Raw genomic sequence first — 111,176 nt, 5'->3', positions numbered from 1 at the left:
CCTCTTCCGCCAGGATCACGCGCGCGCCCGCGCGCCCAGCCGCGAGCGCCGCCATCAGCCCGGCCGGGCCAGCGCCGATGACGAGCACGTCGCAGAAGGCGGTCGCCTTCTCGTAGTGGTCGGGATCGGCCTCCTGCGCCGCGCGGCCGAGACCGGCGGCGCGGCGGATCAGCGGCTCGTAGACCTTCTCCCAGAACTGGGACGGCCACATGAAGGTCTTGTAGTAGAAGCCGGCGGAAAGGATTGGCGCCGCGAGCGAATTCACCGCCAGAAGATCGAGGCTGAGCGACGGCCAGCGGTTCTGGCTGCGCGCGTCGAGCCCGTCATAAAGCTCGATCATGGTCGCACGTGTGTTGGGCTCGCGCCGCGCGCCGGAGCGCAGCTCGACCAGCGCGTTCGGCTCCTCCGAGCCGGCGGAAAAGATGCCGCGCGGGCGGTGATATTTGAACGAGCGCCCGACCAGCTGGACGCCATTGGCGAGCAATGCCGAGGCGAGGGTGTCGCCCGCCATGCCTTCGTAACGCTTGCCGTCGAAGGTGAAGGCGAGCGGCTTTTCCGTGCCGAGGCGGCCGGTCTGCTTCAGGCGAAAGGGCTGCTCGGCCATGATCAGCCGGCCTCTTGGCGGCGCAAGGCTGCGGCCTTGGCCGGTTCGACACCGGAGATTTCGTGGGTCCGCGTATCACGCGTCACCACCAGCCAGGCATGGCAGCCGGCGGCGTGATACCAGAGTTCGCGCAATGCGCCCGCCGGATTGTCGCGCAGATAGACATAGTCGGCGAAGCGCGCCTCGGCGTCCGGCGCCGTCGGGTCGGGCCGCACGAGCGAGGCATCGCCCAGATAGGCGAATTCCTCATGGCCGCGTTCACCGCAAGAGGGGCAGGGGATGCGCATGTCAGTGCAGGTTCGGCTGCGCGCCGACACCCTTCTCGTCGATCAGCGTTCCGCGTGCGAAACGATCGAGCCGCAGCGCAGCAGCGTCCGGATGCGGTTCGTCGCGGGCGATCAGATGGGCGAAGCAGAAGCCCGAGGCCGGGGTCGCCTTGAAGCCGCCATAGCACCAGCCGGCATTGAGATAGAGACCGTCGACCGGCGTTCTGTCGATGATCGGGCTGCCATCCATCGACATGTCCATCAGCCCGCCCCAATGCCTGAGCAAGCGCACGCGCCCGATCCGCGGCATCAGCGCCATGCCGCCCTCACAGACATCCTCGATGGTGGGAAGATTGCCGCGCTGGGCATAGGAATTATAGCCATCGATATCGCCGCCGAAGACGAGGCCGCCCTTGTCGGACTGGCTGATATAGAAATGGCCGGCGCCGAAGGTCACCACGCCGTCGATGAAGGGCTTGATCCCTTCCGAGACGAAGGCCTGCAGCACATGGCTCTCGATCGGCAGGCGAAGCCCGGCCATCGCCGCGACGCGGGATGAATTGCCGGCGGCGGCGAGCGCCACCTTCTTCGCGCCGATGAAGCCGCGCGTCGTCTCGACGCCGATCGCCCTGCCGCCTTCAACCGTGATGCCGGTGACCTCGCAATTCTGGATCAAATCGACGCCGCGCCGGTCGGCCGCGCGCGCATAGCCCCAGGCGACGGCATCATGGCGCACCGTGCCGCCGCGCCGCTGGATCAGCCCGCCCTGGATTGGAAAGCGCGCATTGTCGTAATCGAGAAAGGGCAGCATTTTCTTGACCGCCGCCTGGTCGAGCAATTCGGCATCGACGCCGTTGAGCCGCATGGCATTGCCGCGCCGCGCATAGGCGTCGCGCTGGGCGTCGGAATGGAAGAGGTTGAGCACGCCGCGCTGGCTGACCATAGCGTTGTAGTTCAGGTCCTGTTCCAGCCCTTCCCAGAGCTTCATCGACAGTTCGTAGAAGGGAATATTGCCGTCGAGCAGATAGTTGGAGCGCACGATGGTGGTGTTGCGGCCGACATTGCCGGAACCGAGATAACCCTTCTCGACCACGGCGACATCAGTGATGCCATGTTCCTTGGCGAGGTAATGCGCGGTCGCCAGCCCATGGCCGCCACCGCCGACGATCACGACCTCATAGTCCCGCTTCGGCGCCGGCTCGCGCCAGACCGGCTCCCAGCCCTTCTGGCCGGAGAAGGCTTCCTTGAGGATGGAGAGAAACGAGTAGCGGTCGGTCATTCAGCTCTTTCTTCTCCTCTCCCGCGAAGCGGGGGAGGCCGGGAGGGGGCTCGCATGGGAACAGTCGACGGTTGCGCCCTCCACCCCGTGAGGCGCCCCCTCTCCAACTCTCCCCCGCGTCGCGGGAGAGAGGGCTCATCGAGCGCTTCCACGGCGCCGGAGCGAGCCTCAACAATCCAGCGTGGCCGCGCGCTCCCATTCGGTCAAGTGGCCGGCATAATCGTTCCATTCGCCCATCTTGAGCCTCGCATAGGCAGTGACGAATTCCGGCCCGAGGCTTTCGGCGAGCAGGCTCGATTTCTCGAAGGCGCGGAGCGCGTCGAGCAGGTTGAGCGGCAGCTTCCTGGCGCCCTTCACCTTGTGGCCGTCCGTATACATGTTGAGATCGAGCCGCTGGCCGGGGCTGGTCTCCTTCGCCAGCCCATCCAGACCGGCCGCGAGGATCGCCGCCTGCAGCAGGTAGGGGTTGGCGGCGCCATCGGCGAGGCGCAATTCGAACCGGCCGGCATCGGGAATGCGGATCATGTGGGTGCGGTTATTGCCGGTATAGCTGATCGTGTTCGGCGACCATGTGGCGCCCGAGCGCGTCACCGGCGCATTGATGCGCTTATAGGAATTGACGGTCGGATTGGTCAGCGCGGCGAAGGCGCCGGCATGCGCCAGCAGGCCGCCGAGGAAATGATAGCCGAGCTTCGAGACGCCGAGCTCGCCATCGGCCGCCTCGAAGACGTTCACGCCGTCCTTCCAGAGCGAGATATGTGCGTGGCAGCCATTGCCCGTCAGCGCGGCGAAGGGCTTGGGCATGAAGGTGGCGCGCAGCCCGTGCTTCTCGGCGATCGACTTCGCCATATATTTGAAGAAGGCATGGCGATCGGCGGTGACGAGCGCGTCGTCATAGTGCCAGTTCATCTCGAACTGGCCGTTCGCGTCTTCATGATCGTTCTGGTAGGGCTGCCAGCCGAGCGACAGCATGGCGTCGCAGATTTCCGTGATGACATCGTAGCGCCGCATCAGCGCCGACTGGTCGTAGCAGGGCTTGGCCTGATAGTCGGCCGCGTCAGAGATCGCCTTGCCATCCGGCGTGACGAGGAAGAACTCGCATTCGACGCCGGTCTTCATCTGGTAGCCGAGCGCTGCGGCGGCTGCGATCTGCTTCTTCAGCACGTTGCGCGGCGCCTGCGCGACGAGCTTGCCGCCCATCCACGGATCGGCGGCGAGCCAGCCGACCTCCGGCTTCCAGGGCAGCTGGATCAGGCTCTCCGGATCGGGCACGGCGAAGACATCGGGGTCTGCCGGCGTCATGTCGAGCCAGGTGGCGAAACCGGCGAAGCTCGCGCCGGCCTTCTGCATCTCGCCGATCGCCTGGGCCGGCACCAGCTTCGCGCGCTGCGTCCCAAAGAGGTCGGTATAGGAGATCAGGAAATATCTGATCCCCTTCGCCTTGGCGGTTTCCGCCAGATCGATCGCCATGATCCCCGTTTCCCTGCTGTTCCGGTCCGCCCGCGTTTTCGCGTGTCCGGCCGTCGGTCATTCAAGTGTCGTGCCGGCTTCCGCACAAAGGGCCGCGGACTTCCTTTCTTCTCCTCTCCCGCGTAGCGGGGGAGGCCGGGAGGGGGCTCGCGCGCTCAGGCTTCGGGGTTGGAAATCCCGATATCACGGCACTTCAACCCCCCTCTCCAGCTCTCCCCCGCCTTGCGGGAGAGAGGGCTGATCGTGCGGCTCGCCCTCCTGCTTCCTTCTCCTCTCCCGCGTAGCGGGGGGGCGGGAGGGGGCTCGCGTGCTCAGGCTTCGGGGTTGGAAATCCCGATGTCACGGCACTTCAACCCCCTCTCCAACTCTCCCCCGCTTTGCGGGAGAGAGGGCTGATCGTGCGGCTCGCCCACCTGCTTCCTTCTCCTCTCCCGCTTGCGGGGGAGGCCGGGAGGGGGCTCGCGTGCTCAGGCTTCGGGGTTGGAAATCCCGATGTCACGGCGCTTCAACCCCCTCTCCAACTCTCCCCCGCTTCGCGGGAGAGAGGGCTGATCGTGCGCTTCATCGAGGCCTAGAACCCGCCGTTCTTCCCCGGTATCCAGTTCGTCCCGGCCAGCGGAACCTCGGCCATGGCGGCGGCCTCGATGGTCAGCGCCACCAGGTCCTCCGGCTCGAGATTGTGGACGTGGCTCTTGCCGCAGGCGCGCGCGATCGTCTGCGCCTCCAGCGTCAGCACGGCGAGATAATTGGCAAGCCGCCTTCCGGCGAGCACTGGATCGAGCCGGGCCATCAGGTCGGGGTCCTGCGTCGTGATGCCGGCCGGGTCGCGGCCCTCCTGCCAGTCGTCATAGGCGCCCGCGGTCGAACCGAGCGCCTGATATTCGGCCTCCAGCGCTGGATCATTGTCGCCGATCGCGACCAGCGCCGCCGTGCCGATCGAGACGGCGTCGGCGCCGAGCGCCAAGGCTTTCGCGACATCGGCGCCGTTGCGGATGCCGCCCGAGACGATCAACTGCACCTTGCGATGAAGCCCCAGATCCTGCAGCGCCTTGACCGCCTGCCGCACGGCCGGCAGCGTCGGTATGCCGACATTCTCGATGAATACGTCCTGCGTTGCGGCGGTTCCGCCCTGCATGCCGTCGATCACGACGACATCGGCGCCGGATTTGACCGCGAGCGCCGTATCGTAATAGGGCCGCGCGGCGCCGACCTTCACATAGATCGGCTTCTGCCAATCCGTGATCTCCCGCAGTTCCTCGATCTTGATTTCGAGATCGTCCGGGCCGGTCCAGTCGGGATGGCGGCAGGCCGAGCGCTGGTCGATCCCGACGGGGAGTGTCCGCATGCCGGCGACGCGCTCGGAGATCTTTTGGCCGAGCAGCATGCCGCCGCCACCGGGCTTCGCGCCCTGGCCAACGACGACCTCGATCGCATCCGCACGGCGCAGATCGTCCGGGTTCATGCCATAGCGCGAGGGAAGGACCTGATAGACGAGCAGGCTCGAATGGCCCCGCTCCTCATTCGTCATGCCGCCATCGCCCGTCGTCGTCGACGTGCCCATGGCCGAGGCGCCACGGCCGAGCGCTTCCTTGGCATTGGCCGAGAGCGAGCCGAAGCTCATGCCGGCAATGGTGATCGGAATCTTGAGCTCGATCGGCTTCTTCGCGAAGCGCGAGCCGAGCACGACATTGGTCCCGCAGGCCTCGCGATAGCCTTCGAGCGGATAGCGCGAGATCGAGGCGCCGAGAAAGAGCAGGTCGTCGAAATGCGGCACCTTCCGCTTCGCGCCGCCGCCGCGAATGTCATAGATGCCGGTCGCGGCCGCGCGGCGGATTTCGGAGAGCGTATAATCGTCGAAGGTCGCGGAGTGGCGGGGGAGGGTGCGCGGCGCTGCGGGCTTCTCGGTCATGCTCGGCCTCGCCATGCCGGGTCGATGGCCTTTCTGGTTCGCGTTGTCCTCGAAGGTTCCGTCATCCCCGCGAAAGCGGGGACCCATCCAGCCTGAGGCCCGCCGTCGATGGGCGCTTCGGCTGTATGGGTCCCGGGTCTGCGCTGCGCTTCGCCCGGGATGACGGCCTTCGGAAATGTTGGGCTGTCCATGCCGAAATCCTAATAGTTGCCGAGATTGTCGATGTGGAAATGATAGAGCGTCCGCGCCGAGCCATAGCGGCGGAACTCGGACACATCGACTTCGCCGGCTAGGCCCGCCAGGCTGAGCTTTTCGAAGAGCTGAGCGCGGTGTTCATCGCGCATCTCCTTCTCGATGCAATCGGCGCCGAGGCTCTTCACCGCACCGCGCACATAGAGCCGGGCCTCGTAGATGGAATCGCCCAGGCTTTCGCCGGCGTCGCCCAGCACGGTCAGCGTGCCGGCCTGCGCCATGAAGGCCGACATATGGCCGACCGAGCCCTTCACGACGATATCGACGCCCTTCATCGAAATGCCGCAGCGGGCCGAGGCATTGCCGTCGATCAAGAGCGTGCCGCCGCAGCCGGTGGCGCCGGCCGCCTGGCTGGTATCGCCCTTGATGTGGACGCGGCCGGACATGATGTTTTCCGCGACGCCGACGCCGGCATTGCCGCGCACCGTGATCGCCGCGCGCTTGTTCATGCCGGCGCAATAATAGCCGACCGACCCGCCGATCTCGATCGCCGCATCAGCATCGACGCCGGCCGCGATCGCATGCAGCCCGCGCGGATTTTCCACGCGCCAGAGCGTTTCATTGCTGCCGGGCGGCAAGGCATGCAGCGCGGCATTCAAATCACGCACGGTCTGGTGCGCGAGGTCGAAGACGAACGGATCGGAGGTCATGCGGCGCGGTCCCAGAAATAGACCCTGGCCGGCTCGGGCTCCCAGATGCGCGCATGCTCGATATCGGGCAGGCCGGCCAAGGCGCGATATTCCGAGCCGAAGGCGACATAGCGATCGGTCTCGGCCATGACGGCCGGCTTGCAGGCGATCGGATCGCGCAACACGCCGAAGCCGGTCTCGGTGCCGACGACGAAGGTGTAGAAGCCGTCGAGATCCTTCAGCGAATGTTCGAGCGCTTCGCCCAGACTGTCGCCCTCGCGCATGCGGCTGGTCAGATAGGCGGCGGCAACTTCGGAATCATTGTCGGTCGAGAAGGAAAGCCCCTCGCGCACGAGGTCGCGGCGGAGGGATGCGTGGTTCGAAAGCGAGCCATTATGGACTAGGCACTGGTCGGTGCCGGTCGAGAAGGGATGGGCGCCATCGGTCGTGACCGCGCTTTCGGTCGCCATGCGGGTATGGCCGATGCCGTGCGTGCCGGCCATGCGGTCGAGCCCGAAGCGGATTGCGACGTCGGAGGGAAGGCCGACTTCCTTGTAGAGCTCCATGCGCGCGCCGACGCCGACCACCGTGATATCGGGCGCGATCTGCGCGAGCGCGGTGCGGATGGCGAATTCGCGGGTCGCGGGAATGGTGATGACGGCGTGCGTGTCGCGCGCGACGATTGCAACGCGCGCGCCGGCCGCCTCATCCAGAGCGGACTGGAGGCCGCTGAACACCGTTCCGGCAGGCCCGCGCAGCGTCAGCTTGAGCTGGCCCGTCTCGCCGGCGCCGTAGACTGCGAAGCCGGCGGAATCCGGCCCCCGATCACACATGACGCCGAGCATTCCGGCGAGCATGGCGCCAAGCTCCGGCTCGAGCGACGCATCCTTCAGGAACAGGCCGACAATGCCGCACATCTACACCGAACTCCGTCAAGCACGATGCCGAAATGCTAACGAAGGTCTCCAATCCCGTCAATCAGGAAGAAAGTATTTTTCTTATCAGGAAATTTCAGGGAGAATTCACGCCGCATCTCTCGGCGCGATGGCTTCGATTTCCGCCATCTTGGCCTGTTCCTCGCTCGCAAGGTCGAAGGCGATCTGGAGGTTCATCCAGAATTCCGGAGTCGTTCCGAAATAGCGCCCGAGCCGCAAGGCGGTGTCCGGCGTGACGGGTGTCAGTTCGCGTACAAGGCGCTCGATCCGCGTGCGTGGCACATTGAGATTTCGCGCCAGCGCATAGGCCGTCAGCTGATAAGGGCCGAGAAATTCGTCCCGGAGAATTTCGCCAGGGTGGATGGGCGGGGTGATGCGCATCGTTTGCTCCATCAATGGTAATCCACAATCTCGACCTGATCCGCGCCGCCATCCTTCCAGAGGAACACGAGCCGAAACTGGTCGTTGATCCGGATCGAATGTTGCCCGGCCCGGTCGCCCTTCAGCGCCTCAAGTCGGTTCGCCGGTGGCGAACGAAGGTCGTCGAGCGAGACGGCCGCCGCAATCATGGCAAGTTTGCGTTGGGCCGCACGCACCAGATCGGCTGGAAAACCCTTTGGGGCCTTGCCAGCGATGACGGCCTCGATGCGCTTGTCCTTGATCGAGCGGATCATCTCAGCCTACCAACGGATCGAGACGTATCTTATCATGATACGTCTTGTCCGCAATATCAGGCTGCCAACACTATCCTCGGGGATAGATGATGATCGACAGATACGTCATCGGCGCTTCGACCAGTGTCTCGGGTCCGTGCGGGGCGCCGGAATCGAACAGGATCGCATCGCCGGGTTCGAGCCGGTACGTTTCGCCGGCGTGGAAATAATCGACGGTGCCGGTCAGCATGTAGATGAATTCCTGCCCGTCATGCTGGAAGGCGGTATAGGGCGCGGCTTCTTCCGTCAGCGTGATCAGATAGGGCTCGACGACGATTTCGCCGGCGAGCGCATGGCCGAGCAGCTCATATTGATGGCCGACCTTGGTGCCCCGGCGCTGGATGACGACGCCTTGGCCGGCCTTCACATAGGAACAGTCGCGCCGCTCCTCATAGGCCGAGAAGAGCAGCGTCAGCGGCACGTTGAGCGTCGAGGCGATCGTCTGCAGCGTGCCGAGCGAGGGCGAGATCTGGCCGTTCTCGATCTTGGACAGCATGCCGTTCGAAATGCCGGCGGCGGTGGCGAGCCCGGCGACGGTCAGGTTGTTGAGCTTGCGGTGGAGGCGAACCTGCGCGCCGATCGATTGCTCGAGCGTCCGCGGCGCGCTGACCGGCGCGCCGGAGCCGGTCATCAGCGCGTCCTCGGGCTCGGTTCCGGCCTCCCCGTCCATCCGATCCGTCATGGCTTCAACTCCCTGTCCCTACCGGGCCGAGCCGGTCAGTTCCCGGCGCGCAGGCGTGCCAGGAGTTCCGCGTCCGGATAGGAATCGGCCGGCATGCCGAGCTCGATCTGCATCGCCTTGGTCGCGGCGCGCGTGCCGACGCCGATCATGCCGTCGACCTTGCCGACATCATGGCCGCGCGCGTCGAGCAGCTTCTGCAGCTCGATCGTCTCCTTGTAGGAGAGCGATTCCGCGCCGCTGCCGCGTCCGACCGGCGGCGCGCCGGCGAGGCGGGTCGCGAAATAGGCCGCCGTCAGCGCATAGACGAAGGACTGGTTCCATTCGAGGTAGACGTTGAAGTTCGGATAGGCGAGGAAGGCCGGGCCCTTGCGGCCCATTGGCAGGATCAGCGCCGCCGGCATGCCGGCCGGGCCGAGCTTCGAGCCCGGAGCCGCCACGACGCCCAGTTGCTGCCAGGTCGAAACCGGCTTCTGGATCGAAAGGTCGGCTTCCTTCCAGTCCATGGTGGCGGGTACGCGCACTTCGGTCAGCCAGGGCTGGTTGGCCTGCCAGCCCTCATGGACGAGCAGATTGGCGGCCGAGGCGAGCACATCAGGCACGCTGTTGATCAGGTCGCGGCGGCCATCACCGTCATAGTCGACGGCGAAATCGCGGTAATGCGTCGCGAGGAACTGGACCTGGCCGAGCTCGCCGGCCCAGGGGCCCTTCATCTGCGCCGCCGCAAGGTCGCCCCGCTCGATCACGGCGAGGGCCGCCATCAGCTGGTCGTGGAAGAGCTGCGGCCGACGGCAATCATAGGCGAGCGTCGCCAGCGAGCGCAGCGTCGGCATGTCGCCGAGATTGGCGCCGAAATCGGTCTCCAGTCCCCAGAAGCCGACGATGACCGGCGCCGGGACGCCGTAATCCTTCTGGATGCGGGCGAAGACATTGCCGTATTTCTTGATCAGCGCCGCGCCCTGCTGCAGGCGGTATTTGGCGACCATGCGATCGGAAAACTGCAGGAAGCTCTGCGCGAACACGCTCTGCGCGCGATCCTTCTTGATCACGTCGGGCGCGAAGGTGAGGCCATCGAGCGCGGAGGAGATCGTCGCCGCCGAGATGCCGCTCGCCGCCGCTTCCCTCTTGACGCCGTCGAGCCAGGCCGGAAAGCCCGAGGGATCGTTGCAACTCGCCGCGGAGGCGGCGCCGCTCGCCGTCGCCAGCAGGAACATTGTCAGGAGCCGCAGCCCGGCCTTGCGCATCACAACCTCCAGAACCGACATCGAGGCGATGTCGTTTGGTGAATCAGTATCCGAGCATCATGGCGCGCTCAATCGGCCCATTCCATGACGTTGCGCTCATGTTTCGTTGGTTTTGCCGGCATCGAAGGCCTTCAGCACCCTCCGCGGCGCATGGCTGCGCCAGCATCGCATGACGATCGGCTCCAGCCGCTCCGGCGTCGTCTCGGCCAGCCGGATCAGGACATAGGGGTAACCGCGATAATGATCCAGCGTGAAGAACACCTCCGGCTCGATCGTGATCAGCATGTCGCGCTCGTCGAAGCCGACCGGCATGGCGAAGACGGTATCGTCATCGCGAAAGCGGCCGAGGAACTTCTTGCCGACATAAAAGGCGATGGTGCCGTGGGCCAGGCCCTCGCGCGTGTCCGGCAAGCGCAGGAACAACCCACGCAGATCGTCCACCGTTACGGGCATGGCTGTCCTTCGTCTGGCGGACGCTATTCGGCGGCGGCCGCCCGCGCTTCGCCGGGCTCGGCATAGAACAGGGCGCTGACGGACTCACCGCAATTGATGCGCCGCATCGCCTCGGCCAATGCCGGAGCGACCGACAGAACGGTAAGCTTCGGCAACCGCTTCTCTTCCGGCATCGGCACGGTGTTGGTGCAGACGATCTCGGCAATGTCGGGTTCCTGCGCCAGCCGCTTGAGGCTCTCGCCGGCGAAGATACCGTGAGTCGTCGCGACGCGAACCGAGCGGGCACCACCGGCGCGCAGATGCTGCATCAATTCGAGTATGGATCCGCCACTGGCGATCTCGTCGTCGAGGACGATGACGTCGCGGTCGCGCACGTCGCCGATCAGCGCGGAAATCCGCACCTGCGTATCGCTGATCCGTTCCTTGGCGGCAGCGGCGACGGGGATGTTCAGCCGCTTGGCGAAGGCCGCTGCGGTCTTGGCGTTGCCGAGGTCGGGCGAGACGACGACCGCCCGGCCGAGGTCGTAAGTGCGGAAATGGGCCGACAATTCGTCGAGCGCGTGCAACTGGTCGACAGGCACGCTGAAGAAGCCGTGCACCTGCGGCGAGTGCAGCGTCATGGTCAGCACGCGATCGGCGCCCGCAGTCGCGAGCAGGTCAGCGACGAGACGCCCGGCGATCGAGATGCGCGGCGCATCCTTCTTGTCGGAGCGGGCATAGGAGAAATACGGAATGACCGCCGTTATGCGCTTGGCGGAAGCGCCGCGCGCCGCGTCGAGCATCAACAGCAACTCGAAGAGATTTTCCTGCACGGGCGTATTGAGCGGCTGGATCAGGAAGACGTCCTGGTCGCGGCAATTGGCCTGAAGCTGGACTTCGAGGCAATCATTGGAAAAGCGCTTCAGCCGCGTGGGCAGCAGCGGGACGCTGAGTTCGGAGCAGATCGCCGCGGCGAGCTCGGGGTTGGCGTGACCGCTGAAGACCGCTAGCTCGCTCATGAAGCTGCCCCGTGTCGGAGAATACTGGGCGGCTTATTAGATTCGGATGCCACATTCAACAGCGCAACGAAGCCGCGTTCAGGATCCGGCATTCTTGACAACGTTGGGGCGTTCAGATGCCTCGATCGTGCGATATGCGGTCGAGCCAGCGCAGCAGCGTCGCCCGGACATGGTCGATGATCGCACCATCGCGCTCGAAGGCCCACCAGAGCACGGCGCCCTGCCAGAGCGTGATCATCTCGCGCGCCAGATCCTCGCGCGGTCCGGTGGCGTCGGCGAGGCGCGGCGCGAGAACGGCCCGAAGCCGTGCGCCCCAGGCGCTCCCGCGCGCGCGAAACTCCGGATCGCGCAGGTCCTCGCGCAGCACGAGGAGCTGGTCGGCATAGGCTTCGTCCTGCTCGGGATAATCGCCGGAGAGGCGGATGAGAAAGGCGACGGCGCCCTCGGCCGTCGCGGGCGTGGCAGCGGCGGCGGCCTCTGTGGCGGCGTCAAGCTGGTCCCAAGCGTGCCGCAGCGCGGCCTTGACCAGACCCTGCTTGCTGCCGAAGCGCTGCACCAGCGTTGCCGGCGCCAGCCCGGTCGCGGCCGAGACGGCGGCGAAGGTCACGCCATCGGCGCCGGCGCGGCTCATCACGGCCATGGCGGCCTCGAGCAACACGGCGTCGGTCACGGATCGCGTACGAGCCACTTGACCTCCAATTAATGAATGAATATTCGTTTATAAATCATATCAGGCGAGGAAGGATCGGTCGATGGCGCGTATTCGCGGTTATATGGGTGTGAGCGTCGACGGCTATATCGCCTCTCCCGGCGGCGGCATCGATTGGCTGCGGAAATATGATGGCGTCGATTTCGGCGATCGTGCCTATGACCGCTTCATCGCGGACATCGCCACGGTGGTGATGGGCCGCACGACCTATGACGAGATCGCCGGCTATGGTCTCGGCTGGCTCTATCCCGGCAAGCGCGCCTTCATCGTGACGTCTCGGCCGCTGGATGATCCGATGGGGCCATTGACCGTCTGGGATCGTGACATTGACGCGCTCGTCGCCGAACTGCGCGGGCTTGATGATGGCGATGTCTGGATCGTGGGCGGCGGCAAGCTGCAGCAGGCCTTCATCGCGCGTGGCGCGCTCGACCGGCTGGAGCTCTTCGTCGTGCCCGAGATTGTGGGTGGCGGCCATCCGACCTTCCCGCCCAATGGGTTTGCGCGCAGCATCAGGCTGATCGGCGCGCAAACATTCGGGTCGGGTGTCGTGCACCTCGACTACGCATTCGACTAGAATGCGCGCGGCGAGGTGGTCAGGCCGCCTCGCGCTGATAGTCCTTGATCTCGCTCGCCACGATCGCGGTCGTGCGGTCGAGTTCATAGCGCAGCTCGAACGCCGACGGCGCCATGAAGACCGGGGCGCCGTCCAGGTCTGAGGCCATGGAGGAGCGGTGACGCTCGACGAAGGTCTCCAGCGCGAGCTTGTCCGTCGATGTCACCCAGCGGCAGACCGTGAAGCGCGAGGCCTCGAAATCGATCGGCAGGCCATATTCCGCCTGCATGCGCTCCTTGAGCACATCGAGCTGCAGCGCGCCGACGACGCCGATTATCGCCGGCGAGCCGTCATGCGGCACGAAGACCTGTACGACGCCTTCCTCGGCCATCTGCTGCAGCGCTTCCTTCAGCTTCTTCGCCTTCATCGGGTCCTGCAGGCGGATGCGGCGCAGGATTTCCGGCGCGAAGCTCGGCACGCCACGGAAGACGAGGTTCTCGCCCTCGGTCAGCGTGTCACCGATGCGCAGCGTGCCGTGGTTCGGAATGCCGACCACGTCGCCGGCATAGGCCTCGTCGGCGAGCAGGCGGTCCTGCGCAAAGAAGAACTGCGGGCTCGAAAGCGGGATCGGCTTGCCGGTGCGCACCAACTTGGCCTTCATGCCGCGCTGGAGCCGGCCGGAGCAGACACGCAGGAAGGCGATGCGGTCCCGGTGGTTCGGGTCCATGTTCGCCTGGATCTTGAAGATGAAGCCGGACATCTTCGGCTCGGTCGGTTCGACGATGCGGCCCTCGGCCTGCTGCGGGCGCGGCGAGGGGGCATAGGCGGCCATGGCGTCGATCAGGTCGCGGACGCCGAAATTCCTGAGCGCCGAGCCGAAATAGACCGGCGTCAGATGCCCTTCGCGAAACGCCTCCATGTCGAAGCCGTTGGCGGCGCCGGCGATGAGTTCCATTTCCTCGCGGAAGGTGGCGACCGCTTCGGGCGTCGTGAGCGTGTCGATGAAGGCGTCCTCGGGACCACTGACCTTCAACTCCTCGCCATCGGAATCAAGCTTGCGCACGCAGCGGCGGACGATGTCATACGTGCCGGCGAAGTCGCGGCCGCGGCCGATCGGCCATGTCATCGGAGCGGTGTCGAGCGCCAGCGTCTTCTCGATCTCGTCGAGCAGGTCGAACGGGTCGCGCGTCTCGCGGTCGAGCTTGTTGATGAAGGTGACGATCGGGATATCGCGCAGACGGCAAACCTCGAACAGCTTGCGCGTCCGGTCCTCGATGCCCTTGGCCGCGTCGATCACCATGACGGCGGAATCGACGGCGGTCAGCGTGCGATAGGTGTCCTCGGAGAAGTCCTCATGGCCCGGCGTATCGAGCAGGTTGAAGATCGCGCCGCCATATTCGAACGTCATCACCGAGGTGACGACCGAAATGCCGCGCTCGCGCTCGATGCCCATCCAGTCGGAGCGTGTCTGGCGCCGATCCTTCTTGCCCTTCACTTCGCCGGCAAGCTGGATCGCGCCGCCGAAGAGCAGCAGCTTTTCGGTCAGCGTGGTCTTGCCCGCATCGGGGTGCGAGATGATGGCGAAGGTCCGGCGACGATCGACGGGTCCGATGGGTTGATCCATGGAGTGGTCTTCTGGCAATTCTTGGGATGGCCAATTCTTGAGATGGCTTGGGGTGGCGCATCGATAGACGAGACGCGCCGGAAAGGCCAGCCCTCAGCGTTTTGTCACCAGCGCCGCCACGGTGACGCCGATCCAGCCGATGATCATGGTGGTGCCGCCGATCGGCGCGATGAAGCTGAGCGCGGCGCTGCCGGAGAGGCTGTGGAAGATCAGCGCGCCGGCGAAACCGAGGAGGCCGAGCGCGATGACCCAGGCCGAAAGGCCGAGCAGCCGGCCATTGCTTGGCCAGTAGAATCCGAGCGCCAGCAGGGCGGGCGCCTGCGCCATCGCCATGCTGCCGGCGATGGCGAGTCGGCCGCCATCCGGCAGATGGGCGCCGGCCGCGGCGAGAGCCACGCCGATCGCGCCGGCTATGCCTGCGACGGCGATCAAAGAGCGATCCATGGATTTCTCCTTTTCGAAGCGCCCATCGGGCGTTACCCTTGAAGCACTGCTTCAATCATGAAATCGCGGGAGGATAAACATGATCGTCGTAACGGGCGGTAGCGGACTTCTGGGCCGCGCGGTGGTCAAGGACCTCGTGGCGCATGGCTATGATGTCACGTCGATTGATTTCGCGCCGCAGCCCGCAGGTCAGGGCGTGCGGTTCTCGCGCGCCGATCTGACGGATTACGGCCAGGCGATCGCGGCGCTCTCGGCGATCGACGAGCGCGTCTCCAAGGTGACGGGCATCGTGCACCTCGCCGCGATCCCGGCGCCGGGCCTGGCGCCCAACCACGTCATCTTCGAGACCAACATGATCTCGACCTATAATGTCTTCGAGGCGGCGCGCGTGCTCGGCATTCGCAATGTGGTGTGGGCGTCGAGCGAGACGGTGCTCGGTCTCCCCTTCGATACGCCGCCGCCCTACGTGCCGGTCGACGAGGATTATCGCCCGCGTCCCGAGAGCGCCTATTCGCTGTCGAAATTCCTGTCGGAGGAGATGGCGAAGGAGTTCGTGCGCTGGGATCCCTCGTTCAAGATCTTCGGTCTTCGCTTCTCCAACATCATGGCGCCGGAGGCCTATGCCAAGTTCCCGTCCTTCGAGGAGGACGTGCTCGGGCGCAAATGGAACCTCTGGGCCTATATCGACGCGCGCGATGCCGCGCAGGCGGTGCGGCTGGCGCTTGAATCGCCGTTGAAGGGCGCAGAGGCCTTCATCATTGCCAATGAGGACGGCGTGATGAGCCGACCCAATGACGAATTGCTCGATGCGGTCTTTCCGGGTGTTCCGCGCAAGCGCGAATTCGGCCCCAACGACACCCTGCTGGCGATCGACAAGGCCAAGTCCGTATTGGGTTACGCGCCCAAGCACTCCTGGCGCGATATGACCTGAGGCGGGCGGTCGCCGCAGCTGCTTCGACTGCAGCATGTAGAATATTGTACTTCCGGCCGATTTTCGCGGCGAGGCCATACTGCATCTTTCGCGCCTGTGCGACGGCGCGAAAGGTTTCATCAAGAAACAATATTTCGGTTAGTTCGGTAGTCAAATATTCTGCCGATGCTCAATTCGGTTACCATTGCATTTCATCATTGAGGAATATCGATTTTCCGCCTTGACCGATGCGGCGGGTGCGGGTTTGGTTGTGCAACTTCCGCGCTCTTTGGAAACGGTCAAAGTTCGAGTATGGGCAGATTTCGCGAACATCGAGGGTCGTCGCACCCGGCGGTGGATCAGGGCCGATGAGCATGTCGGGAGACGACGGCCGGAGAAGCCGTAGCTGGTCGCTCGCCGAGGCGCTCTCGCGCTATCTGACGGTGGTGACGAACAGGCCCCATGGCGAGGATGAAGAAGGGCTGGCCACCGGCGTTGCGGCCGCTGCCGAAAGCCTCGCCTATGCGGTCATCGAAGCCACCCCCAGCGCGCTCCTGCTGACCAATGCGGCGGGCAACATATCCTTCGCCAACAGCGCGGCGGAACGTCTCTTCGGCTATGAGGCCGGCGAACTGGTCGGCCGGCCGCTCCTGGACCTTGTGCCGCCGCGCTATCGCGACGCGCATATGGTTTCCTATCACGTGTCCATGGATACGCCAGTCAGCCGGATGATGGGCGGTGACAGCGAATTGTTCGGCCTTCGCAAGGATGGCGGCGAGATCCCGGTCGAGATGGCCCTCAATACGCTCGAACTCGGCGGCGAGGTGCAGATCCTGGCGTCGATCTTTGACACAAGCGCCCGGCACGAGGCGCAACGCGAGGCCGCGATGGCGGTGGCGGAGGCCGAGGCGATCGTCAGTTCGGCCCCTTTTGCGATCATCGCGACCGATGTGGCGGGCCTGATCGTCGCCGTCAATCCGGCCGCCGAGCGCCTGCTCTGGTATCGAGAAGCCGAACTCGCGGGCAAGGCGTCGGTGCTGCTGCTGCACGACAAGGCCGAAATCGAGGCGTGTGCCGCGGAGCTTTCGCGCGAGCTGGGTGAGCCCGTCTCGGCCGATATCGCGGTTTTCCGGGCGAAGGCGAGCCGTGGCCTGCCGGACAGCCGCGAGTGGAGCTACATTCGCAAGGGCGGCTCCCGCGTTCCCGTCCAGTTGACCGTCTCGGCGATCCGCGACCAGAGGCAGGCCATCACCGGCTTTCTCGGCATCGCCTATGACATCACCGACCGGAAGCGCGCCGATGGCTATATCAGGCACATCGCCCATCATGACGCGCTGACCGGCCTGCCCAATCGCGTGCTCCTGCACGAACGGCTCGACAGCGCCATTGCGCAGGCCAGTCGCACGGGCGGCAAGATCGGCGTGTTGCTGGTCGATCTCGACCACTTCAAGCGCGTCAACGACATGCTCGGCCATTATGCCGGCGACCAGCTTCTCATCGACATAACCCAGGCGATGCAGCGCTGCGTGCGCAGCACGGATGTACTCGCGCGCATGGGCGGCGACGAGTTCGTCGTCCTGATGCCTGACGTCACCAATGAGCGCGAGGTGCTGGAGACCGCGCGGAAGATCGTCCAGGCGCTTTCAGGCCCGATCCAGATCCGTGGCCATGCCGCCAGCGTTGCGACGAGCGTCGGCGTTGCGCTCTATCCCGACCACACCACCGATCCGCAGGCGCTGCTGACGCATGCCGACATGGCGATGTACGACGCCAAGCGGCGCGGCGGGAGCCACTACCGGATCTTCACGCTCGACATGGCGCACCGGCTGGAGCGTCAGGTCGGCATGCAGCGCGCGCTGGCCGGTGCGATGGAGCGCGGCGAGTTCTTCCTGGAATACCAGCCCGAAGTGTCGAGCAAATCGGGCCGGGTCATCGGTGTCGAGACGCTGCTGCGCTGGCGCCATGCGACGCGCGGCCTCGTCCCACCGGACGAGTTCATCCCGATCGCGGAAGAGAGCGGGCTGATCGTCGCGATCGGCGCCTGGGTCCTGCGCACGGCCTGCGCCGAAATCGGCGCGCTGAACAAGACGCTGGCGGAGCCGTTGCGCCTTTCGGTCAATGTGTCGCCGCAGCAATTGTTCGACGAGCAGATGTGGCAGGACATCGACAAGACCCTGGCGAAGCACGCCATCGCCCCGCATCTGTTCGAGATCGAGATCACCGAGGCCAGCCTGATGGGCAATGGCAATCGCGAGCAGCAGGTCCTCTCGCAACTGCGCAACCTCGGCATCACGATCACGATCGACGATTTCGGAACCGGCTATTCGAGCCTTTCCTATCTCGCGCAGTTCTCCATCGACCGGATCAAGATCGACCGCACCTTCGTGCAGGACCTGATGCGCAACCCGAACCGCGCCACGATCGTGAGCGCGATTATCGCCATGGCGCGAAAGCTCGGCATCGGTCTCATCGCGGAGGGAGTGGAAACCGTTGCCCATCTTCGCTGGCTCGAAGATCAGGGTTGCGACGAATTCCAGGGCTTCCTGTTTTCGGCGCCGGTTCCGGCGGAGCGGCTGGCCGCCCGCCTGGCCCATCTCAAGCGAGAAATCCCGGCTCTGTTCAGCCTTGATTATTCGCCGGCATCCGGGAGGGCGGGATCGGCCTGAGACGTCAGACCACGGCCGTCACGCCACCATCGACATAGAGGATGTGGCCATTGACATAGCTCGACGCGTCGGAGGCGAGGAACACCGCCGCGCCGCCCAGCTCCTCCAATTCGCCCCATCGGCCCATCGGCGCGCGCTGCACCAGCCAGGCGTTGAATTCCTCGCTCTCCGTCAGCGCCTTGTTGAGCTCAGTCCTGAACCAGCCCGGCCCGATGCCGTTGATATTGAGGCCATATCGGGCCCATTCCGCGCACATGCTCTTCGTCAGCATCTTCACCGCACCCTTCGACGTCGCATAGGGCGTGATAGTGGCGCGTCCGAGTTCGCTCGTCACCGAACAGATATTGATGATGCGGCCGCGCCCACGCGGGATCATGCGGCGGGCGACCGCCTGCCCGACGATGAAAGGTGCGTCGACATTGGTCGCGAGAACGCGCTTCCAGTCTTCGAGCGGGAAATCTTCGAGCGGCATGCGACGTTGCAGGCCGGCATTGTTGACCAGGATGTCGATCGGTCCGATCTCCGCCTCGATCGTTGCCACCGCATCGGCGACGGCGTCTGGATCGGTCACGTCGAAGCGCGACTGGAATATCGGTGCGCCGGTATCGGCAAGCGACGCCTGCGCCGTATCGAGCGCAAGCCGGTCGCGGCTGTTCAGCACCACCGTCGCGCCGGCCTCGGCCAATGCCCGGGCGATTGCATGGCCGATGCCGCGGCTCGACCCCGTGACGAGTGCGACGCGCCCCGTCAGGTCAAAGAGTTTGCTCGTCAACGGGTTCTCCTCTCGATCGATTTAATCGATTCATATCCGCTTGACGGATGATCCGCCAACGCGCAAATGGGTTTTCATCCGATGATTTGAGGGCGGCAAGAGGTGAGCCGTCCGGTCGTCGCTCCCGCCCTTGTTCCATCCCTGCCGCCAGACAGCCCCCACGCTGCCCGAGAGGAAATGCCATGGTTTACGTCGCCGCCGATGATCGCTACGACCAGATGGTCTACAACCGTGTCGGCCGCTCCGGCCTGAAGCTGCCGGCGATCTCGCTCGGGCTCTGGCACAATTTCGGCTATGACGGCAAGGTCGAGACGATGCGGGCCATGTGCCATCGCGCCTTCGATCTCGGCATCACCCATTTCGATCTCGCCAATAATTACGGCCCGCCGCCCGGTTCCGCCGAGGAGTTCTTCGGCACGATGACGACGGGTGACTTCAAGCCGTATCGCGACGAGATGATCATCTCGACCAAGGCCGGCTACTACATGTGGCCGGGGCCCTATGGCGAATGGGGCAGCCGCAAATATCTCTTCGCGAGCCTGGAGCAGAGCCTGAAGCGGATGAAGCTCGACTATGTCGACATCTTCTACTCGCACCGCTTCGACCCGCAGACCCCGCTCGAGGAGACGATCGGCGCGCTCGACGCCATCGTTCGCCAGGGCAAGGCGCTCTATGTCGGGATTTCGAGCTATTCCTCGGCAAAGACGCGCGAGGCGGCGCGCATCGCCCGCGCGCTCGGCACGCCGCTCCTGATCCATCAGCCGCGCTATTCCATGCTCGACCGCTGGACCGAGAAGGACAGCCTGCTTGATGCGCTCGAGGACGAGGGCATGGGCTGCATCGTGTTCTCGCCGCTGGAGCAGGGCGTGCTTTCGGATCGCTATCTGAAGGGCATTCCCGATGACAGCCGTATCCGCCACTCGCATTTCCTGAACGAGAGCGTGCTGTCGGATACCAACCTCGCCCGCGTGAAGGGGTTGAACGAGATCGCCGAGCGGCGCGGCCAGACCCTGGCGCAGATGGCGCTCTCCTGGGTGCTGCGCGATCCGCGCATGACCAGTGCGTTGATCGGGGCGAGCAAGGTTTCGCAGATCGAGGATGCCGTCGGCGCGCTGCAGAACCTCGCCTTCAGCGCCGACGAACTGGCGGCGATCGATTCTTACGCGATCGACGGCATGCTGAAGGCCTGATTTCAGCGGATCAGGGTCACCTCCATGCCGGACCAGCGCAGCCAGAACTCGGCATAGAAGACGATCCAGAACAGCGCCAGCACGACGGCACGGCCCGCGAGCGCGAGCCGTTTCGACAGGAGATGGCTCGCGACCGCGATGATCAGGGCTACGACTGCGAAGCGGGCGAGCCGGACCGGAATGCTGACGGCGAAGAAGGCGAGGGCGGAAAGACCGCTCTCGCCGGCCCCGACGGCAAAGACCTTGTAGGGGATGCCGGTGACAGAGCCCTTGAGCATGGCGAGCGGCCAATCCGCGGACTGGATGCCGGCGAAGCCGGTCGCGATCATCGCCCTTGAGACGAAGGGGACCGAGTCGAGCATCGCCCGCGCCGCCATCGGGTCCGTGGCCGCCAGGCGGTACAGGACGAGACCGCCGCACGCCGCTCCGATCGCGGCGCCAAGAGCCGACCAAAGCCCGGCCCGAAGGCCGAAGCAGAGCGCGACGAAGCTGAGCAGGATGTCGGCGACCAGCGGAAAATAGGTCGCCTCGGCGAGGCCCCAGGCAAAGGCGGCCAGCATCAGGGGGAAAAGCCCGGTCATCCGCGCGGCGGCGGCCGGGCCGGTGCTCAAACGATGCCGACCTTGTCGGCGAAGTGGAACATCTCCAGTCCGCCATCCCAGATCATCTTGAAGGCGACATATGCGATTACCGCGAGGCCGACATAGGCGATCCAGGGCGCGCGCTTCAGCAGTCTGGCGACGAAATTGGCGGCGACACCCATCAGCGCGACCGAGAGCACCAGGCCGATCACCAGCACCCAGGTGTGGTCACGCGCCGTGCCCGCCACGGCGAGCACATTGTCGATCGACATCGAGACGTCGGCGATGACGATCTGCGTCAGCGCCTGGCGGAACGTCTTCTGGCCCGGCGCGCCGGCAGCCGCCGATTCCGCCAGCGCATGCTGGATATGCTCTTCTTCCTCGTGATGGCCGGAGCGGAGCTCGCGCCAGAGCTTCCAGCAGACCCAAAGCAGAAGGATGCCGCCGGCGAGCGTCAGGCCGATGACGCCGAGCAGCTTGGTCGCGAACAGGGCGAAGATGATGCGCAGCACCGCTGCGGCGGCAATGCCGGCGACGATGGCCTTGTTGCGCAATTCGCGCGGCAGGCCCGCCGCTGCCATGCCGACGACAATCGCATTGTCGCCAGCCAGAACGAGATCGATCAACACGACCGTCGCCAGCGCGACGAGTTCCGTGGTGACGAAATCCATCGTCAGGAATTCCATGGGGGTAGAGGCCTCGTGATGCGGAAGGGGAAGATCGGGCCGCTCCCTATCTGGGGAATCTCGGCCCGATTGTCCAGTACAAGTTTACAAATCCGCAACAAGATACAGTATACCGACGCCCTCGTCAGGCCGGAACAGGTGCGGCTGCGTCGATCAGTCCCTCATTCTTCAGATCGCTCCAGAGCGAGCCGGGAATGTCGGTCGTCCACCAGCCCATGATTTCGTCCAGTTCGGACGCGGCGCGCGGGCCGGGGATGACGCTAGCCACCAGTGGATTGGCGAGCGGGAAGGCGAGGGCGGCTGCCGGAAGCGGCACGCCATGCGCATCGCAGACGCGCGCGATCGCCTTGACGCGGTCGATGACGGCCTGCGGTGCGCGCGCATAGTTCCAGGTGTCGCGGCCGGCGAGGATGCCCGAATTGAACGGACCGCCGACGATGATCGACGTGCCGGCCTTCTCGCAGAGCGGGAAGAGCGTGTGCAGCGGCTCCTGCTCCAGCAGCGTATAGCGCCCGGCGAGCAGGAAGCAGTCCCACTGGCCATATTCGGTCGCCTCCGCGAGCGCCTGCCACTCATTGACGCCGAGGCCGATCGCCTTGATCGCGCCGGAGGAGCGAAGGCGGTCGAGCGCCTTGTAGCCGCCATCCATGGCGATCGGGAACAGTTCGGCCTTGCGCTCCGGGCCAAGCGTCTCGGTGCTGATGTCGTGCATCAGCAGGATATCGATATGGTCGAGGCCGAGGCGCTGCAGGCTGTCCTCGAACGAGCGCATGACGCCGTCATAGGAATAGTCGTAGACCTGCTCGAACGGCAGCGGATCGACCCATTGGTCGTTCGCATCGCGCGGGTTGGTGCGGGGCTTCAGCAGGCGGCCGACCTTGGTCGACAGCGTCCAGCCTTCATGCTGGCGCAGTACGTCGCCCACGACGCGCTCGGCCTTGCCGTAGCCATAGAATGGCGCGGTATCGACATAGGAAATGCCGATCTCGAGCGCGCGCTCGACGATCGATCTTGCGGCTGCGCCGTCGATCGGTGGCCTGAAATTGCCGCCCAGCGTGGCGGTGCCGAGGCCGAAGGTGGACAGTCGAAGGCTGGTGCGGCCGGCGGGCCGTTTTTCGATGATCATGCTGCCGTCTCCAATATGGTCCGACGCGCCGTCGCAGGAGCGAAGGCACCTCGGTTCTTTTGCGTTCCCCGTGGGATTCTGATTGTGGCTTGCCGACGAGTGGATCCCTCGACGGGAACGTTATCCGCCTCGCCCGTGACCGCGCAAGGGCGTCAGGGACGATCGTGGCGACGCGCGAAAGCTGATATGGCTCAACCCCGCCGCCAGAGGGAGATGCCGTGATGACCGCCCCATTTTCGATCCGCACCATGACCCCGGCTGACCTCGATCGCGCCATCTCCTGGGCCGGCATGGAGGGATGGAATCCCGGCCTCGGCGACGCCGGGCCGTTTCTCGCCGCTGACCCCGGAGGCTTCCTGATGGGCTATCTCGACGACGAGCCGATCACGGCCATCTCGGTCGTTCGCTATGGCGACCGCTTCGGCTTTCTCGGCTTCTACATCTGCCGGCCCGCTTGGCGCGGCAAGGGCTATGGCTGGCAGACCTGGCAGGCGGGCATGGACCATCTCGGCACGCGCACGGTCGGGCTCGACGGCGTGGTGGACCAGCAGGAGAATTACCGCCGCTCCGGCTTCGCGTTCGCCTATCGCAATGTCCGGTTCGGCGGCCACGTCACCGTCGAACGGCCGGACGATCCGCGTCTGGTGACGATCGAACCGGCGCTGACGGAGAGAATCCAGGCCTATGACGCGGCGTTCTTTCCGGCCGCGCGGCGTGCCTTCCTTGATCTCTGGCTGGCGCCGTCGGGCGGCCGGCGCGGCCTTGCGCTCGTGGCTGATGGCACGATTCGCGGCTATGGCGTCATCCGGCCGGCGGTCGACGGCTTCAAGATCGGCCCGCTCTTCGCCGAGACGGAGCAGGATGCCGACCTTCTGTTCCGGGCGCTGGCGGCCGAAGCCTGCGGCGCGGCGCTTGTGATCGACCCGCCGGAGCCGAATGAAGGCGCGCTTCGCCTCGTCGAGCGCTATGGCCTCACGCCATCATTCGAGACCGCGCGCATGTATCGCGGTGTCGCGCCGAGCCTCCCGATCGAGCGCATCTTTGGCGTCACCAGCTTCGAGCTCGGCTGACGCGAGCGATCGCCATCCCCATGACTCTGTCAACGGGTGTGTCTTTCCGGTTGCATCGGTCGGCGCTTCCCGGTCTGATCACCGCAGGCCGAATCCGGGGGATGATCATGCGCCTTCTGTCTCATCTGCTGGCCCGCTTCGTGCGGAACGGCCGCCTCATCGTGATCGATCACGCGGGCACATCACATCGTTTCGGCTCGGGCGAGAACGGCCCGGAGGTGACGATTCGCTTCGCCGACCAGGCGGTCGAACGCGAGATCTTCCTCAATCCGGAGCTCAAGACGGCCGAAGCCTATATGGACGGCCGCATGACCGTCGAGAATGGCGGGACCATCTTCGACCTGCTCTATCTCTTCTCGGTCAACCGCTCCGGCCTCGCCGCCCATCCCGTCCAGAAGGCCCTGCGCAAGGTCTGGCACACGGTTCGGCGCAGCCAGCAGCGCAACACGGTCGATCTCGCCGCGAAGAACATCCGCCACCACTACGACATCCCGCCGAAGTTCTACCGGCTCTTCCTCGACGACACGATGACCTATTCCTGCGCCTATTATTCGGCGCCGGATATCGGGCTGCATCAGGCCCAGATCGACAAGCTTCGCCATATCGCGGCCAAGCTGAAGCTCGAGCCGGGCATGCACATCGCCGAGATCGGCTCCGGCTGGGGCGCGCTCGCGACCTTTCTGGCGCGCAATTACGATGTGAAGGTCACCTCGGTGACGCTTTCGCCGGAGCAGCTTGCCGTCGCCCGCGAGCGGGCTGTGGCGGAGGGCGTCGCCGACAAGGTCAGCTTCCTCGAGCAGGATTATCGCAATCTCGAAGGGACCTATGACCGCGTGGTCTCGATCGCGATGATGGAGGCGATCGGCGTCGCGAATTTTGACAATTACTTTTCCACCATCAAGCGGCTGACCAAGCCCGGCGGCTTTGCGCTCGTCCACTGCATCGGCCGCATGTCGCCGCCCGGCACGACGGCGCCGTTCATTCGCAAATACATCTTCCCGGGCGGTTATGTCCCGGCGCTGTCGGAAGTGTTTGCCTCGCTCGAGCGCACCGGAACCTGGTGTTCCGACATGGAGAGCCTGCGCCTACACTATTACTGGACCATCCGCGACTGGCGGCTCGCCTATGAGGCGAAGCGCGAGGAGGCCGTCGCCATGATGGGCGACCGCTTCTGCCGGATGTGGGATTTCTACCTCGCTTCCGTCGAACTCGGCTTCCTGCACGGCTCGAACTTCGTCTTCCAGATCCTGCTGTCGGAGCGTCGCGACGACGTGCCGGTCATCCGCGACTATATCGTCGACGAGGAAAGGCGGCTGGCGGCGGTCGGAGCCGTCTAGCTATTTGACGTGTCGCGTTTCCTTCACGCGAACCGGTGTCCACTTCGCTCGGAAATGCTCTCGATCCGCCGCAGATGATTGTCGAACTGCTCGGCGCGCCGCGCGACGGGGGCGATGGCGTCGTCGTCGATGCGGACCATGCGGCCATCGCCCGACGTGGCGACGATCGTATCGTTATCCGTGCCGGCGAGGCCGCAGCCGTCGGCGAGTGCAATATGGCTCCTGAAGCGCAGCGAGGCGGCATCGAACAGGAAGATCTGTCCGCCGACCGGCGATGAGGCTGCGATCGTGCCGCCATCGCGGCTCGCGACCACCGAGCCGATATAGTTCCGCGCCAGCGCCGTCGCGGTATCGGGCATGTCGACGAGTTCGGCGCCGCGCTCCGTCAAACGACCGATCAAGGGCGGGCGGGCCGTGCGATCGCCTTCCCACTGGCAGCCGAACCAGACCGCGCCCTGACTGTCGAAGGTCATGTGGCGCATGGAGAGACGGTTGAGCGTCGGTGTCAGAACGGCCTCGCCGAGGAGGTCACCGGTCGTACTGTCGAGCTTGACGATCGACGGGCGCATCTCGGCGAGGTTCAGCTTCTGCCGGCCGAAATCGGGATGGGTCTCGATGCCGCCATTGGCGACGACGAGCGTTCGTCCGTCCGGCGCGAGCAGGATTTCATGGGCATCGACGCCATGCGTCTCGAATTCGCCGATCCGCTTGAAGCCGCCGCTCGCATCATAGACCCCGATGACGCCGCGCGACGTCTCGCCGTCGAAAGCATTCTCGGTCGCATAGAGCAGCCGGCCATCGGTCGAAAACACGCCATGGCCGAAAAAATGATGGCCGGCGGGCGGCGTGATCGTCGCGACCGGCTCGCAGGACGGCACGTCGACGACGAGCGCGAAATAGCCGGGGCGCCGGGCGAAGACCACGACGCGACTCCGCTCCGGATCGATCGCGATGTCGTGCCCTCGGCCGGAGAGCCTGGTGCGGCCGATCTCGGCGCCGTTTTCGTCGACCATGAGCAGGATGTGCTGGCGAGGGCCGATCCGGGCCGAGCTCACGAAGACGGCGCGCTGCTCCACGCCACTGCCCGCTTCGGCTCGGAAGGGCAGCAGGGCTGACAGCGCATTTCGCCAGCTTGCCATGGCGGCTCGTCCTAGTCGCCGTCGAGCGCGTTGAAGCCGGGCTGGATGCCGGCCGCTGCCGTGAACTGGTAGTTGAAGATGTCCTCCATCGTCTTCAGCACGTCGAAGGCATGCTGCAGACTGTCATAGGCGGCCTTGTCGGCGAAGGCCGCCTGCCAGTCCGAACCGACGTTGATCGAGTTCTCGAAATCGGCGGTCGCAGCTTTGGATTCGGCGAGGAGCTTCGGCGCGGCGGCGGGCGCCAGGCTGAAGAGATCGGATTGCTCGATCAGGCTTTCGATCGCCGCGCTCGATGCCAGCAGATAGGGGAACGCCATGCCGGATTTGACGAAGGCGCCGCGCGCCGGCTTGGCCGTATCGAAGGACTTGCCCAGCGCAGGCAGCAGGCGCTGGTCGCGCATCTGCTGCAATCCGGTGACGATCGCCTTCAACACCTCGATGACCGGTTCGGTCGCGTTGCGATAGACGATGTTGTCGCCGCCCGGCTGCTCCATCAATTGGCGCCACCCGCCATCCCGCGCCCACTCAACCAGCGTGTCGTCCGCGATCTGGTGCAGGTTCTCGGCGATGCGGAGCGCGAGCGTGCAGCGATAGCTCGCCGTCTCGGCGTCGTCCGGCGCGTCGAATGTCAGGCTTTCGAAGGCCTGGAGGCCCTGCACGGCGGCGCTGCGCGTCGCAATCATGCCCGGCTCCAGCAAGGCGGGATCGGGCTTTGCAAGGATCTGGCGCAGTTGCCGCGCGCCCGTGCCGTGCTTGTCCGGCAGGAAGGAGAAGCGCTCCAGCCGGCCCTTTTCGGCGATGGGGCCGAAACGGAGAAAGTCGACCCGCGCCCAGGCCTTGATGACGCCCTCGAAGGCGCTCTTGAGCGCCGGGCTCGGGGTGGCCGTCGGCGTCTGGCAGGCGGCTTTCATCGCGGAGACCAGCGTCGCCGTCGCGGCTTCGAGCCCCTGATAGGAGGGCAGGATATAGCGGTCGATCGCATTGTGGGTGACCGCCTTCATCGCGGCCTCATTGGGCGCCGGGGTCGCGGCATCCTGTCCGAAGGCGCGACGCGCCAGCACCAGGAGCGGCGACAGGAGCAGGAAGCGTTTGGTGATCGCGATCATAAGGTTTCCAGAAAGGCAATCAGCGCGGCCCGGTCGGCCGCCGAAAGAGCTTCGTAGTTCGAGCGCGCCGCATCGGCTTCGCCGCCATGGGCACGGATCGCATCGTCGAGCGTTGCCGCCCGACCGTCGTGAAGATAGCGCCGATCCGCCTCGCGGCGAACCGAAAGCGTCATCAAGGGCGCGGTCCGCCATTCCGACGACGCGACGCCCGGCTCGCCAACGCCATCATCGAGAGCGGGACCCATATCATGGAGCAGCAGGTCGCTATAGATCGCAACCGTTCCGCCCGTGCGGGTGGGCAGGCTCGGCACATGGCATGCGGCGCAGCCCGCCTGGGCGAAGATCGCCGCGCCGGGTGGCGTCGACGAAAGGGCCGGCGGCGCTTTCAGGCTGTGCAGATAGGCGGTGACGAGGCCGATCATCTGGTTCGAGATTTCTTCATCGTCGAAACCCGGACTGCGCCCGTTCGGCGCCGCGAGGCAATCGGCTTCGGCCGCCGTGCAGTCGCCTGAAGGGTGGGGCGCCAGCGGGCTGGAAAGACCGATATCGAGCATGAAGGCGTCGGCCGTCTGCTGTTCGAGCGTTGCCGCAGAGGCCTTCCAGCCATAGCGGCCGATCACTCTCTTGCCGTCAACGGTCAACCAGCGCACGCGCCCGGATATGCCGTCGCCATTCATGTCGTCCGGATCGGCGAGAGCCTCGATCGCCTTGTCGTCGACTTCGTCCAGCAGGCCGATCCCGCGGAGCGACGGCGCCTGGCGGGCGCCACGATGCGTCCTGGGGTCCAGCGGTCCACGCGATGGGGTGACGGTGATGCGGACGGGATTTGCCGGCTTCGGGCCGAGCGCATAGGCGACGGTACCTTCGCTGATCAAGCCGGTGACGGCGCGTGGCTGGATCTGGCGGCCATAGACGGGATCCGGGATGCCATCGGCGCTGCCGAGACGGGTCGCGAGGCCCCGCGGTTCCAGCGTACCGTCGGGCAGCGCGACAATGCGCGCCGAGAGCGCCTTGCCGGAATGGCAGCTCTGGCAGCTCTTTTCGTTGAAGAGTGGCCCGAGCCCGTCATTGGCGGCAGTGGAGGAGGGGGCCTGGACCCAGAAGCGATCGAACAGCGCCTTGCCGATGGCCGCGTTCAGGCCGTCAGCCGCAAACGCCGCAGCCGGCAGCAGGAATGGTGTGAGCAGGAGGGCCCTGATGCGCCAGTTCATGGTTCCGCGCGCTCACGCAACCTCGACCCAACCCATCATGCCGGTCTCCTGATGCTCGATGATGTGACAGTGGAGCATCCACCGGCCGGGATTATCCGCGACGAAGGCGACGTCCACACGCTCTTCAGGCAGCAGCAGGACCGTGTCGGCGAAATGCGGCGGCAGTTCGCGCTTGTTCGATTTGAGTACCGTGAAGCTGTGGCCGTGAATGTGGATCGGGTGCATGCGCGGCGTCACGTTGCGGAGCTGCAGGCGATAGCTCCTGCCTCGCTCGAGTTTCAGCAGAGGCGGCGGAATCTGGTCCATGCCGCCGCCGGGCCACGACGCCTTGTTGATCGCCCAGAACGTTCCCGCCGCCAGGCAGAGCGGACCCAGAAAGCCCTGGTCGTCGCCTGCGGCACTCGCGACAGATTGCGCGGTCGCAGTCGCCGAGAAGGTCATTGGCGTGACGGGCGCCGAGAGATCGGGCGCGGTGATGCGGGCCGATGCCAACGGCGCGGGGTCGAACGGCGTCGTCCGGCGCGCCGGTCCCTTGGTCATGAAACGCGCCAGCGGCACGGGCTTGGCCGAGAAATAATCGAACAGCGTCGCCGTACCGCCATCGGCCGGGGTGCGGATCACGAGATCGGCACGCATGGCCGGCCCCATCCGCCAGGAGCGGAGCGGGAAGGGTTGGCAGGCGAGCCCATCGATCGCGACGACGGCCGCCTCGGCGCCCTCCACCCCGATTTCGGAGACGCGTGTCGGGTCGATATTGACGATGCGGAGCCGCACATCGCCCGAGGCCGGCACCGTGATGTCAGGCTCGACCATGCCGTTGACGCTGCGCACCGTGCCGAACGTGCCGGATTTGCCCGCGCCTTCGGGCGTCAGAAACGGCAGGAAGCCGGTATTGTCGTCGTTGAGGCGCCAGTCCTTCAGCACGAGCAGTTCGTCGGCGTCGTAGGGCTCGGGCGCGTCGCCATCGATGATCAGGATGCCGGCAAGGCCTCGGCCGAGCTGTTCGACGGTGTTGCAATGGGTGTGGAAAAAGAAGGTGCCGGTGTCGGGTGGCACGAAGGAATAATCGTAGCTTTCGCCCGGTTCGACGGGTTTCTGCACGAGATAGGGCACGCCGTCCTGATCGTTTGGCAGGCGGATGCCGTGCCAATGGATCGAGACGTGCTCGCCCGGACGCGTCAATCCGTTGACGAGATGCGTATTGAGGCGCTGGCCCAGAGCGAGGCGGATGACGGGCGGCGTCGCCTGGTCCGCGAAAGTCCACATCGGCAGGGCGTGGCCATCGAAGCAGGGGAGGGAAAGCGCCCGCTCGGCCGCCTTCAACTCGACCGACACAATCGTCTCGGGGCCAGGAACGGCGGCTGGCGGCAGGGGCCGCGTGAAGGCCGGCGCGCTTCCGGGCCTGCCGAAGAGCGCCGTGCCGGCGAGCGCTGCAGTGCCGGCGAGAAGGGTGCGGCGGGAGATCATGATACGGTGCGAACTCTCACGGCGGTCATGGAACCACCACTCCTTCATTGCCGGGGCGAGCCCGGCAATGACACGTTGGAACGGGCGCCCGCAAGCGTTTCGTCGCCGCCTGCGGTGCGCCGTTCGTCCTTACTTGCCGACGGCGTCCGGATTGTCGAGGCTGTCGGAGCCTTCGACCTCGATCTTCAGGCCGAGCGCCGTGACGACGCCTTCGACGGCGCGGGTCTGGACGACGAGCCCGTCGATCGCATCCTGCACGATCTGGTTGCCCTTGGGATTGTCGGGGCCGATCATCTGGTCATAGGCCTCGCCGGCATCCGACGTGTCCTTCAGCACCTGCATCTTGGCCGTGGTATTGGCGAGCGCGTCGGTGACGCGCTTGGCCGCCGCCGGATCCTTGGCAGCCGCATAGGCCTCGAGGCTCGGCCCCTCGATCACGGTGCCGTCGGCGCGGGTATATTTCGCCTGCCAGATCGAGACCATTCCGGCCTGATCGTAATAATGGCTGTTGGCGGTGTTGTCGGAGAAGCAGTCATGCTCCTCTTCCGGATCGTGAAGGAGCAGGCCGAGCTTCATGCGCTCGCCTGCGAGCTCGCCATAGGAAAGCGAACCGAGGCCGGTCAGGATCGTGACGAGGCCGCCATCGGGGCCCTTCTCGGCGAGCTGCTTGCGGGCTTCGCCGTCCGCCTTCCAGTCGCCGACCATCTCGGTCAGATCCGAGATCAGCAGGGTGCTGGCCGCCTTCAGGAAGGCCGCGCGGCGATCGCAATTGCCGTTGGTGCAGTTCTTGGTGTCGTAGTCCGTTGCCGGGCGGTTTCCAGCGCCCGGGCCGGTGCCGTTCAGGTCCTGGCCCCAGAGCAGGAACTCGATCGCGTGATAGCCGGTGGCGACATTGGCCTCGACATCTCCGGCCTCCTGCAGCTTGTGCAGCAGCTCGGCGTTGATCACGGTCGCATCGACCTTGTCCGGACCGATCTGCAATTCCTTGTTGGCGATGACGTTCGCCGTGTAGAGCGGGTTGGCGTCCGAGCTGTTGCCATAGCTCTTGGTGTCGACATAGTCGATCAGGCCTTCGTCGAGCGGCCAGGCGTTCACGCGGCCTTCCCAATCATCGACGATCGCATTGCCGAAGCGATAGCCCTCGGTCTCCATATAAGCGGGGCGCGACGCCTTCCAGGCTGCACGGGCGGCGGCGAGCGTCGTATCGTTCGGCGTCGCGATCAGCGCGTCGATCGCCTTGTCGAGCGCCACGGCACCGGAAAGCGCATCCGCATATTTCGCCTCGGCGATATCGGCATAGGTCTTCAGGACGGCCTCTGCCGTCGGCGCATCGGCGGCGAAGGCCGGCGCGGCGGCGGCTATGGCGAGCGTCGCGGACGCCGCGAGGAGGAACTTCCTGATGTTCATGGTTGTCTCCGTGGAACGAGGCCCGGCAAAAGGCTTCAATGAAACTGCTGGCGTCCCGGCCATTCCGCGACATCGCGGATGACGGCGTCGGGCACGGGAATGAGTATCAGGCCGGTTTCGGCCAGGGCGTGGGCGAAAGCCTGGGCCGCGCGCATGGTGGCGTCGCGTGCTTCCGGCCGGACGAACGCGTTGACCGCGGTGGAAAGGCTCTTGGCGTCGCCCGATTGCGAGGCCGCGATCATGGCGACGGCGACGCACTCATCCCGGCAGAGGCGGGGGCATTCATAGGGTGACAGATCGGCGGGGTGATCCATGCCGGCGCGCAACGCATCGACCCATTGCACCAGCTCGCCCAGCATGCGGTGGCCTTCGATCAGTCCAAATTCTTCGGTGAAGAGATTGGCGGCCATCTCCCAGCACGCGACCGAGCCGCGGTCGCACCCCTGCATCCAGCGGCGGAAACCTTCAACAACGAGGCGCTCGGGCAGGCGATCGAGATAGCGGCACATCATGCCGCAAGGCAGGCGTGTTGCCATCAGTCAAGCCTCCCGCGGGCTGTGCGCACCGGTCCGGCGGATGGCCGACCAGACGGTTGAATGGGGCTGACGCCTTGATCTCGCAGCCGGCTCGGCACCGGCGCGCACCTCAACGCGTCATGGAATGAGGCACCATTGTTCCTGTTGTTCGGGCGAGTCAAGAAACGACTAAGAGATTGAAATTATTCTAATTCCAACATTGGAGCTCGATTTCGGCCCATCCGCTCGGAGGAAGCGGCAGCGCGGATGCTGCCGGAGCGTGCGGCCATTTCACCGCATCGATCCGCTTGCATTGTCTGAAATGATATAACATAACATTTCGCATCGAGGCACGAGGCGAGCAGCAGCATGGCGGCAGTGGATCTGGACCCGATCGGACGCGACGGCAATTCGGCCGCCGTCGGGACGGTCGCGCTCACGAAGGATGGAGCCCATGGGCATCATCATGAGGGGCATGGCCATCACGACGAAGCGCGTGCGCGGCCAGTGCGTGTCGCGGCGAAGCCTTCGGCGAAGCAGGCGCGGCCCTCGCTTTTCCTCGCCTCGGCGCTGGATCGGCTGCTGGTCGCGGTCGTGCTGAGCGGTCTGCTCTGGATCGCCGTCTTCTGGGCGACTGCGTGAGGCTTTGATGTTGCGTTCCCAGGCTCCATCCATTCAGTGCACCGACGTGACGTTGTCCTATCGCCGCCATCCGGCGGTGCATCATCTCTCCGGCGTCTTCGCGCCGGGTTCGTTCACGGCCCTGGTCGGGCCGAATGGCGCCGGCAAGTCGACGCTGCTGAAAGGCATGGTCGGCCTGATCAAGCCCGATAGCGGACGGATCCAGATCCAGGGCGCGGGGCGGAATGAAATTGCCTACCTGCCGCAGCAGAGCGCGCTCGACCGCAGCTTTCCCATGCGCGTCATCGATCTCGCCGCGATGGGCCTCTGGCGCAAGACCGGCCCGTTCCGGCGTATCGGCAAGGCGGAACTGGCCGAAGTCGAGGCCGCGATCGCGGCGGTCGGCCTGTCGGGCTTCGAGGATCGCAATGTCGGGACGCTGTCGGGCGGCCAGTTCCAGCGTGTCCTGTTCGCGCGCCTGCTGCTGCAGAATGCGCGGCTGATCCTGCTCGACGAGCCGTTCACCGCGATCGACGATCGCACGACCGAGGAATTGCTGGCTCTGATCTGCCGCTGGCATCAGGAGGGGCGGACCGTGATCGCCGTCCTGCATGATTTCGACGTCGTTCGCGAAAATATCCCCGAGACCTTGCTGATCGCGCGCGAGCCGGTTGCATGGGGTGCCACGTCGGCCGTGCTGACCGATGCCAATCTCGCCCGCGCCCGGCGCCTCCAGGAGGCGTTCGACGACGATGCCGAACTCTGCGAGAGGCCGGCGGCATGACCGCATATGATCTTCTCGTCGGCCCGTTCGTCGAATTCGGTTTCATGCGGCGGGCGCTGATCGGCTGTGTCGCGCTGTCGCTTTCGGGCGGTCCGATCGGCGTGTTCCTGGTTCTGCGTCGCATGAGCCTGATGGGCGACGTCATGGCGCATGCGATCCTGCCGGGGGCGGCGATCGGCTTTCTCCTGTCGGGCTTCTCGCTCTTCGCCATGACCCTTGGCGGCGTGGTCGCCGGTCTGGCCGTGGCGCTGGGAGCCGGCGCGATCGCCCGCAGCACGCCGCTGCGCGAGGATGCGAGTTTCGCGGCTTTCTATCTGGTCTCGCTCGGGCTCGGCGTCCTGATCGTGTCGCTGAAAGGGTCGAATATCGACCTTCTGCATGTGCTCTTCGGCAATGTCCTCGCGCTCGATGATCCCGCGCTCTACCTGATCGCCGGCATCGCGACGGTTACGCTGCTGACCCTCGCGCTGATCTATCGGCTGCTCGTCGCGGAATGCTTCGATCCCGGCTTCCTGCAGAGCGTCGGCGGCGCTGGCGGCCTCGTGCATTTCCTGTTCCTCGCGCTGGTCGTGCTCAACCTCGTCGGCGGCTTCAATGCGCTGGGCACCCTGATGGTCGTCGGCCTGATCATCCTGCCCGCGGCTTCGGCGCAGTTCTGGAGCGAGACGGTTGCCGGACGGATCATGGCGGCGGTGGCGATCGGCATGGTGTCGTCGCTCATCGGGCTGCTCGTGTCGTTCCACACCCAGGTTCCGACCTCGCCCGCCATCATCCTGGCGGCTGGCGTCATCCATGCCGGCTCGATCCTGGTCGGGCGCCATGGAAGCTTTCTGAGACAGATGCTGCGCACGCGGCATTTGAGGGGCTGATCGTCCAACTCTGCATCAAGGGAATGAACTCATGACTGCATCGCGTATTCTCATGGCGGCTGTTCTCGCCGCGGGGCTTGCGAGCCCGGCGTTCGCCGCCGACAAGCTGAAGGTCGTGGCGAGCTTCTCGGTCCTCGGCGACCTCGCGCAGGAGGTCGGCGGCGACCATGTCCAGGTCGTGACGCTGGTCGGTCCCAATGGCGACGCGCATATGTTCGAGCCGAGCCCGACCGACGCCAAGGCGCTCGGCAGTGCGGCTGTTCTCGTCGAGAACGGCCTCGGTCTCGAGCACTGGCTCGAGCGGCTGGTCAGCGTCTCCGGCTTCAAGGGCGAGACGGTCGTCGCCACCAAGGGCGTGAAGCCCCGCGTCTGGACGGGCGATGCCGACGAGGCGGCCGAGCTCGCGCATGACGCTTCCGGCAAGGCGCTCGATCCACATGCCTGGCAGGATCCGAAGAACGGCATCCTCTATGTAAAGAACATCGTCGCCGGCCTCTCCACGGCCGATCCCGCGAACGCGGCCGACTATGCGAAGAACGGCGCGGCGCTCGAAGCCCAGCTCGCCGTGATCGACAAGCGCCTTGCGGCCGAATTCGGCAAGTTGCCCGAGGCCCGCAGGCGCATCGTGACGAGCCATGACGCGTTCGGCTATTTCGGCGCCGCCTATGACGTCAAGTTCATTGCACCGGAAGGGCTCAGCACGGAGAGCGATGTCTCCGCCGCGGCGATCGCCAAGATCATCCGCCAGATCAAGGACGAGAAGATCACGGCGCTCTTCGTCGAGAACATTTCCGATCCGCGCCTGCTCGACCAGATTGCGCGCGAGACCGGCGTCAAGGTCGGCGGCGAGCTCTTCTCCGATGCGCTTTCGCCCGCCGATGGTCCCGCACCGACCTATGTGAAGATGTTCGAGAACAATGAGGGCCAGTTGCTCTCGGCGATCAGCGGCAGCTGACGCACCGGGACGGCGATCCATCGATGTGAAACTGGAACCCGCCTCAGAAGGGCGGGTTCTGGTCGTTTGGGGTCTCAGTAGATCTTGGGAATGAGCCGGGCGGTTCTCTTTGCGTAGTCGCGATAGGCTAGGCCGAACGTATCCTGCATCAGCTTCTCCTCCTTCTTCACCCGGAGGAAATAGAGGATGCCGATGCCGACGAGCCCGGCGAGGCCCACGAACCAGTTCTGCAGCAACAGCGCCTGCGCCACCGCCATCAGCCAGAACGAGACATACATGGGGTGGCGGACATAGTGGTAGATGCCGCTTGTCACCAGGGCGTGCTTCTCGCGGATTTCCAGCGTCGCCGACCAGTTATGGCCGAGATCGCGATGGCTGCGGTAAAACGAGAACAGATAGGCGAGCACCGCCAGCACCCCGATCCAGGCGACGACGGGCGAGAAGGGCAGGTCCGCCCCTTTGGGAAAACCGAAGAGCGCATAGAGCGCCGGCACGATGCCGACACCGACCATGGAAAGCGCGACCAGCGATTGCTGCCGCGTGCGCTCGACCGATCCGACGATCCGATGCCGGCGCGAGCGGCGGGTATAGGGATAGCGGATCACGGCCCAGGCGATCAGACCCGCGATCCAGATGATCTCGGCGATGGACGGCGTCATGGGGTCTCCTCGACACGGATTGTTCTTGGCCGCCTGCCCTTGCCGGGCTGGCGGATCGGCTCAGATCTGCGCGTCCCGGACGGGATAGTTCGGTGTCGGGAAGCAGACCGACAGGCGTTCGGGGCCGCAGCAGATCATGAAGAAATCATAAGGATAGCGCCGCGTATTGCCCATAACGAACTGATAGTGGACGCGGAAGAGCGAGTTGCGGATGCGCCTGTAATCCTCGCTCTGCAACATGTCGCGGATCTTCACCAGGCGGATGAGCGGGAAGCGACCGGTCGTTCCCTCGCCGAGCCGCATCAGCCGCGCAGGATCGGTCTTGTAGAAGTTCACCGTATCGGTGAGGGCCTGGAACTCCGTCCAGCTCAGCGCGGGCTCTTGAGCGAGCGCGCGCAGGCGTTGCCGGAAGGGTTCGGCGGCCGGATGCAGCCCCAGTTGCAGCACGCATGAGCCGACCGAGACGATCGTGGTCGGTGGTCCCGATCGCATGGCCTCCGGATCCAGCCTGAGGGCCCGATCGACGATTTCGAGGGCGAAGACGCTGCCCTGGCTGTGCCCGAGCAGCACGATCTCGTCGAAGCCACCCGTTCGATGAATGGCGACGAGTTCGGCCGCGAAACGCTCGAGTCGCGCCTCCATGTCGGGGCGGTCGCCCCGCAAATACTGGCCCATGAAGGTTCGCGCATCGAGTAGATGGCCGGTGAACCAGCGCTCCCCCGGCCAGCGCATCAAGCCGAGAAAGACGGCGAGACCAACTGCGAGGCCGATGGGGAGAGCGCCGGGCACGGGCAGGAAATGGTGCAGCAGCTTCGCCACGATGGCGGCGATGGCGATGAACAGGGCGACGATGAAATAAGGATAGATGAAATAGAGGCCGAACCGCCACGCCGTCATGAAGTAGCGGAAGACGGTGCCCGAGACGATGAAATCGGCCAGCACGCCGAAGGAGAGCGGCAGGCGGCGCCACAATGGGCGGGCGAAATCGCTTTTGACGATATCGTCCCAGGCCAGCAGGCGGAAATCCGTCTCGGTCTGCCAATCATCCGTGCGCGTGGTGATGGCGGCCGACCAGATCGCACCATCCGCCGAGGGCCGCTCGGGTGTTGCCGAGAAATCCACGGTCCAGGTCGCACGAAATCGCTCCGCCTGTCGCCAGAGGCGGGCAAAGAAGCGCTGTGGCGTGACCGGATCATAGCCGCCGAGATAAAGCACGCAGCGCTTCATCCGGCGCGGCCTCACCGCGCCTCCGCCATCCACGGCCGCCACGTCGCGGGCCGACACGTTTTCACCGCCGCTCGATGAGCGCTGCTTCGACGGCTGCTCGCCGCGGCATTGGCGCGACCGCGCCATAGCCTTCGGTGGCGAGGCCTGCGGCGGCATTGGCGTAGCGCGCCGCGGCGAAGGGATCTCCCTCGCGCAGATATTCGCACAGGAACGCACCATCGAACGTGTCGCCGGCACCTGTCGCATCGACGGGCTTCACCGGTATGGCGGCGATGCGGGCGCGGTTCGTGGGCGTCGCGACAAGCGCGCCTTCACCGCCCAGGGTGACGATGACGATCTTCGGCCCGAGGCCGAGATAGAAATCGGCGATACGATCGGGATCGGTGTGGCCGCAGAGTTCCTTGGCATCGTCGGAGCTGGTCTTCAATATGTCCGAGAGGCCGGCCGCGGCGTGAATGACGGCGCGGGCACGATCAATCGGCCAGAGGCGAAGCCGCAGATTGGTATCGTAGGAAACGAGCGTGCCAGCGCCGCGCGCGGCGTGGATCGCGGCAAAGACGAGGTCGGCAGCGGGAGAGCTGATCGCCTGGCTGATGCCCGAGGTGTGGAGCACGCGCGCGCCACGAACATAGGCGGCCGGCAGTTCCTCCGGCGTCATCCGGCTCGCGGCCGATCCGGCGCGCCTGTAGGAAAAGACATGGCCATCCGGGCCGTGCGTGACGAAATAAATCCCCGTCGGGGCGCCCGGATCGCGCTTCACCGCGCTGGCGTCGACGCCTTCGGCAGCCCAGAGATTGAAGAAGGACTGGCCGAAATTGTCGGTCCCGAGCGCCGACACGATGCCGACCGAAGCACCCTGGCGCGCGGCGGCGATGGCGCAGTTCGAAGCGTCTCCCCCATGGCCCGGCCGAAACGGCGCATCGTCCTCCGACTGGTTGAGCTCGAACAGCGGTTCGCCAAGGCAGACGATGTCGGGGCTCTTCACTGAATCACTCATCCGTTTCCTCCAGACGCGACGGCGCCTTTCATGGCCGCTCGCGTCTGACGGTGCAAGAGGGCGCTGCCGGATAAGGCAGCACCCCCGATGCTTCAGAGCGTCCCGTTGATCGCATTGCGGAAGAGTACGTCGTAGTCCTTTGCCGTCACCGGCACGGGATTGCCGCCGGTCGAAGGATCGAGCTCGGCCATCCGTGCCGCCTCGGGCAGGACGCTCTCGTCGACGCCGATCTCCTTCAGCGTGTGCGGGATGCCGAGCTCGCTCCGCAGGGCCAGGACCCAGTCGATCACGCTCGTCGCATTCTGGCCGGGCAGGTCGAGATAGCGGGCGAGCGCCGCCAGCTTGTCCTCGATCACCGGCAGGTTGAACTTGAGCACATAGGGCATCACGACAGCGTTGGTGAGGCCGTGATGGGTCCCGCGCAGGCTGGAGCTCGGATGGCTCATCGCATGCATCGCGCCGAGGCCCTTCTGGAAGGCGACGGCGCCCATCGAAGAGGCGATCAGCATGTAGGAGCGCGCCTCGAGATTATGCCCATCCCGGAAGGCTATCGGCAGCCAGTCCTTGACCAGCCGCATGCCTTCGAGCGCAATGCCTGCCGAGAGCGGATGGAAGAATGGGCTCGACCACGCCTCGAGCGAATGGGAGAGCGCATCCATGCCCGTCCAGGCCGTGATCTTGGCCGGCAGATCGAGCGTCAGCTCGGGATCCTCGATCACGATCTTCGGCTGCATCAGCGGATGGAAGATGATCTTCTTGGTGTGATCGGCCGGGTCGGTGATGACCGTGGCGCGCCCGACCTCGGAGCCTGTGCCGGCGGTCGTCGGCACGGCGACGACCGGCGCGATCGCGGTCGCATCGGCACGCGTCCACCAGTCGGCGCGATCCTCGAAATCCCAGACCGGGCGGGTCTGGCCGGCCATGAAGGCGATCGTCTTGCCTATATCCATCGCCGAGCCACCGCCAAAGGCGATGACACCGTCATGCTCGCCCGACTTATAGGAGATCAGCCCGTCATCGAGATTGCGCAGCGTCGGATTGCCGTCGACCTGCGAGAACACGGTGTAGCGGATCTTGGCCTCGTCGAGGATCGCGAGCGCCTTGCGGACGATCGGAAGATTGGCGAGGCCAGGATCGGTGACGAAAAGCGGCTTCCTGATACCGGCCGCAGCAAGCGCGGCCGGCAGTTCCACGATGCGCCCCGCGCCGAAGCGTATGGCGGTCGGATAGGACCAGTTCGCGGTGAGCGAGGCGTAACGGTCGAGCATGTCGTGTCCTTGGTGGTCTCGGTCGGTTTGTTCGTCGGGAGCAGCCGCTCAGGAGGTCTTGGTTCTGAGGTGGAAGCTCTTCGGTCGGGTCAGGTGTTCATAGCCGACGCGCGAGAGCGTGGCGCCGCGGCCGGTCTGCTTGACGCCGACCCAGGGGAGGGCGGGATCGAGGAAGTCGCAGCGGTTCATGTAGATGGTGCCGGTCTCGATCTTGTCGCCGATCGCCTCGGCGGCCTCGACATCCTCGGTCCAGATCGCGGCGGTCAGGCCGAAATCGGAATCGTTCATGAGGCGGATCGCCTCCTCGTCCGACTTCACCTTCATGATGCCGAAGGCCGGTCCGAAGGTCTCTTCCGTCATGAAGCGCATGGAATGATCAACATCGACCAGAACCTGCGGCGCAAGATAGGCGGTGCCGACCTTCGCCTCGGGGAAGTTCTTCGGATCGATTAGGCCCTTCGCGCCAGCCCGAAGAGCTTCGTCGACCTGGGCACGGATGAAATCGGCGGCGGAGGCGCGCACGACCGGACCCAGCGTCGTCGCCTGATCCGTCGGGCTGCCGAGCTTGTAGGCGTTGACGGTCGCGACGACGCCCTCGACGAAGGCGTCATAGACGGCTTCGTGGACATAGACGCGCTCCATGGCGCAGCAGGACTGCCCGGAATTGAAGAAACCGCCATCGACGATGTTCTCGATCGCGAAGGGCAGGTTCACATCGGGGCGCACATAGGCCGGGTCCTTGCCACCAAGCTCGAGGCAGGTCGCGGGGAAGTTCGTCGCGCCGGCGACCGAGGCCATGATGTGGCGGCCGCCGGAGGTCGAGCCGGTGAAGCCGACCTGGTCGACGAGGCCCGAGCGAATGACCTTGTCGGTCACTTCATGCGACATGTTCACGAACTGGAACACATCCTGCCAGAGGCCCGCCTTGGCGAAGGCCGAGGCGAAATGCTCCGCGACGAGCGCCGTCTGGCTCGAATGCTTCATAACCACGGTATTGCCGGCGAGGATCGCCGGCAGCACGGCATTCAGCGCCGTCATATAGGGGAAGTTCCAGGCCGGCAGGTTCAGGCAGACGCCGAGGGGCTCGCGGCGGATATAGCGCTTGAAGCCTTCCTTCGGGCCGACATCGATATCGGCCAGCGTCGCCGGCGCAATCTCGATCATGTAGCGGGCGCGCTCCTCGAAGCCGCGCATCTCGCCATGGCCGTAGCGGATCGGCCGCCCCATCTGCCAGGCGAGCAGTTCCGCAACCTTGTCCTTCTCGGCGACCATGGCGTCGACAAAGGCGGTGGCGATTGTCTGCCGCTCGGCCATGGTCGACGAGCGCCAGGCGCGTTGGGCGGCCTTGGCGCGTTCCAGGGCGGCGAGCACTTCGGCTTCGGTCGCCAGCGGGCGCTCTGCATAGAGCGAGCCGTCGACCGGCGTGACGATCTTCAGGACGGGCGCATTCATGGATCAGATCTCGCAGCGTTCAATGATGCGGGCCGGCGTGGTGCCGGCTCCGCCGATGGCGGTATCAATACCGTTCGAAGCCGCGCTGCAACTCCCAGTCCGTGACCCGGCGGTCATATTCGAACTGCTCCCAGCGCGCCGTATGCAGATAATGCTCGACGACGGCATCGCCGAGTCCTGCGCGCAGGACTTTCGACTTGTCGAGCGCGGTGGTGGCGTCGCGCAGCGTCTTCGGCACTTCGCGCAGCCGCTTGCCATAATAGGCGTCGCCCGCGAAGGCCGGCTCCAGCTCCAGCTTCTGGTCGATCCCGGCGAGGCCAGCGGCGAGCAGCGCCGAGAAGGCGAGATAGGGGTTCAGATCGGCGCCGCCAATGCGGCATTCGGTGCGGATCGACTTGCCTTCGCCGACGACGCGGAAGCCGGTGGTGCGGTTGTCGACGGACCAGACAGCCTTGGTCGGCGCGAAGGTGCCGACCTGGAAGCGCTTGTAGGAGTTGATATAGGGCGCGAGGAAATAGGTCATGTCCTTCGCGTAGGTGAGATGGCCGGCGAGCCACGATTTCATCGTCGCCGACATGCCGAGCGGGTCCTTCGGGTCGGAGAAGAGCGGCGTCTTGGCGCCAGCGTCCCAGAGCGAGGAGTGGATATGCGATGACGAGCCGGCGAGATCGTAGCGCCACTTCGCCATGAAGGTGACGGCGCGGTTCTGGAGATGGGCGATCTCCTTGCAGCCATTCTTCAGGATGGTGTGCTGGTCGGCCATTTCGAGGGCTTCCGCATAGCGGACATTGACCTCTTCCTGGCCGGGGCCCCATTCGCCCTTGGAATTCTCGACCGGAATGCCGGCGCCCATCAAGCCGTTGCGGATCGCGCGGAGCAGCGGCTCGTTCTTGGTCGTCTGGAGGATCTGGTAGTCCTCGATGTAGTTGCCCATGGTCTTGAGGTCGCGCCAGCGTTTCTCGCCCGCGCCTTCATAGGTCTCGTCAAAGGCATAGAATTCGAGTTCGGAGGCGAAGAAGGCCGACATCTTGCGATCGGCGAGCTTCTTCAACTGCGCCTTCAGCATGGAGCGCGGAGCATGCGGCAGGTCTTCGCCGTGATGGTCGCAGACATCGGCGAGCATCAGGGCAGTGCCCTCGAGCCAGGGAATGCGGCGCAGCGTCGACACATCGGGCTTCAGGACGAAATCGCCATAGCCCTTCTCCCAGCTCGCGGCCTGGTAGCCCGGCACCGGCTCCATGTCGATGTCGACGGTCAGCAGATAATTGCAGGCATGGGTCTCGTGCAGCGCGCTGTCGAGAAAGAACGCGCCCGTAAAGCGCTTGCCGACGAGGCGACCCTGCATGTCGGGAAACGCGACGATCACAGTATCGATCGTGCCGTCCGCGATCGCGGCCTCGAGTTGCTTGAGCGTCAGGTTTCCGGCCATGGGCGTTCTCTCTTTTCAGGGCGTTCTTCTTGTCATTGCCGGGCTTGACCAGGCCGTCCCTCCGCCCGGCTTGCGCCGCGCTGGCTGACAGAATGTGGAAAGCAAGCCCAGGACTCCGGGTCAAGCCCGGCAATGACAGAGGGGATGATGGGAACGCCGGGCAACCCTTCGGGTCGCCCGGCGCAATCAGTTTGATCAGACCTGACCGACGGCCTTTTCCGCAGCCGCGATCGCGGCCTTGCGCTTGGCGATCACGTCGCCGATCGGGGGACCCTGGAAGCGGCGGCTCTCGAAGGCGAACCAGACGATCGCGGCCAGCACCAGGAAGCCGATGGTGATGTAGAGCGCCCAGTCGTTCGGAGGCTGGATGCCGATCACGAAGATCAGGATCATGGCGACGATCGAGAGCAGCGCGAACAACGTGTAGAGGCCGCGCCCGATATTCCACGGTCCCATCGATGGCCATTTCTTGGTGCCGTAGGCGAAAAGGCCGAGGGCAATCGGAATGACGAAGGAGAAGAACAGGAAGATGACGGTGCAGGACACGACGATCGAATAGGCCGAGGCGCCGGCGATGGTGATCACCGAGGTGAACCACACGAACAGCACGGCGAGCGTCGCGCCGGTCCAGATCGCGGCGACCGGGGTGCGGAACTTCGGGCTGACCTTCGAGAGCGCCTTGGAGGCCGGCAGGCCGCCATCACGCGAGAAGGCGAAGATCATGCGCGAGACGGAGGTGACGGTCGCAAGTCCGCAGAGGAATTGCGAAACGAAGATCGCGACATAGAGGATGATCTTCACGGTCGGATTCACCTGCGAATCCATGGCCCAGAAGAAGACGTTCCAGCCCTGCTTGGCGGCGTCGTCCATGTTCGGGATCATGAGCACGAAGGCGCACAGCATGATGTAGCCGAACACGGCCGACCAGACGACCGACATGACCATGCCGCGCGGCACGGAATGCGCCGCCTTGACGGTCTCTTCCGAGGTGTGCGCCGAGGCGTCATAGCCGGTGATGGTATAGATCGGCAGCAAGAGGCCGAGCAGGAACACCCACCATTCGGAAACCTGCGGCCAGACATTGCCGCCCGCTTCGCCCGAATAGTTGGAGAAGGTGAAGAGACGCGCGAAATCGTAGCTCGGTGCCGATGCGAGGCAGACGATGGCGAGCACCAGCGCCGTCACGAAGATCAGATAGCCGGAAAAATCAGTGAGCTTGGCGGTGAGGCCGATGCCCATGTGATTGATGATCGCCTGCAGGCCGGTCAGGACGACGAGGAACAGCACGCGATTGGTGATCGTGTCTTCCCAGCCGATCATCGGCCCGAAGGCGCCGAAGAAGAAATAATACGTGCCGACATTGATGGCGCCGAGCACGGTGACGAGGCCGAGCAGGTTGAACCAGGCCGTGACCCAGCCCGTGAAGCGGTTGCCGAGGATCGAGCCCCAGTGATAGAGGCCGCCCGCCGTCGGATAGGCCGAGGCGATCTGCGCCATGGCGAGCGCGAATACGCCGGAGATCAGGCAGCCAACAGGCCAGCCGATGCCGATCGCGGCGCCGCCGGCGCCCGACGTCGCCTGGGCGAGCGAATTAATGCCGCCAGAGAGAATGCAGATGATGGAGAACGAGATCGCGAAATTCGAGAAGCGGCTCATGCGCCGCTCGAGCTCCTGCGCGTATCCCATTGAATGGAGGACGTGAATGTCCGCCTTCTTGTCGTGTTCTGTATACCCCTCGGTACTGCTCATGACTTGCTCCCGTCTGTTGCCCCGTCGCGGCGTTGCCGGCGCGGGTCCTTGCCCCTTCTGATCGGTCCGGCGAGCGCCCTGGAAAGCGCTCGCCGGTCTTCGGTCGGCCTCGGTCTTTTGCCTCGGTCCGTCCGTCGCGATGGTCCGCAGCCGGTCACCGCCTTCTTCCCCTTCGCGCATTGGCGCGTCGTCTTGTTCTGTCTCCCTGATTCAGACCCGTATCGGGCCCGGCAGGCCAACGGCGCCGGCGCTCTCCGTGAGCGCGTCGCCCAGCCGCTCGACCCATTGCGAAACGTCGCGCGCGGTCCGCAGCAGATCGTTGCGGACCTCGATCATCACATGCGGCAAGCCGCGTTCGCGCCCGTGACGGCGGATCGTGTAGTCAACATTGTCTCGCGCCGAATAAGGCTGGTCGTCGCCGACGACGAGCCCGGCTTCGCGGCTGAGAGCCGCCAGCATCGGTTCCGCAAACCGACGGTCTCCGGTCGATATGATGCCGACATGCCAGGGGCGCGAGACACCACGATAGACCGGCGTGAAAGAGTGGATCGTCACCAGCGCCGTCGGCTTGCGGGCGGCGACGCGCGCATTGAGCAGGCGATCGACCGCGGCATGGAACGGAGCCCAGATCGCCGCGATCCGGCCACGCCGTTCATCCTCGCCGAGACCCTGATTGCCGGGGATGGGCGTATCCTCAGACAACGGCGTGATCGCATCGGGCAGTTCCGGCTCCCGGTTGCAGTCGATCACGAGGCGTGAATAGCGTTGCAGCACGGCAGCGCCCCCAAAGCGCTCGGCAAGGCCGAGCGTCAGCTGCGCTGCGCCGGGGTCCCAGGCGATGTGGCGCTCGAAGGCTTCCGACGGCAGGCCGAGATCGCCCAGCGCGCGCGGGACACGGTTGGAGGCATGTTCGCAGACAAAGAAAAACGGGTCGATCGAGCCGGCGCGCCAGTCGACGGCTGGCGGCTCGTCGCTTGCCAGCAGGCTTTCGCTGTCGGCCGGATCCTGCATGCGCTATTCCCCGTCGAAGCGGCGCCGGCTTTTTAACCGGTTAAGGAGAGTCTGTGCTCGCCGATCTGAAATATACGTTACAGCAGCCAAGAAATGGGTCAATTCTGAAATGAAGGCGTCAGTTGCCTGCAGAAGCGGCAAACGGGGATGACGGGCCATGGTTTCCGATAGCGGAGCATCGATCGCGGAGCGGCTGCGGCGCGATCTCGGCCGGCTGACGCCGAACGAGAAGCGCGCCGCACAGCGCCTATTGGCCGATTTTCCCATGGCGGGTCTCGACACGGCGGCGCGCTTCGGCGAGGCGGCCGGCGTCAGTGCGCCGACGATCCTGCGCATGATCGCCAAGCTCGGCTTTTCCAGCTATGGCGCCTTCCAGGATGATTTGAAGGCCGAACTCGCCGCGCAGCGCGAGACGCCGCTGACCAAGGGCATGAAAGTCCATCCCGATGATCCGCTGGCCGGCTTCGCGCAAGCGGCGATCGCCAATCTGCGGGCGACGGCGGAAAACCTGCCGCGCAACGAATTTGCCGCCGTCGCGACGCTGCTCGCCGACCCAAGATATCGGCTGCACTTTCTGGGTGGGCGCTTCACCGACGCCATTGCCGACTACATGACGGCGCATCTGCGCGTCATCCGGCCCGATGTGCGCCGTGTCGGCGGCCAGCCGGCGGCCTGGCTGGACCAGTTGCTCGATATTGGCCGGCGCGACGTCGTCGTCCTGTTCGACATACGCCGCTATTCGGATGATCTCAGGGACTTTGCCGAGCGCGCGGCGGCACAGGGCGCGATCATCGTCCTGGTGACGGATCAGTGGCTGTCACCGATCTCGAAGGTGGCACGCCGCGTCCTGCCGGCGCATGTGGCCGTCCCCTCCGTCTGGGATTCGAACGCCGGCTTGCTGATGCTGGTCGAGGCGCTCATCGCCGCCGTGGTCGAAAGGCGCGGCGAGGAGGGGCGGCGCCGTCTCGAAGCGCTCGAAGCGATCCGGTCCCGGCCTTAGCCCGCCATCCGCCGGGGTTGAGACGCTGCCAAGAGGGTCGACGCATCGCGATCAATCGGCGCGGCGTGCAAACCGTCCGAAGCCGAGATCGTCCAGGTCTTCCAGCGTCAATGCGCTGGCCTTGCCATCCGGGCCGATCTCGAAGGTTGCCGCGGCCATCAGATCGGGCATTTCAGGTGCCGAGGGATAGATGAAGACATCCCGGTTGAAGGACTGGAGCGGATGGACGCGTTGGCCCTTCGGGCCGAGGGCGACCTGGAGCTTGCCACCCGCCTCCGTCACGATCGCCGTGCCGAAATAGTCGTTGGCATAGCGTCCGACATAGGCGGCAGCGGGCAGGGCCGGCGATGCGTTCTGTGGCGGCGTACCCAGGCGCGCCTTGGAGGCGGCGACGGCCGGCCCGAACAGGCCGTCAAACGTATCGTTCCAGATCTTGATCCAGTCTTTCTCGATCGAGCCTTCCTTGACGAGATCGAAGAAGGAATCGGCGAGGCCTTCGGGAACGCCGGTCGGGAAGGCATTGGAAAGTACGACGATCCCGAGCCCGTCATCCGGCATGATGCTGACCAGTGTCCGCGCGCCGTTGCTGAAGGCGCCGGCATGGCCCCAGACCAGGCCGTGCCGGCCAAATTCGACATTCCAGCCGAGGCCATAGAAGGATTGCGCGCCATTGGCAGGATTGACGCCGCGCGCCATCAGGGGCTGGTGCGTCTCGGCCAGCGCCGCGCTTTCGATGACCTGCTTGCCGTCGAACCGCCCATTGCCGATCTCGAGCTTCAACCATTGGACCAGATCGCGCGCGCTCGAACTGACGCCACCCGCGGGGGCCTGGGCGTCGGGGTCGCGGGTGAGCGCCGCCTGCCACTGGCCGCCGAGCCTGATATGGAGCGCGGCGCGATCGGATTGCGCCAGGAAATCGGCATAGCGCGAACTGGTCGCCTTCATGCCGAGCGGCTTGTAGAGCTTGGCCTCGGCCAGATCCTCCCAGGCCATGCCCTGCGATTTCGCAACCGCTACGGCGCCCTCGGTCAGGCCGAAATTGCTGTAGGAATAATGCGAGCGGAAGCCATCGAGCGGCACGAGGCGCAGGCGCTCCAATATGGCGGCGCGGTCATAGCCGATATCCTCGAGTTCGTTGCCGGCATTGCCGGGCAGCCCGCTTCGATGCGCGAAGAGATCGCGCACGGTCAATTCGGCGGAAGGGTAGGCAGCCGAGAGCCGAAAGGCCGGGTCGAGATCAGCGATCTTCGAATCCCACGCGACCTTGTTCTCGCTGACCACTGCGGCGACGACCGTCGCGGAAATGGGCTTCGAGAACGAGGCGAGCTGGAACACCGTGTCTGGATCGACCTTGTCGGGCTTGCCGACCTCACGGACGCCGAAGCCCTTGAGATAGACCAGCGCATCGTGGTGGACGATCGCGATGGCAAGGCCGGGCACCTGACCTTGATCGACCGCCGCTTGGGCCAGCGCTTCGAGCTTCGGCAGCGCCGCGTCGATTTCCGCCCGCGAGATGGGCTGTGCTCCGGCGAGCGCTGGCGCCAGAAACAAGGCGGCTCCGATCCCGACCGCAGCGAACGATGCTCCCGGCAGCAGCTTCATGTCCGATCCTCCCTCGGCCAATCTCCGAGGGAGCGTATCACTGGTGCCCGCGCTTGTCGTCGCAGCGCGGGCACCGGCGGGCCGGGCCTCAGGCGGAGGCGGCGATGCCGTCCAGTTGGCGGATCGCATCCTCGGGCAGGACCAGTTCGGCTGCCGCGAGGTTTTCATTGAGATGAGCCACCGACGACGTGCCCGGGATCAACAGGATGTTCGGGGCGCGCTGGAGCAGCCAGGCGAGTGCAACCTGCATCGGCGTTGCGCCGAGGCCCTCTGCGACATTCGAGAGCGTCGAGGACTGCAGGGGGCTGAAGCCGCCGAGCGGGAAGAAGGGCACATAGGCGACGCCCTCCCGAGCGAGCTGGTCGATCAGCGCGTCGTCGTGGCGATGCGCCAGATTGTACTGGTTCTGCACGCAGACGATCTCGGTGATCGACCGCCCTTGCTCGATCTGGGCCGCCGTCACATTGCTGAGACCGACATGGCGCACCAGCCCCTGCTGCTGGAGTTCGGCGAGAACCGTGAGCGGCTCTTCGATAGACCCTTCGGCCGGGCCGTGCGTGTCGAACATGACCCTGAGATTGACGACATCGAGCGCATCGAGCCCGAGATGGCGCAGATTGTCGTGCACGGCTTCGGTCAGCGCTTCCGGCGAAAAGGCCGGCAGCCAGGACTTGTCAGCCCCGCGTCGGGCGCCGATCTTCGTGACGATCACGAGGTCGTCGGAATAGGGCGCCAGCGCCTCGCTGATCAGCTTGTTGGTGATGTGCGGGCCATAGAAGTCGCTGGTATCGATATGATTGACGCCCTGGGCGACCGCCTCCCGCAGGACCGATACGGCGGCCTCGCGATCCCTCGGTGGGCCGAATACGCCGGGCCCCGCCAACTGCATGGCGCCATAGCCCATCCGTTTGACGTTCTGATCGCCGAGCGCGAATGTTCCGGATTGTTCGATATTCGGCATGTCGTTCTCCTCTGAAGCTGAGCGTGAGATAGACCTTGCCTGTCTTCACGATAACCGGGCACAATTCGAACGGGCTGTGCGGGATGTCGAACAATGAAGGCCGACCTGAGTGATCTGAACGCCTTTGTCGCAGTGGCGCGCGCAGGGGGCTTTCGCGAGGGCGCGCGTGCCAGCCGTGGCAGCGCGTCCGGCTTGAGCGAGGCGGTGCGCCGGCTCGAGACGCAGCTCGGTGTCAGGCTGCTCAATCGCACCACGCGCAGTGTTGTCCTGACCGAAGCCGGGCAAGGGCTTCTCGGCCGGCTCGGGCCGGCGCTGGCCGAGGTCGAAGCCGCCCTTGATGTCGTGAACGGCTTTCGCGATCAGCCGGCAGGTTCACTGCGTCTCAACGTGCCGGTCAGCGCGTCCAAGCTGGTCTTGCCCGCCATTGTGCCGCGCTTTCTCGCCGCCTATCCGGGCATTCGCCTGGAAGTAATGGCCGAGGACAGTTTCGTCGACGTGCTGGCGGCGGGATGTGATGCAGGGATTCGCTATGACGAGCGACTCGAGCAGGACATGATCGCCGTTCCGATCGGGCCGCGCGTGCAGCGCTTTGCGACGGCAGCGTCTCCGGCCTATCTCGACCGCCATGGCCGCCCGGAGCATCCGAGCGAATTGCTCGGTCATGCATGTCTGCGCGGACAATTCGCGAGCGGCGCGATCATGGCGTGGGAGTTCGAGCATTCAGGCGAGATCGTGCGGGTGGATCCGACCGGACCACTGCTGGTGCGGGCGGGCGCGGCGGTCGATCTCGCGGTACATGCGGCCGTCGCCGGTACGGGTATCATCTATCTCTTTGAGGACTGGCTGAGGCCTTATCTCGATAGCGGCGCGCTCGAGCCGGTGCTCGAATCCTGGTGGCCGAGCTTTTCCGGGCCGTTCCTCTATTATCCGGGCCGGCGCCTCGTGCCGGCGCCCTTGCGGGCCTTCATCGACTTTATCAAGGCTACGGCATCAAGGCTACGGCCGACCGGCCATAGCTCGACCTTGTCGGACTTTCAGTCGAGCGCCTCGCGCCAGGCCTCGATATAGGCCGAGAGATCGACATCGAGCGGCGCTATGGGCGGGCCGTCCGGAGCGCCGGGGCCGGCGCCCTCGGGGCCGTCCGCCAGCAGGGCGGCGCCCTCCGTCGTTCCCGTTGCATCGGAGCGAGCAATGACCGGACGGCCGACGATGCGCGCCAAAGCCGACAGGAACACGGCGTTCTTCGAAAGCGGGCCCTCGACGATGACAGGGCCGGCGGCGCTAGTCAGCGAAAGGCAGGTATCCGCCACCAGGGCACAATAGAGGCTCGCCGCCGCGATGCGCTCGCCCGGCGTCAACGTCTCGACATCCACCGTCCAGTGACCTTCGAGGAAGGCGTAGGGGCCGGTGCCCTGTGCGAAGGAGGGCAGGGCCATCACGCCGCGCTCGACCACGGAGGCGACGTCAGCGGCTGTCGGCTCGGCCTTGATGCCTTCGGTCAGAAGTCCGAACTCGCGGCCGGCCATGAAACGGGCTGAGGGAACGGGCCGCCCGAGCGCATCGACATTGGCGAGGCAGTCCCGCGCCGGATCGAGATTCTTCATCGAGCCGCCGACGGCGAAGACAATCAGCCAGGTGCCCGTCGAGAGTACCGCGAAGGGCGATTGCCGCCGCAGGATATGCGGCAGAAGGCTGGCATTGGAATCGTGAATGCCGGCGACCACGCGGCAGTCGAGCGGCAGGCCCGTCTTGGCCGCGAGTTCCGGGCGGATCGTGCCGGCCGTATCCCAGGGATGGACGACCTTTGGAATGAGCGCCGCCCAGCCGCGATCCTCGGCGAGGCGTGAGAATGTGCCGCCCTCCGGATTCCAGAGATCGCTATGGCAACCGAGCGAGGTCGGCTCGCTGACGCGTGCGCCGGAAAGGCGCCAGACCCAATATTGCGGATAGGGCAGGATCGATTTGGCGCGTCCGAATGCAGAGGGGAACGTTTCCTGAAGCCAGAAGAGCTGGCGGCCGATATTCAGCCCGCCCGGCAGGTCGGGTGACAGGGTCTCCCAGAACGCGCCCCTGAGCGGTCGATAGGCGTCGGCGATCGAATCCGGACCGTCATACTCATAATCGAGGATCGGCAGGACGAGGCCATCATCATTGATGATGGCGGCGCAGGCGCCATGGGTCGTCGTCGAGATGCAGCCGATCTCGGCCTCGGCGGCGAATTCCTTCAGCCCCGCGACGATCCAGTTCCAGTTCTTGTCAGTATCGAAATGCGGATAGAGGCCGTCGCGGATCACTTCATTGGCCGTGGTCCGGATGGCGATGATCGCGCGCGTCTGCGCATCGACGAGGGCCAGCTTGACGTTGGTCTTGCCGATATCGAGGACGATCGTGGCCTTGGGGCGTGACATGGTCTGCGTCATTCCATGTGGAAGACGTTTTCGAGGGGAATCGAAATCGGCTCGTTGGTGGGCTTGGTCGCCATGATGTCGGCCATATGGGCCCACCAGCGCTTCATGACCGGGTGGTTCGGCAATTCGTCCATGGCGTGATCGTCACGGCGCCAGAGCGTCGCGAACAGGGTGGACGTCTGGCGATCGAGGAAGATCGAATAGTCGGAGACGCCGGCCTCTTTCAGAAGCGCTGAAAGCTCCGGCCAGATCTCGTCGTGACGGCGCTTATATTCGGCTTCCTGCCCCGGATTAAGGAGCATCTTGAAGGCAATTTTCTGCATTTGGGTCCTGCTCAGGCGCGGCGTCGGGCGAATCTACGCCAGAGGATCGGCAGTGCGATGACGGCAATCAAGAGCGCGCCGACAAAGATCGACATTACGATGCCGGGCACGTTCAGCAGGCCGAAGCCAAAGGTGACGAGGCCCATCACGAAAGCCGCGATCACTACGCCCGGGATCGTGCCGGAGCCGCCGAGAATATTGACGCCGCCGAGCACGGCCATGGTCACGGCTTCGAGTTCCATGCCGGTCGCGATGGTCGGGCGCGTGGCGCCGAGGCGCGAGGTCAACAGGACGGACGCGATGCCGGCGGCGGTTCCCGTCATCAGGAACAGCAGGAAGCGGATCCGCTCGACCCGCACGCCGGAAAAGCGCGCCGCGACCGGGTTGTTGCCAAGGGCGAAGACGCGGCGGCCGAACGAGGTCTTGTGCAGCAGCACGCCGAGAATGACGGACAGGACGGCGAAAATCGCGAACTCGGCCGTGATCACCCACCAGACATAGCCCTGTCCGAACCAGGCGAAGCTCGACGGATATTTCGTATAGGCCTGGTCGCCGAGCACGACATAGGAAATGCCCCGGAAGAGGCTCATTGTGCCGATGGTGGCGACGATCGAGGGCACCTGGAAGCGCGTGACGAGGAAGCCGTTGAACGCGCCGCAGAGAATGCCGACGCCGAGCCCGATCACAACGATGGCGGGTGTGCCGAGGCCAGCCGCCGCCGCCGCGCCCATCGCCGTCGAGGCGAGCGCGATGATCGAGGCGACCGAGAGATCAATGTCGCCCGCGATGATCACGAAGGTCATGGCGAGCGCGACGATCGCCTTCTCCGTGAAATTATACGTCGCGTCCGACAGGCTCCACGGATCGAGGAAGTAGGGCGAGGCGAAGGCGTTGAAGATGAAGATCAGCACCGCGACGACCAGCAGCAGCGTCTCCCAGCGCTGGAAGATCCGGCGCCAGCCGAGCGACAGGCGGTCGGGGATGTTGCGGGGCGTCAGCGTCGCGTTGGGCGGCGTGGGGGCGGAGATCGTGCTCATGCGTGAACCTGCGCTTCCTTCAGGATGAGCCGGCCGACCTTGCGCTCGCTGCGGGCGTTGATCACGACCGCCACGATGATGACGGCGCCGGAAATGGCCATCTGCCAGAAGGGAGAGATATGGATGACGGGGAGGGCGTTCTTGACGATGCCGAGGAACAGGGCGCCGAGCACGCCGCCGACGACGGAGCCGATGCCGCCGGCGATCGAGATGCCGCCAATGACGCAGGCGGCGACCGTGTCGAGCTCGAAGCCCTGCGCGATCTCGACATAGGCGACCGCATAGCGCGACACCCAGAGATAGCCCGCGAGGCCCGCGATCGCGCCGCCGATCGTATACGCATAGAAGCGCGAGCGGCCGACATCGATGCCGGCATAGACCGCGGCCGTGGGATTGCCACCGGCCGCATAGAGCGAGCGGCCGAGCCGCGTCATCTTCAGGAAGACGGCGATCAGCAGGACGGTCAAGATGCCGATCCAGCCGAGCACGGGCAGGCCGAGGATGACGGTGCGCGGCACGGCCTTGAACGCATCGCTCATCTGGTGGGCGTTGATCCACGCGCCGCCCGAAAGCAGGAACACCGAGCCGCGATAGACCGACATGGTGCCGAGCGTCACGACGATCGACGGGATGCCGAGCTTCCAGATGAAGAGGCCGTTGATCGCGCCGAGCATGCCGCCGGCGATGATGGCGATCGCGATCAGCGCGGCGACGGGAATCTCGGGATAGTAGAAGTTCAGCATCGCCACGATCATGCCCGTGAGCGCGATATTGGCCGATACCGACAGATCGATGCACTTGGTCAGGATCACCAGCATCTGCGCCAGCGCGACCATGATCAGGATCGAGGAATCGTTGAAAACCTCGACGAGGTTGCCCGGCTGGACGAAGCGGGGATTGATGATCCCGATACCGACGAGCAGCAGCAGGATGACGCCGGCGAGCATGACGTCGCGGCTCTTGAGGAACTGAGCCATCATGCGGCCTCCTTCGCGGTATTGCCGGTGGCGTGGCGCACGAGTTCTTCGGCGTCGACAGCGCTGCGGTCGAACGTTCCGGCGATCCGGCCTTCGCGCATGACCACGATGCGGTCGGCCATGCCGAGGATTTCGGGCAGCTCTGACGAGACCATGATCACCGAAAGACCCTGGCTCGCGAGTTCGCTCATAAAGCCATGCACTGCCGATTTGGAACCGACGTCGATGCCCTTGGTCGGCTCGTCGAGGATGATCACCTTCGGCTCGGTTGCGAGCCATTTGCCGATCACGACCTTCTGCTGGTTGCCGCCAGAGAGCGTGCCGACGTCCTGCGACAGGTTCGACGCGCGCAGGTCGAGGCGTGCCGCGTAGTGGCGCGTGATCTCGAATTCCTTGGCGAGGTCGAGGAAGCCGTGACGCGAGATGCGGGCGAGCGAGGGCAGCGTTATGTTCTGGAAGATCGGTAGTGCCGTCACGGCGCCCTGGCGGCCACGCTCTTCCGGGACGTAAACGATGCCGGCGTCGATGGCCTGGATCGGCGTGCGCGGCTGAATGGTCTTGCCCTCGATGCGGATCGTACCGGCGGAGGGATGCGTGACGCCGAAGAGGGCCTGCATCACTTCCGAGCGGCCGGCGCCGACCAGGCCATAGAAGCCCAGGATTTCGCCCTTCCTGAGCGAGAAGGAGATGTCGGCGAATTCTGTCGGATGCGACAGCCCCTGAACTTCCAGCACCGTCCCGCCGGGCGCCACTTCGATCTTCGGAAAGATGTGCTCGACCGTGCGGCCGACCATCATCGAGATCAGCTTGTTGGTATCGGCCTCGGCAACGAGCCCGTCGCCCACCGGCTTGCCGTCGCGAAACACGGTGTAGCGATCGGCGATGCGGAAGATTTCTTCGAACTTGTGGCTGATGAAGAGGATCGCCTTGCCCTGACCCTTCAGCCGTTCGACGATCTCATAGAGATCCTCGACTTCCTTGTAGGAGAGCGCGGCGGTCGGCTCATCCATGATGACGATCTTGGTCGCCTCGACCGACAGCGCCCGCGCGATCGCGACGAGGTGCTTGCGGGCGATACCGAGATCCTTGAGGCGGGTATCGGGGTCGATGTCCGGGTCGATATTGGCCATGATGGCGCGGGTGCGAGCGCGCATCGCCGGCCAGTCGAGCAGCCCGAAACGGTTTGTCAGCTGATGGCCGACGAAGATGTTCTCCACGACCGAAAGCTCGTCGAAGAGCACGGTTTCCTGATGGATCGCCGAAACACCCGCATCCATCGCGGCTTCGGCCGTCGGAAAGAGCACGGGGGTGCCGTCGAGGACGATGGTGCCGCCATCGGGCTGGTAAACGCCGGTCAGGATCTTGACCAATGTCGACTTGCCTGCCCCGTTCTCACCGATCAGCGCGGTGACTTGTCCCGGATAGAGGGTGAGATCGACGCCTTCCAGCGCCTTCACGCCGGGAAAGCTCTTGGCGATCCCGCGCATTTCGAGAACAGGTTTGGGCGAGGCGGCGTTCATTGGTGGGGCTCAATGGTTCGCAAATGGACGATCCACCGCTCCAGGATGCGGGCTGCACCCCGGAGCGGCGGCTATTTGATGGTTCGCAGATCAGAAAATCTTGGCGAACTCGTCGACGTTCGACGCGTCATAGACGAACGGGTCGGACATGGCGCCCTGCAGGTCGTCGCCGAGCTTGACCTTGCCGACGCGGCCGATCGGAAGCTCCACGCCCGGCTCGGCCTTGTACTTGCCCGAGGCGAGGTCGTAGGCGAGATAGGTGGCGGAATAGCCGAGGTCGATCGGGTTCCAGATCGCGAAGGACTTGATCGAGCCAGCCTTGACGTGGCCGGCGAGTTCCGACGGCAGGCCGAGGCCGGTCACGTAGACCTTGCCGACGAGGCCCTGGTCTTCGACAGCTTGGGCGGCGGCGAGGATGCCGACCGTCGTCGGTGCGACGATGACCTTGACGTTCGGGCTGTTCTTCAGGATCGAGACGGCTTCGCGGTAGCTCTTGTCCGAGAGATCATCGCCATAGGCAACGGTCACCAGGTTGATGCCGGGAGCCGCGGCCTGGGCCTTCTTGAACTCTTCGATCCAGATGTTCTGGTTCGTCGAGGTCGAGGTGGCCGAGAGGATCGCGACGTCGCCCTTGCCCTCGGGCAGGACAGCAGTGGTCAGGTTGACCAGCTGCTTGCCGATGAGCTCATTCGACGACGGATTCAGATGGAGCTGGCGGCCGGCCTCGGCGACGCCCGAATCCCACGAGATGACGGTGATGCCGCGATCCATGGCCTTCTTCAGCGCCGGGACGACTGCGTCGGGATCGTTCGCCGAAATGGCGATCGCGTTGACCTTCTGGGCGATCAGCGAGTTGATCACCTCGATCTGGCCCTCGGCGGTCGTCGTGGTCGGGCCCGTATAGATGATCTGGACGCCGCCGATTTCCTTGGCGGCTTCGAGTGCGCCCTTGTTGGCCGCGTCAAAGAAGCCATTGCCGAGGCTCTTCACGACGAGGCCGATGCGGATGTCTTCGGCCGAGGCCGAGCCGGCGGCGAGCGACAGCGCAAACGCCGTGCCGAGAGCCAGGGTCTTGAGCAATTTCATCAGAGTAGTCTCCTCCATGTGTGGATCGAGTTCATCGTGGCCGCGTCAGGCGACCGACGATTCCGCTTCGTCGTCGTCAGCATTTGCCTCCGCGACGACGAGGCGAATTCCGGCTTGCTCGATCATTTTCGCATCGCGATCCGTGATGCCGTTGTCGGTGATGATCGTATCGACGCGATCGAGCGGACAGAGAATGAGGCTCGAGCGGCGCTCGAACTTCGTTGAGTCGACAAGGAGGATCAGCTCCTCGGCCTGATTGATCAGCTTCTGCTCGGCCTGGATCAGCAGCGGATCGCCTTCCATCACGCCGATCGGACTGATGCCCTGCGCGCTCATGAACATGCGGCGCGCATAGAAATTGCGCGTCACGTCATTCTCGAATGGCGACAGGATGATGTTCTGTTCGCGATAGATCGCGCCACCGGGCAGCGTGATCGTATTCTTCGAATTCTTCAGCAGATGCTCGGCGATGACGAAGGAATTCGTCAGGATCTGCATGCGGCGGCGGGCGAGGTGATGCACCATCTGGAACGTCGTTGTTCCGCCATTGATGATGATCGATTCGCCATCTTCGCAAAGCTCGACCGCGGCCTGCGCGATTGCCTGCTTGCGGCCCACATTGACCGTCTCGTTCACGGCGAAGGTGCGGCCGGCTATGCCGACGGTCTGCGGGGGATGCAGAGCCTCGGCGCCGCCGCGCACCTTGCGCAGCTTGCGTTCGTTGTGGAGCGCGTTGATGTCCCGACGGATCGTGGCCTCGGACGCGCCCGTCAGGTCGACAAGCTGTGCGACGGTCACGACGGGCCGATCAGCAACTTCGCCCAAGATAATCCGCTGGCGTTCAATTTCGTGCATGGGTCCTCCCCCAGTGGCTTGTGATCTTTCAAGCTTTTGAAATGGTGTCAATCAAAAACCGTCATAATTCATAATATCGCAATGCAACATCAATCATATCCAATCATACTGCACTGCAATATGCGCAAGATTGATCGGATATGATTGACAAAGCGAATGGCCCCTGACAGATCATGGACGGACGATTTCGTCCAACAATCGCGCACAACAACGTCCTCGCCCGTCAAGGGCTTCCCAAGGAAGGCTTGGCGTCAGACCGCATGCCTGCGGCGCCGGCCGATGAAGAGCGGACCAGACCGATCATGACCGATCCCAAATCCTCGCGTCTCCTCGATAATCGTTGGGATGACGCCAAGGCCGCAGGCCTGAGCGAATCTCAATTGCTGCTCTACCGTTCGAACCTGCTCGGATCGGACAAGCGCATCACCAATTATGGCGGCGGCAACACGTCGGCCAAGGTGATCGAGAAGGACCCGCTGACGGGCCAGGACGTCGAAGTCCTTTGGGTCAAGGGTTCGGGCGGCGATGTCGGATCGATCAAGATCGATGGTTTCGCAACGCTCTACCAGGACAAGCTCGAAGGCTTGAAGAACATCTATCGCGGCCTCGAATTCGAGGACGAGATGGTCGGCTACCTGCCGTTCTGCACGTTCAACCTGAACCCGCGCGCCGCGTCGATCGACACGCCGCTCCATGCCTACGTGCCCTACAAGCACGTCGATCATATGCATCCCGACGCGATCATCGCGATCGCCGCGTCCAAGAATTCCAAGGAACTGACCAAGCAGATCTACGGTGACGAGATCGGCTGGCTTCCGTGGAAGCGTCCGGGCTTCGAGCTCGGCCTGTGGCTGTCGAAGTTCGCCAAGGAGAATCCGACGGCCAAGGGCGTCGTGCTCGAGAGCCATGGCCTCTTCACCTGGGCTGACACCGCCAAGGATTGCTACCTGCTGACGCTCGAGATCATCAACAAGGCGATCGCCTGGTTCGAGACCGAGACCGAGGGCAAGGCGATCTTCGGTGGCGCCGTCACGCAGTCGGCCGACGCCGACAAGCGCAAGGCCGTCGCCGCCGCGCTGATGCCGGTCATCCGTGGTTTCATCGGCAAGTCGGAATCGAAGGTCGGTCATTTCGACGACCAGCCGGCCGTGCTCGAATTCGTCAACTCGGCTGATCTGCGCGCGCTCGCCGCGCTCGGCACCTCGTGCCCGGACCATTTCCTGCGCACCAAGATCCGCCCGCTGGTCCTCGACTATGACCCGGCGCGCGACAATCTGGACGAAGTCCTCGCCACGCTGGAAGCGTCGATCACCGCATACCGCGCCGGTTACGCCGAGTATTACGAGCGCTGCAAGCACGACAACAGCCCGGCGATCCGCGATCCCAATGCGGTCGTCTATCTCGTTCCCGGCGTCGGCATGATCACCTTCGCCCGCGACAAGGCGACGGCCCGCATCTCCGGCGAGTTCTACGTCAACGCCATCAATGTGATGCGCGGCGCCTCGACCGTTTCGACCTATGTCGGCCTGCCGGAGCAGGAAGCTTTCGACATCGAGTATTGGCTGCTCGAGGAAGCCAAGCTCCAGCGCATGCCGAAGCCGAAGAGCCTCGCCGGCCGCATCGCCTTCGTCACCGGCGGCGCCGGCGGCATTGGCAAGGCGACGGCCGAGCGTCTGATCGGCGAGGGCGCTGTCGTGGTGCTCGCCGACATCGACGAAGCCGCCCTGAAGACGACCGAAGCCGATTTCGCAAAGCGCTACGGCGCCGATGTGGTGCGCGGCGTGAAGCTCAATGTGACGGATGAGGCGCAGGTTCTCGCGTCCTATATCGAGACGTCGGTCCAGTATGGTGGCCTCGATATCCTCGTCTCGAACGCCGGCATCGCCTCGTCGGCGCCGATCGAGGAGACGACGCTCGCGACCTGGGACAAGAACATCTCGATCCTGGCGACCGGCTACTTCCTGGTTTCCCGCGAGGCGTTCCGCCTGTTCCGTCGACAGAAGCTCGGCGGCAATGTCGTCTTCGTCGCTTCCAAGAACGGCCTTGCCGCTTCGCCGAATGCGGCAGCCTACTGCACCGCCAAGGCGGCCGAGATCCATCTCGCCCGCTGCCTGGCGCTCGAAGGCGCAGAGGCCGGCATCCGCGTCAACACGGTCAATCCGGATGCGGTGCTGCGCGGATCCAAGATCTGGTCGGGCGAGTGGCGCGAACAGCGGGCGGCTTCGTCTCACCTGCAGGTGGATGAGCTCGAGGAGCATTACCGCAAGCGTTCGATGCTGAAGCTGAACGTGTTCCCGGAGGATATCGCCGAGGCGATCTACTTCCTGGCATCGGATGCTTCGTCGAAGTCGACTGGCAACATCATCAACGTCGACGCGGGCAACGCCGTTAGCTTCCCGCGTTAATATCCAGCGAATTCGGCTGCGCCGGTTCTCTGATATTGCCTTTCGCGAGGTCGCATCGGATGGTCCGGCGCAGCCGCTTCTCGTCTGACGAAGTTTTCTCAGCAGTTCAAATTCGGGGAGGACCCCACATGACCGATCTTCCGATTTCACCGGAATTCGTCACCGACCAGAACAAGGCCGAGGACGCGGCGCTCGCCAATGACTATTCGTCGCTGGGTGAGCAGCTCGATCGTCGCGGCATCGATATCGACGCGATCACCAAGAAGGTCGCCGCCTTCGCGGTCGCAGTTCCCTCCTGGGGCGTGGGCACGGGCGGTACGCGCTTTGCCCGCTTTGCAGGTCCTGGCGAGCCGCGCGGCATCTTCGAGAAGCTCGACGATTGCGGCGTCATCAACCAGCTGACGCGCGCCACCCCGAATGTCTCGCTGCACATTCCGTGGGACAAGGCCGATCCGAAGGAGTTGAAGGCGAAGGCCGATCAGCTCGGCCTCGGCTTTGACGCCATGAATTCGAACACCTTCGCCGATGCGAAGGATTCGCCGCTCTCCTACAAGTTCGGCTCGCTCTCGCACACCGATCCGGCCGTCCGCCAGCAGGCGATCGCCCACAACATCGAGTGCATCGAGATCGGCAAGACGATCGGCTCGAAGGCGCTGACGATCTGGACGGGCGAGGGCACGAATTTCCCCGGCCAAGGCAATTTCACCCGGGCGTTCGAGCGCTATCTCGACTCGTCCAAGGCGGTCTATGCGGCCCTCCCGGATGATTGGCGGCTCTTCACCGAGCACAAGATGTACGAGCCGGCCTTTTATTCGACGATCATCCAGGACTGGGGCTCCAGCTACCTGGTGTCGAAGGAGCTCGGTCCGAAGGCGTTCTCGCTCGTCGATCTCGGACATCACGCGCCGAACACCAATATCGAGATGATCGTCGCTCGGCTGATCCAGTTCGAGAAGCTCGCCGGCTTCCATTTCAACGATTCGAAGTATGGCGACGACGATCTCGACGCCGGCTCGATCAACCCGTTCCAGCTCTTCCTGGTCTTCAACGAGCTGATCGACGCCGAGGCCCGCAAGGCCAAGAATTTCGACCCGGCCTATATGATCGACCAGTCGCACAATGTGACCGATCCGATCGAGAGCCTGATGTCGAGCGCGATCGAGATCCTGCGCGCCTATGCGCAGGCGCTCCTCGTCGACCGCAAGGCGCTGGAAGGCTACCAGGACGGCAACGACGTCATGATGGCGAACCAGACGCTGAAGCGCGCCTTCACCACCGATGTCGGCCCGATCCTCGCCAAGGCCCGTCTCGCCAAGGGCGGCGCCATCGATCCGCTCGCGGTCTATCGCGCGTCGGGCTATCGGGCGAAGGTCGCTGCGGCGCGTCCGTCCACCGGCGGTTCGTCCAGCGGCATCGTCTGAGCGCCTGAAGCGGGCGTCATCCGCATCGCCCGTGCAGGAGCCGAGGACCATATTGCCCTCTTCTCCGCTTTCGCCGGAACGGCTACGGTGCATTTCGATTCAGGCGACTGGCGGTCGACGTCGTCGAATGGATGAACCAAATCGTGTCCGAATTGCCCCCCGGCTGGCGGATATGGAACCGAACGTTAGGCGGGGCATTGCGCCATAGCGGATTTCGTTATGGCGTGTGCTCGTTGAGCCGATCGTCGACAGGAGGATGTTTGGAAATGAAGAAAGCTACGACGCTCGTTTCTTTGGCGTTGCTCGGTGCCCTGGCTGCTGGTTGCACCACGGGCTCGCGCGCTGGTGATGGCGCTGTGGTCGGCGGTCTGGCCGGTGCTGCCATTGGCGGCGTCGCGGGCGGTTCGGTCGGCGCGGCGGCTATCGGTGCCGGCGTGGGCGCCGTCACGGGCGCGATCATCGCCGATGCGACGGGTCGCTGCTACTGGGTCGATAATCAGGGCCGGCGCCACTACACCGCCTGCCGCTGATCCCAATCAGCTTTCAGGCAATCATCATGGCCGGGCTCATCGCCCGGCCATTTTCGTTTGATCAATCCGCCAGGCTGATGAAGCGGGTTGGATGCAGATTGAGCACATTGTCCTGCCAGCCGGTGAGCTTGGGCGAGACCAGCGACAACGAGACATAATTGAGCAGCGGAATGACCGGCGCGTCGCGCTCGACGAGCGCCTGTGCCTCGGTCAGCTCCCTGGTCCGGGACGTGGGGTCGAGCTCGGCGGAGGCCTTTTCGAGCAGCGAATCGAACGCGGCGCTTTTGTAGCGGCCATAGTTGAAGCGGACATTGTCGCCGCGGAGCAGGGAGAGCATGTCGATCGGGTCCGCCTCGTCGACGATCCAGCCTGCGCGCGCGACGTCATAGTCGCCACCGTCCCGAAGTCGGGCATAGTGCTCGTTATTGGGCTCGGTCTGGACCGTCGCATCGACGCCGATCGCCTTCCATTGCTCGACGATCAGCCGGGCGGTTTCTTCGTGGGCGAGCCCGGTGCCGACGCGAATCTGCAGGCGGAGCGGCTTGGTCTTGCTGATACCGGCCTCGGCGAGCAGCGTCGCCGCTTCGGCGCGCCGCACGGCGATTGGCCCGAGCGAGAGCGGCGGCAGGCCCGAGAGCGCCGGCGGCACCAGCGTCGTCGCGGGGCTCATGCCACCCGACCAGGCGGTCTCCGCCAGCGCCTCGCGGTCGATCGCCATGGACAGCGCCTGCCGCACGCGCACATCGTCGAAGGGCTTCTTCGCCGTGTTCAATACGAGAAAATAGGTGCCGGCATAGGGGGAGAGATGCAGCGCCGCCCCGAACTCGGTCTTGAGCTCGCCGAGCGCCTCGGTCGGCACATCGGGGCAGGATTCGACCTCGCCCGCTCGATAGGCCTCGACACAGTCACCGGCATTTTCGAACGGTCGATAGACGACGCTGTCGATGGCGACCTGGTCGGCGGCGGCAAAGCGCGGGTTCTTGGCGAGAATATAGCCGTCCTTCCGGTCGATCGCCGCGAGGCGATAGGGGCCATTCGAGACGATCTTGCCCGTGGTGCCGAAATCCGCGCCGAGCGTCTTGATCGAGGCGACATTGACGGGGAGGGCGGCCGGCAGCGTCAGGCGGACGAGGAAGGTCGGTGTCGGGCGCTCCAGCGTGATTTCGAGCGTCGCCGGATCGATGGCCTTGACGCCGAGTGTATCGGCCTTGGCGGTGCCGTCCTTGACGGCCTCCGCATTCTTGATCACGAGCAGCAGGCTGTCCTCGGTCGCTTCCGTCGCCGGGCTGAACAGGCGCTGGAACGAGGTGACGAAATCGGCGGCCTTCACCGGATCGCCATTTGACCAGCGAGCCCCGTCGCGCAGCTTGAAGGTATAGACCAGCCCATCCGGCGAAATCGTCCAGCTTTCCGCGGCGCCCGGCACGGGCCGGCCCTGCGCATCGATGGTCACCAGACCCTCGAACAGATCGAGCAGGATGGTGTTTTCGTCGACCGTTGCCGCTTTTTGCGGATCGAGCGTCTCGATCGGGCCGGTCACGCCGCGCCGATAGATCGAATCAGCCGTGGCCGGCGCCGCGCCGACCAGCAGCAACGCGGCGACCAGGGCGAGAGACAGGCGCGGGCCGGTCATCATCGGGCGCGTGGATCGGGCGGCAGCATTCGGGCTGGCGAGGCGCATCATTCTCTCTCTGGCTGATCCGGACGGGGCGATAAGCCCTAGAATTGGGTCGATCTCAAGTCTCGCACGCCGATTTGATCTCGCACGCCGATTTGATTGTGACGGCCGTCACGGCAGCGAATGGGCCGTCGCATGCCGGCGCGACGTGCCGATCAGAGCATCGCCATGACGGGCGCCGCGAGCGCGGCGCGGAGCGCCGATGGCGACACGGAGAAGACGGCATGCGGTGTTCCCGCGGCTGCCCAGACGGTTTCAAAGGCGAGCAGATCCACATCCAGCCATGTCGCGAGCGGCGTCGCGTGAGCAAAAGGCGGAATGCCTCCGATGGCAAAGCCGGTCGCCGCGCGGACGAAGGCGGCGTTCGGTCGCTCGATCGGCTCGCCTATGGCGGCCGCGACCTTCGCTTCATCGACACGATTGGCGCCCGAGACCAGCAGCAGGAGCGGCCGTCCCGTCTGCGTTCCCCGGAAGACCAGCGATTTCACGATTTCCCCAACCGAACAGCCGCAGGCGGCGGCGGCCTCTTCCGCCGTCCGCGTGGATTCGGGCATAGTGCGCACGGTGACGGACAGCCCGAAGGTTTCTGCGGCGTCCAGGACGCGTCGCGCGGATCCGGTGAGTTCGTTCATGCGGCGTCTCGATCTGTCGTGCCGACTCGGTTCGATGGTGCGTTGTCGAGCCGTTTTTGATAGAAGAAGCCTAAAGAACTTCGCGGCCAATGGGAGTCAATTGATGAACGACGCCAGCGGAAGGAACGGAACGCCCTCCAATGTTCGCAACCTGTCGGATGCGATCAGGAAGGTGCGCGTGGCCGAATCCGAGCGCACGGACGTCGTCGTCGAACTGCGTGAGGCTGAGCGTGTACGGCTCGACATGCTCGCGGACGAATTGCGCGGTGTGTTCGCCGAAGTGCCCGAGGGCGACGAGCAGTTCGTTTTCCAGGTCTCTGCCGGCACCCAGCCGCGCTTCTGGGTCGACATGACGTCCTTCGTCATGATGGCCCGCGACCGGCGGACCTATCGCTTTCTCAAGGATACGCGTTTCGGCCGGACGGTCATTCTGGAGACCGCCAATATCGACGATATGGCGGATTGCGTGACGCAATATGTCGCCGAGCGCATTATCGAGCGCGAGCGCGCGCTCGAAGGGGATTGGCTCGCCAGGCGGATCGCGCAGCCCGAGCCGGCCGCGCGTTCCGAGCGCGGCGTGCCGCCCCTCGCCCGCGCCGTGGCCGAGCCCGCGCCGCATACGTCGATTCATCCGGGCTGGATCGTATCGGCCTTTCTCGGCGGTATATTGGTCGGCGCCATCGTCCTGCTCGGCTATGCCTGGGTGCATGTCGGCTGAGGTCGATATCGGCTGAGATGCGCGCCTGCGACAGATGCGCCTCACCAGAGGGCTTATCGCAAATTTGCGTCCTCTGCCGACGCCCTGTCGGGCGTCGCGCATTGTCTTGACGCGGACTGCTGTCCACTTCGCCCGGAAGAGCTCTAGAAAATCCGCCGCTCGCGTATGACCTCGATCTTCGATCCGGGGCCCTGATAGCCGCGCTCGGTCATGTGGCAATGCCATGCACCCGGCCCGCCACTGATCTTGAAGAGATTGTAGCGCGCGGCCGGCCTGTGGCCACCGGGGATGGTCGAGGCGGCAGGCACGCCCACGACCGGCACTGGCTGGTCCGGGCCTTCGAGCTCGGCGAAGCTGTCGACATGGGTGTGGCCATGCAGGACGAGTTCCGCGCCGACATCGCGAATGACCGCTCGAATCCGCGCAGCACCGATCAGGCGCTTGTGCCAGGTCGTGGCGTTGACCATGGGTGGGTGGTGGATCATCACGACGCGGAAGAGGCCTTCGCGCTTGGCACTGGCGAGATCCTCGCGCAGCTTGACGAGGTTCGACGCGTCGGCATGACCCGTTGCCATGAACGGGCCGGTGGCGCGCGCGCTCGAAAGCGCGATCACGGCAATCGGGCCACGGCGGCGGACATAGGGAAAGGTGACGCGGGCGGCCGGCGAGCCGCCATCGCCCGTCAGATAGGGCGCCCAGGCCGCGAGCGCCTTCTTGAGCGAGCCGGGCACATAGGCGTCATGATTGCCGGGAACGACGGATATGACGTCGGGTGGCCCGAAGGTTTCCAGCCATTGGCGCGCCGCGACGATCTCGCCGGGCAGGCCGATATTCATGAGATCGCCGGTGACGGCGATATGGTCGGGCTTGTTGGAGATGAGATCGTCCAGCAGGCCGCCGAGAATGGGGCCGGCAAGCGAATGCATACGCCCCCGACGCCAGTTGACGTAGCCGAGGAACCGCTTGGAAACGAGCTCCAAGGTGCGCGGTCGCGGCAGGGGGCCGAGATGCGGGTCGGAGAGATGAGCCAGTATAAACATCGCCCTCGGACTTAGCCGAGGGCGATGCCATCGTCCAGCAAGGACTAGCGATTAGCGGGCGCTAAAAGTCGCAAGCGTGGCGGCGATGCGCGCGGCGGAAAAATCGACGGCCGGCGACCAGATATAGTTCGTGCCGCCGAGACGACCGAACAGAAGGCGGAACATGGGAATTCTCCAGATGTACGCGGCCGGTCGGTATGACACACAGCCACGGGCCATGATTTGCGTTTCACAAACCTGCCTTGAGTGCCTATCGTTTAGTCTATTGCTGACGAATTAGCCACACCGAAGCCGGCGCGGCTGCCATGCCGGCGGCGCATGGCCCTTTGGCGGCGCGCGGCGCTTTATTTCCGCCACCGATTGCGGGCAAGCTCGCACCATACCGAACCGAGGAGTGCGACCTTGCTGTCCGTTCTGGCCCGGCTCAGCGGCCTCGCCGCTCCGCTCACGCGCGGCATGACGCTCGGCGTGAGAGCGGCCTGCATCGATTCGCGCGGACATGTGTTCATGGTCCGCCACACCTATATGCCCGGCTGGTATTTTCCCGGCGGCGGCGTCGAGCGGTCGGAGAGCGTGTCCGATGCGTTGAAGCGCGAACTGCGCGAGGAAGGCGGCATCACGCTCGAGGGCGCGCCGACCTTGTTCGGCTTCTATTGGAACCGGCGCCGGCCGCGCGATCATATCGCCTTCTATGTCTGCCGGGCCTTCAGCCTCGCCGATGTGCCCGTCTATCCGAATCGTGAAATCGCCGATGCCGGCTTTTTCGATCCGCATGCGCTGCCGGACGGGACGACGCCGAGCACGCTCAGGCGGCTCGCCGAGATTCTCGAAGGCCATCCCCCATCCGATCATTGGTGATTGCCGCTTTACCAGTGCCGACCGGTCGTGATATTGCGCGATCGTTCTCATGTCGGCTTGTTCCAAACCGGATTGATCCATGGCCCCGCGGCTGATCCTGCGACGACGAAGCAACGGCCGTGACCGCGTGTCACGTTTTGCCGCTCTTTCGCTTGTCCGCCGGCACGGCCCAGTCTGATCGCGGTGCGCCCGTCGGACGCCGCTACCGATCTCCGACGAGATGCGCCTTTCATGAAAATCGACAGTTTCACCATTCTGGCCGAACAGGCCGACGACGCGCCTGCGATCGAGGCCCTGCACGAGCACGCCTTCGGGCCCGGCCGCTTCACCCGGGCAGCCTCGCTGCTGCGCGAGGGCGTGCCGCATGATTCCGATCTCTCCTTCGTCGCGAAGTCGGGGCTGGATCTGATCGGCTCCGTACGGCTGACGCCGATCCGCATCGGCGGACGTCCCGCAATCCTGCTCGGCCCGCTCGCCGTGGTGGAAAGCTGGAAGGGCAGGGGCGCCGGCAAGTCGCTGATGCGCACGGCGCTCGCGGCCGCGAAAGAGCATGGCCACAGCGTGGTGCTGCTGGTCGGAGACGAGCCCTATTACGGCCCGTTCGGATTCGTTCGCGTGAAGCCCTACCAGATCACGCTGCCCGCGCCGGCTGACCCGGCGCGTGTGCTGGTGTGCGCGCTGAACGATGGCGCGCTCGAGGGGCTGGGCGGGGCGGCGGAACGCGCCCCCTGAGCCTCAGCGTCCCTCGCGGTACCAGGTTGCGGTGGCGAGGCCGAGCAGGATGGCGAGGCCCAGGAAGCCGGAGAAGAGCGGCAGCCGGTCGACGCCCTTCAGCACTGACGCCTCCGTCATGCGGATGCCGATCCAGTCGCGTCCGCCCATGCTGCGGCCCTGCCGTGTCGGCACGATGCGCGGCGGCTGCAGCTGACCCGATGCCGAAGCCATGCGCGCGATCTCGCCGCCGGACGCCTGCACGACGGGCGCGAGCTTGTCGAATGTCGAGCGCACATCGGTGAATTCACGCGGATTGGCCGGGCCGACATGGGCAAAGGCCCGCCGGTCGCCATCCTCGACGCGCCAGAGGCCGATCTCGTCGACATCGAAGCTCGCGCGGAAGCGGCCCGGCCCGTCGGCGGCGAGCATCACGGTCCGGCTCGCGCCCGAGGGCGCCGTGACGGTGACGGGGCCGACCGTGTCCTGCATGGTCTGGCGATCGATGGTGAGCGTCGCGCCGCGCGCGCTGGCGCGGAGCGCCTCCTCCTCGAGCTCCGGCTCCTTCATCAGCCAATGGGCGAGCCGGCGCAGCAGGTCGACATGCGGCCCGCCGCCCTCATAGCCGCGCGCCCAGAGCCAGACCTGATCGGAGAGCAGCAGGGCGACGCGGCCCTTGCCCTCGCGCTGCAGGACCAGGAGCGGGTCTTCGTCGGCGCCTTTCATGATGACTTCGCCGGTCGGCGTATCGGTCTCGACCTGACGGAACCAGCGGCTCCAATGCGGCGGCGTGGTGTCGCCGCCTTCGAGCCCGCGCGTCACGGGATGGCGCTTGCCGAGATCGGTGATCTCCGGGCTGAACGGCTTCTCGATGACACGGCCGGTCGGCGCCGCCGGCAGCACGTCGGCGAGCGGCGTCTGGTAGAGGCTGCCCTCGGAGGCATAATCCGGCCCGGAGGCGACGAGCAGCGCACCGCCATTGCGGACATAGCGCGCGATATTGTCGAAGTAGAGGATCGGCAGCACGCCGCGCTGGGCGTAGCGGTCGAAGATGATTAGGTCGAACTGGTCGATCTTGACGGAGAAGAGCTCGCGCGTCGGGAAGGCGATCAGCGACAATTCGTTGATCGGCGTGCCATCCTGCTTCTCCGGCGGGCGCAGGATGGTGAAATGGACGAGATCGACCGAGGCGTCGGATTTGAGCAGGTTGCGCCAGATCCGTTCGCCGGCATGCGGTTCGCCGGAGACCAGCAGCACGCGCAGATTCTCGCGGATGCCGTCGACGATCGCGGCGGCGCGGTTGTTGACGGTGGTGAGCTCGCCATCGACGGCGGCGGCCTCGAACTCGAAGATGTTCTGCCCGGCATGGGCGACATCGATCTCGAAGCGATTGACGGCGCCGGGCTGGACATTCTCGGTCGCGAGCGGCTCGCCGTCGCGCGTGATGCTCACGCGGACCGGGCCTGACGGATCGATGCCCTGATCGACGACGCTGTATTCGATCACCTGCTTCTCGCCGACAATGGCGAAGCGCGGCGCGGAGCGGATCACGATCTGTCGGTCGCGCTCGTTGTCCTTGCCCGATATCAGCGCATGCAAGGGCGCGCCGCCGAGCAATTCGGTCGGCGCGGTGGTCGGGACATCGTGGACCTGGCCGTCCGTCAGCATGACCACGGCGCCGATGCGTTCCGGCGCGACATCGGCGAGGCCGGTGGCGAGCGCCTTGAAGAGTTCCGTGCCGTCGACCGGCGCGCCGTCGCCCTTGCCGCCGACCTCGATGGTGCGCAGATCGATATTCTTCAGTTCGCCGAAGCGCTGGGCGAGATTGGCGCGCATCGCCGCCGTCGCCTGCTCGCGATCGGAGAGCGTCTGGCTCGCCGTCCTGTCGACCACCATGGCGACGACGGTCGGCAGCGGATCGCGCTGCTCCTGCAGCAGGACAGGCCCTGCCAGCGCCGCGAGCAGGGCGCCGAGCGCGGCGAGACGGATCCAGGCGCCGCGAACACGGCGCAACAGCAGCGGCGCAATCAGCGCCACGCCGACGAGGCCGAGCGCCACGAGCGCCCAGAGCGGGATGAACGGCGTGAAGGTGAGGGACCAGTTCACTGGCCGAGCCTTTCCAGAAGCGCCGGCACATGGACCTGATCGGCCTTGTAGTTGCCGGTCAGCGTATACATCACGATGTTGATGCCGGTCCGGAACGCATATTCGCGCTGGCGCGGATCCGGCGGCAGGGTCGGATAGAGATAGCGGCCATCGGCATCCGTCGCCCAGGCGGCGGCGAGATCGTTCTCGGTGATCAGGAGCGACGAGACGCCGTCGCCCGGCCGGGCTGGACGATCGGCGCTGGCGGGATCGTCATCCGGCGTGGAGGCCTCGACCCAGAGCGGCCCGCCCGAATAGCGGCCGGGAAAATCGGCCAGCAGATAGAACGCCTTGGTCAGGACGTGATTGCTCGGCACCGGCTCGAGCGGCGGAATATCGAGGCCCGAGAGCATCACGCGCAGCCGCTCCGCCGCCGGCGTGCCGGCAAAGCCGGTCTCGCCCGGCGTGCGGTCGAGTTCGTCGCGCGTGTCGAAGAGGATGGTCCCGCCCTGCTTCATATAGGCGTCGACCCGCGCAAGCGTCGCCGAGGAGGGCATGGGCGAATTGGGGTCGATCGGCCAGTAGAGCAGCGGGAAGAAGGCGAGCTCGTCCTTGGCGATATCGACGCCCACGGGATCGCCCGGCTCCAGCGCCGTGCGATTGGCGAGTTCGCGCGACAGGCCGGCGAGGCCAGCGCGGCTGACATCGTCAATGCTGCTGTCGCCCGTCGTGACATAGGCGAGGCGGGTCTGGCTGACGGCATCGACGGCGAACTGGTCGCTCGCGGCATCGGCATGGACCGGTCGCGGCAGGGCGCCGGCGAGGAGTGCTGCGAGAATGAACGCGGCCGGCGCCGCGCGGCGGATGCGCAACCCGCCATGCAGCCACAGCACCGCCAGCGCGTCGGCGAGCAGGCAGGCGAGGGCGGCCAGCAGCAGATAGGGCGAGAGGTCCGTCGGCGCGCTCGTCGGATAGGGCTTCAACGTGGCCCCTTTCAGGAGCGTTGGATCAAGGGGTAGGAGCAGGGCGTCGGGCGCGAGCACATTGACGGCCCGGAAGCCGTCCTCGGCGCCATAGAGGCCGGGGGGATGGTCGCGATCCGGCGCGATCACCTGCGCATTCGCCCCGAGCGGCCGCGCCATCGGATCGCCGGTCACGAAGCGCCCGAAACCGTCGAGCAGCCGATAGGGCGGCAGCGCCGTCCCGGCGGAGGACGTGCTGCCGGAAGCGGCGTCAGCCGTCACGGGCGCGGATGAGAAGGCGGTGATCCGGCGCAGCATTTCAACGAAACTGCCGGAGAGCGGCAGGTTGGACCAGCTCGTATCGGCGGTGACGTGGAAGAGGACGAGCCAGCCCTTGCCGAGGCGCGTCGCCGTCACCAGCGGCGTGCCATCGGCGAGCGTCGCCCAGGTTCGCGCCGGCAGATTGCCGTCCGGCTCGGCCAGAACCTGCCGGCTGACGGTGACGTCGGACGGGACCGTGAGGCCGGCGAACGGGCTCTGCTCGGAAAAGGCGGCGAGAGGCTGCGGGCTCGACCATGAGAGGCTGCCGCCGAGCACGCGCCCGCCCTGGCGCAGCCGGACGGGAATGAGCGTATCGGCATTGGCGGTCGCGGCTGCGAGTCGGGGACCGGCGAAGCGCACCAGCGTACCGCCGGCATCGACCCAGTTGGTCAGCTTCTCCTCGACATCGGGCGTCAGCGTGCCGATATCGGCCATGGCGATGACGGCCGCGCCGCCCTCGATCATCTGCGGCACGGCGAGCGCGGCATTGGCGTCGCGCGGCTCGATCACGTCGGCGAAGGGCTGCACCGCGCGGCTGATGTAATAGAGCGGTGAAAGCAGAGGCTGGGCGTTGTTGTCGTTTGCCGCGCCCGAGATCAGCCCGATCCGCCGTCGCTTGAAGCGATCATCCAGCAACTGGACGGCGCCCGCCGTGGTGCTGCCTGAGATCTCGACGCGCACGATCTCGTTGCGCAGTTCCGACGGGAGGCTGAAGACGGCCTCGGCCTTCGTCTCGCCCGGCTGGAAGGCGAAGGGCGCCGTGCCGATCGAGCGCCCCTTCATGTCGCGCGCCTCGACCGTGCCGCTCGCGGCACCCGTGCCATCGCTGCGCAGGACTGCGAGCGTCAGCGCATCGCTCGTCGCGGAGGGCGCGGCAAGACCCTGCAGCGTCGTCTTCTCGCCGCTATAGAGCGTGATCGGCGCATTGATGCCGTCGCTGAGAAAGCGGCTGAACGTTTCGACGTCCTGGCCGCCGAGCCCGCTTGCAAGCCATGTCACGCCGCCAAAGGTCGTGGACGCGGTCGCCTGGCGGAGCGCCGGCACCAGCGCGGCGCGATTGGCCGCATAGGGGCGCGGCACCAGCGCGTCGAGCCGCGTGCGCACGGTCCCGGCATCGGTCGGCGCGAGTTCCTGATTGCTGGGCTCGGCCGTGGCCAGCAGAGAAATCGGCCGCCCGGCCGCCTCCGCCTGGGCGATGACGCGGCTCGCCGTATCGATCCGCGCCGGCCAGTCGCGCGCGGCCGGCCAGTCATTATCGATGACGAGCAGGAGCGGACCCGAACCAGGCGCGCTTTCGCCGACAGGGCGCCAGACGGGGCCGGCGAGGGCGAGAATCACGAAGGCGGCGAGAAGAAGCCGCAGCAGCGTCAGCCACCAGGGGCTGCGCGCGGGTTGTTCCTCCTGCTGGCGGATTTCGGCCAGGATGCGGGTCGGCGGGAAGCTCTCCACGCGCGGGCGTGGCGGGGTCAGCTTCAGAAGCCACCAGATCGCGGGTAGCAGCACGAGCGCGGACAGAACCAGCGGCGTCGCGAAGGCGAGGGGCAGGCCGCCGATCATGCGACACCTCGGGCCAGTGCGCGATCGGAGAGGCGCGCATGCAGCGCGAGCAGCGGCTCCGTCGCCGGCCGGTCGGTGCGGTGGACGAGATGCGTCCAGCCGAGGCGCCGGCAGGTCGCGGCCAGATGTTCCCGTCGCGCGAGCAGGTGGCGGCGATAGTCCGCGCCGATCTGCTCGGCCCGGCCGACCGTGTAGACCGCGCCGCTTTCGGCGTCGCGAAATTCCGTCCGCCCTGCATAGGGGAAGGTTTCCTCGATCGGATCGCGGATCTCGACCAGATGGGCGGTGACGCCGTGGCGGGCATAGGCGGCGAGCGCCGCCTCGATCTCGTCCAGCGGATCAAGGAAATCGCCGATCAGCACGAGATCGGCGAAGCGGCTCAGGCGGTGCGCCTCGGGGAGCCCCGGCTGCGGCTTGTCGAGATGGGCCAGCGTCTCGGCCATCCGCTCGGCAGCGTTGCGGGCGAGGATCGGATCGGAAAGGCCGAGCAGGCCGATCCGCTCGCCGGCCGCCGCCAGCAATTCGCCGATGGCCAGCGTCAGCACCACGGCGCGGTCGCGCTTCGAGGCGACGGCGAGACGCGAGCGGAAATCCATCGAGGTGGAGAGGTCGGCCGAAAGCCAGATCGTGTGGGCGGCCTCCCATTCGCGTTCGCGCACATAGAGGTGCTCGTCGCGCGCCGAACGGCGCCAGTCGATCCGGCCTGGCGCCTCTCCGGCGACGAAGGGACGAAACTGCCAGAATGTCTCGCCCGGTCCCGAGCGCCTGCGGCCATGCCAGCCGGCAAGAACCGTGGTCGCGATCCGCCGCGCCTCGACGAGAAGGCCGGGGAGACTGTCGGCCAGGCCCTTCGCTTCGGCCAGCGAGCGGTGGATGGATCCTGCGGTTGGAACGGCGGCTCGAACTTCCGTCACATCCTCATCCTATGCGGGACTTGAGCGTGCCGATGACATCACGCACGGTGAGCCCGTCGGCGCGCGCCGCGAAGCTCAGGCTCATGCGGTGCTGCAACACCGGCTCGGCCAGCGCCACGACATCGTCGACCGATGGCGCATAGCGCCCGTCGATCAGCGCGCGGGCGCGGACGGCGAGCATCAGCGCCTGGCTGGCGCGCGGGCCGGGACCCCAGGCGATGACGCTGGCGAGCTTCTTGTCGCTGTTCTCGCCCGGGCGAGCCGAACGAACCAGCTCCAGGATCGCCTCGACGACGCTGGCGCCGACCGGCAGGCGGCGGACGAGCTGCTGGATGTTTCTGAGCCCAGCCGCGTCCATGACGCGTTCCGGCGTCGCATCCGATGTTCCTGTCGTCTCGAACAGCATGCGCCGCTCCGCGTCGCGATCAGGATAGACAACGTCGATCTGCAGCAAGAAACGGTCCAACTGCGCTTCGGGCAGTGGATAGGTGCCTTCCTGCTCGAGCGGGTTCTGCGTGGCGAGCACATGGAAGGGGGCCGGCAGGTCATAGCGCTGGCCGGCAATGGTGACATGATATTCCTGCATCGCCTGCAACAGCGCCGATTGCGTGCGCGGGCTGGCGCGGTTGATCTCGTCGGCCATCAGCAGCTGCGCGAAGATCGGCCCCTTCAGGAAACGGAAGGAGCGATGGCCCTCGGCGTCCTGGTCCATCACTTCGGAGCCCAGAATATCAGATGGCATAAGGTCGGGCGTGAACTGGACCCGGCGCTCGTCAAGCCCGAGCACGGTGCCGAGCGTCTCGACCAGCTTGGTCTTGGCGAGGCCCGGAACGCCGACCAGCAGCCCGTGGCCGCCCGACAGCAGCGTGACGAGCACGCGCTCGACGACGGTTTCCTGGCCATAGATGAGTTTGCCGATCGCCGCGCGCGCCGCATGGATCGTGGCGACGGCGGCATCGGCCTCGGCGATGATCTGGCTCGGATCGGAGCCGGCGAGGGAGGTCTGATTGAACGCGCTCATATCGGCCCATATAGTTTCGGTTGAGGCGGGGGCGAGATCCGGTGACTCGATCTTCCGCACAATCTTCGCACGATCGGCATGCGGACGTCAGCCGCCCCGCCGAAAGGTTCTATGTAGCATGTCAGGGTCAAAGCAGGGCGAAACCAAGGCCGGCGATGTTTCGCCGCTCGGGACGCGGGCTGAACAACTGATCGCGGAGGCGGCCGCGATGCCGGGCCCGGCGCCGGTTCATCTGTGGAACCCGCCCGATTGCGGGCGGATCGACATCCGGATCGACCGCGCCGGGACATGGTTCCACGAGGGCGAGCCGATCCGCCGCGAGGCGTTGGTGCGCCTTTTCGCGCGCGTATTGCGTCGCCAGGCGGATGGCGGCTTCGTGCTCGTCACGCCGGTCGAGAAGTTCGCCATCAGCGTCGAGGACGTGCCGTTCCTGGCGGTCGAGCTGATCGTGGATGACGAGGGCGGCGTGCCGCGCCTGCTGTTCGTGACCAATCTCGGCGAGGTCGTGCCGCTCGACGCCGATCATCCGCTGCGGATCGCCGTGCCGGATGCGTCCGACGGTCTGGTGCCCTATCTGACCGTCCGGCCGGGGCTGGAGGCGCGGCTGACCCGTTCGGTGGTCCATGACCTCGTGGAGGCCGCATCGGTCCGTGGCGACACGCTCGGCGTCTGGTCGGCCGGTCAATTCTTCGTCATCGGCGCGGCCGGGGAGACGGTTGGCGCATGATGGCGGCCGAGAGCCTCGATCCTTTCCTGCCCGAGCGCTTCTTCGATCATGCGCGCCACCTGCTGGCGCCGATCGGCAGCGGACGCGACGTCGCAGGCGAGCGCGTGATCAATCCCGAGTTTCACCCGCCGGCCGGGTTCCGCGCGCGCGAGGCGGCGGTGCTGATCCCCATCGTCGCGCGCGAGCGGCCCACCGTGATCCTGACGCGGCGCACGGCCTTCCTGCGCAAGCATGCGGGGCAGATCGCCTTTCCCGGCGGCAGCGTCGACCCCGGCGACCGCGATGCGGCAGCCGCCGCGCTCCGCGAGGCGCAGGAAGAGATCGGCCTCGATCCCGTCCTTGTCGAGCCGATCGGCTATCTCGATCCCTATATTGCCGGCACGGGGTTCAGGATCCTGCCCGTCGTGGCGCGCGTGGCTCCCGATCACCAGCTCGCGCTCAATCCACACGAAGTCGAATCGGCCTTCGAAGTGCCGCTCTCCTTCCTCATGACGCCGGAGAACCACCGGCTCGGCAGCCGCGAACTCGATGGCGCGCGACATTTCTTTTACGAAATGCCGTATGACGATCACTATATCTGGGGGATCACGGCGGGAATCATCCGCGGCCTCTATGAACGATTGTTTGCCTGACCATGCTCCGATTTACCGGCTTCACGATCGTCTGCTTCCTGTCCCCCTTCATCGCCTATGGGGCCTGGCGCTTCATCACGGCCGGCATCGTGCCGGGTCGTGAGGTCTGGGCGACGAAGGTCTGGATGCGGCTCTCCGGCGCGGGTATCCTCGCCACGCTGCTTGCCATCGCCATCCTGGTCCATCTGTCGGGCGGCGAGGCGGGGCGGACCTATCATCCCGCCCGGTTCGAGAACGGGCAACTCATTCCCGGGGCTTTCGACTGATGGTGCCACCGCTGCGCGATGCGCCTTTTCTGACCGATCCGCTGGTGCGGCATGTGCTGAGTCTCCTGTCGCAGGACGGCGACGAGGCGCGCGTCGTCGGCGGCGCCGTTCGTAACGCCCTGCTCGGCCTGCCGGTCGCCGATGTCGATATCGCGACGACGATGCTGCCCGAGGCCGTCATGGCACAGGCGATCGCAGCCGGCCTGAAGGCGGTCCCGACCGGCATCGAGCACGGAACGGTCACGGTGATCGGCCAGCATCGTGCCGTCGAGGTCACGACGCTGCGCGAGGATATCGAGACCGACGGGCGCCGCGCCGTGGTGCGCTTCGGCCGCGACTGGGCGGCGGATGCCGCGCGGCGGGATTTCACCATCAACGCGATCTCGGTCGATCTCGACGGCATCCTGCACGACACCGTCGGCGGCCTCGACGATCTCGCGGCGCGGCGCGTGCGCTTCATCGGTTCCGCCGAGACCCGCATCGCCGAGGATCGCCTGCGCGTTCTTCGCTTCTTCCGCTTCCACGCCGCCTATGGCACCGGCAAGCCGGATGCCGAAGGGCTTTCCGCCGCGATCCGCGCCCGGCAAGACCTGGGCGAACTCTCGGCCGAGCGGATCGGGCAGGAAATGCGCAAGCTCGTCGTCGCGGCCGGCGCGGTCGAGACGGTGGCGATCATGCAGGAAAGCGGCATCCTGCCGCTCATCACCGCGAGCGTGGCCGATCTCGCCGCCTTCGCGCATCTCACCGATTTCGAGGACGGCCCCCCCATTCCCGCGCTTCGCTTCGCGACGCTGTTCGCGCGGGTTGGCGAGGATGTCGATCGCATCGCGCTGCGGCTGCGACTTTCCAATGGCGAGCGGCGGCGGATGAGGGCGGCGCTCGAGGCCGCAACGGCGCTGCCGTCGCGCAACACGATTTCCGACCACGCTCTGCTCTATGCGATCGGCCGCGAGGCCTTCTTCGACGGCCTCGCGCTCGCCTCGGCGCGCCGCATGATTCCGACCGAGGAGGCCGCAACGCGCAAGCGCGCCGCCTCGGCCTGGGCGATCCCGACCTTTCCGCTCGCCGGCCGCGATGTCGTCGAGAGCGGCATTGATCGCGGTCCGCTGGTCGGGCTGATCCTGCGCCATCTCGAGCGCGGCTGGATCGAGGAGGATTTCGCGCCCGATGCGGAGGAACTCCGCCGGCGCCTGCAGGGCATGATCGCCGCGGCCCAGCAACAGCAGCAACAGCAATAAAAAAGGGCCCCGTCGGGGCCCTTTTTCGTTGAGATCGACGACCGCGTGCCGGTCAGTGGGCGATGTTCGCCCAGATCTTCTTCTTGGTGTAGTAGAGCAGGCCCGCAAAGACGATCAGGAACAGGATCACCTGGAAGCCCGTGCGCTTGCGTGCGTCGAGATGCGGCTCGGCCGCCCACATCAGGAACGCCGACACATCGCGCGAATACTGGTCCACCGTCTCGGGCGTGCCGTCGGTGTAGGTGACCTGGCCGTCGGAGAGCGGCGGCGGCATGGCGAGCGACGGCCCGCTGATGAAATGCGGGTTGTAGTGGCCGCCCGGCGGCACCGTGACGCCCGCGGGCGGATCGGTATAGCCGGTCAGCAGGCCGTGAATATAGTCCGGGCCGCCTTCCTCATACTGGGTGAAGAAGTCGAGGATGAACCAGGGGAAGCCGCGCTCGACGGCGCGGGCCTTGGCCATCAGCGACAGATCCGGCGGTGCCTTGCCATTATTCGCGGCGGCGGCGGCCTGCGGATTGGGGAACGGCGAGGGGAAACGGTCGGACGGGCGGCCGGGCCGCTCGAACATGTCACCCGCATCGTTCGGACCGTCCTGGACCTGGAAGGTCGCGGCGAGCGTCTTGACCTGCTCTTCGCTGAAGTGCGGGCCACCCTCGTCGGCGAGGTTGCGGAAGCTGACGAGATGCATCGAATGGCAGTTCGAGCAGACTTCCTTGTAGACCTGATAGCCGCGCTGCAACTGCGCGGTATCGAAGCGGCCGAACACGCCGGCGAAGCTCCATGATTCAAGCGTCGGCTTGATCATCGGATAGTGCGGCGTCTCGCCCTCGGCGGCGGCATGGCCGCCGGCTGCGGGCTCTTCGGCCGCGCTGGCGATGCCGCCCGCCAGTGTCGCTGTCGCGACACCGAGCGAGAGGGCGAAGGTCAGCCGCGCGATGCTCTTGGTAAGCGTCTTCATCATGATCCTGTCCCGCCGCTTACTTGGTCTGCGGTGCGGATGGCGCACCCGCCGTAACGGCGGCCGCACCCTTGCCGAGCACCGATTCGGTGATGGACGCCGGAAGCGGCAGCGGCTTCTCGAACAGGCCGAGCAGGGGCAGGATCACCAGGAAGTGGAAGAAGTAATAGACCGTCAGGATACGCGAGGCGATGACGTAACCGCCTTCCGGCGGTGCCGAGCCGAGATAGCCGAGACCGATCGCGACCGCCACGAAGATCCAGAAGAACTGGCGATAGAGCGGGCGGAAATTGGCCGAGCGCACCTTGGACGTATCGAGCCACGGAACCGCGAACAGCACCGCGATCGCGCCGAACATGCAGATCACGCCGCCGAGCTTGGACGGGATCGAACGCAGGATCGCGTAGAACGGCAGGAAGTACCATTCGGGCACGATATGCGCCGGCGTCACGAGCGGGTTCGCCTCGATATAGTTGTCGGCGTGGCCCATATAGTTCGGCAGGTAGAACACGAACCAGCAATAGAGGATCAGGAAGCAGACCAGTCCGAACGCATCCTTCACCGTGAAATAGGGGTGGAAGGGGAGCGTGTCCTGCTTGTCCTTGACCGAGACGCCGGTCGGGTTGTTCGAGCCGGGAATATGCAGTGCCCAGATGTGCAGGATCACCACGCCGGCGATCATGAAGGGCAGCAGATAGTGCAGCGAGAAGAAGCGGTTCAGCGTCGCATTATCAACCGAGAAGCCGCCCCAGAGCCAGATCACGATCTTCTCGCCGACCAGCGGAATGGCGGAGAAGAGGTTGGTGATCACGGTCGCGCCCCAGAAGGACATCTGTCCCCAGGGCAGCACATAGCCCATGAAGCCCGTCGCCATCATCAGCAGGAAGATGATCATGCCGAGGACCCAGAGGACCTCGCGCGGGTTCTTGTAGGAGCCGTAATAGAGGCCGCGGAAGATGTGGATGTAGACGGCGATGAAGAACATCGACGCGCCATTGGCGTGCAGATAGCGCAGCAGCCAGCCATAATTCACGTCGCGCATGATGCCTTCGACGGAGTTGAAGGCGAGCGAGGCATGCGGCGTGTAGTGCATGACGAGCACCACGCCCGTGGCGATCTGGGCCACCAGCATGAAGGCGAGAATGCCGCCGAAGGTCCACCAGTAGTTCAGGTTCCGCGGATTCGGGAACACGATGAACGAGGAATGGATCAGGCCGCCGATCGGCAGGCGCGCCTCGAACCATTTCAGCAATGGATTTTGCGGGTTGTAGGTCGAATGTCCGGCCATGTGTATGTCCTCCCGCTCAGCCGATCTTGATCTTGGTGTCGCTCAGGAAGGAATAGACCGGAATGGCCATATTCTCCGGCGCCGGACCCTTACGGATGCGGCCGGCCGTGTCGTAGACCGAGCCGTGGCACGGGCAGAACCAGCCGGAATATTCGCCCTGCTGGCCGAGCGGAATGCAGCCGAGATGGGTGCAGACATTGACCATGACGAACCAGTTTTCCTTGCCGGTCGCGGCGCGGTTGGCGTCGGTCGCCGGTGCGTCGGCCGGAAGGTTGCCGTTGCGGGCGATCGGGTCCTTCAGCTCGGAAAGCGGAGCGTCCTTGGCGGCGCTGACTTCTTCGGCCGTGCGGTTGCGGATCACGACCGGCTTGCCGCGCCATTTGACGGTCACGGATTCGCCGGTCTGGATCGAGCCGATATCGACCTCGGTGGAAGCGAGGGCGAGAGCGGAGGCATCGGGGTTCATCTGGTCGATGAACGGCCAGACGACCGCCGCGAGCCCGACCGCGCCCACGGCGCCGGTCGCGATGTAGAGAAAGTCGCGTCGGGTCGGTTCTACCGCAGCGCTCTGTGCCAAGATTTCTCCCCTCTCATTCGATCGAAGGCGGACGCCTTCGGCCGTTCCGTACCCGAGCGCCAGAAAGGATCCCCCCGATGGCACCCGCAGGCCGGAACTTGAGGCAGATCAAGTCGATCTTCCTCGAACTGGTTTAGAAGCTGTTTAGCCATCGTCCGGCCGCAATGTCCAGAGAGCGGAGGGGCCTTGCGCACATTGTCGCGGCAGTGCGCGGCCCGCCGGAAGCGTTGGTGCCTGTCGGCCTCTCGCCTGGTTTCTGCTCTTCCCGCCTCCCGATCATCTACCGGGTGGCCATGGTCGAGCGCCTGCCCCTCCGCGCCATGGCCACTCCATCCCCCATGCGTCGTCACCGCCGGGTCACACCCGGCCATGATAGAGCGAGTTGATGTCGCCCCGGCGGCCGGTTGCCCGCCTCCGGCTCAGCCGTCCTCGCCGCGGGCGATCGACGAGAAGCGGGTCAGGAGGCGGCCGAAGGCGGCGAGGTCTTCCGAGGACCAGTCGTGGAAATGGTCTTGCAGGATGACGCGCTTGTGCATCTCGAAGCGCGCGAACAGGACGCGGCCCTTTTCCGATAGCCGCAACACGCTGCGTCGGCCGTCGTCCTGCGCCGGGACGCGGAGCACATAGCCGCGCTTGACCGCCTCGGCGACGAGGCGGCTCGCCTGGGAGGGGTCGACGCCGAGGCTCGCCGCGACGGTGCCCACCGCGACGCCGGCCGGATCAGCCTCGCCGCGCTGAACGGCGTGCAGCACTTCGATCAGGCCCGAATCGACATCGGCGCCGAGTTCATCGAGGACGCGGCGTCCGAGCGACTGCCGCGCCATGCTGCGGCGGATGCGTCCGAGTGCTGCATCGATGCACGCAATGTCGTCCATCCGCGCCGGGTCGCTGGCGGCATGGTTGTTCGCGTCGGGATCGGGCGTCGTGCGCGCGCCAGCTTGATGATCGGTCCTGCTCATGCCCGCAATCCTAGCATCGGTCCACCGTCCCGCAGCAAGTTTATGATCGACGCACTTATATGCTATAGACATATGTGTGAGTTACGCATATAAATAGCCCGTCGGGAGCCGGTGATGGTGCCGGGCGCCCTGGAGAGCGGGAAGGACAGGATTATGGTTCAGGAAACGGGCAGCGAACTCTATCGCGTCGACAAGTTCGTCGTGCCGGCGGGATTGCGCGATGCGTTCATCGAGCGGATCGAGCAGACCCACGCCGTGCTGCGGCAGCAGGAAGGGTTCGTGCGCGACTACATTCTCGAGCAGGAATCGGGGCCCGGCGAATTCAACATCGTGACGCTGGTCGAGTGGGCCAGCGCCGATGCGATCGGGAAGGTCACCGCCGCCGTGCTGAAGCGCCATGCCGAGATCGGCTTCGACCGGCAGGCATTCCTGGCGCAGCCGGGTGTGAAGGCCGACATTGCGAGCTATCGACGGCTGGGGATCTGAGCCGGCGGCGAGACCCTCGCCCGTTCCACTCCCGCCGGGACGGGAGAGGGCAGGGCGAGGGCGTCACGTCAGGCCGCGTCGAGGTCGAGGAAGCCACCCGACTGGCGGCGCCAGAGGCTGGCATAGAGCCCGTTCTGGCGCAGCAGCTCCTCATGGCTGCCGGTCTCGACGATGTGGCCTTTGTCGAGCACGATCAACCGGTCCATGGCGGCGATGGTCGACAGGCGGTGGGCGATCGCGATCACCGTCTTGCCGGCCATCAGGCGGAAGAAGCTCTCCTGGATCGCCGCCTCCACCTCCGAATCGAGCGCCGAGGTCGCCTCGTCCAGGATCAGGATCGGCGCGTCCTTCAGCAGGACGCGGGCGATCGCGATGCGCTGGCGCTGGCCGCCTGAGAGCTTGACGCCGCGCTCGCCGACATGGGCATCGAGGCCGATGCGGCCATGCGGATCGGAGAGGCCGCCGATGAACTCGGCCGCATGCGCCTGATGCGTCGCCTCGACGACTTCGGCCTCCGTGGCATTGGGCATGCCGTAGAGAATGTTGTCGCGCACCGAGCGATGCAGCAGCGAGGTATCCTGCGTGACGAGGCCGATCTGGCGGCGCAGGCTGTCCTGCCTCACATTGGAGACGTTCTGCCCGTCGATCAGGATCTGCCCGCTCTCCACGTCGTAGAAGCGCAGCAGCAGGTTGACCAGCGTCGACTTGCCCGCGCCCGAGCGGCCGACCAGCCCGACCTTTTCGCCGGGTTTGATCGTGAAGGAGAGGTCCTCGATGATCCCGCCCTTCTTGCCGTAGTGGAAGCGGACATTATCGAAGCGGATCTCGCCCTTGTCGGCGACGAGGTCCCGCGCGTCGGGCTTGTCGAGCAGCGCATAGGGCCGCGCGATCGTCTCGAGGCCTTCCTGCACCGTGCCCATCTGCTCGAAGATGCCGATCGACACCCACATGATCCAGCCGGACATGTTGGTGATGCGGATCGCGAGGCCCGAGGCGAGCGCGATCGCGCCGAGCGTGATGTCGTTCATGGACCAGAGCCATATCGCGAGGGCGCCCGTGCCGACGACGAGAATGCCGTTCAGCGTCGAGACGGTCGCGTTCATCAGCGTGATCAGCCGTGTCTCGCTGCGAAACGTCTCCGTATGCTGGACGAGCGATTCCTTGGCGTATTCGTCCTCGCGGTCGGGATGGGCGAACAGCTTCACCGTCTGCACATTGGTGTAGCTGTCGACGATGCGGCCCGTGACGAGCGAGCGCATCTCCGACATGATCGTGGCGCGGTCGCGGATGCGTGGCACGAAATAGACCAGCGTCGTGACATAGGCGAGGATCCAGCCGATGAGCGGCATGGCGAGCCGCCAATCCGCGCTCCAGAAGATGACGAGGGCGGAGCCGGCGAAAATCGTCACGAACCAGAGCGCGTCGATCACCTGCACCACCGATTCGCGCAGCGCCGGCCCGGTCTGCACGATCTTCGAGGCGATACGGCCGGCGAAATCATTGGCGAAGAAGGTGATCGACTGGCGCATCACGTAATGATGCGTCTGCCAGCGGATCATGTTGGTGAAGGAGGGCGCGATCGCCTGCTGGTTCAGCAGGTCGTGCGCCACCTGCGCGATCGGGCGCGCGATCAGGATCACGAAGCCCATCCACAGGAAGGTCGGGCCGTAATCGGCCATGATCTGCGTCGGGGAGGTCGCCTTGAGCAGGTCGACGATCGAGCCGATATAGCGCAGCATCGAAATTTCGATCAGCGACACGACGAGGCCGACGGCCATCAGCGCGAGCAGATAGGGCCAGACCTGACGGCAGTAGCGCCAATAGAAGCCGAGCAGGGTCGCCGGCGGCATCGTCTCGTCATGGGCGCGGAACGGATCGATGAGGTTTTCGAAGAAGCGGAACATGGTGGACCCCGAAAGAAAGGCAGGAGCGGCGCGGACGGAAGGGTGCGGGAGGCGGCACGCGGCGCGGCCCTGGCGGGACACGCGCAAGCGACGGCCCGGCCGCGGAAAAGCCTGATGAACGATCGGAATGCTGATGCCCGGAAGACGCCTGTGGCGTCAGTACGGGCCGCTCGATCGATTACGTGTCAGATAAGGAAAGTGGCAGTCATCTGACGCAGGCACATCGCGGACCGGTTGTTCGAACGGACATTATCCATACAACCCTCCATGCCTTGCGCGCCGCTCTTCCCGATGAAGAGCTCATGACCAACAATTGTCTTATAGCCGCATGACAAATGCCGTTGCAGTCCCAATCTGCGCGGTCGCAGGCGTTTCGACTTGGCTGTTGCCGTTGGGTGACAGTGGAGTTCGTGGCGGTTTGCCGGCTCTCCCGCGAGGAGAGGGACAGTGGTCAAATGGGCGACGCTACTCCGCCGCGATCTCGTGCGGGGCGCGGTCGCCGAGGAAGCCGCCGGACTGGCGGGCCCAGAGCGCGGCGTAGAGGCCTTGTGCGGCCAGGAGCTCGGCATGCGTGCCGGTCTCGACGACGCGGCCGTCATCCATCACGACGAGGCGGTCCATCGCCGCGATGGTGGAGAGGCGGTGCGCGATGGCGATCACCGTCTTGCCCTCCATCAGCGTTTCGAGCTTCTCCTGGATCACGGCCTCGATCTCCGAATCGAGCGCCGAGGTGGCCTCGTCGAGAACGAGGATCGGCGCGTCCTTCAGCAGCACGCGGGCAATGGCGATGCGCTGGCGCTGGCCGCCAGAGAGCTTGACGCCGCGCTCACCGGTATGTGCGTCATAGCCGGTGCGCCCGCGCGGATCGGCGAGGCCGGCGATGAAGCCGTCGGCCGAGGCCTGCCTCGCCGCGGCGATCACGGCGGCATCGTCCGCATCGGGCCGGCCATAGCGGATATTATCGCGGATCGAGCGGTTCAGGAGCGCGGTATCCTGCGTCACCACGCCGATGGCGGCGCGCAGCGAACCCTGCGTGACGGTCGAGATATCCTGCCCGTCAATGCGGATCGCGCCGGCCTCGACGTCGTAGAGGCGCAGGAGCAGGCTCACCAGCGTCGTCTTGCCGGCGCCGGAGCGGCCGACGAGGCCGATGCGCTCGCCGGGCCTGATCGTCAGATCGACGCCGCGCAGCACCGGCGTCTTGCCGCCATAGGCGAAGCCGACATGGTCGAAGGCGATCTCGCCCTTGGTGACCACCAGTTCCGCCGCATCGGGCTGGTCGATCAGGCCGTGCGGGCGGGCGATGGTGCGCATGCCGTCCTCGACCGTGCCGACATTGTCGAACAGGCCGGTCAGCGTCATCATCACGCGGCCCGACATGACGGTCAGCCGCATGACGAGGCCGAGCGCCACGGCGGTTTCGCCGGCGCTCATGCCGCCATGGGTCCAGAGATAGACCGAGGCCGCGCCCGTCGCACCGATCAGGAGCGCGTTGGAGAATTGCAGCAGGATCGACAGCGTCGTCAGCAGACGGTTCTGGTCGAGCAGACGGTTGGTCTGGTCTGCGATCGCGGTCCTGGCTGTCTCTTCCTCGCGGCCGTCGCGGGCGAAGAGCTTCACCGTCTGGATGTTGCCGTAGATGTCGGCGAGCTTGCCGGTGAGCAGAGAGCGCGCTTCCGAGGCGGCGGCGGCGCGCTTGCGCACGCGCGGCACGAAATAGGCGGCGAGGCTCGCCAGCACGGCCACCCAGATCACGAGCGGCACGGCCATGACGAGGCTGACATCGGCGAAGATGAACAGGGCCGAGACGACGAAGACCGAGATCACCCAGAGCGCATCGATGACCTGCGTGATCGATTGCGTCAGCGCCGAACCGGTCTGGACGATCTTGGTGACGATGCGGCCGGAGAAATCGTTCTGGAAGAACGAATAGGACTGGCCGATCACATGGAGATGGTTGAGCCAGCGCACGCGGGCGGTGAGCGCCGGCGGCAGGGTCTGGTTCGAGAGGATGGTCTGGATCGCATTGACCAGCGGCCGCAGCACGATCACCACCAGCGCCATGCCGGCGAGCTGCCAGCCATGCTCGGCGAAGAATCCGGCCGGCTGGCCCTTTGACATCATGTCGACCAGACGGCCGACATAGGAATAGATCGCGACCTCGGCGAGCGAGACCAGCAGGCCGGCCGCCATCAGCGCGGCAACAAAGGGCCAGACAGGCTGCAGGAAATGGCGGTAGAAGGCGATCAGCCCGGTCGGCGGATCATCCTCCTCGGCAATGAAGGGATCGATCAGATGTTCGAAATAGCGGAGCATGTCCGACCCTGTATCACTTCGGCTGCCTGAGGGTCAGCCGCCACCACCGAAAATCCGGATTCATGCCCCGCATCGCCCTCTACCAGCCCGACATTCCGCACAATACCGGTGCGATCCTGCGCTTTGCCGCCTGCCTCGGCGTCGGGGTCGATATCATCGAGCCCGCCGGCTTCGATCTCTCCGATCGCGGCCTAAAGCGCGCCGGCATGGATTATGTGGAGCGCGCGGCGCTGACGCGCCACGTCTCGTTCGAAACATTCGAGAATGGAAGGCGCGCGGCGGGCGCCCGACTCATCCTGTTCTCGACCCGGGCCGAGCGATCCTATCTCGATTTCACCTATCGCGCCGATGACGTGCTGCTCTTCGGACGCGAAAGCGCCGGCGTGCCGGAGCATGTCCACAGTCAAGCCGATCAGCGGCTGATCGTTCCGATGCGGCCCGGTTTGCGTTCGATCAATCTCGCCATGACGGTTGCCATGGTAACAGGCGAAGCGCTCCGGCAGACCCACGGGCTGCCCGAGCTGACCGCTGTTCGCAAGGAAAACGAAAATGACGTTGCCTGAAGGTCTCGACGAGAAGAAAGCCCGCGCGGGCGCCTGGTTTGCCGAATTGCAGGGCCGGATCACGGCCGCATTCGAGAAGCTGGAAGACGACGCGCCGTCCTCGCTCTATCAGGGCGCGCCGGGGCGATTCGAGAAGACACCCTGGCAGCGCACCGATCATACCGGCACGCCGGGCGGCGGCGGCACGATGGCGATCATGCGCGGCCGGCTGTTCGAGAAGATCGGCGTGCACGTTTCGACGGTGCACGGCTCCTTCGCGCCGGAATTCGCCAAGGACATCCCCGGCGCCAGCGAGGACCCGCGCTTCTGGGCCGGCGGCATCTCGCTGATCGCCCATATGACGAACCCGAACGTGCCCTGCGTGCACATGAACACGCGCATGGTCGTCACGACCAGGCAGTGGTTCGGTGGCGGCGCCGACCTGACGCCGGTGCTGGATCGCCGCCGCAATCAGGACGATCCCGACGCAGTCGCGTTCCACGCTGCCATGCGCGGCGCCTGCGAGCGGCATCCGGTCGCGAACTACCAGCGCTACAAGGATTGGTGCGACGAGTATTTCTTCCTGAAGCATCGGGGCGAGCCGCGCGGCATTGGCGGCATCTTCTATGACGGCCACAATTCCGGCGACTGGGAAGGCGATTTCGCCTTCACGCAGGATGTCGGCACATCGTTCCTGACGATCTACGACGCGCTGGTGCGGGCGAATTTCGAGACGCCCTGGACTGAGGCCGACCGCGAGGAGCAGCTGATCCGTCGCGGCCGCTATGTCGAGTTCAACCTGCTCTACGATCGCGGTACGATCTTCGGCCTGAAGACCGGCGGCAATATCGACTCGATCCTGTCCTCCATGCCGCCCGTGGTGAAGTGGCCGTAGGGGCCGCTCTCAGGCGGGGGGCTCTGAACTCCATCCAGTCGGTCTCCCTGGCTCGCCCTCACTCTGGGGAGCGCAACAAGCTCTGGCCCACCCTCTCTCCCGCGGGAGCGGGGGAGAGTTGGAGAGGGGACTTCATAGGGCGAAGCCTCGGCAGTTGGCCCCCTCCCGTCCTCCCCCGCTTACGCGAGAGAGGAGAAGAAGGGCCTGCGCTCAACGCCCGGGACGCGGCCAGTTCGCATTCGCTGATTCGAACTGAGATCGACGCTGGAGAACCGAGCTACACCCGTGGGCGCACGGGATATGATTGCCGCGCATGCGTTCTCTCGGGGCGCGACCATTGTGAACCGGCATGCGGGATTTGGGCGAAATGCGGGCCTGCTTGGGGTCGCGGACTGGACGCGGCCGCGAAGCTGAGGCAAGCCTACGGCAGATAGCAGCCCATTTTCCGAAAGCCCCCATGTCCTCCGATCCGTTCGACTTTGCCGCCACCGTCCGCGCGATTCCCGACTATCCCAAGAAGGGCATCGTCTTTCGCGACATCACCACACTGCTGGGCGATGCGCGCGCGTTTCGCCGCACGATCGACGAACTGGTCCAGCCCTGGGCCGGGTCCAAGATCGACAAGGTCGCGGGAATCGAGGCGCGCGGCTTCATCGTCGGCGGCGCGGTGGCGCACCAGCTTTCGGCCGGCTTCGTGCCGATCCGCAAGAAGGGCAAGCTGCCCTATGAGACCGTCCGCGTCTCCTATGCGCTCGAATACGGCATCGACGAGATCGAGATGCATGTCGACGCCGTCGAACCGGGCGAGCGCGTCATCCTCGTCGACGACCTGATCGCGACCGGCGGAACGGCCGAGGGGGCGATCAAGCTTCTGCGCGGCAAGGGCGCCATCGTCGAGGCCGCCTGCTTCATCATCGACCTGCCGGTGCTGGGCGGCGCCGACAAGCTGCGCGCCATGGACGTGCCCGTGCGCACGCTCATCAGCTTCGACGGACATTGATCATGACGGACTTCACGATCGTCCTCGGTACGCGGATCTGGTCGACCTGGTCGATGCGGCCGTGGCTCGCGCTGCGCCGGACGGGGGCCTCGTTCGAGGAGGTCGTGATCGAGCTGCGCCGGCCCGATACGCGGGAGAACGTGCTGGCGGTGAGCCCTTCCGGCTTCGTTCCGCTCCTGATCGACCGGCGTAGCGATACGCCGATCAAGGTCTGGGATTCGCTCGCCATCGCCGAATATCTGGCCGAATCATTTCCCGAGGCAGGGCTCTGGCCGTCCGATCCGGCGGCGCGGGCCGTCGCGCGCTCGGTTTCGGCCGAAATGCATTCCGGCTTCCGGCCAATGCGCATGGCAATGCCGATGGATCTTTTTGCCCATCTGCCGGGGCAGGGGATCGATTCCGAAGATGTCGCAGCCGATATTCGCCGTATCGACCAGATCTTCTGCGATTGCCGCACAGCCTATGGCCAGTCCGGACCCTATCTCTTCGGTCATTTCACCATAGCGGATGCGATGTTCGCGCCGGTCGTCAGCCGTTTCAGGACCTATGAACCCGCGCTCACCGGGATTGCCGCCCGCTATGTCGAGACGATGCTGGCCGATGATGGGTTCATCGCCTGGGAGGAGGCGGCCCGTCGCGCCTTGTGATGATGGTGCAACATTGCGCCCATTGATCTCGGGCGCCCTTACCTCCACCCTGTCATGGGGGTACCATCTCTGCCCAATCGGGATGATGGCATGATTTCTTTCTTCGACGTTTTCAGATGGGACAGGTTCGTCGCGACCTCCGTGATCGAACTGCTCTTCTGGCTCCTGGCGGCAATGAGCGTCCTGCTCGGGGGCTACGGCCTCTTTGCCGGCCTGCAGTTCCTGTCGTCGAGCCCCATCGGCGGCCTTCTGGCCATCGCGCTCAGCATTATCGGCGGCGTGACCGGGATCGTCGGTGCGCGCGTGCTCTGCGAGGCCGTCGTCATCATGTTCCGCATGAACGACAATCTGCTCGATATCCGCGAGAATACGCTGGCCGTGGCCGAGACGCCGACTCCCGCCGCCGCCCCCCAGGCGGCCGTCGCCGAGGACCCGGAACTCGCCATGCTGGAGCGCAAGCTCGCCGAAAGCCGCGCCCAGGCGGCACGGCGGCTGGAAACGCGCGCCGTCGAGCACAGGGCGCATGAGCCGGTCATCGAGCCGAAGGCGATCGAGGTTCGCGTGCCGGAGCCGAGGGTTGAAGCACGAGTCGAGCCCAGACCCGAGCCGAGGGTCAGCGAGTCGCGTCCGGCCCGCAGCTGGGAGGTCCGCGCGCCGGAGCCGCGTCGCACCGAGCCGCGCGCCTGGGACGCGCAGCCGGGCGAGAACCGGCCGCAGGAGGGCCGGACCTATGAGCCGCGCTCGCCGGAACACCGCTCGAGCGAGACGCGCGCCGTGGAGGCGCGACTTTCGGAGCACAGGCTGCACGAGCCGAAGGCGATCCCCTCCGCGTCCGAATCGCGCCAGACCGAGCAGCGCGCCATAGAGGGACGCCTGGCCGAAAGGCGGGCGCCGGAGATCGCGGTGCCCGAGGTTCGCGCGCCCCTGCTCAAGGCCGCCGATCCGCATCTCGTCGAGCGCCTCGCCGAGCGGCATGCGAACCTCTATGCGCCCGATCCGCGCCCGTCATCGCGGACGCCGGCCCGTGTCGATGCCGAGCCAGAACTGCCGAAGGCCGCCTTGCTGGATATCGCGCCGGTTCCGCTGGCGATCGAGCCGGGCGGCGAGCGCGACGAGGCAACTTCGAAGAATGATCCGGCGACGCATGCCGAGCCCAGCCTCGATGTCGCGAGGGCACTCGAGGACGTGGTCGAGCAGGTCAAGACCGCCGTCAGCCGGGCCGTGGACGAAGAGCTGGCGCGGGAGGCGGCAGGTGCGGCGGTGAGTTCTGCGGTGGCCGAGGCCGTGTCGCCGGCCAAGGCCGATCCGAAGCCGGCCGATCCGAAACTGGCCGATCAGGGGAGCGATCCGCGTCCGACCCCGCCAAAGGGCGGCCGCAGCCGTTCGTCCAAGGCCCAAAAGGCCGCACAGCGTCAGGCCAAGACCGGCGACGCCGCCTGAGGAGCTGCCAGCATGAAACAGCGGCCGCCTCGGAGGCACCGCTGTTCTCGAGGGTCATGCGGCGCCGGGACCCGGCGCCGCGCGGGCATCAGGTATTGAAGCGGAAGAGCAGCACGTCGCCATCGGCGACGACATAGTCCTTGCCTTCGTCGCGCGCCTTGCCGGCTTCCTTGGCGCCCGCCTCGCCGCCGAGGCGGATATAGTCTTCATAGCCGATCGTCTGGGCGCGGATGAAGCCGCGCTCGAAATCGGTATGGATCACGGCGGCGGCCTGCGGCGCCTTGGTGCCGGCGGGAATCGTCCAGGCGCGGGCTTCCTTCGGGCCGACGGTGAAATAGGTGATCAGGCCGAGCAGCTTGTAGCCGGCGCGGATCAGGCGATCGAGGCCGGGTTCCTCGAGGCCGAGCGTCTCCAGGAATTCCTTCTGCTCGGCTGCGTCCAACTGCGCGATTTCGGCTTCGATCGCGGCCGAGATGACGACGCAGCCCGCGCCCTGCGCTTTCGCCATTTCGGCGACGCGCTCGGAATGCTTGTTGCCGGTGGCGGCCGAAGCCTCCTCGACATTGCAGACATAGAGCACAGGCTTCGAGGTCAGCAGGTTGAGGGCGTCGAAGGCGGCGCGATCCTCGGGCGCCACCTTGAGCGCGCGGGCCGGCTTGCCCTCGCGCAGCAGTTCCAGCGCACCCTCGATGAGCTCGACCTGCAGCTTCAGATCCTTGTCGGCGCCAGCGCGTTTCTTCAGCGGCGCGATGCGGCGCTCGAGGCTGTCGAGATCGGCGAGCATCAGCTCGGTCTCGACGGTCTCGGCGTCGGCGACCGGATCGACCCGGCCCTCGACATGGGTGATGTCGCCATCCTCGAAGCAGCGCAGCACATGGGCGACGGCGTCGACCTCGCGGATATTGGCGAGGAACTGGTTGCCGAGGCCTTCACCCTTCGAGGCGCCGCGCACGAGGCCGGCAATATCGACGAAGGTCAGCCGTGTCGGCACGATGTTCTGCGATTTGCCGATCTCGCAGAGCTTGTCGAGGCGCGGATCGGGCACGGCGACCTCGCCGGTATTCGGCTCGATCGTGCAGAACGGATAATTGGCCGCCTGCGCCGCCGCCGTCTTGGTGAGCGCATTGAAGAGGGTCGACTTGCCGACATTCGGCAGGCCCACGATCCCGCATTTGAAACCCATGATCTCTACAATCAGTTCGAATTCAGAATATCGGACGGAGCGACCCTGAACGGGTTGATGACGCGGACTGTCCGGATGAGTTGTTGATGCTGCATATCCTCGGAGAGCAGGTAGACGCAACCGGCCATTATCGCGGAAGCCACGATCGGGCAGTCCCACCAGGCCAATCGGTGTTCCTGATGGAGATCGAGCGCCAGCCCGACCGTGCGTGAATCCAGCGGAGCGGTGCAATAGGGCTGGAGATGACGGATCCACTCGGCAACTTCCGAGCTCGCCACATCCCTGAACTTCAGACCTGAAACAGAGAACGCCTCATTCAGAACCTGAGGGCTCAGCACCAGCCCATCCTGATTCCGGAGCGTCCTCAGCCAGTCCACTGACCGGCTCGCCTTGTCCGGCGTGCGTTGATCCCGACTGTAGATCAGGACGTTCGTATCCACGAAAACCCGGACGGTCATAGAAGCTCTCGTAAAGCTCGGCGCGCTTGGGAAGGGGCAGATCGGCGGAGGGCCAAAGTGGCGTGTCGAGCCAGTCGTCGGCTGAGGCCGCGGATAGAGCGCCGTCTCGTTCCCGGGACAGGCGCATACCGATCCAGCGCGACAGGCTCATGCCCGCCTTGGCCGCCTCGACGCGGGCCCATTGCGCGACAGTCTCATCCAGCGTGATGGTTACATTCTTCATGGCACGAACTCCGTGTTACACGGATTTCGTGTTTTCGTGGCGATAAGTCAATGCCGCCTATTCGCCCTTGCCGAGCAGGCGCTTCAACTGCGCGGCGAAGGGGCCATCGGCCGGCTTTTCCGCGCCGGGTGCTGCCGGCTTGTCGACGACCGGCCTGGTGATCGCCGGCTTTGCAATGACGGGCTCGGCGTCCAGCGCTTCCTGCTTCTTCTTGACCTTTTCCGGCTCGCCCGCGCGGTGCAGGCGATTGGCGAAGGTGCTGTCCTTGTCGTCGGCGAGGAGGGGAGCGTTGTCGGCGATGGCGTCGAGCAGCGGATTGATCCAGTCGCCGTCGACCTTCGCGAAATCGTGCAGGACATAGCCGTGCACGAGATCCTTGGAGCCTGGATGGCCGATGCCGAGGCGCAGGCGGCGGTAATCCTCGCCGATATGCGCGCTGATCGAGCGCAGGCCGTTATGGCCGCCATGGCCGCCGCCCACCTTCATCCGGACCTTGGCCGGCGGAAGGTCGAGCTCGTCATGCATCACGACGATGTCGGCATTGGGGATCTTCAGGAAACGGGCGGCTTCGCCAACGGCGCGGCCGCTCTCGTTCATATAGGTCTGGGGCTTCATCAGGAGCACCTTGCGCCCCGACAGCGTCCCCTCGGCAATTTCGGACTGGAAGCGCATGCGCCAGGGTCCGAAGCGATGGCGGCGGTGGATCGCATCCGCCGCCATGAAGCCGATATTGTGCCGGTTCAGGGCGTATTGGCCACCGGGATTGCCGAGGCCGACGATGAGGAGCATGACGCTACCCTTGCACTGAACCGACTGCCTCGCGGCGCCTTACTTACCCTTGGCGGGCGCGGCCGCCGGAGCCTTGGCCGGAGCCTTCGCGCCGGGCTTGCCGGTCGGAGCAGCAGCGGCGGCAGCCGCAGCGGCGACTTCCTCGGCGGTGAGCGCGACCGGAGCCACGATCGTCGCGATCGTGAAGTCACGCTCGGAGATGACCGGGGTCACGCCAGCCGGCAGCTGGACCGACGAGATATGGATCGAATCGCCAATCTCGGCACTCGCCAGGTCGACGGTGATGCGCTCGGGGATCGCGTCGACCGGAGCGTTCACTTCGATCTCGTGGCGAACGATGTTCAGCGAACCGCCAGCCTTGAGGCCGGGCGACTTGTCCTCGTTGATGAACTGCACCGGAATTTCGACGTGGAGCGTCGAATGGGCCGAGATGCGCAGGAAATCGACGTGGATCGGTTGGTCGGTGACCGGATGCAGCGCATAGTCGCGCGGCAGGACGCGGATCTTCTGGCCATCGACGTCGATGGTCGCGATCGTGGTCAGGAAGCCACCGGCATGCAGCTTGAGGAAGATGTCCTTGTGCGACAGCTCGATCGCCAGGGGGGCCTGCTTGTCGCCGTAGATGACGGCGGGAATCTTGCCTTCGCGACGCGACGCCCGGGCGGCCCCCTTGCCCACGCGGTTACGTACCGAGGCCGTGAGCTCGTAAGCGGTGCTCATCGGTATTCTCCTTGTTCAAACGAAAAATGGCCGCGGTGCCTCCAGGGGTGTCGGCGCGGCCGACGTGCTTATAGACGAAGGGGAGGCGGCGAACAAGCGCCGCTGCGGCGGAAACGAAGGGAAATGGCCGAAAACCGGCCGCCCGGGACTGGATCACCGCGCCAAATTCACCGCGCGACCATGCCCCGCGCCTTGCGTTTCGACAAACGCTCGATTAATCGGAGTATTGAAGTAAACTTTATCGACAGGCTGGCCATGTCCATTCGCCGTCATCGTGGCGAAGCGCTCTTCGCTGCATCGCTCCTCATCACGTTGATGTTGGCGGTCTCCGCCGCCTCGGCCCAGACACCGGGCGCTGCGAGCGAGCCCGCGCCGGCCGTGACGTCGGATGGCCTGCCGCCCGGCCATCCCTCGATCAACGAGATCAACACGCCGGACGAGGCCGCCGACGATCTGAGCGATGCGGTCGATCCGCGAAGCCTCCCGCATGATCTGTCGCCAATCGGCATGTTCATGGGCGCCGATCATGTCGTGAAGGCCGTGATCGGCGCGCTGGCCCTCGCCTCCGTCATGACCTGGGCGATCTTCCTCACCAAGACGCTTGAGCTTGCAGGCGTCCGCCGCCGCGCGCTCGCGCTTGGCCGGCGCATCGCTCATGCCCGTTCGCTCGCCGAGGCGGAAGACGAGATCGGGCGGCGTCGGGATGTCGGCGCGCGCATTGTTCGCGCCGCGGCCGAGGAGGTCGAGCTCTCGCACGGGCTTTCACATGAAGGCATCAAGGAGCGCGTGGTCTCGCGCTTCGACCGGATCGAGGCGGGCGCCGGTCGCGACATGGCGCGCGGCACGGCTGTCCTTGCCTCGGTCGGCTCGCTCTCGCCCTTTGTCGGCCTGTTCGGCACGGTCTGGGGCATCATGAATTCCTTCATCGGCATCAGCCAGGCGAACACGACCAATCTCGCCATCGTCGCGCCGGGCATCGCCGAGGCGCTGTTTGCAACCGGGGTCGGCCTCGTCGCCGCCATTCCGGCGGTGCTGTTCTACAACGTGTTCGCTCGTATGATCGCCGGCAACAAGGCCGCGATCGCCGATGTCTCGGCCGAGACGCTCCGCCTGCTGTCGCGCGATCTCGATCGTTCGGCGCTGCGTGGCCCGTCCCGGCTCGCGGCTGCGGCGGAGTGACGGGTCATGGCCGCACGCCTTGGAAGTCATGACGACGAACTGACCGAGAACAGCGAGATCAATGTCACGCCGTTCATCGACGTGATGCTGGTGCTGCTGATCGTGTTCATGGTGGCGGCGCCGCTCGCCACCGTCGACGCGCCGGTCGACCTGCCGCGCTCCAATGCCAAGGCCTCCCCGCGCACGGAAAAGCCGCTCTTCATCTCGATGAAGACCGACCTGACGCTGGTGCTCGGCAATGACGCGATCGAGCGCGAACAGCTCGGTGCCGCGCTCGACGCGGCGACCAGCGGCAATCGCGATGAGCGGATCTATCTGCGCGCCGACCGCAAGGTCGACTATGGCGACCTGATGGAACTCATCAACGCGCTGCGCGACGCCGGCTATACCAAGGTCGCGCTCGTCGGCATGGATGGCGGACGGTAAAGCCTGCGCGGGACTATCGGCGGGGCGAACCGGAAGGCGCCAATGGCGCCTTCACGCCTTAGATGAACAGGCTCGAAACGGACTTCTCGCTCGCCGTGCGGTTGATCGCTTCGCCGAGCAGGGTGGCGATCGAGGTCACGCGGATGTTGGCCGCGTTCTGGACTGCTTCGGTCGGGGCGATCGAATCCGTGATCACCAGTTCCTTCAGCATGGACGAGCCGATGCGCGCGACGGCGCCGCCGGAGAGCACGCCATGGGTGATATAGGCGACGACCGATTTCGCGCCCTTGGCGAGCAGCGCTTCGGCCGCGTTGCAGAGCGTGCCGCCTGAATCGACGATATCGTCGAAGAGCAGGCAATCGCGGCCCTCGACATTGCCGATGATGTTCATGACCTCGGATTCACCCGGGCGCTCGCGGCGCTTGTCGACGATGGCGAGCGGCGCATCGATGCGCTTGGCGAGCGCACGCGCACGCACCACGCCGCCGACGTCCGGCGAGACGACCATGACGTTCTGGAGCTCGTAATGCTCTTTGATGTCGCGCGTGATCACCGGCACGGCGAAGAGATTGTCGGTCGGGATATCGAAGAAGCCCTGGATCTGGCCCGCATGCAGGTCGAGCGTGAGCACGCGGTCGGCGCCGGCATGGGTGATCAGATTGGCGACGAGCTTGGCGGAAATCGGGGTGCGCGGGCCGGCCTTGCGGTCCTGGCGGGCATAGCCGAAATAGGGCAGCACCGCCGTGATGCGGCGAGCGGAGGAACGGCGCAGCGCATCGATGATGATGAGCAGTTCCATGAGGTGGTCATTGGCGGGGAAGCTCGTCGACTGAATGACGAACACGTCCTCTCCGCGAACGTTTTCCTGGATCTCGACGAATACTTCCTGGTCGGCAAAGCGTCGAACCATGCATTTGGCGAGCGGAATTTCGAGATAGGTGGCGATCGCCTCGGCGAGCACCCGGTTGGAGTTTCCGGCAACCAGCTTCAAGGTTTCGGGTCCCGTCATCGGAGGTCGAGAATAGGAAAAGGCTCCGTCGGGAGCCAATTGTTCGGGCGGCGGCGTTGTATCAACTGCGATGGCGCACTGCAAATGCGATTCGCGCCCGCAGGTAAAGTGCGCTTCTTGTCTCGGGCCCGGCGTTGCGCCGGAGCGCGCGGCCGATCAGGACGAACCCGAGCCGGCCGGGGCCGTTCCCCAGCCCACAATGCCGCCAATGGTCCGCCGCGCCACGTTGATCGTCGTGTCCTGGGTAACGCCGCCCCAGGGGTCCTGCGAGCCCGTGGAGGAGGTTTCCTGGCCCGATATGCGATGCACACGGCGGCCGCTCGTGTCGAATATGTCCCAGACATAGACGAGTATGGTGCCGGAGCTGTCGCCCACCGCGGAGAGATAGCCCTTGACCACATAGGTCGCCGTCGGGTCGCCGGCGGGGACGAGCGTCACATGCTGCGCGAACGCCTCGCGGCCGAGCTGGGCCGAGAGGTTGTTCAATATGCTGGCCGGCGCGCCGGTCACGGGTGCGAAGGAAAACTTGGCATCGGCGAACGGAACGGCGGGCGGCGCCGGCACAGTCGGCGCGCCATTTCCCGTCGCAGAACCGATCACCGGCTGCTCGCCTGAACCACCTGATCCGCCGGGCTGATTAGCAGTGCCACATCCGGCCAAAACGGATGCGAGCAGCAGCGCGAAGCCGATGCTCCAAACGGAATTTCTCTTAACCATCATGGCGATCGTCCTTCCGGCGCGGTCGTCCAAGACCCCCTTGCTTGTCTAACGGCAAATCGCCATGCGGTCTAGAATAGAGGGCGGCAGAACGACGATTGTCGGTGGAGTTTTCTTCTCCGCGCCCTCATTTCGCGAGGGCGATCGCGTGCAGCAACCGCCCATAGTCGGGCTCGGCGGCATGGGTCGTGCGACGGTAGGAAAAGAAGCGCGCGGGATCGGCATAGGTGCAGAGCGCGAGATCGTCGACGGTGCCGAGTCGGGCGGCCCGCAGGCGCATGCCGATATAGGCGGGAAGATCGAAGCGGTGATGCTCCGGCCGCTCCGAGCGCACGAAGAAGCGGGCATTGGCAGGGTCGGCGGCGACGAAGCGGGCGTGGAATTCCGGCCCGACTTCATAGGCGGCGGCCGAAATGGTCGGGCCGAGCACGGCGACGATGCGCTCTCGCCGCGCGCCGAGGCCTTCCATGGCGGCAACGGTCGCCTCGAGCACGCCGGTGAAGGCACCCTTCCAGCCGGAATGGGCCGCGCCGATCACCCGAGCCTCGGCATCGGCGAAGAGGATCGGCCCGCAATCGGCGGTTCCGATGCCGATCGCGATGCCCGGCCTTGCTGTGACGACGGCGTCGGCCTTCGGGCCTGCGCCCGGTGCCCAGACCTCGTCGACCACCACGACATCGGGGCTGTGGACCTGATACGGGGTAGCGAGGCGGTCGGGGGCGACACCGAGATCGGCCGTGACGCGGGCACGGTTTTCGAGCACGTTCAGGCGCTCATCCGCCGAGCCGACGCCGCAATTCAAGCTCGCATAGATGCCGTCCGAAACGCCGCCGGCGCGCGTGTAGAAGCCGTGGCGGATGCCGGGCAGGGCGGAGAGAGCGTCGGCTGTGATCTTCATCGAATATCCTCAGGCAAAGGGCGGCAAAGCGAGGCCGGGGGCTGCGACGGCGAGAACCTTGAACAGCGTCCCCATCGCCTCGGGGCCGGCGAGGCGCGCGACGGCCGAGCGTATCGCGTCCTGGGTTTCGGCATCCTTGCCGGCACCAAGCCGGCCGGCGCGTTCGAGGAGGCCGAGGGCGAGCAGGAAATCGCCCTGCGTCCAGATCGGTGCGGGCGTGGCGCCATGGGCGGCCGCGATGCGGGCGAGCAGGCCGAAATCGACATGGACGGTCAGGTCCGCCTCGCCGGGATGAGCGAGCGGATCGTCGAACTGATGCGCGCGGACGGCCTGCAGCGTATCGCCCGTGCCGATCCCGGCATGACCATAATCGATTGCGAGCAGGGCGCCGCCGAAGCGCACCAGCCGCTCGGCGATCGCCGCCATGATCGCGGCGCTGACCGAGGCGATCTCGACCAGCGCGCCGTCCGGCAGGTTCGGATCGGCGCCTTCGAAATGCGCATCGGGACGAAGGCCGAAGATCAGGCGGCCATCTTCCACGCCGACCATGCGCTCGGCCCAGCCCGTGCCGACGCGCAGGAACTGGCGAACCGGCAACGCGTCGAAGAATTCGTTGGCGATGATGATCACCGGACCATCCGGCAGGTCTTCGATGCGATCGGCCCATGCGATGTCATGCGCCGCGAGCGTCGCCTGCTGGCGGGCTCGCAGCCTTGGGCTCGTCTCGACCATGACGATCCGCGCGGCGGCCTCGAAGGCCGGCTGAGCGCGGGCGGCGCGGAGCGCGTCGGCCATCAGCGTGCCGCGGCCGGGACCGAGCTCTGCGAGCACGAAGGGGTCGGGCCGCCCCATCCGGTTCCAGGTCTCGACGGCCCAGAGCCCGATCAACTCGCCGAACATCTGGCTCACTTCCGGCGCGGTGATGAAGTCGCCAGCCGTGCCGAAAGGTTCGCGCGCCATGTAATAGCCGTGCTCGGGATCGCCGAGGCAGGCCGCCATATAGTCGGCGATGGTGATTGGGCCGAAATTCTCGATCCGGCCGAGCAGCCTTTCGCCGAGCGGCGTCAGCGTTGCGCCCGCCTGCGTCATGCGCCGCCCATGGGCCGGCGCATCACGACCACCAGCAGGATGATGCCGGCAAGGACCAGCGGCAGCGAAAGCAGCATGCCCATGGTGAGGCCGCCGGAGAAATAGCCGATCTGGATGTCGGGCTCGCGGAAGAACTCCGAGACGATGCGCGCGAGGCCATAACCGATCGCGAAGACCGCCGAGACGAAGCCAGACTGCTTGAGCCGCAATTGCGAGTGCGTGAAGAAGCGCAGCACGAGGAAGAGCAGCAGCCCTTCGAGCGCCGCTTCATAGAGCTGGCTCGGATGGCGCGGCTGGTCGTCGGCATTGGGAAACACCATCGCCCAGGGCACGTCGGTAGCGCGGCCCCAGAGCTCGCCATTGATGAAATTCGCGATCCGCCCGAGCATCAGGCCGATCGTGACGCCGGGTGCCACGACATCGATCAGCGACCAGACCGGAATGCGGCGTGAGCGGGCGAAGAGCACCATGGCGACGACAGTGCCGAGGAAGCCGCCGTGAAACGACATGCCGCCATGCCAGACGGCGAAGATCTCGGCAGGTGCCGCCATGAAGCGCGCGAAATCATAGAACAGCACATAGCCGATCCGCCCGCCCAGTATGATGCCGAGCGTCGCCCAGACGACGAGATCGTCGATGTCGATCGGCTTGATCGGCGCGCCGCCGGGGCCCCAGAGCTTCGGGCTGCCGACGAGGCGCTTCGCGTACCACCAGCCGAACAGGATGCCGACGATATAGGCCAGCGCATACCAGCGGATCGCGAACGGCCCGACCGAGATCAGCACCGGATCGATGGCGGGAAAGGGCAGGACATAGAGCATGAGGGGCTCCGACAGGGACCGGGCCGCATTGGTGCGCTGATCCGGGGGAAAGGGTCAAGTCCGGCGCGCGTGACGCTCTGCCACCCTTGTTCCGGCTCGTCCGGCCGCCCATAGTAGAATGAGTTGATCTGTCCCTCGGAGGTTTCCATGGACCAGGGTTCGAACCGCCTGTTCGACGAATTCGCGAAACTGATGACGGATGCCGCCGGCGTTGCGCAGGGCGTCAAGCGCGAAGCCGAGACGGTGATGAAGCATCAGGCCGAGCGCTTCTTCTCGGACATGGATTTCGTCAAGCGCGAGGAATTCGATGTCGTGCGCGAAATGGCCCAGAAGGCCCGCGCCGAGAACGAGGCACTGGCGGCCAAGGTCGCCGAGCTCGAAGCCAAGCTCGCCGTGCTGACACAGGGCCACATCGTGGCCGCGCCGCCGGAGGCGTGATTCAGAGGCAAGGCAAGTGTGATGGCCTTCGAATTCCGTCGATCGGGATGTTGAATGAACAAGTTGGTTCAGAATGAGCAGCGGAAGCTGACTGCTTCATTTCTGAACGGCATTGCGATTGCACTTTTTGCGGTCGGCGGGTTGGCTCAGATCCTTTCGGCATTCTATGCCACCAATCCGGGCCATCCCGACCGGTTGATTGTCGTATCGATCAGTCTCATATTCATTGGTGTGAGCGCCGGCGCGCATCAACTGGCTCGGCGTGTCCTGAAGGGCCTGATCGAATGACGGTCGATAGTCTGTTCTTCGCGTTGACGTTTGCAGCCAGTGGCCTGGCGCTCGCGGGATGGGCGTACTGGATCGCTACGAGGCATGATTCGTCCAATCATCACGGCGCTGGCAAGCCCTGATGACCCGACCGGGTCTTCCGCCCGGCGGGACGAAGCCGGTTTGTTTTAGCCGGGTAATATTGACCTTCTGATATCATCCGGGTAAAACAGTGCTCCGGCGAGCGATGAGAAGGCTCGTCTCGGTCCTTGGCCGATGGATGGAGCGTCCTCATGAAAATCGAAGACCGGAAGGCGGCCGTGGCCGCCTACAAGAAGCGCGAGAGTCCGAGCGGCATCTATTTGATCCGCTGCGCTGCGACGGGTGATCGCTGGGTCGGGCAGACGCCCGATCTCGACGCGATCCAGAACCGGATCTGGTTCACGCTCAATCTCGGCAGCCATACGGCGCCGACGCTGCAGGCCGCCTGGCGCGATCATGGCGCGGCGAGCCTCGGTTTCGAAGTGCTCGAACGGCTGGAGAAGGAAGAGACCGCCTATATCCAGAAGGCGCTTCTGAAGGAGCGTTGCGCCCATTGGCGTGCGGCGCTGGACGCGCAGCCGCTCTGACCGCCCCGAAGACGGCCCGACAGTCACCAAAGAAAACGGCCGGAGAAATCCCCGGCCGTTGGATAGTCCTTGATCGCCGGGATCAGGCGTTGACGGCGAGCTTCTCGGCTGCCGGAACGGTCGCGGCCGTGTAGTCGTTCATCAGCATTTCGCTGATCTTGCCCGGCGTGAAGCGATATTCGCCGATCTCGGAAACCGGGGTGACTTCGGCGGCCGTGCCGCAGAGCCAGCATTCCGAGAAGGTCGACAGTTCTTCCGGGAGGATCCGGCGCTCGACGACTTCGATGCCGCGCGCCTTGGCGAGGCCGATGACCGTCTGGCGCGTGATGCCGTTCAGGAAGCGATCGGCGAGCGGCGTGTGGATGACGCCGTCCTTGACGAAGAAGACGTTGGCGCCCGTCGCCTCGGCGACATTGCCTTCCCAGTCCAGCATCAGCGCATCGGCATAGCCGCGGCGCTCGGCCTCATGCTTTGAGATCGTGCAGATCATGTAGAGGCCGGACGCCTTGGCGAGCGAGGGTGCGGTCCGCGGATCGGGGCGGCGATATTTCGCCCAATCGAGGCGGATGCCCTTCAGTCGCTCGGCCGGGCTGAAATAGGACGGCCATTCCCAGGCGGCGATCGCCACGTTGATCTTGTTGTGCTGGGCGGAGACGCCCATCATCTCGCTGCCGCGCCAGGCGATCGGGCGCAGATAGCCGTCGACGAGGCCGTTCTTCGCCAGCGTCGCCTGCGTCGCGTCGTCGATCTCCTGCAGCGTGTAGGGGATCTCGAAATCGAGGATCCTGGCCGAATCGAACAGGCGCTGCGTGTGCTCGCGCAGCTTGAAGACGGTGCCGCCATAGGCCCGCTCGCCCTCGAACACGGCGCTCGCATAGTGCAGGCCGTGCGTCAGCACGTGAATCTTCGCGTCCTTCCACGGAACAAAGGATCCGTTGAACCAGATCCAGCCATCTTTCTGGTCGAAGGCAACCGCGCTCATCTTCGTTACTCCCTCAAGCGGACCGATCGGGTCGGCCCTGTCATCTCGTCGGTCCGGGTTCTGTTTCCTTGCCGTGCCGACACTGTAATGCCGCATGGTGCGCGGCGGAAAGCCGTCATGCTGGGCGGCCGATTTTGCGCCACAAGGAAACAGTCGGTAAAGTGCCGGTCGTGGCACGATCTCGCGAAGCTGTTTCGCGGATGGGCAGCGGCGGGCGCGTTCGAACATTTCGTCGCGACGGCCATTCAAGTAACAATCGAACCGAAATATGTCAATATGACTGACGTAAATTTCGCAGGTGTGGAACCGGATCAGGCCGCGACGGGCGAGGGCGCCATCGTCACGACTCCCTTGTCGGTCGCCGAGATTCCCGAGATCGTCTTGATCGAACTGCTCTTTTACGCGTATCGAGACTTCGTCTCCGACCCCGATGCCGTGCTGGAGACCTATGATTTCGGGCGTGCGCATCATCGCGTGGTGCACTTCGTCAATCGGAATCCCGGCATGCGGGTGGCGGAACTGCTCGATATCTTGAAGATCACCAAGCAGAGTCTCGGCCGCGTTCTCAAACAATTGATCGATACCGGCTTCATCGACCAGGTGCCCGGCCCGGTCGACCGCCGGCAAAGGCTGCTTTATCCGACCGAGAAGGGCAGGGCGCTGGCCGAGCGGCTGTTCGAGCCGCAGGCCCGGCGGATCAATGCGGCGCTGTCGGCGCTGGAGCCCGAGGGCCGTGTCGCCGCGGAGCGCTTTCTCCGCTTGATGATCGACCCTGCGGAGCGCGATAAGGTCTGGCGGAAGATCAACCGCTGACTTGATCGGAGAATGGGCTATCGCTGCGCTCTGGTTGCCGAAGCCCGATTTTCGGCTCAACCCGGCCCCATTTTCCATGCAAGCTCAGTCTGAGGGAGAACCGAGATGAGCGGATTGGCCAGCCCGGAACTAGCGCCGCTTGCGGATGATGCGCCGCATCTTCTCGTCATTGACGATGACCAGCGCATCCGCACGCTGCTCTCGCGCTATCTGACCGATAACGGCTTCCGCGTCGATGTCGCGGCCAATGCGGCGGAGGCGCGCAGCCGGCTCGCCGGCATGACGTTCGACCTGCTGGTGCTCGACGTGATGATGCCGGGCGAGAGCGGTGTCGAGCTGTTGCGCAGCCTGCGCCAGAGCATGGACGTCCCGATCCTGATGCTGACGGCGCGCGCCGAGATCGAGCACCGCATCATCGGCCTCGAGGGCGGCGCCGACGATTATCTCGGCAAGCCGTTCGAGCCGCGCGAGCTGGTGCTCAGGATCAACGCGATCCTGAAGCGCGGTGCCCCGGCCGCGCCCGCGCCGTTGATCGAGCAACTCCGCTTCGGCCCGTTCACCTTCCATATCGGCCGGCGTGAGTTGAAGCGGGGGCAGGAGGTCATCCGCCTCACGGATCGCGAGCGCCAGATCATGGCCGTCTTTGCCGCGACGCCGAACGACACCGTGCCGCGCCTGTCGCTTCTCGCCGAGGATGAGCCGGCGGGCGAGCGCACGATCGATGTGCAGATCAACCGGCTTAGGCGCAAGATCGAGATCGATCCGGCCAATCCGCTCTATCTGCAGACGGTGCGCGGTGTCGGCTACCGGCTGGTGACGGAGGCGTGATGGCCGATCGCGGGACATGGACCTCCCTCGGGAGGGCGGGCTCCTGACGGATAACCTGCCGCACCCTTTCCACAGGACCGGCCGGATCGGCTCCTGGGCCGATTGGCCGGCGGTCGCCGCCGTTCGCCGCTTCGGCCGCTCGCCCGCCATCAACGCCATGCGGCGCAATCTCCGCAAGGCGCAGCCGGCGATCGACTTGATGCTCGCGCCTTATCGCTGGTTCGGCGCCCGCCTCGGCGAGGCGATGCCCAAGGGGCTCTATGCCCGCGCCCTCATCATCATCATCGCGCCGATCGTCATCCTGCAATCGGTCGTCGCCTTCGTCTTCATGGAGCGCCACTGGCAGACGGTGACGCGGCGCCTTTCGGCGGCGACGGTCCGCGATATTGCGGCGATCGTCGACCTGATTGACACCTATCCGCAGGATCCGACCTACCAGCAGATCATCCGCATCGCGCAGGACAGGCTTGGCCTGATCATCTCGGTCGTACCCGGCGAGCCGTTGCCGCCAGCCGCGCCCAAGCCCTTCTTTTCGCTGCTCGACAGTGCGCTTTCGAGCGAGATCAGCACGCAGATCGCCAAGCCGTTCTGGATCGATACGCTCGGCAAGTCCAACCTGGTCGAGGTTCGGATCCAGCTCGGCGACAAGGTGCTGCGCGTGCTCGCCCGGCGCAGCCAGACCTATGCCTCGAATTCCGAGATCTTCATCTTCTGGATGGTCGGCACCAGCCTCGTGCTGCTGGTGATCGCGATTGCCTTCCTGCGCAACCAGATCCGCCCGATCCAGCAATTGGCCGATGCCTCGGAGAGCTTCGGCAAGGGCCGCGAGATTCCGGATTTCAAGCCGCGCGGGGCGCGCGAGGTGCGGCGGGCGGGAGCGAGTTTCATCGAGATGCGCGATCGCATCCAGCGCCAGATCGAGCAGCGCACCGCCATGCTCGCCGGCGTCAGCCACGATCTGAGGACCGTGCTGACGCGCTTCCGCCTGCAACTGGCGCTGCTGCGCGAGAACGACGATGTCTGCGCCATGCGCAAGGATGTCGACGACATGCAGCGCATGCTGGAGGGCTATCTCGCCTTTGCGCGGGGCGACACGGGCGGGCCCACCGTGCCGACCAATATGAGCGTGCTGGTCGACGAGGTAGCGGAGGAGGCGAACCGCGTCGGCCATGACGTGATCAGCACCTTTGTCGGTGATCCGATCGTCAGCATCCGTCCAGGCGATTTCAAGCGCGCGCTCGGCAATCTCGTGATGAATGCATGTCGTCACGGCGAGCATGTCGCGATCAGGGCCGCGCACGATGATGGCTGGCTGGTCGTGAATGTCGAGGATGACGGGCCGGGGATTCCCGAAAGCGAACTCGAAACCGTGTTCCGCCCGTTCTATCGGCGCGACGAGGCGCGGACCCTGGATGACAGCGGCACGGGTCTCGGCCTGCCGATCGCCCGCGACATTGCGCGCGCCCATGGCGGCGACGTCACGCTCGCCCCGGCGCCGGTGCGCGGCCTGATCGCGACTATCCGCATCCCGGCGTGAGCATGTCCGGCTCGAACCGGCCCTGAGACGGCGGGTTCAAGCCGGGGTCTTGTGTCAGGCGCCCGGCGTCATGCGGATCACGGTGCCCCATGGATCGACCAGTTCGCGCTCGGTCGTCACGCCGGAGCCGGTCAGCATCACATAGGCAAGACCGCTGCGCTTCGGATCGCGCTGGCCGGCACCACGACTCTGCCAGCTATTGGCGGCAATGTGGTGATGGTAGCCGCCGGAGGAGAGGAAGCTCGCCCCGCGCATCCGCGCCGTCTCGTCGAGGCCCACCACCGAGGTCCACCATTCGCCGGCAGGACCGGCATCGCCGACGCGCAGATGGACATGGCCGATGCTCAAACCCTCCGGCGCGCCCGCCTGGGGCGGCGGCGGATTCCCGCCGGCGCGCACGATCGCGTCGACATCGAGCGGGTCGGTCGCCATGCGGACGCTCTTCCCGTCCCAGCCCCAGTCCCTTTGCGGCCGGTCGGAATAGATCTCGACGCCATTGCCTTCCGGATCGGTCAGGTAGAAGGCCTCGCTGACGAGATGGTCGGCCATGCCGTCGACCGGGAACCGCTTGCCGGCGGCATGCACGATCCAGCGCGCGAGATCGGCGCGGGTCGGCATCAGGAAGGCGGTGTGGAAGAGGCCGGCGCTGCGCGGATCATCGGCAAGGCCACCGGGCGGAAGCGGCGCAATGTCGAGCAGCACCTTGCCGCCCGCGCCGAGCGCAATCCGGCCGCCGCCGGTGAAGATCGTCTCCAGGCCGAGCACGGCGCGATAATAGTCGGCAACTTTCTCGACGTCGTGCGCCTTCAGGCCGACTTCCGCCACATGGATCGGGCGGGTCAGTGCGAAGGGCAGGGCGTGTTCGGCAACGATGGGATCACTCATTGCGATCTCCTGTTCTGTTCGATTGATCTCAATCTAGTGAACAGGCCGTCGCCCGATAAGCGCCAGTTGGGTGAACACTGTGTGCTGGCGCCGTGTCAGTACAGGCGGCCGCCATTGGGCACGGTGCGCTCGATCGCGGTCAGCACGACATTGCCTTCGCCATCCGGCATGCCGAGCGTCAGCACTTCCGACATGAACGGGCCGATCTGCCGCGGCGGGAAGTTGACCACCGCCATGACCTGCCGGCCGACCAGTTCATTGGTCGTGTAGTATTTGGTGATCTGCGCCGAGGATTTCTTGCGGCCGATTTCAGGCCCGAAATCGATAACCAGCTTGTAGGCCGGCTTGCGCGCCTCGGGGAACGGCACGGCTTCGACGATGGTTCCCGCGCGGATATCCACCTTGAGGAAATCGTCGAAGCTGATCGTCTGCGATGCCGCCGCGTCCATGGCCCGTCTCCGTATGTGTCCGGATCCGAACTAGCATGGCCGCGTGCCGTGCCGTCAAGCGGCGGGCTGTTCGCTCGCCTCTGCGGGGCCTGCCTGAGGCTCGGCCTGCCGCGCGCGGCTCGGGCGGTGGCGATCGATGCGGCGGGCAAGGGCGCAGAGCGCATGGCCGGCCCGGTCGGCACGGCGCGACCAGTCGGTCGCCCGCTCCAGCGCGCGGTCGAGCGCCGCCATGGTGCGCGACTGGTCGGGATCGGTATCGGCGCGCCAGATCGGAATGATCCGCGCCATGATCACGACGAAACCCTGCGCGCGGGCGGCGCCCTGCAGTCCGCCGGTCGAAACACCGGCCGCCGCCAGCATGAAGCGGGCGGAATCGAGCGCAATTCGGTTCAGGCAGAGCGCGAGGCCCGGATCACGCCGGGCCGAGGCTTCGAGATGGCCGAGCGCATCCTTGTAGGGCGCGAGCAGGTCGAGCCGGCGCATCACAATGTCGAACAGGCGATCGCGGCTGGTGTCCTCGTCCGAGGCGGGCTCAACGCCATCGAGCACGGCGCGGTCGATCCGGCGCGTGAAATCGGCGAGGATCGATATCTTGCCGTCAAACGCGCCGCGCAGTTCGCCGAGCGAAATTCCGGCCTCGTCGGCGATTTCGGTGAGCCCGACCTCGCCAAAAGGCTTGCGCCCAAGCAGGGCCAGAAACGCGTCGACGATCCGAGCCTTGGTTTCTTCGTTCGCCATCATCTCATCTCCTGTTTTCCCCAATCTAGGGAACGCTCGTGGCGAGGGCGAGGCCGGATCGCGTCGAAATCGGCAGATCGGCCTATCCGGCGAGTTCTTCGGCGCGGCGCTTGGCGGCGGCGACAGCGCGGCCAAGCAACGGGCCAAAGCCGTCGGCGTCCATCAGCACCGCGAGCGCGACCGCCGTGGTGCCGTTCGGCGAGGTGACGTTCTTGCGCAGAATGTCGGCCGGCAGATCCGACTGGTTCAGCAATTCGCCCGCGCCGATGATGGTCTGGCGAGCGAAGCGCGCCGCCTGTTCCGCGCTAAAGCCGGCCGCGACGCCCGCTTCCGCCAGCGCCTCGACCAGCAGAAACACATAGGCCGGGCCCGAACCCGAGACGGCTGTCACCGTGTCGATCAGGCTCTCGCTCTCGACCCAGCCGACTTCGCCGACCGCGTCGAGCAGCGCCGTCACCAGTGCGCGGCCATCTGCCGGCACGGCGGCATTGGCGTAGACGCCCGTCATGCCGCGGCTGACCTGCGCCGGCGTGTTCGGCATGGCGCGCACGATCGCGCCGCCAAGTGCCGCCTCGAGCGTGGCGATGGTGGTGCCGGCGGCGATCGAGACCGTGATCGTCTGAGGCCCGACCAGCGCATGGACGGCGGGGAGGGCCGCCCCCATCATCTGCGGCTTGACGGCGAGGAGCAGGACGCGCGCCTTGACGCCCTCGGGCGGGGTGGTGCGGTGCGCGACGCCATAATGTTCCAGCAGCGCCCGTGTCTCGGCCGGCGGCGCGGGGTCGACGACGATGACGGCCTTCGGGTCGAGGCCGCGCGCGAGCCAGCCGGTGAGGAGCGCGCCCCCCATCTTGCCGGCGCCGATCAGGATCAGGGGGGAGGAGGGGGTGAGGGAAGAAAACGACATGGATGAACCGCGCTTTTTCGAGACCAGCCTTGTCTAGAGCATAGCGCGCCAAAGTGGGACCCGGTTTTGCGTTCGGTTCCGGCGCGCGGTGACCGAAGTGTCGCGCGGGCCAATTTCCCATCCATGGGGCGCGCCGGATCGGCCGGCGGGCTGGGTTCGAGTCGGGCGCGATCACGATCACCATCACCATAGATGGCATCGATATTCGCGACACGACGCCGAAATCGTTGCGCGGCCAGATCGGCATCGTGCAACAGGATGTGTTCGTCACCGAGCGCGATCCAGGAATCGCTCGCCGAATTGCCGGTCGGTCGCACGACATTGGTCATCGCGCATCGCCTCGCCACGATCACGCGGGCCGATAGCATCCTCGTCGTCAAGGATGGCGCGATCGTCGAGCAAGGCCGGCATGCCGACCTGCTCGGAAAGAGCGGCGGCGTCTATCGCCGCCCGCACGCAGCCCAACCGTCGATCGAGCAGCAGGACCGCGTGCTGGCCACGCTCAACGAGCGCTCGGCCTGATGGGGGCGAGACAGGGGAGGCAGATCGATCCAGCCGATGGTCACCATGGCCGGTTGACGCCGGCCATGGCAGCGGATCGTGGTCGGAACGGCTGGTCCGTGCGTCAGGCTTCGCCGACCGTCTCGAACATCACGGTCTCCAGCGCCTCGGCCGCCGACTTGCCGGCCCAGACGACGAACTGGAACGCCTGATAATAGCGTTCGCAGCTCTCGACCGCGTTTTCGAGCAGGCCCTCGACTTGGGCGCTGTTCGGCTCGGCGCCGCCGGCCAGCAGCATGGTCTGGCGGTACATGACGACGCCTTCCTTGCTCCAGAGGTCGAAATGGCCGATCCAGAGCTGTTCGTTCACGAGGGAAAGCAGCCGCGTGACCTCGGTCTTGCGCGGTTCGGTCACCTTGAGATCGAAGGCGCAGGCGAGATGAACCGCTTCCATGTCCTCCATCCAGGAGAAGGAGACATGGTAATCGCACCAGCCGCCGCCGATCGAGATCGTGATCTCGTCGTCGCCCGACCGTTCGAAGCTCCAGTCATTGATCGCAGCGATATGCTCGATCATGTCGACCGGATTAGACTGACGGTCTTCTGTCTCGAATTCGATGAGGCTCATGGCCGATCCTCGCGCTTGATCGGGTGGAAAACGCAGTGCAACAAGTCGACTATCGAAAGCGGACCTTTCGGTGCCAATTCCGATCCGAGCAAGAAACGTTCCGGCGTAGACCGCCTAGAGTGCTTCTCATATCGAGCTCAACGTCGGGCGCATGGTGGATCAGCGCGAATCTCCATTGAGAATCAGTATATAGAGCGCGATCGAAATTGCGCGATCACTTTTGTTCGCGAAATTGAATGAATGTGGAAGGCGCCCCAAAGGCGAGCTTTTCCTTGGGCTTTGGGCGCGTGGGATCGGCCTGAACGGGCCCGATGGCGGCCATTGCGGCGCACAAAGGCAAGAAGCCGCCGGATGAGCGGCGGCCTCTCGAAGCCCTCCCGGTTAATCTCGCTCAGCCTCAGGCGGGCTGGAGATCGACGGCCTTTGGCCCCTTGCCGCGCTTGTCCGGCTCGGTCTCGTACGAGATCCGCATGCCGTCATTGAGGCCCGAAATGCCCGAACGCTCCACGGCGGTGACATGGACGAACACGTCCTTGCCGCCGTCATCCGGTGTAATGAAGCCAAAGCCCTTCGAAGCGTTGAAGAACTTGACCGTACCAGTCTGGCGCATTGCTGATCCTTTCCCACTCCGCTTCCGGCCGCACTGCAACGGCCGGTCTCACTCAGGCATTCAGAAGTCGGCGAAAGGTCTCAGCGTCTTCCGGTTATCGTTCGGCCGTCTATGTCAGCCACCCGTGGATGCTGCCATCCAACGCGCGTTCGTCCAGTCTCCGTCGGGTCTTTGCCTGCCCTTGCGGTCAAATAATGCGGCACGAACGCCCGGAAGGCAATGGCATTGCTTACCAAGAGTAAGACAGATCATGGACTTCAGGTCGGTGCAGGCTTTGACCCTTAATATTGATGCCGGTGTGAAATTCGGGTTTCAGCGCACGCGATCTTCGTGCCTGATCTTCACCTGACCGTACGATTCGTCCGGATCGTCTGTCGGATCTCTTCGATCGGAAAAAACCGGATGGCGCGTGGCTGGACGTTATGGTTCGAGCCGGAAGGCCGATCGCCTCGGCGCCTTCCGTAACGTCTTGATCCTGGGACCCACCGCGCCAATTCGTATCAGTCCGCCATGAGGAGAGACTGATGACCGAGACTGTCGAAACGAAGTCCCCCGCCATCACCCAGGAGATGATCAACCTCTATGACGAATATACCCATCTGACGCTCGACCGCCGTGGCTTCATGGATAAGCTCGGTCGTCTGGCCGGAGGGTCCGCGGCCGCCGCGGCGATCGTGCCGATGCTCGCCGCCGACAAGGCTCATGCGGCCGTCTTCGCGCCGGACGACGCGCGGATCGTGACCGAGCGGGTGTCCTTTCCCTCCGCTGACGAAACCGAGCTTTCGGGCCTTCTCGCCAAGCCGAAGGATGCGGCGGGCAAGCTCCCGGCCGTACTCGTCATTCATGAGAATCGCGGCCTCAATCCGCATATCGAGGATGTGACGCGGCGCTTCGCGACCGAGGGCTTCCTGGCGCTGGGTATCGATCTCCTGTCGCGCAGTGGGGGTACGCCGGCCGATGAGGACCAGGCGCGCAACATGATCGGCAAACTCGCGCCGGAGGCGTCACTCACCGATGCCATTGCGGCGGTTGAATATCTGAAGGCCAATCCCGCCTCCAACGGCAAGGTGGGCGTGATCGGCTTCTGCTGGGGTGGCGGGCTGGTCAATCGCATCGCGGTTGCCGCACCTGATCTCGCTGCCGGGGTCGCCTATTACGGCATGCAACCACCGGCCGGCGACGTGCCTAAGATCAAGGCAAAGCTGATGCTTCATTATGCGGGTCTGGACGACCGCATCAATGCCGGCATTCCGGCCTATGAGGCGGCGCTCAAATCGGCCGGCGTCGACTACCAGGTCTTCGTCTATGAGGGCGCCAATCACGCCTTCAACAACGACACGTCAGCCGCCCGCTACGACAAGAAGGCGGCCGATCTGGCCTGGTCACGAACGGTGGCCTTCCTGAAAGCGAATCTCGGCTGATCGGTCCGAAAAACCTCAGGATCGTCATCATATTGGCACGGTCACTGCATATTGCAGACTGAAACAAAGATCTTCCGGCGAGCGCAATAAATCGGCGCTCGCCGGAACGCATTTGGGCAGTGGCCGTTTATACCGAGTTTCGGTTCTTGGGGTGTCGTGATGACGAGGATGGGAGCTGATAATCTGCTTGCCGCCGGGGCTGTCTGGGTCAGCATCATGCTGCCGAGCGCCGCGTTCGGGGAGAACCCGTTTGATGATTCCGTGGTCACTGCGCAGGCAGGCGCGGGACAGGGGTCGGCTTTCGAGGCGCGCCTGATGGCGCCGCGTGGGCTCGACCTGCCGTCACCGCGCGCGCAGTGGCTGGATCGCACGCGCAGCGCCGGCGCACATGTCCATGCCGTGGCCGCCCGTTCGGTCCTGCCACCGCGTGTGGCGCTGAAGCGGAGCGCCTGACGCGCCCGCGGGCAAGGCTGTCCGCCCGACCGACCTGACGGCGCGCTTGTCGCGCCGCAGGTGGTGCGTTTTCATTGATTCCAGATCGACGCATCGCGCGTGAGGTTGGCCCT

The 111,176-nt window shown here is 65.4% G+C and carries 111 protein-coding genes and 1 pseudogene (1 of these 112 running past the window's edge); 39 read left to right on the top strand and 73 right to left on the bottom strand.

The window, feature by feature from the left end; translation table 11 throughout:
- The 14 genes from QO014_RS11200 to QO014_RS11135 form a co-directional block, all read right to left on the bottom strand.
- Positions 1–604, bottom strand: the beginning of a protein-coding gene (locus QO014_RS11200) for a sarcosine oxidase subunit alpha family protein (protein ID WP_266348794.1). It extends 2,372 nt beyond the left edge of the window; only the first 604 of its 2,976 coding nucleotides appear in the window; it begins with the start codon at positions 602–604; its stop codon lies beyond the left edge, outside the window.
- A gap of 2 nt (positions 605–606) precedes the next feature.
- Positions 607–891 carry a sarcosine oxidase subunit delta gene (locus tag QO014_RS11195; protein ID WP_266348793.1) on the bottom strand — a complete coding sequence of 95 codons (285 nt, stop codon included), beginning with the start codon at positions 889–891 and terminating at the stop codon, positions 607–609.
- A gap of 1 nt (position 892) precedes the next feature.
- Positions 893–2,149 carry a sarcosine oxidase subunit beta family protein gene (locus QO014_RS11190; RefSeq protein ID WP_266348792.1) on the bottom strand — a complete coding sequence of 419 codons (1,257 nt, stop codon included), beginning with the start codon at positions 2,147–2,149 and terminating at the stop codon, positions 893–895.
- Between the two features lie 168 nt (positions 2,150–2,317).
- The gene (gene glnT, locus QO014_RS11185) at positions 2,318–3,619 is read right to left on the bottom strand and encodes a type III glutamate--ammonia ligase (protein ID WP_266348791.1); all 1,302 of its coding nucleotides are present in this window, start codon (positions 3,617–3,619) and stop codon (positions 2,318–2,320) included.
- Between the two features lie 571 nt (positions 3,620–4,190).
- Positions 4,191–5,528, bottom strand: a complete 1,338-nt coding sequence (locus QO014_RS11180; protein WP_266348790.1) for an FMN-binding glutamate synthase family protein — start codon at positions 5,526–5,528, stop codon at positions 4,191–4,193.
- A 200-nt stretch (positions 5,529–5,728) separates the two neighbouring features.
- A complete protein-coding gene (locus QO014_RS11175; protein ID WP_266348789.1) occupies positions 5,729–6,430 on the bottom strand; it encodes a GltB/FmdC/FwdC-like GXGXG domain-containing protein in 702 nt (233 codons plus the stop codon).
- Positions 6,427–7,326: a class II glutamine amidotransferase gene (locus QO014_RS11170; protein WP_266348788.1), complete on the bottom strand. Its 900-nt coding sequence runs from the start codon at positions 7,324–7,326 to the stop codon at positions 6,427–6,429. Before QO014_RS11170 ends, QO014_RS11175 begins: the two co-directional genes overlap by 4 nt.
- 105 nt (positions 7,327–7,431) lie before the next feature.
- Positions 7,432–7,725 (bottom strand): HigA family addiction module antitoxin, encoded by a 294-nt coding sequence (locus QO014_RS11165; protein WP_307258038.1) that lies wholly within the window; start codon positions 7,723–7,725, stop codon positions 7,432–7,434.
- An 11-nt stretch (positions 7,726–7,736) separates the two neighbouring features.
- Positions 7,737–8,018, bottom strand: a complete 282-nt coding sequence (locus QO014_RS11160; RefSeq protein WP_266348786.1) for a type II toxin-antitoxin system RelE/ParE family toxin — start codon at positions 8,016–8,018, stop codon at positions 7,737–7,739.
- A 70-nt stretch (positions 8,019–8,088) separates the two neighbouring features.
- Positions 8,089–8,739 (bottom strand): helix-turn-helix domain-containing protein, encoded by a 651-nt coding sequence (locus QO014_RS11155; protein WP_266348785.1) that lies wholly within the window; start codon positions 8,737–8,739, stop codon positions 8,089–8,091.
- A 35-nt stretch (positions 8,740–8,774) separates the two neighbouring features.
- A complete protein-coding gene (locus tag QO014_RS11150) occupies positions 8,775–10,001 on the bottom strand; it encodes a lytic murein transglycosylase (RefSeq protein WP_266348784.1) in 1,227 nt (408 codons plus the stop codon).
- A 75-nt stretch (positions 10,002–10,076) separates the two neighbouring features.
- A complete protein-coding gene (locus QO014_RS11145; RefSeq protein ID WP_266348783.1) occupies positions 10,077–10,433 on the bottom strand; it encodes an MmcQ/YjbR family DNA-binding protein in 357 nt (118 codons plus the stop codon).
- A 23-nt stretch (positions 10,434–10,456) separates the two neighbouring features.
- The gene (locus QO014_RS11140) at positions 10,457–11,431 is read right to left on the bottom strand and encodes a ribose-phosphate diphosphokinase (protein WP_266348782.1); all 975 of its coding nucleotides are present in this window, start codon (positions 11,429–11,431) and stop codon (positions 10,457–10,459) included.
- Between the two features lie 112 nt (positions 11,432–11,543).
- Entirely contained in the window at positions 11,544–12,119 is a 576-nt protein-coding gene (locus tag QO014_RS11135) for a TetR family transcriptional regulator (RefSeq protein ID WP_266348781.1), read from the bottom strand.
- 64 nt (positions 12,120–12,183) lie between these two features.
- Here QO014_RS11135 and QO014_RS11130 point away from each other — a divergent pair, with 64 nt between their 5' ends.
- Positions 12,184–12,714 carry a dihydrofolate reductase family protein gene (locus QO014_RS11130; RefSeq protein ID WP_266348780.1) on the top strand — a complete coding sequence of 177 codons (531 nt, stop codon included), beginning with the start codon at positions 12,184–12,186 and terminating at the stop codon, positions 12,712–12,714.
- 19 nt (positions 12,715–12,733) lie between these two features.
- Here the strand turns inward: QO014_RS11130 and QO014_RS11125 are convergent, their stop codons facing one another.
- Positions 12,734–14,317: a peptide chain release factor 3 gene (locus QO014_RS11125; protein ID WP_266348779.1), complete on the bottom strand. Its 1,584-nt coding sequence runs from the start codon at positions 14,315–14,317 to the stop codon at positions 12,734–12,736.
- Positions 14,318–14,410: 93 nt separating this feature from the next.
- Positions 14,411–14,761 carry a DUF423 domain-containing protein gene (locus tag QO014_RS11120; RefSeq protein WP_266348778.1) on the bottom strand — a complete coding sequence of 117 codons (351 nt, stop codon included), beginning with the start codon at positions 14,759–14,761 and terminating at the stop codon, positions 14,411–14,413.
- 79 nt (positions 14,762–14,840) lie between these two features.
- Here QO014_RS11120 and QO014_RS11115 point away from each other — a divergent pair, with 79 nt between their 5' ends.
- Positions 14,841–15,692 (top strand): NAD-dependent epimerase/dehydratase family protein, encoded by an 852-nt coding sequence (locus tag QO014_RS11115; protein ID WP_266348777.1) that lies wholly within the window; start codon positions 14,841–14,843, stop codon positions 15,690–15,692.
- A 347-nt stretch (positions 15,693–16,039) separates the two neighbouring features.
- Positions 16,040–18,337, top strand: a complete 2,298-nt coding sequence (locus QO014_RS11110) for a putative bifunctional diguanylate cyclase/phosphodiesterase (protein WP_266348776.1) — start codon at positions 16,040–16,042, stop codon at positions 18,335–18,337.
- Between the two features lie 4 nt (positions 18,338–18,341).
- On the opposite strand, the gene QO014_RS11105 is transcribed toward QO014_RS11110, so the two are convergent.
- Positions 18,342–19,109 (bottom strand): glucose 1-dehydrogenase, encoded by a 768-nt coding sequence (locus QO014_RS11105; protein WP_266348775.1) that lies wholly within the window; start codon positions 19,107–19,109, stop codon positions 18,342–18,344.
- A gap of 182 nt (positions 19,110–19,291) precedes the next feature.
- On the opposite strand from QO014_RS11105, the gene mgrA reads away from it, so the two are divergent.
- Positions 19,292–20,299, top strand: coding sequence for an L-glyceraldehyde 3-phosphate reductase (gene mgrA / locus QO014_RS11100; protein WP_266348774.1), 1,008 nt, complete (start codon positions 19,292–19,294; stop codon positions 20,297–20,299).
- 2 nt (positions 20,300–20,301) lie between these two features.
- Here mgrA and QO014_RS11095 read toward each other — a convergent pair whose 3' ends face one another.
- From QO014_RS11095 to QO014_RS11085, 3 genes are all read right to left on the bottom strand, one after another.
- Positions 20,302–20,910, bottom strand: a complete 609-nt coding sequence (locus tag QO014_RS11095) for a hypothetical protein (protein ID WP_266348773.1) — start codon at positions 20,908–20,910, stop codon at positions 20,302–20,304.
- Complete coding sequence (locus QO014_RS11090) at positions 20,907–21,566, bottom strand: TerC family protein (protein ID WP_370877125.1); 660 nt, start codon at positions 21,564–21,566, stop codon at positions 20,907–20,909. Before QO014_RS11090 ends, QO014_RS11095 begins: the two co-directional genes overlap by 4 nt.
- 124 nt (positions 21,567–21,690) lie before the next feature.
- Positions 21,691–22,692 (bottom strand): aldo/keto reductase, encoded by a 1,002-nt coding sequence (locus tag QO014_RS11085; protein WP_266348772.1) that lies wholly within the window; start codon positions 22,690–22,692, stop codon positions 21,691–21,693.
- Positions 22,693–22,913: 221 nt separating this feature from the next.
- Here QO014_RS11085 and QO014_RS11080 point away from each other — a divergent pair, with 221 nt between their 5' ends.
- On the top strand, positions 22,914–23,762 hold the full coding sequence (locus QO014_RS11080) for a GNAT family N-acetyltransferase (RefSeq protein WP_266348771.1): 849 nt from the start codon (positions 22,914–22,916) through the stop codon (positions 23,760–23,762).
- Positions 23,763–23,869: 107 nt separating this feature from the next.
- A complete protein-coding gene (locus tag QO014_RS11075; protein WP_266348770.1) occupies positions 23,870–25,099 on the top strand; it encodes an SAM-dependent methyltransferase in 1,230 nt (409 codons plus the stop codon).
- Positions 25,100–25,122: 23 nt separating this feature from the next.
- Here QO014_RS11075 and QO014_RS11070 read toward each other — a convergent pair whose 3' ends face one another.
- The 6 genes from QO014_RS11070 to QO014_RS11045 all read right to left on the bottom strand — a co-directional run bounded on the left by QO014_RS11070 (position 25,123) and on the right by QO014_RS11045 (position 31,965).
- Positions 25,123–26,238: a DUF1513 domain-containing protein gene (locus tag QO014_RS11070; protein ID WP_266348769.1), complete on the bottom strand. Its 1,116-nt coding sequence runs from the start codon at positions 26,236–26,238 to the stop codon at positions 25,123–25,125.
- A gap of 11 nt (positions 26,239–26,249) precedes the next feature.
- On the bottom strand, positions 26,250–27,344 hold the full coding sequence (locus QO014_RS11065; protein ID WP_266348768.1) for an imelysin family protein: 1,095 nt from the start codon (positions 27,342–27,344) through the stop codon (positions 26,250–26,252).
- Entirely contained in the window at positions 27,341–28,555 is a 1,215-nt protein-coding gene (locus QO014_RS11060; protein ID WP_266348767.1) for a di-heme oxidoredictase family protein, read from the bottom strand. The genes QO014_RS11065 and QO014_RS11060 overlap by 4 nt, the downstream gene beginning before the upstream one ends.
- 12 nt (positions 28,556–28,567) lie before the next feature.
- The gene (locus QO014_RS11055; RefSeq protein ID WP_266348766.1) at positions 28,568–30,022 is read right to left on the bottom strand and encodes a multicopper oxidase family protein; all 1,455 of its coding nucleotides are present in this window, start codon (positions 30,020–30,022) and stop codon (positions 28,568–28,570) included.
- Positions 30,023–30,151: 129 nt separating this feature from the next.
- Positions 30,152–31,429 carry an imelysin family protein gene (locus QO014_RS11050; RefSeq protein WP_266348765.1) on the bottom strand — a complete coding sequence of 426 codons (1,278 nt, stop codon included), beginning with the start codon at positions 31,427–31,429 and terminating at the stop codon, positions 30,152–30,154.
- 35 nt (positions 31,430–31,464) lie between these two features.
- Positions 31,465–31,965 carry a hypothetical protein gene (locus QO014_RS11045; protein ID WP_266348764.1) on the bottom strand — a complete coding sequence of 167 codons (501 nt, stop codon included), beginning with the start codon at positions 31,963–31,965 and terminating at the stop codon, positions 31,465–31,467.
- Between the two features lie 348 nt (positions 31,966–32,313).
- Here QO014_RS11045 and QO014_RS11040 point away from each other — a divergent pair, with 348 nt between their 5' ends.
- Genes QO014_RS11040 through QO014_RS11025 form a run of 4 tightly spaced genes read left to right on the top strand, consistent with a single transcriptional unit; the run spans position 32,314 to position 35,173 of the window.
- Complete coding sequence (locus QO014_RS11040; RefSeq protein ID WP_266348763.1) at positions 32,314–32,586, top strand: hypothetical protein; 273 nt, start codon at positions 32,314–32,316, stop codon at positions 32,584–32,586.
- Between the two features lie 7 nt (positions 32,587–32,593).
- Positions 32,594–33,349, top strand: coding sequence for a zinc ABC transporter ATP-binding protein AztA (gene aztA, locus QO014_RS11035; protein WP_266348762.1), 756 nt, complete (start codon positions 32,594–32,596; stop codon positions 33,347–33,349).
- Entirely contained in the window at positions 33,346–34,218 is an 873-nt protein-coding gene (locus QO014_RS11030; RefSeq protein ID WP_266348761.1) for a metal ABC transporter permease, read from the top strand. The genes aztA and QO014_RS11030 overlap by 4 nt, the downstream gene beginning before the upstream one ends.
- Before the next feature lie 31 nt (positions 34,219–34,249).
- Positions 34,250–35,173, top strand: a complete 924-nt coding sequence (locus tag QO014_RS11025; protein WP_266348760.1) for a metal ABC transporter substrate-binding protein — start codon at positions 34,250–34,252, stop codon at positions 35,171–35,173.
- Positions 35,174–35,247: 74 nt separating this feature from the next.
- Here the strand turns inward: QO014_RS11025 and QO014_RS11020 are convergent, their stop codons facing one another.
- The 8 genes from QO014_RS11020 to QO014_RS10985 form a co-directional block, all read right to left on the bottom strand.
- A complete protein-coding gene (locus QO014_RS11020) occupies positions 35,248–35,832 on the bottom strand; it encodes a protein-S-isoprenylcysteine O-methyltransferase (protein ID WP_266348759.1) in 585 nt (194 codons plus the stop codon).
- Positions 35,833–35,892: 60 nt separating this feature from the next.
- Positions 35,893–37,116 (bottom strand): alpha/beta hydrolase family protein, encoded by a 1,224-nt coding sequence (locus QO014_RS11015; RefSeq protein ID WP_266348758.1) that lies wholly within the window; start codon positions 37,114–37,116, stop codon positions 35,893–35,895.
- 4 nt (positions 37,117–37,120) lie between these two features.
- On the bottom strand, positions 37,121–38,056 hold the full coding sequence (locus QO014_RS11010) for a sugar kinase (RefSeq protein ID WP_266348757.1): 936 nt from the start codon (positions 38,054–38,056) through the stop codon (positions 37,121–37,123).
- A 92-nt stretch (positions 38,057–38,148) separates the two neighbouring features.
- Positions 38,149–39,324: an iron-containing alcohol dehydrogenase gene (locus tag QO014_RS11005; RefSeq protein ID WP_266348756.1), complete on the bottom strand. Its 1,176-nt coding sequence runs from the start codon at positions 39,322–39,324 to the stop codon at positions 38,149–38,151.
- A 48-nt stretch (positions 39,325–39,372) separates the two neighbouring features.
- Complete coding sequence (locus QO014_RS11000; protein WP_266348755.1) at positions 39,373–40,776, bottom strand: aldehyde dehydrogenase family protein; 1,404 nt, start codon at positions 40,774–40,776, stop codon at positions 39,373–39,375.
- Between the two features lie 64 nt (positions 40,777–40,840).
- Positions 40,841–42,205: a glutamine synthetase family protein gene (locus tag QO014_RS10995; RefSeq protein ID WP_266348754.1), complete on the bottom strand. Its 1,365-nt coding sequence runs from the start codon at positions 42,203–42,205 to the stop codon at positions 40,841–40,843.
- 195 nt (positions 42,206–42,400) lie between these two features.
- Complete coding sequence (locus QO014_RS10990; RefSeq protein ID WP_266348753.1) at positions 42,401–43,954, bottom strand: amino acid permease; 1,554 nt, start codon at positions 43,952–43,954, stop codon at positions 42,401–42,403.
- A gap of 210 nt (positions 43,955–44,164) precedes the next feature.
- Positions 44,165–44,965, bottom strand: coding sequence for an N-formylglutamate amidohydrolase (locus QO014_RS10985; RefSeq protein ID WP_266348752.1), 801 nt, complete (start codon positions 44,963–44,965; stop codon positions 44,165–44,167).
- A gap of 157 nt (positions 44,966–45,122) precedes the next feature.
- Here QO014_RS10985 and QO014_RS10980 point away from each other — a divergent pair, with 157 nt between their 5' ends.
- Positions 45,123–45,965, top strand: a complete 843-nt coding sequence (locus QO014_RS10980; protein ID WP_266348751.1) for a MurR/RpiR family transcriptional regulator — start codon at positions 45,123–45,125, stop codon at positions 45,963–45,965.
- Between the two features lie 51 nt (positions 45,966–46,016).
- Here QO014_RS10980 and QO014_RS10975 read toward each other — a convergent pair whose 3' ends face one another.
- Both QO014_RS10975 and QO014_RS10970 read right to left on the bottom strand, forming a co-directional pair.
- Positions 46,017–47,567: a serine hydrolase gene (locus QO014_RS10975; RefSeq protein ID WP_266348750.1), complete on the bottom strand. Its 1,551-nt coding sequence runs from the start codon at positions 47,565–47,567 to the stop codon at positions 46,017–46,019.
- Positions 47,568–47,655: 88 nt separating this feature from the next.
- A complete protein-coding gene (locus tag QO014_RS10970) occupies positions 47,656–48,528 on the bottom strand; it encodes an aldo/keto reductase family oxidoreductase (RefSeq protein ID WP_266348749.1) in 873 nt (290 codons plus the stop codon).
- 93 nt (positions 48,529–48,621) lie between these two features.
- Here QO014_RS10970 and QO014_RS10965 point away from each other — a divergent pair, with 93 nt between their 5' ends.
- Positions 48,622–49,596: a LysR family transcriptional regulator gene (locus QO014_RS10965; protein ID WP_266348748.1), complete on the top strand. Its 975-nt coding sequence runs from the start codon at positions 48,622–48,624 to the stop codon at positions 49,594–49,596.
- Here QO014_RS10965 and QO014_RS10960 read toward each other — a convergent pair.
- The 7 genes from QO014_RS10960 to QO014_RS10930 form a co-directional block, all read right to left on the bottom strand.
- Positions 49,563–50,936 carry an FGGY-family carbohydrate kinase gene (locus tag QO014_RS10960; protein WP_266348747.1) on the bottom strand — a complete coding sequence of 458 codons (1,374 nt, stop codon included), beginning with the start codon at positions 50,934–50,936 and terminating at the stop codon, positions 49,563–49,565. The two genes, QO014_RS10965 and QO014_RS10960, sit on opposite strands and share 34 nt — an antisense overlap.
- A gap of 8 nt (positions 50,937–50,944) precedes the next feature.
- Positions 50,945–51,259, bottom strand: coding sequence for an L-rhamnose mutarotase (gene rhaM, locus QO014_RS10955; protein ID WP_266348746.1), 315 nt, complete (start codon positions 51,257–51,259; stop codon positions 50,945–50,947).
- A gap of 11 nt (positions 51,260–51,270) precedes the next feature.
- Entirely contained in the window at positions 51,271–52,296 is a 1,026-nt protein-coding gene (locus QO014_RS10950) for an ABC transporter permease (protein WP_266348745.1), read from the bottom strand.
- Positions 52,293–53,276 carry an ABC transporter permease gene (locus QO014_RS10945; RefSeq protein ID WP_266348744.1) on the bottom strand — a complete coding sequence of 328 codons (984 nt, stop codon included), beginning with the start codon at positions 53,274–53,276 and terminating at the stop codon, positions 52,293–52,295. The genes QO014_RS10950 and QO014_RS10945 overlap by 4 nt, the downstream gene beginning before the upstream one ends.
- On the bottom strand, positions 53,273–54,793 hold the full coding sequence (locus QO014_RS10940; RefSeq protein ID WP_266348743.1) for a sugar ABC transporter ATP-binding protein: 1,521 nt from the start codon (positions 54,791–54,793) through the stop codon (positions 53,273–53,275). The genes QO014_RS10945 and QO014_RS10940 overlap by 4 nt, the downstream gene beginning before the upstream one ends.
- Positions 54,794–54,883: 90 nt before the next feature.
- Positions 54,884–55,879, bottom strand: a complete 996-nt coding sequence (gene rhaS / locus QO014_RS10935) for a rhamnose ABC transporter substrate-binding protein (RefSeq protein WP_266348742.1) — start codon at positions 55,877–55,879, stop codon at positions 54,884–54,886.
- Between the two features lie 45 nt (positions 55,880–55,924).
- Entirely contained in the window at positions 55,925–56,734 is an 810-nt protein-coding gene (locus QO014_RS10930; protein WP_266348741.1) for a DeoR/GlpR family DNA-binding transcription regulator, read from the bottom strand.
- Between the two features lie 302 nt (positions 56,735–57,036).
- Here QO014_RS10930 and QO014_RS10925 point away from each other — a divergent pair, with 302 nt between their 5' ends.
- The 3 genes from QO014_RS10925 (at position 57,037) to QO014_RS10915 (ending at position 61,090) form a co-directional block, all read left to right on the top strand.
- Entirely contained in the window at positions 57,037–59,139 is a 2,103-nt protein-coding gene (locus QO014_RS10925) for a bifunctional rhamnulose-1-phosphate aldolase/short-chain dehydrogenase (RefSeq protein ID WP_266348740.1), read from the top strand.
- A gap of 128 nt (positions 59,140–59,267) precedes the next feature.
- Positions 59,268–60,560 (top strand): L-rhamnose catabolism isomerase, encoded by a 1,293-nt coding sequence (rhaI, locus tag QO014_RS10920; RefSeq protein ID WP_266348739.1) that lies wholly within the window; start codon positions 59,268–59,270, stop codon positions 60,558–60,560.
- A gap of 266 nt (positions 60,561–60,826) precedes the next feature.
- Positions 60,827–61,090, top strand: a complete 264-nt coding sequence (locus QO014_RS10915; RefSeq protein ID WP_266348738.1) for a YMGG-like glycine zipper-containing protein — start codon at positions 60,827–60,829, stop codon at positions 61,088–61,090.
- Between the two features lie 61 nt (positions 61,091–61,151).
- Here QO014_RS10915 and QO014_RS10910 read toward each other — a convergent pair whose 3' ends face one another.
- Together QO014_RS10910 and QO014_RS10905 are read right to left on the bottom strand one after the other, a co-directional pair.
- Positions 61,152–62,774 carry a peptide ABC transporter substrate-binding protein gene (locus QO014_RS10910; protein WP_266348737.1) on the bottom strand — a complete coding sequence of 541 codons (1,623 nt, stop codon included), beginning with the start codon at positions 62,772–62,774 and terminating at the stop codon, positions 61,152–61,154.
- Between the two features lie 149 nt (positions 62,775–62,923).
- On the bottom strand, positions 62,924–63,400 hold the full coding sequence (locus QO014_RS10905) for a YbaK/EbsC family protein (protein ID WP_266348736.1): 477 nt from the start codon (positions 63,398–63,400) through the stop codon (positions 62,924–62,926).
- Between the two features lie 103 nt (positions 63,401–63,503).
- On the opposite strand from QO014_RS10905, the gene QO014_RS10900 reads away from it, so the two are divergent.
- Entirely contained in the window at positions 63,504–64,118 is a 615-nt protein-coding gene (locus QO014_RS10900; RefSeq protein ID WP_266348735.1) for a hypothetical protein, read from the top strand.
- A gap of 143 nt (positions 64,119–64,261) precedes the next feature.
- Here QO014_RS10900 and QO014_RS10895 read toward each other — a convergent pair whose 3' ends face one another.
- Positions 64,262–65,158: a metallophosphoesterase family protein gene (locus QO014_RS10895; RefSeq protein ID WP_266348734.1), complete on the bottom strand. Its 897-nt coding sequence runs from the start codon at positions 65,156–65,158 to the stop codon at positions 64,262–64,264.
- A gap of 402 nt (positions 65,159–65,560) precedes the next feature.
- On the opposite strand from QO014_RS10895, the gene QO014_RS10890 reads away from it, so the two are divergent.
- Entirely contained in the window at positions 65,561–66,016 is a 456-nt protein-coding gene (locus QO014_RS10890) for an NUDIX domain-containing protein (protein WP_266348733.1), read from the top strand.
- Between the two features lie 231 nt (positions 66,017–66,247).
- On the top strand, positions 66,248–66,748 hold the full coding sequence (locus QO014_RS10885; protein ID WP_266348732.1) for a GNAT family N-acetyltransferase: 501 nt from the start codon (positions 66,248–66,250) through the stop codon (positions 66,746–66,748).
- Positions 66,749–66,751: 3 nt separating this feature from the next.
- Here QO014_RS10885 and QO014_RS10880 read toward each other — a convergent pair whose 3' ends face one another.
- Genes QO014_RS10880 through QO014_RS10865 form a run of 4 tightly spaced genes read right to left on the bottom strand, consistent with a single transcriptional unit; the run spans position 66,752 to position 73,587 of the window.
- Positions 66,752–68,833 (bottom strand): hypothetical protein, encoded by a 2,082-nt coding sequence (locus QO014_RS10880; protein WP_266348731.1) that lies wholly within the window; start codon positions 68,831–68,833, stop codon positions 66,752–66,754.
- Positions 68,830–71,652 (bottom strand): DUF4159 domain-containing protein, encoded by a 2,823-nt coding sequence (locus tag QO014_RS10875; protein WP_266348730.1) that lies wholly within the window; start codon positions 71,650–71,652, stop codon positions 68,830–68,832. Before QO014_RS10875 ends, QO014_RS10880 begins: the two co-directional genes overlap by 4 nt.
- On the bottom strand, positions 71,649–72,566 hold the full coding sequence (locus QO014_RS10870; RefSeq protein WP_266348729.1) for a DUF58 domain-containing protein: 918 nt from the start codon (positions 72,564–72,566) through the stop codon (positions 71,649–71,651). The genes QO014_RS10875 and QO014_RS10870 overlap by 4 nt, the downstream gene beginning before the upstream one ends.
- 4 nt (positions 72,567–72,570) lie before the next feature.
- Entirely contained in the window at positions 72,571–73,587 is a 1,017-nt protein-coding gene (locus QO014_RS10865) for an AAA family ATPase (protein ID WP_266348728.1), read from the bottom strand.
- Between the two features lie 118 nt (positions 73,588–73,705).
- Between QO014_RS10865 and QO014_RS10860 the strand changes: the two genes are divergently transcribed.
- Genes QO014_RS10860 through QO014_RS10845 form a run of 4 tightly spaced genes read left to right on the top strand, consistent with a single transcriptional unit; the run spans position 73,706 to position 76,450 of the window.
- Complete coding sequence (locus QO014_RS10860) at positions 73,706–74,314, top strand: DUF1285 domain-containing protein (RefSeq protein ID WP_266348727.1); 609 nt, start codon at positions 73,706–73,708, stop codon at positions 74,312–74,314.
- Positions 74,311–74,946 carry a CoA pyrophosphatase gene (locus QO014_RS10855; protein ID WP_266348726.1) on the top strand — a complete coding sequence of 212 codons (636 nt, stop codon included), beginning with the start codon at positions 74,311–74,313 and terminating at the stop codon, positions 74,944–74,946. The genes QO014_RS10860 and QO014_RS10855 overlap by 4 nt, the downstream gene beginning before the upstream one ends.
- Before the next feature lie 2 nt (positions 74,947–74,948).
- Positions 74,949–75,212 (top strand): DUF6111 family protein, encoded by a 264-nt coding sequence (locus QO014_RS10850; RefSeq protein ID WP_266348725.1) that lies wholly within the window; start codon positions 74,949–74,951, stop codon positions 75,210–75,212.
- Positions 75,212–76,450 (top strand): CCA tRNA nucleotidyltransferase, encoded by a 1,239-nt coding sequence (locus QO014_RS10845; protein WP_266348724.1) that lies wholly within the window; start codon positions 75,212–75,214, stop codon positions 76,448–76,450. Before QO014_RS10850 ends, QO014_RS10845 begins: the two co-directional genes overlap by 1 nt.
- A 52-nt stretch (positions 76,451–76,502) precedes the next feature.
- On the opposite strand, the gene QO014_RS10840 is transcribed toward QO014_RS10845, so the two are convergent.
- From QO014_RS10840 to QO014_RS10825, 4 genes are all read right to left on the bottom strand, one after another.
- Positions 76,503–77,411: a cytochrome c1 gene (locus QO014_RS10840; RefSeq protein WP_266349301.1), complete on the bottom strand. Its 909-nt coding sequence runs from the start codon at positions 77,409–77,411 to the stop codon at positions 76,503–76,505.
- A gap of 19 nt (positions 77,412–77,430) precedes the next feature.
- Positions 77,431–78,699, bottom strand: coding sequence for a cytochrome b (locus QO014_RS10835; protein WP_266348723.1), 1,269 nt, complete (start codon positions 78,697–78,699; stop codon positions 77,431–77,433).
- 16 nt (positions 78,700–78,715) lie between these two features.
- On the bottom strand, positions 78,716–79,276 hold the full coding sequence (petA, locus tag QO014_RS10830; RefSeq protein ID WP_266348722.1) for a ubiquinol-cytochrome c reductase iron-sulfur subunit: 561 nt from the start codon (positions 79,274–79,276) through the stop codon (positions 78,716–78,718).
- A 419-nt stretch (positions 79,277–79,695) separates the two neighbouring features.
- The gene (locus tag QO014_RS10825) at positions 79,696–80,235 is read right to left on the bottom strand and encodes a MarR family winged helix-turn-helix transcriptional regulator (protein WP_266348721.1); all 540 of its coding nucleotides are present in this window, start codon (positions 80,233–80,235) and stop codon (positions 79,696–79,698) included.
- A gap of 153 nt (positions 80,236–80,388) precedes the next feature.
- On the opposite strand from QO014_RS10825, the gene QO014_RS10820 reads away from it, so the two are divergent.
- Positions 80,389–80,721, top strand: a complete 333-nt coding sequence (locus QO014_RS10820) for an antibiotic biosynthesis monooxygenase family protein (protein WP_266348720.1) — start codon at positions 80,389–80,391, stop codon at positions 80,719–80,721.
- 68 nt (positions 80,722–80,789) lie between these two features.
- On the opposite strand, the gene QO014_RS10815 is transcribed toward QO014_RS10820, so the two are convergent.
- Complete coding sequence (locus tag QO014_RS10815; RefSeq protein ID WP_266348719.1) at positions 80,790–82,625, bottom strand: ABC transporter ATP-binding protein; 1,836 nt, start codon at positions 82,623–82,625, stop codon at positions 80,790–80,792.
- 465 nt (positions 82,626–83,090) lie between these two features.
- Positions 83,091–84,941 (bottom strand): ABC transporter ATP-binding protein, encoded by a 1,851-nt coding sequence (locus tag QO014_RS10810; protein WP_266348718.1) that lies wholly within the window; start codon positions 84,939–84,941, stop codon positions 83,091–83,093.
- Between the two features lie 62 nt (positions 84,942–85,003).
- Between QO014_RS10810 and QO014_RS10805 the strand changes: the two genes are divergently transcribed.
- The 5 genes from QO014_RS10805 (at position 85,004) to QO014_RS10785 (ending at position 89,465) form a co-directional block, all read left to right on the top strand.
- Positions 85,004–85,504, top strand: coding sequence for a tRNA (cytidine(34)-2'-O)-methyltransferase (locus QO014_RS10805; protein WP_266348717.1), 501 nt, complete (start codon positions 85,004–85,006; stop codon positions 85,502–85,504).
- Positions 85,491–86,378: an oxygen-dependent coproporphyrinogen oxidase gene (hemF, locus tag QO014_RS10800; RefSeq protein ID WP_266348716.1), complete on the top strand. Its 888-nt coding sequence runs from the start codon at positions 85,491–85,493 to the stop codon at positions 86,376–86,378. Before QO014_RS10805 ends, hemF begins: the two co-directional genes overlap by 14 nt.
- Before the next feature lie 457 nt (positions 86,379–86,835).
- Positions 86,836–87,378: an adenine phosphoribosyltransferase gene (locus QO014_RS10795; RefSeq protein ID WP_266348715.1), complete on the top strand. Its 543-nt coding sequence runs from the start codon at positions 86,836–86,838 to the stop codon at positions 87,376–87,378.
- Between the two features lie 2 nt (positions 87,379–87,380).
- Positions 87,381–88,025, top strand: a complete 645-nt coding sequence (locus QO014_RS10790) for a glutathione S-transferase family protein (RefSeq protein WP_266348714.1) — start codon at positions 87,381–87,383, stop codon at positions 88,023–88,025.
- Positions 88,026–88,115: 90 nt separating this feature from the next.
- Positions 88,116–89,465 (top strand): DUF4282 domain-containing protein, encoded by a 1,350-nt coding sequence (locus tag QO014_RS10785; RefSeq protein ID WP_266348713.1) that lies wholly within the window; start codon positions 88,116–88,118, stop codon positions 89,463–89,465.
- An 88-nt stretch (positions 89,466–89,553) separates the two neighbouring features.
- On the opposite strand, the gene ychF is transcribed toward QO014_RS10785, so the two are convergent.
- From ychF to QO014_RS10760, 5 genes are read right to left on the bottom strand one after another with little or no spacing between them, the layout of a single operon-like run.
- Positions 89,554–90,648, bottom strand: coding sequence for a redox-regulated ATPase YchF (gene ychF / locus QO014_RS10780; protein WP_266348712.1), 1,095 nt, complete (start codon positions 90,646–90,648; stop codon positions 89,554–89,556).
- A gap of 11 nt (positions 90,649–90,659) precedes the next feature.
- On the bottom strand, positions 90,660–91,070 hold the full coding sequence (locus QO014_RS10775) for a PIN domain-containing protein (protein ID WP_266349300.1): 411 nt from the start codon (positions 91,068–91,070) through the stop codon (positions 90,660–90,662).
- Positions 90,961–91,329 carry a hypothetical protein gene (locus tag QO014_RS10770; protein WP_266349332.1) on the bottom strand — a complete coding sequence of 123 codons (369 nt, stop codon included), beginning with the start codon at positions 91,327–91,329 and terminating at the stop codon, positions 90,961–90,963. Before QO014_RS10770 ends, QO014_RS10775 begins: the two co-directional genes overlap by 110 nt.
- A 57-nt stretch (positions 91,330–91,386) precedes the next feature.
- Positions 91,387–92,118 (bottom strand): aminoacyl-tRNA hydrolase, encoded by a 732-nt coding sequence (pth, locus tag QO014_RS10765; RefSeq protein ID WP_266348711.1) that lies wholly within the window; start codon positions 92,116–92,118, stop codon positions 91,387–91,389.
- Between the two features lie 39 nt (positions 92,119–92,157).
- Complete coding sequence (locus tag QO014_RS10760) at positions 92,158–92,838, bottom strand: 50S ribosomal protein L25/general stress protein Ctc (RefSeq protein ID WP_266348710.1); 681 nt, start codon at positions 92,836–92,838, stop codon at positions 92,158–92,160.
- A 255-nt stretch (positions 92,839–93,093) separates the two neighbouring features.
- Here QO014_RS10760 and exbB point away from each other — a divergent pair, with 255 nt between their 5' ends.
- Entirely contained in the window at positions 93,094–94,017 is a 924-nt protein-coding gene (exbB, locus tag QO014_RS10755) for a tonB-system energizer ExbB (RefSeq protein WP_266348709.1), read from the top strand.
- A 6-nt stretch (positions 94,018–94,023) separates the two neighbouring features.
- Positions 94,024–94,443: a TonB system transport protein ExbD gene (gene exbD / locus QO014_RS10750; protein ID WP_266348708.1), complete on the top strand. Its 420-nt coding sequence runs from the start codon at positions 94,024–94,026 to the stop codon at positions 94,441–94,443.
- A gap of 58 nt (positions 94,444–94,501) precedes the next feature.
- Here exbD and QO014_RS10745 read toward each other — a convergent pair whose 3' ends face one another.
- The 5 genes from QO014_RS10745 to lgt all read right to left on the bottom strand — a co-directional run bounded on the left by QO014_RS10745 (position 94,502) and on the right by lgt (position 98,977).
- Positions 94,502–95,434, bottom strand: a complete 933-nt coding sequence (locus tag QO014_RS10745) for a ribose-phosphate pyrophosphokinase (RefSeq protein WP_307258244.1) — start codon at positions 95,432–95,434, stop codon at positions 94,502–94,504.
- A 174-nt stretch (positions 95,435–95,608) separates the two neighbouring features.
- Positions 95,609–96,052, bottom strand: a complete 444-nt coding sequence (locus QO014_RS10740; RefSeq protein WP_266348706.1) for a hypothetical protein — start codon at positions 96,050–96,052, stop codon at positions 95,609–95,611.
- Positions 96,053–96,296: 244 nt separating this feature from the next.
- Positions 96,297–97,067 carry a peptidoglycan editing factor PgeF gene (gene pgeF / locus QO014_RS10735; protein WP_266348705.1) on the bottom strand — a complete coding sequence of 257 codons (771 nt, stop codon included), beginning with the start codon at positions 97,065–97,067 and terminating at the stop codon, positions 96,297–96,299.
- Between the two features lie 9 nt (positions 97,068–97,076).
- Positions 97,077–98,156 (bottom strand): class I SAM-dependent methyltransferase, encoded by a 1,080-nt coding sequence (locus QO014_RS10730; RefSeq protein WP_266348704.1) that lies wholly within the window; start codon positions 98,154–98,156, stop codon positions 97,077–97,079.
- Positions 98,153–98,977, bottom strand: a complete 825-nt coding sequence (lgt, locus tag QO014_RS10725) for a prolipoprotein diacylglyceryl transferase (protein ID WP_370877124.1) — start codon at positions 98,975–98,977, stop codon at positions 98,153–98,155. The genes QO014_RS10730 and lgt overlap by 4 nt, the downstream gene beginning before the upstream one ends.
- A 147-nt stretch (positions 98,978–99,124) precedes the next feature.
- On the opposite strand from lgt, the gene QO014_RS10720 reads away from it, so the two are divergent.
- The 3 genes from QO014_RS10720 (at position 99,125) to QO014_RS10710 (ending at position 100,311) form a co-directional block, all read left to right on the top strand.
- Positions 99,125–99,415 (top strand): accessory factor UbiK family protein, encoded by a 291-nt coding sequence (locus QO014_RS10720; protein WP_266348703.1) that lies wholly within the window; start codon positions 99,125–99,127, stop codon positions 99,413–99,415.
- Positions 99,416–99,469: 54 nt separating this feature from the next.
- Complete coding sequence (locus QO014_RS10715) at positions 99,470–99,703, top strand: amino acid transporter (protein ID WP_266348702.1); 234 nt, start codon at positions 99,470–99,472, stop codon at positions 99,701–99,703.
- 272 nt (positions 99,704–99,975) lie between these two features.
- Entirely contained in the window at positions 99,976–100,311 is a 336-nt protein-coding gene (locus QO014_RS10710; RefSeq protein WP_266348701.1) for a GIY-YIG nuclease family protein, read from the top strand.
- 82 nt (positions 100,312–100,393) lie between these two features.
- On the opposite strand, the gene QO014_RS10705 is transcribed toward QO014_RS10710, so the two are convergent.
- Positions 100,394–101,293: a branched-chain amino acid aminotransferase gene (locus QO014_RS10705; RefSeq protein ID WP_266348700.1), complete on the bottom strand. Its 900-nt coding sequence runs from the start codon at positions 101,291–101,293 to the stop codon at positions 100,394–100,396.
- 276 nt (positions 101,294–101,569) lie between these two features.
- Between QO014_RS10705 and QO014_RS10700 the strand changes: the two genes are divergently transcribed.
- From QO014_RS10700 to QO014_RS10690, 3 genes are all read left to right on the top strand, one after another.
- Positions 101,570–102,106: a MarR family winged helix-turn-helix transcriptional regulator gene (locus QO014_RS10700; RefSeq protein WP_266348699.1), complete on the top strand. Its 537-nt coding sequence runs from the start codon at positions 101,570–101,572 to the stop codon at positions 102,104–102,106.
- A gap of 105 nt (positions 102,107–102,211) precedes the next feature.
- A complete protein-coding gene (locus QO014_RS10695; protein ID WP_266348698.1) occupies positions 102,212–102,934 on the top strand; it encodes a response regulator in 723 nt (240 codons plus the stop codon).
- A 199-nt stretch (positions 102,935–103,133) separates the two neighbouring features.
- Positions 103,134–104,471: an ATP-binding protein gene (locus QO014_RS10690; RefSeq protein ID WP_266349298.1), complete on the top strand. Its 1,338-nt coding sequence runs from the start codon at positions 103,134–103,136 to the stop codon at positions 104,469–104,471.
- A 54-nt stretch (positions 104,472–104,525) separates the two neighbouring features.
- Here the strand turns inward: QO014_RS10690 and QO014_RS10685 are convergent, their stop codons facing one another.
- From QO014_RS10685 to proC, 4 genes are all read right to left on the bottom strand, one after another.
- Positions 104,526–105,356: a VOC family protein gene (locus tag QO014_RS10685; protein ID WP_266348697.1), complete on the bottom strand. Its 831-nt coding sequence runs from the start codon at positions 105,354–105,356 to the stop codon at positions 104,526–104,528.
- Positions 105,357–105,451: 95 nt separating this feature from the next.
- Entirely contained in the window at positions 105,452–105,805 is a 354-nt protein-coding gene (locus tag QO014_RS10680) for a tRNA-binding protein (RefSeq protein ID WP_266348696.1), read from the bottom strand.
- Positions 105,806–105,859: 54 nt separating this feature from the next.
- On the bottom strand, positions 105,860–106,546 hold the full coding sequence (locus QO014_RS10675) for a TetR/AcrR family transcriptional regulator (RefSeq protein ID WP_266348695.1): 687 nt from the start codon (positions 106,544–106,546) through the stop codon (positions 105,860–105,862).
- A gap of 79 nt (positions 106,547–106,625) precedes the next feature.
- Positions 106,626–107,450 carry a pyrroline-5-carboxylate reductase gene (gene proC / locus QO014_RS10670; RefSeq protein ID WP_266348694.1) on the bottom strand — a complete coding sequence of 275 codons (825 nt, stop codon included), beginning with the start codon at positions 107,448–107,450 and terminating at the stop codon, positions 106,626–106,628.
- A gap of 182 nt (positions 107,451–107,632) precedes the next feature.
- Between proC and QO014_RS10665 the strand changes: the two are divergent.
- Positions 107,633–107,972: pseudogene (locus QO014_RS10665) on the top strand (hypothetical protein); the annotation flags it as partial.
- A 103-nt stretch (positions 107,973–108,075) separates the two neighbouring features.
- Here the strand turns inward: QO014_RS10665 and QO014_RS10660 are convergent.
- Together QO014_RS10660 and QO014_RS10655 are read right to left on the bottom strand one after the other, a co-directional pair.
- Positions 108,076–108,579, bottom strand: coding sequence for a type III secretion system chaperone family protein (locus QO014_RS10660; protein WP_266348693.1), 504 nt, complete (start codon positions 108,577–108,579; stop codon positions 108,076–108,078).
- 397 nt (positions 108,580–108,976) lie between these two features.
- On the bottom strand, positions 108,977–109,189 hold the full coding sequence (locus tag QO014_RS10655) for a cold-shock protein (RefSeq protein WP_266348692.1): 213 nt from the start codon (positions 109,187–109,189) through the stop codon (positions 108,977–108,979).
- A gap of 524 nt (positions 109,190–109,713) precedes the next feature.
- Here QO014_RS10655 and QO014_RS10650 point away from each other — a divergent pair.
- Together QO014_RS10650 and QO014_RS10645 are read left to right on the top strand one after the other, a co-directional pair.
- Positions 109,714–110,610, top strand: coding sequence for a dienelactone hydrolase family protein (locus QO014_RS10650; protein WP_266348691.1), 897 nt, complete (start codon positions 109,714–109,716; stop codon positions 110,608–110,610).
- 159 nt (positions 110,611–110,769) lie between these two features.
- Positions 110,770–111,063: a hypothetical protein gene (locus QO014_RS10645; RefSeq protein ID WP_266348690.1), complete on the top strand. Its 294-nt coding sequence runs from the start codon at positions 110,770–110,772 to the stop codon at positions 111,061–111,063.
- Positions 111,064–111,176: the final 113 nt, after the last annotated feature.

The organism is Kaistia dalseonensis (genome assembly GCF_030814715.1).
Lineage (GTDB): Bacteria > Pseudomonadota > Alphaproteobacteria > Rhizobiales > Kaistiaceae > Kaistia > Kaistia dalseonensis.
Note: the sequence above shows the minus strand (reverse complement) of the source record. Positions and strands in the feature narration are given on the sequence as shown.

Excerpts from the sequence above, each read along its gene's own strand:
- QO014_RS11195 (WP_266348793.1), bottom strand. The coding sequence starts at position 891 with ATGCGCATCCCCTGCCCCTCTTGCGGTGAACGCGGCCATGAGGAATTC.
- QO014_RS11190 (WP_266348792.1), bottom strand. The coding sequence starts at position 2,149 with ATGACCGACCGCTACTCGTTTCTCTCCATCCTCAAGGAAGCCTTCTCC.
- glnT (WP_266348791.1), bottom strand. The coding sequence starts at position 3,619 with ATGGCGATCGATCTGGCGGAAACCGCCAAGGCGAAGGGGATCAGATAT.
- QO014_RS11180 (WP_266348790.1), bottom strand. The coding sequence starts at position 5,528 with ATGACCGAGAAGCCCGCAGCGCCGCGCACCCTCCCCCGCCACTCCGCG.
- QO014_RS11175 (WP_266348789.1), bottom strand. The coding sequence starts at position 6,430 with ATGACCTCCGATCCGTTCGTCTTCGACCTCGCGCACCAGACCGTGCGT.
- QO014_RS11170 (WP_266348788.1), bottom strand. The coding sequence starts at position 7,326 with ATGTGCGGCATTGTCGGCCTGTTCCTGAAGGATGCGTCGCTCGAGCCG.
- QO014_RS11165 (WP_307258038.1), bottom strand. The coding sequence starts at position 7,725 with ATGCGCATCACCCCGCCCATCCACCCTGGCGAAATTCTCCGGGACGAA.
- QO014_RS11160 (WP_266348786.1), bottom strand. The coding sequence starts at position 8,018 with ATGATCCGCTCGATCAAGGACAAGCGCATCGAGGCCGTCATCGCTGGC.
- QO014_RS11155 (WP_266348785.1), bottom strand. The coding sequence starts at position 8,739 with ATGACGGATCGGATGGACGGGGAGGCCGGAACCGAGCCCGAGGACGCG.
- QO014_RS11150 (WP_266348784.1), bottom strand. The coding sequence starts at position 10,001 with ATGTCGGTTCTGGAGGTTGTGATGCGCAAGGCCGGGCTGCGGCTCCTG.
- QO014_RS11145 (WP_266348783.1), bottom strand. The coding sequence starts at position 10,433 with ATGCCCGTAACGGTGGACGATCTGCGTGGGTTGTTCCTGCGCTTGCCG.
- QO014_RS11140 (WP_266348782.1), bottom strand. The coding sequence starts at position 11,431 with ATGAGCGAGCTAGCGGTCTTCAGCGGTCACGCCAACCCCGAGCTCGCC.
- QO014_RS11130 (WP_266348780.1), top strand. The coding sequence starts at position 12,184 with ATGGCGCGTATTCGCGGTTATATGGGTGTGAGCGTCGACGGCTATATC.
- QO014_RS11125 (WP_266348779.1), bottom strand. The coding sequence starts at position 14,317 with ATGGATCAACCCATCGGACCCGTCGATCGTCGCCGGACCTTCGCCATC.
- QO014_RS11120 (WP_266348778.1), bottom strand. The coding sequence starts at position 14,761 with ATGGATCGCTCTTTGATCGCCGTCGCAGGCATAGCCGGCGCGATCGGC.
- QO014_RS11115 (WP_266348777.1), top strand. The coding sequence starts at position 14,841 with ATGATCGTCGTAACGGGCGGTAGCGGACTTCTGGGCCGCGCGGTGGTC.
- QO014_RS11110 (WP_266348776.1), top strand. The coding sequence starts at position 16,040 with ATGAGCATGTCGGGAGACGACGGCCGGAGAAGCCGTAGCTGGTCGCTC.
- mgrA (WP_266348774.1), top strand. The coding sequence starts at position 19,292 with ATGGTTTACGTCGCCGCCGATGATCGCTACGACCAGATGGTCTACAAC.
- QO014_RS11090 (WP_370877125.1), bottom strand. The coding sequence starts at position 21,566 with ATGGAATTCCTGACGATGGATTTCGTCACCACGGAACTCGTCGCGCTG.
- QO014_RS11085 (WP_266348772.1), bottom strand. The coding sequence starts at position 22,692 with ATGATCATCGAAAAACGGCCCGCCGGCCGCACCAGCCTTCGACTGTCC.
- QO014_RS11080 (WP_266348771.1), top strand. The coding sequence starts at position 22,914 with ATGACCGCCCCATTTTCGATCCGCACCATGACCCCGGCTGACCTCGAT.
- QO014_RS11075 (WP_266348770.1), top strand. The coding sequence starts at position 23,870 with ATGCGCCTTCTGTCTCATCTGCTGGCCCGCTTCGTGCGGAACGGCCGC.
- QO014_RS11070 (WP_266348769.1), bottom strand. The coding sequence starts at position 26,238 with ATGGCAAGCTGGCGAAATGCGCTGTCAGCCCTGCTGCCCTTCCGAGCC.
- QO014_RS11065 (WP_266348768.1), bottom strand. The coding sequence starts at position 27,344 with ATGATCGCGATCACCAAACGCTTCCTGCTCCTGTCGCCGCTCCTGGTG.
- QO014_RS11060 (WP_266348767.1), bottom strand. The coding sequence starts at position 28,555 with ATGAACTGGCGCATCAGGGCCCTCCTGCTCACACCATTCCTGCTGCCG.
- QO014_RS11055 (WP_266348766.1), bottom strand. The coding sequence starts at position 30,022 with ATGATCTCCCGCCGCACCCTTCTCGCCGGCACTGCAGCGCTCGCCGGC.
- QO014_RS11050 (WP_266348765.1), bottom strand. The coding sequence starts at position 31,429 with ATGAACATCAGGAAGTTCCTCCTCGCGGCGTCCGCGACGCTCGCCATA.
- QO014_RS11045 (WP_266348764.1), bottom strand. The coding sequence starts at position 31,965 with ATGGCAACACGCCTGCCTTGCGGCATGATGTGCCGCTATCTCGATCGC.
- QO014_RS11040 (WP_266348763.1), top strand. The coding sequence starts at position 32,314 with ATGGCGGCAGTGGATCTGGACCCGATCGGACGCGACGGCAATTCGGCC.
- aztA (WP_266348762.1), top strand. The coding sequence starts at position 32,594 with ATGTTGCGTTCCCAGGCTCCATCCATTCAGTGCACCGACGTGACGTTG.
- QO014_RS11030 (WP_266348761.1), top strand. The coding sequence starts at position 33,346 with ATGACCGCATATGATCTTCTCGTCGGCCCGTTCGTCGAATTCGGTTTC.
- QO014_RS11025 (WP_266348760.1), top strand. The coding sequence starts at position 34,250 with ATGACTGCATCGCGTATTCTCATGGCGGCTGTTCTCGCCGCGGGGCTT.
- QO014_RS11020 (WP_266348759.1), bottom strand. The coding sequence starts at position 35,832 with ATGACGCCGTCCATCGCCGAGATCATCTGGATCGCGGGTCTGATCGCC.
- QO014_RS11010 (WP_266348757.1), bottom strand. The coding sequence starts at position 38,056 with ATGAGTGATTCAGTGAAGAGCCCCGACATCGTCTGCCTTGGCGAACCG.
- QO014_RS11005 (WP_266348756.1), bottom strand. The coding sequence starts at position 39,324 with ATGCTCGACCGTTACGCCTCGCTCACCGCGAACTGGTCCTATCCGACC.
- QO014_RS11000 (WP_266348755.1), bottom strand. The coding sequence starts at position 40,776 with ATGAATGCGCCCGTCCTGAAGATCGTCACGCCGGTCGACGGCTCGCTC.
- QO014_RS10995 (WP_266348754.1), bottom strand. The coding sequence starts at position 42,205 with ATGGCCGGAAACCTGACGCTCAAGCAACTCGAGGCCGCGATCGCGGAC.
- QO014_RS10990 (WP_266348753.1), bottom strand. The coding sequence starts at position 43,954 with ATGAGCAGTACCGAGGGGTATACAGAACACGACAAGAAGGCGGACATT.
- QO014_RS10985 (WP_266348752.1), bottom strand. The coding sequence starts at position 44,965 with ATGCAGGATCCGGCCGACAGCGAAAGCCTGCTGGCAAGCGACGAGCCG.
- QO014_RS10980 (WP_266348751.1), top strand. The coding sequence starts at position 45,123 with ATGGTTTCCGATAGCGGAGCATCGATCGCGGAGCGGCTGCGGCGCGAT.
- QO014_RS10975 (WP_266348750.1), bottom strand. The coding sequence starts at position 47,567 with ATGAAGCTGCTGCCGGGAGCATCGTTCGCTGCGGTCGGGATCGGAGCC.
- QO014_RS10970 (WP_266348749.1), bottom strand. The coding sequence starts at position 48,528 with ATGCCGAATATCGAACAATCCGGAACATTCGCGCTCGGCGATCAGAAC.
- QO014_RS10965 (WP_266348748.1), top strand. The coding sequence starts at position 48,622 with ATGAAGGCCGACCTGAGTGATCTGAACGCCTTTGTCGCAGTGGCGCGC.
- QO014_RS10960 (WP_266348747.1), bottom strand. The coding sequence starts at position 50,936 with ATGTCACGCCCCAAGGCCACGATCGTCCTCGATATCGGCAAGACCAAC.
- rhaM (WP_266348746.1), bottom strand. The coding sequence starts at position 51,259 with ATGCAGAAAATTGCCTTCAAGATGCTCCTTAATCCGGGGCAGGAAGCC.
- QO014_RS10950 (WP_266348745.1), bottom strand. The coding sequence starts at position 52,296 with ATGAGCACGATCTCCGCCCCCACGCCGCCCAACGCGACGCTGACGCCC.
- QO014_RS10945 (WP_266348744.1), bottom strand. The coding sequence starts at position 53,276 with ATGATGGCTCAGTTCCTCAAGAGCCGCGACGTCATGCTCGCCGGCGTC.
- QO014_RS10940 (WP_266348743.1), bottom strand. The coding sequence starts at position 54,793 with ATGAACGCCGCCTCGCCCAAACCTGTTCTCGAAATGCGCGGGATCGCC.
- rhaS (WP_266348742.1), bottom strand. The coding sequence starts at position 55,879 with ATGAAATTGCTCAAGACCCTGGCTCTCGGCACGGCGTTTGCGCTGTCG.
- QO014_RS10930 (WP_266348741.1), bottom strand. The coding sequence starts at position 56,734 with ATGCACGAAATTGAACGCCAGCGGATTATCTTGGGCGAAGTTGCTGAT.
- QO014_RS10925 (WP_266348740.1), top strand. The coding sequence starts at position 57,037 with ATGACCGATCCCAAATCCTCGCGTCTCCTCGATAATCGTTGGGATGAC.
- rhaI (WP_266348739.1), top strand. The coding sequence starts at position 59,268 with ATGACCGATCTTCCGATTTCACCGGAATTCGTCACCGACCAGAACAAG.
- QO014_RS10915 (WP_266348738.1), top strand. The coding sequence starts at position 60,827 with ATGAAGAAAGCTACGACGCTCGTTTCTTTGGCGTTGCTCGGTGCCCTG.
- QO014_RS10910 (WP_266348737.1), bottom strand. The coding sequence starts at position 62,774 with ATGATGCGCCTCGCCAGCCCGAATGCTGCCGCCCGATCCACGCGCCCG.
- QO014_RS10905 (WP_266348736.1), bottom strand. The coding sequence starts at position 63,400 with ATGAACGAACTCACCGGATCCGCGCGACGCGTCCTGGACGCCGCAGAA.
- QO014_RS10900 (WP_266348735.1), top strand. The coding sequence starts at position 63,504 with ATGAACGACGCCAGCGGAAGGAACGGAACGCCCTCCAATGTTCGCAAC.
- QO014_RS10895 (WP_266348734.1), bottom strand. The coding sequence starts at position 65,158 with ATGTTTATACTGGCTCATCTCTCCGACCCGCATCTCGGCCCCCTGCCG.
- QO014_RS10885 (WP_266348732.1), top strand. The coding sequence starts at position 66,248 with ATGAAAATCGACAGTTTCACCATTCTGGCCGAACAGGCCGACGACGCG.
- QO014_RS10875 (WP_266348730.1), bottom strand. The coding sequence starts at position 71,652 with ATGATCGGCGGCCTGCCCCTCGCCTTCGCGACGCCGCTGGTTCTGTCC.
- QO014_RS10865 (WP_266348728.1), bottom strand. The coding sequence starts at position 73,587 with ATGAGCGCGTTCAATCAGACCTCCCTCGCCGGCTCCGATCCGAGCCAG.
- QO014_RS10860 (WP_266348727.1), top strand. The coding sequence starts at position 73,706 with ATGTCAGGGTCAAAGCAGGGCGAAACCAAGGCCGGCGATGTTTCGCCG.
- QO014_RS10855 (WP_266348726.1), top strand. The coding sequence starts at position 74,311 with ATGATGGCGGCCGAGAGCCTCGATCCTTTCCTGCCCGAGCGCTTCTTC.
- QO014_RS10850 (WP_266348725.1), top strand. The coding sequence starts at position 74,949 with ATGCTCCGATTTACCGGCTTCACGATCGTCTGCTTCCTGTCCCCCTTC.
- QO014_RS10845 (WP_266348724.1), top strand. The coding sequence starts at position 75,212 with ATGGTGCCACCGCTGCGCGATGCGCCTTTTCTGACCGATCCGCTGGTG.
- QO014_RS10840 (WP_266349301.1), bottom strand. The coding sequence starts at position 77,411 with ATGAAGACGCTTACCAAGAGCATCGCGCGGCTGACCTTCGCCCTCTCG.
- QO014_RS10835 (WP_266348723.1), bottom strand. The coding sequence starts at position 78,699 with ATGGCCGGACATTCGACCTACAACCCGCAAAATCCATTGCTGAAATGG.
- QO014_RS10825 (WP_266348721.1), bottom strand. The coding sequence starts at position 80,235 with ATGAGCAGGACCGATCATCAAGCTGGCGCGCGCACGACGCCCGATCCC.
- QO014_RS10820 (WP_266348720.1), top strand. The coding sequence starts at position 80,389 with ATGGTTCAGGAAACGGGCAGCGAACTCTATCGCGTCGACAAGTTCGTC.
- QO014_RS10815 (WP_266348719.1), bottom strand. The coding sequence starts at position 82,625 with ATGTTCCGCTTCTTCGAAAACCTCATCGATCCGTTCCGCGCCCATGAC.
- QO014_RS10810 (WP_266348718.1), bottom strand. The coding sequence starts at position 84,941 with ATGCTCCGCTATTTCGAACATCTGATCGATCCCTTCATTGCCGAGGAG.
- QO014_RS10805 (WP_266348717.1), top strand. The coding sequence starts at position 85,004 with ATGCCCCGCATCGCCCTCTACCAGCCCGACATTCCGCACAATACCGGT.
- hemF (WP_266348716.1), top strand. The coding sequence starts at position 85,491 with ATGACGTTGCCTGAAGGTCTCGACGAGAAGAAAGCCCGCGCGGGCGCC.
- QO014_RS10795 (WP_266348715.1), top strand. The coding sequence starts at position 86,836 with ATGTCCTCCGATCCGTTCGACTTTGCCGCCACCGTCCGCGCGATTCCC.
- QO014_RS10790 (WP_266348714.1), top strand. The coding sequence starts at position 87,381 with ATGACGGACTTCACGATCGTCCTCGGTACGCGGATCTGGTCGACCTGG.
- QO014_RS10785 (WP_266348713.1), top strand. The coding sequence starts at position 88,116 with ATGATTTCTTTCTTCGACGTTTTCAGATGGGACAGGTTCGTCGCGACC.
- ychF (WP_266348712.1), bottom strand. The coding sequence starts at position 90,648 with ATGGGTTTCAAATGCGGGATCGTGGGCCTGCCGAATGTCGGCAAGTCG.
- QO014_RS10770 (WP_266349332.1), bottom strand. The coding sequence starts at position 91,329 with ATGAAGAATGTAACCATCACGCTGGATGAGACTGTCGCGCAATGGGCC.
- pth (WP_266348711.1), bottom strand. The coding sequence starts at position 92,118 with ATGCTCCTCATCGTCGGCCTCGGCAATCCCGGTGGCCAATACGCCCTG.
- QO014_RS10760 (WP_266348710.1), bottom strand. The coding sequence starts at position 92,838 with ATGAGCACCGCTTACGAGCTCACGGCCTCGGTACGTAACCGCGTGGGC.
- exbB (WP_266348709.1), top strand. The coding sequence starts at position 93,094 with ATGTCCATTCGCCGTCATCGTGGCGAAGCGCTCTTCGCTGCATCGCTC.
- exbD (WP_266348708.1), top strand. The coding sequence starts at position 94,024 with ATGGCCGCACGCCTTGGAAGTCATGACGACGAACTGACCGAGAACAGC.
- pgeF (WP_266348705.1), bottom strand. The coding sequence starts at position 97,067 with ATGAAGATCACAGCCGACGCTCTCTCCGCCCTGCCCGGCATCCGCCAC.
- QO014_RS10730 (WP_266348704.1), bottom strand. The coding sequence starts at position 98,156 with ATGACGCAGGCGGGCGCAACGCTGACGCCGCTCGGCGAAAGGCTGCTC.
- lgt (WP_370877124.1), bottom strand. The coding sequence starts at position 98,977 with ATGCTCTATGTCCTGCCCTTTCCCGCCATCGATCCGGTGCTGATCTCG.
- QO014_RS10720 (WP_266348703.1), top strand. The coding sequence starts at position 99,125 with ATGGACCAGGGTTCGAACCGCCTGTTCGACGAATTCGCGAAACTGATG.
- QO014_RS10715 (WP_266348702.1), top strand. The coding sequence starts at position 99,470 with ATGAACAAGTTGGTTCAGAATGAGCAGCGGAAGCTGACTGCTTCATTT.
- QO014_RS10710 (WP_266348701.1), top strand. The coding sequence starts at position 99,976 with ATGAAAATCGAAGACCGGAAGGCGGCCGTGGCCGCCTACAAGAAGCGC.
- QO014_RS10705 (WP_266348700.1), bottom strand. The coding sequence starts at position 101,293 with ATGAGCGCGGTTGCCTTCGACCAGAAAGATGGCTGGATCTGGTTCAAC.
- QO014_RS10700 (WP_266348699.1), top strand. The coding sequence starts at position 101,570 with ATGACTGACGTAAATTTCGCAGGTGTGGAACCGGATCAGGCCGCGACG.
- QO014_RS10695 (WP_266348698.1), top strand. The coding sequence starts at position 102,212 with ATGAGCGGATTGGCCAGCCCGGAACTAGCGCCGCTTGCGGATGATGCG.
- QO014_RS10690 (WP_266349298.1), top strand. The coding sequence starts at position 103,134 with ATGCTCGCGCCTTATCGCTGGTTCGGCGCCCGCCTCGGCGAGGCGATG.
- QO014_RS10685 (WP_266348697.1), bottom strand. The coding sequence starts at position 105,356 with ATGAGTGATCCCATCGTTGCCGAACACGCCCTGCCCTTCGCACTGACC.
- QO014_RS10680 (WP_266348696.1), bottom strand. The coding sequence starts at position 105,805 with ATGGACGCGGCGGCATCGCAGACGATCAGCTTCGACGATTTCCTCAAG.
- QO014_RS10675 (WP_266348695.1), bottom strand. The coding sequence starts at position 106,546 with ATGATGGCGAACGAAGAAACCAAGGCTCGGATCGTCGACGCGTTTCTG.
- proC (WP_266348694.1), bottom strand. The coding sequence starts at position 107,450 with ATGTCGTTTTCTTCCCTCACCCCCTCCTCCCCCCTGATCCTGATCGGC.
- QO014_RS10660 (WP_266348693.1), bottom strand. The coding sequence starts at position 108,579 with ATGAGCCTCATCGAATTCGAGACAGAAGACCGTCAGTCTAATCCGGTC.
- QO014_RS10655 (WP_266348692.1), bottom strand. The coding sequence starts at position 109,189 with ATGCGCCAGACTGGTACGGTCAAGTTCTTCAACGCTTCGAAGGGCTTT.
- QO014_RS10650 (WP_266348691.1), top strand. The coding sequence starts at position 109,714 with ATGACCGAGACTGTCGAAACGAAGTCCCCCGCCATCACCCAGGAGATG.
- QO014_RS10645 (WP_266348690.1), top strand. The coding sequence starts at position 110,770 with ATGACGAGGATGGGAGCTGATAATCTGCTTGCCGCCGGGGCTGTCTGG.